At 41.4% G+C, this 115343-nt stretch carries 108 protein-coding genes, 3 tRNA genes and 1 riboswitch (2 of these 112 cut by a window edge); of the genes, 63 read left to right on the forward strand and 48 right to left on the reverse strand.

What is annotated here, in order from left to right:
* The 7 genes from QUE46_RS02495 to QUE46_RS02525 form a co-directional block, all read left to right on the forward strand.
* Positions 1-13, forward strand: the end of a protein-coding gene (locus QUE46_RS02495; RefSeq protein WP_286246076.1) for an META domain-containing protein. The gene continues 386 nt to the left of window position 1, outside the view; the window shows 13 of its 399 coding nt (coding positions 387-399); its start codon lies off the left edge, out of view; the stop codon is at positions 11-13.
* Between the two features lie 106 nt (positions 14-119).
* Positions 120-225, forward strand: a riboswitch (TPP riboswitch).
* A gap of 143 nt (positions 226-368) precedes the next feature.
* Entirely contained in the window at positions 369-2321 is a 1953-nt protein-coding gene (thiC, locus tag QUE46_RS02500; RefSeq protein WP_286246077.1) for a phosphomethylpyrimidine synthase ThiC, read from the forward strand.
* Between the two features lie 115 nt (positions 2322-2436).
* Positions 2437-3438: an FAD-dependent oxidoreductase gene (locus QUE46_RS02505; protein ID WP_286246078.1), complete on the forward strand. Its 1002-nt coding sequence runs from the start codon at positions 2437-2439 to the stop codon at positions 3436-3438.
* Between the two features lie 7 nt (positions 3439-3445).
* Positions 3446-3640: a sulfur carrier protein ThiS gene (gene thiS / locus QUE46_RS02510; protein WP_286246079.1), complete on the forward strand. Its 195-nt coding sequence runs from the start codon at positions 3446-3448 to the stop codon at positions 3638-3640.
* Between the two features lie 4 nt (positions 3641-3644).
* Positions 3645-4436, forward strand: coding sequence for a thiazole synthase (locus tag QUE46_RS02515; RefSeq protein WP_286247655.1), 792 nt, complete (start codon positions 3645-3647; stop codon positions 4434-4436).
* Positions 4437-4449: 13 nt separating this feature from the next.
* Positions 4450-5976, forward strand: a complete 1527-nt coding sequence (gene thiE / locus QUE46_RS02520) for a thiamine phosphate synthase (RefSeq protein WP_286246080.1) — start codon at positions 4450-4452, stop codon at positions 5974-5976.
* Positions 5969-6715, forward strand: coding sequence for a HesA/MoeB/ThiF family protein (locus QUE46_RS02525; RefSeq protein ID WP_286246081.1), 747 nt, complete (start codon positions 5969-5971; stop codon positions 6713-6715). The genes thiE and QUE46_RS02525 overlap by 8 nt, the downstream gene beginning before the upstream one ends.
* Before the next feature lie 459 nt (positions 6716-7174).
* Here QUE46_RS02525 and asd read toward each other — a convergent pair whose 3' ends face one another.
* A complete protein-coding gene (gene asd, locus QUE46_RS02530) occupies positions 7175-8053 on the reverse strand; it encodes an archaetidylserine decarboxylase (protein ID WP_286246082.1) in 879 nt (292 codons plus the stop codon).
* Between the two features lie 15 nt (positions 8054-8068).
* The gene (gene rsgA, locus QUE46_RS02535; protein ID WP_286246083.1) at positions 8069-9127 is read right to left on the reverse strand and encodes a small ribosomal subunit biogenesis GTPase RsgA; all 1059 of its coding nucleotides are present in this window, start codon (positions 9125-9127) and stop codon (positions 8069-8071) included.
* A 284-nt stretch (positions 9128-9411) separates the two neighbouring features.
* Here rsgA and orn point away from each other — a divergent pair, with 284 nt between their 5' ends.
* From orn to QUE46_RS02555, 4 genes are all read left to right on the forward strand, one after another.
* Positions 9412-9957 carry an oligoribonuclease gene (gene orn, locus QUE46_RS02540; RefSeq protein WP_055016877.1) on the forward strand — a complete coding sequence of 182 codons (546 nt, stop codon included), beginning with the start codon at positions 9412-9414 and terminating at the stop codon, positions 9955-9957.
* A gap of 324 nt (positions 9958-10281) precedes the next feature.
* Positions 10282-10357: transfer RNA gene (locus tag QUE46_RS02545), tRNA-Gly, on the forward strand.
* Positions 10358-10569: 212 nt separating this feature from the next.
* A tRNA-Gly gene (locus tag QUE46_RS02550) sits at positions 10570-10645 on the forward strand.
* A 196-nt stretch (positions 10646-10841) separates the two neighbouring features.
* Positions 10842-10917 (forward strand) — tRNA-Gly (locus QUE46_RS02555).
* Positions 10918-11101: 184 nt separating this feature from the next.
* Here the strand turns inward: QUE46_RS02555 and QUE46_RS02560 are convergent.
* From QUE46_RS02560 to QUE46_RS02570, 3 genes are all read right to left on the reverse strand, one after another.
* Positions 11102-11530: a secondary thiamine-phosphate synthase enzyme YjbQ gene (locus tag QUE46_RS02560; protein WP_286246084.1), complete on the reverse strand. Its 429-nt coding sequence runs from the start codon at positions 11528-11530 to the stop codon at positions 11102-11104.
* Positions 11527-11994 carry a chemotaxis protein CheX gene (locus tag QUE46_RS02565; protein ID WP_286246085.1) on the reverse strand — a complete coding sequence of 156 codons (468 nt, stop codon included), beginning with the start codon at positions 11992-11994 and terminating at the stop codon, positions 11527-11529. Before QUE46_RS02565 ends, QUE46_RS02560 begins: the two co-directional genes overlap by 4 nt.
* A gap of 72 nt (positions 11995-12066) precedes the next feature.
* Positions 12067-12501, reverse strand: coding sequence for a transcriptional repressor (locus tag QUE46_RS02570; protein ID WP_286247657.1), 435 nt, complete (start codon positions 12499-12501; stop codon positions 12067-12069).
* Positions 12502-12595: 94 nt separating this feature from the next.
* On the opposite strand from QUE46_RS02570, the gene QUE46_RS02575 reads away from it, so the two are divergent.
* From QUE46_RS02575 to QUE46_RS02610, 8 genes are all read left to right on the forward strand, one after another.
* Positions 12596-13216: a MarC family protein gene (locus QUE46_RS02575; RefSeq protein WP_286246086.1), complete on the forward strand. Its 621-nt coding sequence runs from the start codon at positions 12596-12598 to the stop codon at positions 13214-13216.
* 82 nt (positions 13217-13298) lie between these two features.
* The gene (gene dusA / locus QUE46_RS02580) at positions 13299-14288 is read left to right on the forward strand and encodes a tRNA dihydrouridine(20/20a) synthase DusA (RefSeq protein ID WP_286246087.1); all 990 of its coding nucleotides are present in this window, start codon (positions 13299-13301) and stop codon (positions 14286-14288) included.
* Between the two features lie 242 nt (positions 14289-14530).
* Complete coding sequence (locus QUE46_RS02585) at positions 14531-15223, forward strand: PspA/IM30 family protein (RefSeq protein ID WP_286246088.1); 693 nt, start codon at positions 14531-14533, stop codon at positions 15221-15223.
* Positions 15224-15233: 10 nt separating this feature from the next.
* Positions 15234-15440, forward strand: a complete 207-nt coding sequence (locus QUE46_RS02590) for a PspC domain-containing protein (RefSeq protein WP_286246089.1) — start codon at positions 15234-15236, stop codon at positions 15438-15440.
* A 9-nt stretch (positions 15441-15449) separates the two neighbouring features.
* Positions 15450-15776 (forward strand): hypothetical protein, encoded by a 327-nt coding sequence (locus QUE46_RS02595; protein ID WP_286246090.1) that lies wholly within the window; start codon positions 15450-15452, stop codon positions 15774-15776.
* A 79-nt stretch (positions 15777-15855) separates the two neighbouring features.
* Positions 15856-16368 (forward strand): copper chaperone PCu(A)C, encoded by a 513-nt coding sequence (locus tag QUE46_RS02600; RefSeq protein WP_286246091.1) that lies wholly within the window; start codon positions 15856-15858, stop codon positions 16366-16368.
* 8 nt (positions 16369-16376) lie between these two features.
* A complete protein-coding gene (locus QUE46_RS02605) occupies positions 16377-17363 on the forward strand; it encodes a DUF2333 family protein (RefSeq protein ID WP_286246092.1) in 987 nt (328 codons plus the stop codon).
* Between the two features lie 3 nt (positions 17364-17366).
* On the forward strand, positions 17367-18137 hold the full coding sequence (locus tag QUE46_RS02610) for a TIGR04219 family outer membrane beta-barrel protein (RefSeq protein ID WP_286246093.1): 771 nt from the start codon (positions 17367-17369) through the stop codon (positions 18135-18137).
* Positions 18138-18149: 12 nt separating this feature from the next.
* Here the strand turns inward: QUE46_RS02610 and QUE46_RS02615 are convergent, their stop codons facing one another.
* Both QUE46_RS02615 and QUE46_RS02620 read right to left on the reverse strand, forming a co-directional pair.
* Positions 18150-19049 carry a TIGR03899 family protein gene (locus tag QUE46_RS02615; protein ID WP_286246094.1) on the reverse strand — a complete coding sequence of 300 codons (900 nt, stop codon included), beginning with the start codon at positions 19047-19049 and terminating at the stop codon, positions 18150-18152.
* Positions 19018-19599, reverse strand: coding sequence for an SRPBCC family protein (locus tag QUE46_RS02620; protein ID WP_286246095.1), 582 nt, complete (start codon positions 19597-19599; stop codon positions 19018-19020). The genes QUE46_RS02615 and QUE46_RS02620 overlap by 32 nt, the downstream gene beginning before the upstream one ends.
* Positions 19600-19741: 142 nt before the next feature.
* Between QUE46_RS02620 and QUE46_RS02625 the strand changes: the two genes are divergently transcribed.
* The gene (locus QUE46_RS02625) at positions 19742-21943 is read left to right on the forward strand and encodes an EAL domain-containing protein (RefSeq protein ID WP_286246096.1); all 2202 of its coding nucleotides are present in this window, start codon (positions 19742-19744) and stop codon (positions 21941-21943) included.
* 109 nt (positions 21944-22052) lie between these two features.
* The gene (locus tag QUE46_RS02630) at positions 22053-24236 is read left to right on the forward strand and encodes a YgiQ family radical SAM protein (RefSeq protein WP_286246097.1); all 2184 of its coding nucleotides are present in this window, start codon (positions 22053-22055) and stop codon (positions 24234-24236) included.
* An 86-nt stretch (positions 24237-24322) separates the two neighbouring features.
* On the opposite strand, the gene QUE46_RS02635 is transcribed toward QUE46_RS02630, so the two are convergent.
* From QUE46_RS02635 to lptD, 7 genes are all read right to left on the reverse strand, one after another.
* Complete coding sequence (locus QUE46_RS02635; protein WP_286246098.1) at positions 24323-26338, reverse strand: methyl-accepting chemotaxis protein; 2016 nt, start codon at positions 26336-26338, stop codon at positions 24323-24325.
* A gap of 112 nt (positions 26339-26450) precedes the next feature.
* Positions 26451-27269, reverse strand: a complete 819-nt coding sequence (locus tag QUE46_RS02640; RefSeq protein ID WP_286246099.1) for a symmetrical bis(5'-nucleosyl)-tetraphosphatase — start codon at positions 27267-27269, stop codon at positions 26451-26453.
* Between the two features lie 11 nt (positions 27270-27280).
* Entirely contained in the window at positions 27281-27670 is a 390-nt protein-coding gene (apaG, locus tag QUE46_RS02645) for a Co2+/Mg2+ efflux protein ApaG (protein ID WP_286246100.1), read from the reverse strand.
* Positions 27654-28460 carry a 16S rRNA (adenine(1518)-N(6)/adenine(1519)-N(6))-dimethyltransferase RsmA gene (gene rsmA, locus QUE46_RS02650; protein ID WP_004585856.1) on the reverse strand — a complete coding sequence of 269 codons (807 nt, stop codon included), beginning with the start codon at positions 28458-28460 and terminating at the stop codon, positions 27654-27656. Before rsmA ends, apaG begins: the two co-directional genes overlap by 17 nt.
* A complete protein-coding gene (gene pdxA / locus QUE46_RS02655) occupies positions 28457-29449 on the reverse strand; it encodes a 4-hydroxythreonine-4-phosphate dehydrogenase PdxA (RefSeq protein ID WP_286246101.1) in 993 nt (330 codons plus the stop codon). Before pdxA ends, rsmA begins: the two co-directional genes overlap by 4 nt.
* A 2-nt stretch (positions 29450-29451) precedes the next feature.
* Positions 29452-30747 (reverse strand): peptidylprolyl isomerase SurA, encoded by a 1296-nt coding sequence (gene surA / locus QUE46_RS02660; RefSeq protein ID WP_286246102.1) that lies wholly within the window; start codon positions 30745-30747, stop codon positions 29452-29454.
* Positions 30748-30839: 92 nt separating this feature from the next.
* Complete coding sequence (gene lptD, locus QUE46_RS02665) at positions 30840-33092, reverse strand: LPS assembly protein LptD (RefSeq protein WP_286246103.1); 2253 nt, start codon at positions 33090-33092, stop codon at positions 30840-30842.
* Positions 33093-33193: 101 nt separating this feature from the next.
* Between lptD and QUE46_RS02670 the strand changes: the two genes are divergently transcribed.
* Genes QUE46_RS02670 through djlA form a run of 3 tightly spaced genes read left to right on the forward strand, consistent with a single transcriptional unit; the run spans position 33194 to position 35729 of the window.
* Complete coding sequence (locus tag QUE46_RS02670; RefSeq protein WP_286246104.1) at positions 33194-34195, forward strand: aminoglycoside phosphotransferase family protein; 1002 nt, start codon at positions 33194-33196, stop codon at positions 34193-34195.
* Complete coding sequence (gene murU, locus QUE46_RS02675; RefSeq protein WP_286246105.1) at positions 34192-34854, forward strand: N-acetylmuramate alpha-1-phosphate uridylyltransferase MurU; 663 nt, start codon at positions 34192-34194, stop codon at positions 34852-34854. The genes QUE46_RS02670 and murU overlap by 4 nt, the downstream gene beginning before the upstream one ends.
* A 17-nt stretch (positions 34855-34871) precedes the next feature.
* Positions 34872-35729 (forward strand): co-chaperone DjlA, encoded by an 858-nt coding sequence (gene djlA, locus QUE46_RS02680; protein WP_286246106.1) that lies wholly within the window; start codon positions 34872-34874, stop codon positions 35727-35729.
* On the opposite strand, the gene QUE46_RS02685 is transcribed toward djlA, so the two are convergent.
* Together QUE46_RS02685 and rluA are read right to left on the reverse strand one after the other, a co-directional pair.
* Positions 35712-36644 carry a DUF3530 family protein gene (locus tag QUE46_RS02685; protein ID WP_286247661.1) on the reverse strand — a complete coding sequence of 311 codons (933 nt, stop codon included), beginning with the start codon at positions 36642-36644 and terminating at the stop codon, positions 35712-35714. The genes djlA and QUE46_RS02685 overlap by 18 nt on opposite strands.
* 57 nt (positions 36645-36701) lie before the next feature.
* Positions 36702-37352 carry a bifunctional tRNA pseudouridine(32) synthase/23S rRNA pseudouridine(746) synthase RluA gene (gene rluA, locus QUE46_RS02690; RefSeq protein WP_286246107.1) on the reverse strand — a complete coding sequence of 217 codons (651 nt, stop codon included), beginning with the start codon at positions 37350-37352 and terminating at the stop codon, positions 36702-36704.
* A gap of 136 nt (positions 37353-37488) precedes the next feature.
* Here rluA and QUE46_RS02695 point away from each other — a divergent pair, with 136 nt between their 5' ends.
* Together QUE46_RS02695 and QUE46_RS02700 are read left to right on the forward strand one after the other, a co-directional pair.
* The gene (locus QUE46_RS02695) at positions 37489-37716 is read left to right on the forward strand and encodes a CopG family transcriptional regulator (protein ID WP_286246108.1); all 228 of its coding nucleotides are present in this window, start codon (positions 37489-37491) and stop codon (positions 37714-37716) included.
* Positions 37716-38003 (forward strand): type II toxin-antitoxin system RelE/ParE family toxin, encoded by a 288-nt coding sequence (locus QUE46_RS02700; RefSeq protein WP_055018590.1) that lies wholly within the window; start codon positions 37716-37718, stop codon positions 38001-38003. The genes QUE46_RS02695 and QUE46_RS02700 overlap by 1 nt, the downstream gene beginning before the upstream one ends.
* Before the next feature lie 105 nt (positions 38004-38108).
* Here QUE46_RS02700 and rapA read toward each other — a convergent pair whose 3' ends face one another.
* Positions 38109-41003, reverse strand: coding sequence for an RNA polymerase-associated protein RapA (gene rapA, locus QUE46_RS02705; protein WP_286246109.1), 2895 nt, complete (start codon positions 41001-41003; stop codon positions 38109-38111).
* Between the two features lie 306 nt (positions 41004-41309).
* Here rapA and QUE46_RS02710 point away from each other — a divergent pair, with 306 nt between their 5' ends.
* The 3 genes from QUE46_RS02710 (at position 41310) to QUE46_RS02720 (ending at position 47454) form a co-directional block, all read left to right on the forward strand.
* Positions 41310-42707 carry a PhoH family protein gene (locus QUE46_RS02710; RefSeq protein ID WP_286246111.1) on the forward strand — a complete coding sequence of 466 codons (1398 nt, stop codon included), beginning with the start codon at positions 41310-41312 and terminating at the stop codon, positions 42705-42707.
* 66 nt (positions 42708-42773) lie between these two features.
* Positions 42774-46565, forward strand: a complete 3792-nt coding sequence (locus tag QUE46_RS02715; RefSeq protein WP_286246112.1) for a PAS domain-containing hybrid sensor histidine kinase/response regulator — start codon at positions 42774-42776, stop codon at positions 46563-46565.
* A complete protein-coding gene (locus QUE46_RS02720; protein WP_286246113.1) occupies positions 46549-47454 on the forward strand; it encodes a diguanylate cyclase in 906 nt (301 codons plus the stop codon). Before QUE46_RS02715 ends, QUE46_RS02720 begins: the two co-directional genes overlap by 17 nt.
* Before the next feature lie 88 nt (positions 47455-47542).
* Here QUE46_RS02720 and QUE46_RS02725 read toward each other — a convergent pair whose 3' ends face one another.
* Positions 47543-47923: a DUF3192 domain-containing protein gene (locus QUE46_RS02725; RefSeq protein ID WP_286246114.1), complete on the reverse strand. Its 381-nt coding sequence runs from the start codon at positions 47921-47923 to the stop codon at positions 47543-47545.
* A gap of 418 nt (positions 47924-48341) precedes the next feature.
* Positions 48342-49286: a D-2-hydroxyacid dehydrogenase gene (locus QUE46_RS02730; protein ID WP_286246115.1), complete on the reverse strand. Its 945-nt coding sequence runs from the start codon at positions 49284-49286 to the stop codon at positions 48342-48344.
* Between the two features lie 429 nt (positions 49287-49715).
* On the opposite strand from QUE46_RS02730, the gene QUE46_RS02735 reads away from it, so the two are divergent.
* Positions 49716-50855, forward strand: coding sequence for a 1-acyl-sn-glycerol-3-phosphate acyltransferase (locus tag QUE46_RS02735; RefSeq protein WP_286246116.1), 1140 nt, complete (start codon positions 49716-49718; stop codon positions 50853-50855).
* Positions 50856-50955: 100 nt separating this feature from the next.
* A complete protein-coding gene (locus QUE46_RS02740) occupies positions 50956-51201 on the forward strand; it encodes a DUF1289 domain-containing protein (RefSeq protein WP_286246117.1) in 246 nt (81 codons plus the stop codon).
* 15 nt (positions 51202-51216) lie between these two features.
* On the opposite strand, the gene QUE46_RS02745 is transcribed toward QUE46_RS02740, so the two are convergent.
* A complete protein-coding gene (locus tag QUE46_RS02745) occupies positions 51217-51915 on the reverse strand; it encodes an ABC transporter substrate-binding protein (RefSeq protein WP_286246118.1) in 699 nt (232 codons plus the stop codon).
* Positions 51916-52071: 156 nt separating this feature from the next.
* On the opposite strand from QUE46_RS02745, the gene QUE46_RS02750 reads away from it, so the two are divergent.
* The 3 genes from QUE46_RS02750 to QUE46_RS02760 are packed head-to-tail and all read left to right on the forward strand — an operon-like array spanning position 52072 to position 57209.
* Positions 52072-52275 (forward strand): DUF3283 family protein, encoded by a 204-nt coding sequence (locus tag QUE46_RS02750; protein WP_286246119.1) that lies wholly within the window; start codon positions 52072-52074, stop codon positions 52273-52275.
* Positions 52276-52278: 3 nt separating this feature from the next.
* Positions 52279-52680 carry a GNAT family N-acetyltransferase gene (locus QUE46_RS02755; protein ID WP_286246120.1) on the forward strand — a complete coding sequence of 134 codons (402 nt, stop codon included), beginning with the start codon at positions 52279-52281 and terminating at the stop codon, positions 52678-52680.
* Between the two features lie 20 nt (positions 52681-52700).
* Complete coding sequence (locus QUE46_RS02760) at positions 52701-57209, forward strand: EAL domain-containing protein (protein ID WP_286246121.1); 4509 nt, start codon at positions 52701-52703, stop codon at positions 57207-57209.
* Positions 57210-57214: 5 nt separating this feature from the next.
* On the opposite strand, the gene QUE46_RS02765 is transcribed toward QUE46_RS02760, so the two are convergent.
* Together QUE46_RS02765 and QUE46_RS02770 are read right to left on the reverse strand one after the other, a co-directional pair.
* Positions 57215-58138, reverse strand: a complete 924-nt coding sequence (locus QUE46_RS02765; RefSeq protein ID WP_286246122.1) for an ion transporter — start codon at positions 58136-58138, stop codon at positions 57215-57217.
* A 23-nt stretch (positions 58139-58161) separates the two neighbouring features.
* The gene (locus QUE46_RS02770; RefSeq protein ID WP_286246123.1) at positions 58162-60831 is read right to left on the reverse strand and encodes a bifunctional acetate--CoA ligase family protein/GNAT family N-acetyltransferase; all 2670 of its coding nucleotides are present in this window, start codon (positions 60829-60831) and stop codon (positions 58162-58164) included.
* Positions 60832-60945: 114 nt separating this feature from the next.
* Here QUE46_RS02770 and QUE46_RS02775 point away from each other — a divergent pair, with 114 nt between their 5' ends.
* Positions 60946-61662, forward strand: a complete 717-nt coding sequence (locus QUE46_RS02775) for an SIMPL domain-containing protein (protein ID WP_286246124.1) — start codon at positions 60946-60948, stop codon at positions 61660-61662.
* Here the strand turns inward: QUE46_RS02775 and QUE46_RS02780 are convergent.
* The 8 genes from QUE46_RS02780 to QUE46_RS02815 all read right to left on the reverse strand — a co-directional run bounded on the left by QUE46_RS02780 (position 61659) and on the right by QUE46_RS02815 (position 68680).
* A complete protein-coding gene (locus tag QUE46_RS02780) occupies positions 61659-62327 on the reverse strand; it encodes a hypothetical protein (protein WP_286246125.1) in 669 nt (222 codons plus the stop codon). The genes QUE46_RS02775 and QUE46_RS02780 overlap by 4 nt on opposite strands.
* An 83-nt stretch (positions 62328-62410) precedes the next feature.
* Positions 62411-64243 carry a DUF885 family protein gene (locus QUE46_RS02785; protein WP_286246126.1) on the reverse strand — a complete coding sequence of 611 codons (1833 nt, stop codon included), beginning with the start codon at positions 64241-64243 and terminating at the stop codon, positions 62411-62413.
* 87 nt (positions 64244-64330) lie between these two features.
* On the reverse strand, positions 64331-65467 hold the full coding sequence (hemW, locus tag QUE46_RS02790; RefSeq protein ID WP_286246127.1) for a radical SAM family heme chaperone HemW: 1137 nt from the start codon (positions 65465-65467) through the stop codon (positions 64331-64333).
* Positions 65464-66063 carry an XTP/dITP diphosphatase gene (locus tag QUE46_RS02795; protein WP_286246128.1) on the reverse strand — a complete coding sequence of 200 codons (600 nt, stop codon included), beginning with the start codon at positions 66061-66063 and terminating at the stop codon, positions 65464-65466. Before QUE46_RS02795 ends, hemW begins: the two co-directional genes overlap by 4 nt.
* Before the next feature lie 4 nt (positions 66064-66067).
* Entirely contained in the window at positions 66068-66511 is a 444-nt protein-coding gene (locus QUE46_RS02800; RefSeq protein WP_286246129.1) for a DUF4426 domain-containing protein, read from the reverse strand.
* Positions 66512-66567: 56 nt separating this feature from the next.
* On the reverse strand, positions 66568-67101 hold the full coding sequence (locus tag QUE46_RS02805; RefSeq protein WP_004586837.1) for a YggT family protein: 534 nt from the start codon (positions 67099-67101) through the stop codon (positions 66568-66570).
* A 26-nt stretch (positions 67102-67127) separates the two neighbouring features.
* Positions 67128-67949: a pyrroline-5-carboxylate reductase gene (gene proC, locus QUE46_RS02810; RefSeq protein WP_004586838.1), complete on the reverse strand. Its 822-nt coding sequence runs from the start codon at positions 67947-67949 to the stop codon at positions 67128-67130.
* A gap of 17 nt (positions 67950-67966) precedes the next feature.
* Positions 67967-68680, reverse strand: a complete 714-nt coding sequence (locus tag QUE46_RS02815; RefSeq protein WP_286246130.1) for a YggS family pyridoxal phosphate-dependent enzyme — start codon at positions 68678-68680, stop codon at positions 67967-67969.
* A gap of 2 nt (positions 68681-68682) precedes the next feature.
* Here QUE46_RS02815 and QUE46_RS02820 point away from each other — a divergent pair, with 2 nt between their 5' ends.
* Complete coding sequence (locus QUE46_RS02820; protein WP_004586840.1) at positions 68683-69723, forward strand: type IV pilus twitching motility protein PilT; 1041 nt, start codon at positions 68683-68685, stop codon at positions 69721-69723.
* Between the two features lie 9 nt (positions 69724-69732).
* Positions 69733-70866, forward strand: coding sequence for a PilT/PilU family type 4a pilus ATPase (locus QUE46_RS02825; protein WP_286246131.1), 1134 nt, complete (start codon positions 69733-69735; stop codon positions 70864-70866).
* An 86-nt stretch (positions 70867-70952) separates the two neighbouring features.
* Here the strand turns inward: QUE46_RS02825 and ruvX are convergent, their stop codons facing one another.
* The 6 genes from ruvX to QUE46_RS02855 form a co-directional block, all read right to left on the reverse strand.
* On the reverse strand, positions 70953-71402 hold the full coding sequence (gene ruvX / locus QUE46_RS02830) for a Holliday junction resolvase RuvX (RefSeq protein ID WP_286246132.1): 450 nt from the start codon (positions 71400-71402) through the stop codon (positions 70953-70955).
* A 9-nt stretch (positions 71403-71411) separates the two neighbouring features.
* Positions 71412-71969, reverse strand: a complete 558-nt coding sequence (locus QUE46_RS02835) for a YqgE/AlgH family protein (protein WP_286246133.1) — start codon at positions 71967-71969, stop codon at positions 71412-71414.
* Between the two features lie 124 nt (positions 71970-72093).
* Complete coding sequence (gene gshB / locus QUE46_RS02840; RefSeq protein ID WP_286246134.1) at positions 72094-73044, reverse strand: glutathione synthase; 951 nt, start codon at positions 73042-73044, stop codon at positions 72094-72096.
* Between the two features lie 54 nt (positions 73045-73098).
* Positions 73099-73833, reverse strand: a complete 735-nt coding sequence (rsmE, locus tag QUE46_RS02845) for a 16S rRNA (uracil(1498)-N(3))-methyltransferase (protein ID WP_286246135.1) — start codon at positions 73831-73833, stop codon at positions 73099-73101.
* Between the two features lie 72 nt (positions 73834-73905).
* A complete protein-coding gene (locus tag QUE46_RS02850; RefSeq protein ID WP_286246136.1) occupies positions 73906-74382 on the reverse strand; it encodes a hypothetical protein in 477 nt (158 codons plus the stop codon).
* An 81-nt stretch (positions 74383-74463) separates the two neighbouring features.
* Entirely contained in the window at positions 74464-75357 is an 894-nt protein-coding gene (locus tag QUE46_RS02855) for a hypothetical protein (protein ID WP_286246137.1), read from the reverse strand.
* Between the two features lie 78 nt (positions 75358-75435).
* Here QUE46_RS02855 and glnE point away from each other — a divergent pair, with 78 nt between their 5' ends.
* A complete protein-coding gene (gene glnE / locus QUE46_RS02860; RefSeq protein WP_286246138.1) occupies positions 75436-78234 on the forward strand; it encodes a bifunctional [glutamate--ammonia ligase]-adenylyl-L-tyrosine phosphorylase/[glutamate--ammonia-ligase] adenylyltransferase in 2799 nt (932 codons plus the stop codon).
* Between the two features lie 82 nt (positions 78235-78316).
* Here glnE and QUE46_RS02865 read toward each other — a convergent pair whose 3' ends face one another.
* The 3 genes from QUE46_RS02865 to tolC form a co-directional block, all read right to left on the reverse strand.
* Positions 78317-78889, reverse strand: a complete 573-nt coding sequence (locus QUE46_RS02865) for a toxin co-regulated pilus biosynthesis Q family protein (RefSeq protein ID WP_286246139.1) — start codon at positions 78887-78889, stop codon at positions 78317-78319.
* Positions 78890-78927: 38 nt separating this feature from the next.
* Entirely contained in the window at positions 78928-79857 is a 930-nt protein-coding gene (lpxL, locus tag QUE46_RS02870; RefSeq protein ID WP_286246140.1) for an LpxL/LpxP family Kdo(2)-lipid IV(A) lauroyl/palmitoleoyl acyltransferase, read from the reverse strand.
* A 97-nt stretch (positions 79858-79954) separates the two neighbouring features.
* Positions 79955-81310, reverse strand: a complete 1356-nt coding sequence (gene tolC, locus QUE46_RS02875) for an outer membrane channel protein TolC (protein WP_286246141.1) — start codon at positions 81308-81310, stop codon at positions 79955-79957.
* A 150-nt stretch (positions 81311-81460) separates the two neighbouring features.
* Between tolC and QUE46_RS02880 the strand changes: the two genes are divergently transcribed.
* The 10 genes from QUE46_RS02880 to QUE46_RS02925 all read left to right on the forward strand — a co-directional run bounded on the left by QUE46_RS02880 (position 81461) and on the right by QUE46_RS02925 (position 92309).
* Positions 81461-82087 (forward strand): NUDIX domain-containing protein, encoded by a 627-nt coding sequence (locus QUE46_RS02880; protein ID WP_286246142.1) that lies wholly within the window; start codon positions 81461-81463, stop codon positions 82085-82087.
* A 26-nt stretch (positions 82088-82113) separates the two neighbouring features.
* Complete coding sequence (locus QUE46_RS02885; protein WP_286246143.1) at positions 82114-82572, forward strand: DUF1249 domain-containing protein; 459 nt, start codon at positions 82114-82116, stop codon at positions 82570-82572.
* Positions 82559-83344: a metallophosphoesterase gene (locus tag QUE46_RS02890; RefSeq protein ID WP_286246144.1), complete on the forward strand. Its 786-nt coding sequence runs from the start codon at positions 82559-82561 to the stop codon at positions 83342-83344. Before QUE46_RS02885 ends, QUE46_RS02890 begins: the two co-directional genes overlap by 14 nt.
* The gene (locus tag QUE46_RS02895; RefSeq protein ID WP_004587965.1) at positions 83329-83898 is read left to right on the forward strand and encodes a YqiA/YcfP family alpha/beta fold hydrolase; all 570 of its coding nucleotides are present in this window, start codon (positions 83329-83331) and stop codon (positions 83896-83898) included. The genes QUE46_RS02890 and QUE46_RS02895 overlap by 16 nt, the downstream gene beginning before the upstream one ends.
* Positions 83899-83924: 26 nt before the next feature.
* Positions 83925-85814, forward strand: coding sequence for a DNA topoisomerase IV subunit B (parE, locus tag QUE46_RS02900; RefSeq protein WP_286246145.1), 1890 nt, complete (start codon positions 83925-83927; stop codon positions 85812-85814).
* Between the two features lie 30 nt (positions 85815-85844).
* Positions 85845-86939, forward strand: a complete 1095-nt coding sequence (locus QUE46_RS02905) for a sorbosone dehydrogenase family protein (protein ID WP_286246146.1) — start codon at positions 85845-85847, stop codon at positions 86937-86939.
* 10 nt (positions 86940-86949) lie between these two features.
* Positions 86950-89244, forward strand: coding sequence for a DNA topoisomerase IV subunit A (parC, locus tag QUE46_RS02910; protein WP_286246147.1), 2295 nt, complete (start codon positions 86950-86952; stop codon positions 89242-89244).
* A gap of 169 nt (positions 89245-89413) precedes the next feature.
* Positions 89414-90127: a 1-acylglycerol-3-phosphate O-acyltransferase gene (locus QUE46_RS02915; protein ID WP_286246148.1), complete on the forward strand. Its 714-nt coding sequence runs from the start codon at positions 89414-89416 to the stop codon at positions 90125-90127.
* Positions 90127-90462 carry a ribonuclease E inhibitor RraB gene (gene rraB / locus QUE46_RS02920; RefSeq protein ID WP_004587970.1) on the forward strand — a complete coding sequence of 112 codons (336 nt, stop codon included), beginning with the start codon at positions 90127-90129 and terminating at the stop codon, positions 90460-90462. Before QUE46_RS02915 ends, rraB begins: the two co-directional genes overlap by 1 nt.
* Before the next feature lie 671 nt (positions 90463-91133).
* Positions 91134-92309 carry a polysaccharide lyase family 7 protein gene (locus QUE46_RS02925; protein WP_286246149.1) on the forward strand — a complete coding sequence of 392 codons (1176 nt, stop codon included), beginning with the start codon at positions 91134-91136 and terminating at the stop codon, positions 92307-92309.
* 57 nt (positions 92310-92366) lie between these two features.
* Here QUE46_RS02925 and QUE46_RS02930 read toward each other — a convergent pair whose 3' ends face one another.
* Positions 92367-93338 (reverse strand): zinc transporter ZntB, encoded by a 972-nt coding sequence (locus tag QUE46_RS02930; RefSeq protein WP_286246150.1) that lies wholly within the window; start codon positions 93336-93338, stop codon positions 92367-92369.
* A gap of 288 nt (positions 93339-93626) precedes the next feature.
* Between QUE46_RS02930 and QUE46_RS02935 the strand changes: the two genes are divergently transcribed.
* The 3 genes from QUE46_RS02935 to QUE46_RS02945 are packed head-to-tail and all read left to right on the forward strand — an operon-like array spanning position 93627 to position 96016.
* Positions 93627-94055 (forward strand): ATP-dependent zinc protease, encoded by a 429-nt coding sequence (locus QUE46_RS02935; RefSeq protein WP_286246151.1) that lies wholly within the window; start codon positions 93627-93629, stop codon positions 94053-94055.
* A gap of 10 nt (positions 94056-94065) precedes the next feature.
* Positions 94066-94971, forward strand: coding sequence for a 30S ribosomal protein S6--L-glutamate ligase (gene rimK, locus QUE46_RS02940; protein WP_004587974.1), 906 nt, complete (start codon positions 94066-94068; stop codon positions 94969-94971).
* Complete coding sequence (locus tag QUE46_RS02945) at positions 94958-96016, forward strand: succinylglutamate desuccinylase/aspartoacylase family protein (protein WP_286246152.1); 1059 nt, start codon at positions 94958-94960, stop codon at positions 96014-96016. Before rimK ends, QUE46_RS02945 begins: the two co-directional genes overlap by 14 nt.
* Positions 96017-96090: 74 nt before the next feature.
* On the opposite strand, the gene QUE46_RS02950 is transcribed toward QUE46_RS02945, so the two are convergent.
* The 4 genes from QUE46_RS02950 to recQ form a co-directional block, all read right to left on the reverse strand.
* Positions 96091-96663, reverse strand: coding sequence for a mechanosensitive ion channel domain-containing protein (locus QUE46_RS02950; RefSeq protein WP_286246153.1), 573 nt, complete (start codon positions 96661-96663; stop codon positions 96091-96093).
* Positions 96664-96734: 71 nt separating this feature from the next.
* The gene (locus tag QUE46_RS02955; protein ID WP_286246155.1) at positions 96735-98444 is read right to left on the reverse strand and encodes a ShlB/FhaC/HecB family hemolysin secretion/activation protein; all 1710 of its coding nucleotides are present in this window, start codon (positions 98442-98444) and stop codon (positions 96735-96737) included.
* A gap of 145 nt (positions 98445-98589) precedes the next feature.
* On the reverse strand, positions 98590-98874 hold the full coding sequence (locus tag QUE46_RS02960; RefSeq protein ID WP_286246156.1) for a DUF3630 family protein: 285 nt from the start codon (positions 98872-98874) through the stop codon (positions 98590-98592).
* 7 nt (positions 98875-98881) lie between these two features.
* Positions 98882-100705: a DNA helicase RecQ gene (gene recQ, locus QUE46_RS02965; protein WP_286246157.1), complete on the reverse strand. Its 1824-nt coding sequence runs from the start codon at positions 100703-100705 to the stop codon at positions 98882-98884.
* A 134-nt stretch (positions 100706-100839) separates the two neighbouring features.
* On the opposite strand from recQ, the gene QUE46_RS02970 reads away from it, so the two are divergent.
* Together QUE46_RS02970 and rarD are read left to right on the forward strand one after the other, a co-directional pair.
* Entirely contained in the window at positions 100840-101295 is a 456-nt protein-coding gene (locus QUE46_RS02970; RefSeq protein ID WP_286246158.1) for a thioesterase family protein, read from the forward strand.
* A gap of 111 nt (positions 101296-101406) precedes the next feature.
* A complete protein-coding gene (gene rarD, locus QUE46_RS02975) occupies positions 101407-102324 on the forward strand; it encodes an EamA family transporter RarD (RefSeq protein ID WP_286246159.1) in 918 nt (305 codons plus the stop codon).
* Positions 102325-102443: 119 nt separating this feature from the next.
* On the opposite strand, the gene QUE46_RS02980 is transcribed toward rarD, so the two are convergent.
* Both QUE46_RS02980 and QUE46_RS02985 read right to left on the reverse strand, forming a co-directional pair.
* Entirely contained in the window at positions 102444-103679 is a 1236-nt protein-coding gene (locus QUE46_RS02980; protein WP_286247663.1) for a response regulator, read from the reverse strand.
* An 87-nt stretch (positions 103680-103766) separates the two neighbouring features.
* Entirely contained in the window at positions 103767-104141 is a 375-nt protein-coding gene (locus tag QUE46_RS02985; RefSeq protein WP_286246160.1) for a DUF413 domain-containing protein, read from the reverse strand.
* 90 nt (positions 104142-104231) lie between these two features.
* On the opposite strand from QUE46_RS02985, the gene QUE46_RS02990 reads away from it, so the two are divergent.
* From QUE46_RS02990 to ung, 8 genes are all read left to right on the forward strand, one after another.
* Positions 104232-105101 carry a LysR family transcriptional regulator gene (locus QUE46_RS02990; RefSeq protein ID WP_286246161.1) on the forward strand — a complete coding sequence of 290 codons (870 nt, stop codon included), beginning with the start codon at positions 104232-104234 and terminating at the stop codon, positions 105099-105101.
* Between the two features lie 198 nt (positions 105102-105299).
* On the forward strand, positions 105300-106232 hold the full coding sequence (locus QUE46_RS02995) for a porin (protein WP_286246162.1): 933 nt from the start codon (positions 105300-105302) through the stop codon (positions 106230-106232).
* A 297-nt stretch (positions 106233-106529) separates the two neighbouring features.
* Positions 106530-107339, forward strand: a complete 810-nt coding sequence (locus QUE46_RS03000; RefSeq protein WP_286246163.1) for an ABC transporter ATP-binding protein — start codon at positions 106530-106532, stop codon at positions 107337-107339.
* A 4-nt stretch (positions 107340-107343) separates the two neighbouring features.
* Positions 107344-108348, forward strand: coding sequence for an iron ABC transporter permease (locus QUE46_RS03005; protein ID WP_286246164.1), 1005 nt, complete (start codon positions 107344-107346; stop codon positions 108346-108348).
* Between the two features lie 5 nt (positions 108349-108353).
* Positions 108354-109838, forward strand: a complete 1485-nt coding sequence (locus tag QUE46_RS03010) for a cobyric acid synthase (RefSeq protein ID WP_286246165.1) — start codon at positions 108354-108356, stop codon at positions 109836-109838.
* Entirely contained in the window at positions 109828-110427 is a 600-nt protein-coding gene (gene cobO / locus QUE46_RS03015) for a cob(I)yrinic acid a,c-diamide adenosyltransferase (RefSeq protein WP_286246166.1), read from the forward strand. Before QUE46_RS03010 ends, cobO begins: the two co-directional genes overlap by 11 nt.
* The gene (locus QUE46_RS03020; RefSeq protein ID WP_286246167.1) at positions 110427-111287 is read left to right on the forward strand and encodes a cobalamin-binding protein; all 861 of its coding nucleotides are present in this window, start codon (positions 110427-110429) and stop codon (positions 111285-111287) included. Before cobO ends, QUE46_RS03020 begins: the two co-directional genes overlap by 1 nt.
* Positions 111284-111946, forward strand: a complete 663-nt coding sequence (gene ung / locus QUE46_RS03025; protein WP_286246168.1) for a uracil-DNA glycosylase — start codon at positions 111284-111286, stop codon at positions 111944-111946. Before QUE46_RS03020 ends, ung begins: the two co-directional genes overlap by 4 nt.
* A 61-nt stretch (positions 111947-112007) precedes the next feature.
* Here the strand turns inward: ung and QUE46_RS03030 are convergent, their stop codons facing one another.
* A complete protein-coding gene (locus tag QUE46_RS03030) occupies positions 112008-112196 on the reverse strand; it encodes a DUF3545 family protein (RefSeq protein WP_004587992.1) in 189 nt (62 codons plus the stop codon).
* Between the two features lie 293 nt (positions 112197-112489).
* Entirely contained in the window at positions 112490-113440 is a 951-nt protein-coding gene (gene tal / locus QUE46_RS03035; RefSeq protein ID WP_054983753.1) for a transaldolase, read from the reverse strand.
* Positions 113441-113694: 254 nt separating this feature from the next.
* Here tal and yaaA point away from each other — a divergent pair, with 254 nt between their 5' ends.
* Both yaaA and QUE46_RS03045 read left to right on the forward strand, forming a co-directional pair.
* Positions 113695-114474: a peroxide stress protein YaaA gene (gene yaaA, locus QUE46_RS03040; RefSeq protein WP_055016339.1), complete on the forward strand. Its 780-nt coding sequence runs from the start codon at positions 113695-113697 to the stop codon at positions 114472-114474.
* A 123-nt stretch (positions 114475-114597) separates the two neighbouring features.
* Positions 114598-115343 carry the 5' portion of a mechanosensitive ion channel family protein gene (locus QUE46_RS03045; RefSeq protein WP_286246169.1) on the forward strand. 211 nt of this gene lie beyond the right edge of the window, so the window shows 746 of its 957 coding nt (coding positions 1-746); its start codon is at positions 114598-114600; its stop codon lies beyond the right edge, outside the window.

A 115343-nucleotide genomic window follows, 5' to 3' on the forward strand; every position in this document is an offset into this window, starting at 1 on the left:
TATTGCAAAGTAGTGATATGAGTATTTGAGGTTGCCTCTTGCAGGCAATTTTTAACTGGCGTACACTCAGCGTAGATTTGCTAAAAAACAATGGTAAATCAACGAACAAATTTTATATATTTTACTTGTCGGAGTGCCTTAACTCGTTAAGGCTGAGATCGCGAAAGCGGGATCCGTGAACCTGATCAGGTTAAAACCTGCGTAGGGAACAAGCTGCCTAAAATGGGACGCTTGTGCGTCTTTTTTTATGCGCACAACAAAATAACTAGCCATTTTAGGCCGCAAAGCAGCATAAACACTGCTTTACGATCTTTCTCTATTCCTTATGGAATATCTGACAAGACAACCCTTTAGCAATGAGGTAAGTCATGTCAAACACTACAAATAAGTCTACACGTCGAGAAACGCGCGCAGCCGCGTCTGACTATATTTATAATTTAACGGGTCAGCCATTTCCAAGTTCGCAAAAAGTATATGTTGAGGGCAGCCAAAGCGGTGTGCGTGTGGGTATGCGCGAAATTACATTAAGCGACACGTTTATTGGTGGCGATGAGCAAAACCCTGTGTATGAGCCAAACGAGCCACTACGTGTTTACGATACATCAGGCCCATATACCGACCCTAACTTTGAGTTAGACGTACGCAAAGGCTTACCTAAATTTCGCGAGCAGTGGATTAAAGATCGCAACGACACTGAAGTACTCGAGTCGGTTACTTCGCAATTTGCACAGCAGCGTATGGCCGATGATGGTTTGGATCATATTCGTTTTGAACATTTACCTAAAATTCGCCGTGGTAAGGCGGGTAAAAACGTAACCCAAATGCATTATGCTCGCCAAGGCATTATAACTCCAGAAATGGAATACGTAGCCATACGCGAAAACATGGGCCGAGCAAAAATTAGAGAAGAGCTACTAGCAGCCCAACACAAAGGTGAGTCGTTTGGGGCGAGTATTCCTGATTTTATTACCCCTGAGTTTGTACGTGACGAAATAGCCCGTGGTCGTGCTATTTTACCAAACAATATTAACCACCCAGAAACCGAGCCCATGATAGTGGGGCGTAACTTTTTAGTTAAAGTTAACGCTAACATAGGTAATTCGTCGGTAAGCTCATCAATCGAAGAAGAAGTAGAAAAAATGGTGTGGTCTACCCGTTGGGGTGCCGATACCGTAATGGACTTATCAACAGGGCGCTATATTCACGAAACGCGTGAATGGGTTGTACGTAATTCGCCTGTGCCCATTGGCACAGTACCCATTTATCAAGCGCTTGAAAAAGTAAACGGTGTGGCAGAGGATTTAACGTGGGAGATCTTTCGCGATACCCTAATTGAACAAGCCGAACAGGGTGTTGATTACTTTACTATTCATGCCGGGGTATTGCTGCGTTATGTGCCAATGACGGCAAAGCGAGTAACCGGTATTGTATCGCGCGGTGGCTCAATTATGGCCAAGTGGTGTTTAGCACACCACAAAGAAAACTTTTTATATACGCACTTTGAAGATATTTGTGAAATTTTAAAACAATACGACGTGTGTTTTTCACTCGGTGATGGCCTTCGTCCAGGTTCGATTGCCGATGCTAACGATGAGGCGCAATTTAGTGAGCTTCGTACGCTAGGGGAGCTTACAAAAATTGCGTGGAAACACGACGTACAAGTATTTATAGAAGGCCCAGGCCATGTGCCAATGCACATGATTAAAGCCAATATGGATGAGCAATTAGAACATTGTGGCGAAGCGCCTTTTTACACATTAGGCCCATTAACGACCGATATAGCACCAGGGTACGACCATATTACATCGGGTATAGGTGCTGCACAAATAGCGTGGTACGGCTGTGCAATGCTGTGTTATGTAACACCAAAAGAGCATTTAGGTTTGCCCAATAAAGAAGATGTAAAAGAGGGCCTAATTACCTACAAAATTGCAGCGCATGCGGCCGATTTAGCTAAAGGCCACCCCGGCGCGCAAGAGCGCGATAATGCCTTATCAAAAGCACGCTTTGAATTTAGATGGCACGACCAATTTAACATTGGTTTAGACCCAGAACGTGCCCGTGAATATCACGACGAAACCCTACCGCAAGAGTCTGGCAAAGTAGCGCACTTTTGCTCTATGTGCGGGCCTAAATTTTGCTCAATGAAAATTACCCAAGAGGTACGCGATTACGCCAAAGATCTCGAATCTCGTGGGATTGATCCTAACAATGTTGGCGATGCAATTGAGATCAAAATGGTTGATGTAGAAGCGCAAATGAAAGCGAAATCTGAAGAGTTTAAACAAACCGGCTCAGAAATTTATCATAAAGCGCTGTAGCGCAGCTTTGAGCATTAGCTGTCAGTTATCGGTAATAAAGTAAGTAACATAGAGGCAATAGTTGCTTTACTGACAGCTGAAAACTGATGGCTATGGGCTTCATTTAGGAGGTTTTATGTTTTGCAACATTGCGGTTGTGGGCTTTGGCTTAGCAGGGCGTTTAGCTGCCCTTGAGCTTAGTAAGTCGCATCATGTAACAGTGTTTGAAGCCAGTGATGAACACACACAAAATAGTGCCGGTAAAGTGGCTGCAGCAATGCTTGCTCCGCTTGCTGAGTCGGTAATGTGTGAAACAGATTTAGCCATTATGGGGCTAAATTCACTCAAGCGCTGGCCAGAGATAGTGAGCGAGCTTGAAGGTGAAGTTTTTTATCAGCAAAAAGGCACGCTGGTTGTAGCGCACCAGCAAGATAAAGGTGACTTACAAAGTTTTAGCCAGCGAATAAAGCCTATAGCAGGGCACAGCGCGCAGACGTTAAATGCTCAGCAAATAACGCAGTTAGAGCCCGAATTAGCTGATCGTTTTAATCAAGGTGTGTTTTTACCCTGCGAAGGGCAAATAGATAATCAGGCTTTTTATAAAGCAAGTTTTACCATGCTTAATAAACGCAAGGTTAAGTTTGTTTTTAACCAACGCGTTAGCATTCAAAACGGCGAGGTGAATAACCGCCCGTTTGATTACATTATTGATTGTCGTGGCTTAGGTGCTAAAGCCGATAAGCCACTGAGAGGAGTACGCGGAGAAGTAGCCAGGCTTTATGCGCCAGAGGTTAATTTAATGCGGCCGGTGCGTTTAATGCACCCGCGTTACCCAATTTACATAGCGCCAAAACCAAATAATGAATACGTGATCGGTGCAACCGAAATTGAGTCTGACGATAGTGGCCCTGCAACAGTGCGCTCCACACTCGAGCTGCTCTCGGCGGCCTACACTGTGCACAGCGGGTTTGCCGAAGCGCGGCTGTTAAATATTCAAAGCGGGCTGCGCCCTGCATTTAAAAACAACCGACCAGAAGTTTTAAAAGAAGGTAACGTAATTAGCATTAACGGGTTATATCGCCATGGTTATATGTTAGGCCCTGCGTTAGTGACTGATGCGTTATCAAAAATAGGGTGAGTAATAAATGACGATAACAATTAATGGTGAGCGGCTAACTATTAAAAGCGCAAAGCTTGTTGAAATATTACAAAATTTTGGTGCTAAGACGCCTTTTGCAGTGGCGATAAATGGCGAGTTTATTCCACAAAGCCTGCACGCCAGCACTACGATTAATGAAGGGGATAGCATCGAGTTGTTGTCGCCTATCCAAGGCGGGTAGCATGATGCAAGGTAACGATAACCTAATTATTTATGGTGAACAATTTAATAGCCGATTGTTAATAGGCTCGGCGCTTTATCCCTCTCCCGCTGTTATGGAAGAGTCAATAAAAGCCTCTGGCGCGCAAATAGTAACGGTGTCATTAAGGCGCCAGCAAAGCGTGGCAGCGGGGGATAATTTTTGGCAATTAATTAAAAATACTGGCCTTAAAATACTGCCAAACACAGCAGGGTGCCACAGTGTAAAAGAAGCTGTAACACTTGCTAAAATGTGCCGTGAAGTATTTGCAACCGATTGGATTAAGCTTGAACTAATAGGTGATGACTACAACTTACAACCCGACCCATTTGCACTTTTAGAAGCCACAAAAATATTAATTGATGATGGCTTTAAAGTATTACCCTACTGCACCGATGACTTAGTACTTTGTCAGCGCTTAAACGAGCTAGGGTGTGAGGTGCTTATGCCGTGGGGGGCGCCAATAGGCACCGGTAAAGGCTTGTTAAATAGTTATAATCTAAAAACCATTCGCGAGCGTTTACCAAATACAACATTAATTGTTGATGCGGGCCTTGGCTTACCTTCGCATGCCTGCCAAGCACTTGAGTTAGGGTATGATGCGGTATTATTAAATTCAGCCATTGCAGGGGCTGGCTGCCCAGTTACGATGAGCCGTGCATTTAAAGCCGCAGTAGAGGCAGGGCGCTTTGCATTTAATGCCAAAGCAATGCCCGAAAAAGATCTAGCAGCCCCCTCAACCCCTACAATGGGTATGCCGTTTTGGCATCAGCAGTAAGGAAATAAAGAGTATGAATAATTTAGTGTGGACAATTGCCGGATCTGACTCTGGCGGCGGTGCAGGCATTCAAGCTGATATAAAAGCAATGCAAAGTTTTGGTGTGCATGGCTGCACGGCAATTACGGCGCTTACTGCACAAAATAGTTTAGGCGTAGAGGCTATTAATGCAGTGTCTACCGATATTATTGAATCGCAATTACTTGCACTCGAAAGCGATATGAAAGCCAAAGTAATTAAAATTGGCATGCTGGCTAATGTGCAGCAAATTCAATTAATAAGCGAGCATATAGCGCATTACAAAGCTAAATGGCCTGTACCGCCAGTGATAGTTTATGACCCCGTTGCTATTGCATCAAGCGGTGATGTATTAACCGAAGAAGATACCGTAAGTGCTATTAAAGAATGCTTAATGCCGCTGGTGGATGTAATAACGCCTAACACGCACGAAACGCAATTATTAACAGGGGTGTATTTAATTGGCCCAAGCGCCGTGAAAGACGCTGCAAATAAGTTATTAAGTTGGGGCGCAAAAGCGGTTGTTATTAAAGGCGGGCACTGGGATTACCCATCAGGTTATTGTATTGATTACTGCACACAAAACGGCGAAGAGTATTGGCTTGGTAATAAAAAAATTCAAAGCCCTCATAGTCATGGTACCGGTTGCAGCATGGCCTCGGTAATTGCCGCATGTTTAGCAAAAGACTTCCCGCTAAAAGATGCCTTTATTTTAGCCAAAGCTTATATAAATCAGGGCTTAAAGCAGTCGGTTAGATACGGCGAAGGAATAGGCCCTGTTGCGCATACTGCTTTTCCTACAAATTTAGATGACTACCCGCAAGTTATAGAGCCAGGTAGCTGGCTTGGTGATGAACTAGATTTTGATGTGCCGCTTGAATTTAATATTGCTGCAGATTTTGCCCCTTGTGAGAGTAAAAATTTAGGCTTATATGCTGTGGTCGATAGCCTAGATTGGCTAGAAAAATGTTTACAGCAAGGTATTACGACCGCGCAACTTCGTGTTAAAAATAAAACTGGCCTTGAGCTTGATGAACTCATAAAACAGGCCGTAGAGCTGGGTAAAAAGCACCACGCTCACGTATTTATAAACGACTATTGGCAGTTGGCAATTAAGCACGGTGCCTACGGCGTACACTTAGGGCAAGAGGATTTAGAAACTGCTAATTTAGCAGCTATTAAAGAGGCTGGGTTAAGACTTGGGCTTTCTACACACGGCTTTTACGAAATGCTCCGTGCCCACAACTACCGACCAAGTTATATGGCGTTTGGTGCTATTTACCCAACCACCACCAAGGATATGAGCGGGCAAATACAAGGGCTCGATAAGCTTAAAAAGTGTGTGCCATTAATGCAAAGCTACCCAACGGTTGCCATTGGCGGCATAGATTTAGCCCGCGCAAGCGAAGTTGCAAATACAGGAGTAGGCAGTGTTGCTGTTGTACGAGCGATTACTGAATCGGATGATTATATTGCAGCAATTAGTGCGCTACAAAGAGCTATAAACCAGCCTAATGGATAAACTCAACGATAAAGAAACCCTGCGTTATAGTCGCCACTTATTATTAGAAGAGGTAGGGCTAGAAGGGCAGTTAGCACTAAAAGCTGCAACTGTTGCTGTAGTCGGTGCTGGCGGGTTAGGTAGCCCTGCGCTTTTGTATTTAGCTGCGGCGGGTATTGGTACGCTAGTTTTAATAGACGATGATGCGGTTGAGCTATCTAACTTACAGCGCCAAGTGCTTTATAAAGTAAATCACCTAGGGCAAAGCAAGGTAGCGGCCGCTGGTAAAGTATTAGCGAGTCTTAATAATCAAATAGATATAGTGACACATTGTAAAAAACTCGATGATAATAACGCTGCTGAGCTTTTAAATAATGCCGATGTAGTGCTTGATTGCTCAGATAATTTTGCCACACGTTATAGTGTTAATCGCTATTGTATTGCCAATAAAACCCCATTAATTGCAGGTGCAGCACTGGCAACGAAAGGGCAGTTAATGGGGTTTGATTTTAAGAAAAGTAATAGCCCGTGTTATGGCTGCATTTTTACAAAAAATGACGCCGCCCCCGCTGTAAATTGTAGTAATGCCGGTGTAATAAGCCCATTGTTAGGGGTTATAGGCTCTATGCAGGCCCAGCTTACGCTTAATATGCTATTAGGGCATGTTGAGGGAAGTGTGTTTATTACCTTCGATGCGCTGAGCTTAAAACAACAGCATTTTAAAGTAGTTAAAGATTTAAACTGCAAAGAGTGCGGTTGATAAAGTATGAGGTAATTCACGAGGGAAGCCATGAGAAGCTGCGCTTCTAACGTGAGCAAGCTCTACGTCTACAGCTGAAATTAGCATCGTGGTTTAATGAATCCGTAGGCGCCTTGCTTGCGCATTTGGAATTTATGCTGTGTACATTTATTAATGCAAAATATCCGACGCGAGGTAAACTCGCTGCTACTAGCTTTGCACTCTTTTTTTAAGAATTAATTCACAAAGAGGTTAAGAGGCGCTGCGTTTTAGAGGATAAAGTTGTAAACGCCTTGCTTGCAGGCGCGTTGATATAAAATCTATCTACGCTTTGTATTTTTAACGTGAGCAAGCTCTACGTCTACCAATAAAAAAGCACCGCGTTTGTAATAAACGCGGTGCTTTTTTATCTTTAACTGACAACTGACAACTGACAACTGACAACTGACAACTGACAACTGACAACTGACAACTGACAGCTTACTGCTCTTCACTTTCTTTAATTGTTGCAAATGCGGTGTTTAAACGCGTTACTGTTTCTGGCAGTTGGTCGTCTAAAATGTCTGCTTTATCTGCACCCCATGCTAGTACTACTGTTGAGCCTAGTTTAAAGCGGCCCATTTCTTCCCCTTTTTTAAGGGTGATGGCGTTTTCGCCTTTAGTTGGGTAGTTCCAGCTAAATACATCGCTACCAGCGGGTGGCGTTACTGTGCCTGCCCATACGGTCTCTATGCTGGCAACAATGGTTGCGCCTACAAGTACCATAGCAAGTGGGCCAATTTCGGTTTCAAAAATAGCCACTACACGCTCGTTACGAGCAAATAAATTTGGCACATTTTGCGCAGTGAGTGGATTTACCGAAAATAAGTCGCCCGGTACATAAATCATTTTACTTAGTGTACCGTCTATTGGCATATGAATACGGTGATAGTCTTTTGGCGCTAAATAAATAGTCGCAAATTTACCACCTAAAAAGGGGGTAGTGTCGTCTTCAGAGCCGCCTAATAGCGCTTGTAGGCTGTAGTCATGACCTTTTGCCTGTATTAGCTGCCCATCAACAATGTCACCCAGTTGGCTAATTGCACCATCTACAGGGTGAGTAATAATGTTGTCACCCTCGGCCATTGGTCGTACGCCGTCTTTTAATGGGCGAGTAAAAAACTCATTAAATGTTTTATAATGGGCGGGGTCTGAATATTTAGCCTCATTCATGTCTATTTTATATTGCTTAATAAACAATTTGATTAGCGTTGTAGTTAATGCACCCGCTTTAGCTGCTGCTAGTTTTCCTACTACGCGTGAAATAAAGTGCTTTGGCATTGCGTACTGCATTGCAATTTTAAATTTGTCTAAACTCACAGATTGTTTCCTAAATTAAACGCGAGGTGCGCGAGCACCAGCACGGCCATCGGCCATTGTTTCTAAAATACGGTGGTAGCTATCGAATCGCATTTGCGAAATATCGCCATCGGCTACCGCTTGTTGAATTATACAGCCCGGATCGTTTAAATGCTTACAATCTCTAAAACGACATCCGCCTATAAATTCTCTAAATTCTTTAAAGCACCAAGTAACACGCTCCACCTCTAAGTGCCATAAACCAAACTCACGTATTCCTGGTGAATCAATTAGGTTACCACCACTTGGTAGGTGATGTAAGCGCGATACAGTGGTGGTATGTTGCCCTAAACCACTGTTTTCTGATACTTCTTTTGTTAATATTTCGGCATCAGGAAGTACAGTATTAACTAAAGTTGATTTACCTACGCCACTTTGACCAACAAAAATATTATTTTTATCGACCAGTACGCTTTTTAAATCATCAATGCCTTCGCCTGTTACACTACTTACAAGCAATACTTGATAGCCAAGGCCACGGTATATATTGAGTACTTTTTGTATTTCACTTAGCCCTTCATCGTCGATTAAATCGATTTTGTTAAGTACTAAAATAGGTTCTATACCCATGTCTTCACAGGCTATTAAATAGCGGTCAATAATACTCGGTGTAAACTCAGGTAATACTGCGGAGACCATTAAAATTTGGTCTATGTTGGCAGCGATTACTTTTACGCCATCGTAAAAGTCGGGGCGCGTGAGTTGCGAGCGACGCTCTTGTGTTGCTTCAATAACCCCAGCTAAGTCGCCTTCGCTTACTTTTGCGCGGCGAAATAATACTTCGTCACCACACACTAAGTTTGTAACGGTGCGGCGAATATTACAGCGTAATACGTCACCCTCTTGTGTTTCTACATCGGCGTGTTGTCCAAATCGACTGATCACAATGGCGTTTTCGGTAGCGCCCAGATTATCTGTTTGCCACTCTTGTACGCCACCTTTTGCTGATTTTGTATCGGCGTTATTTAAGCGCTTTTGATGATTAGCCTTGATCCTGCGAGATTGGCCTTTACTTAATTTTTTCTGTTTTGCCACTTTTGGCCTATAACCTTGGTTTAAATGTCGGCTTTACGTTAATACCAGTTGGCAATACCTAACCATTTTGAGTGGCTAAACCTGACGCTAGCTAGGTTAAAATTTCTCATTTAGAACAACTAAATAACAAAATTTTTGCCTTGCTATCGACAAGGTTTTACTACCTCAAAATAGATTACTTAATTAACCAAAATGGTATAAAAAAAGCTTTAGCTCGACGGTTGATGCTAATATGATATATCGAAATGCGTTGGATCTAAAGAAAAGCACTGTTTAAGGTTACTATGACTATTAATGAATCTAATTTAATTTGGCTTGATCTGGAAATGACAGGACTTGAGCCGGCTACAGATAAAATACTCGAAATTGCAACAGTAGTAACTGATGCCGATTTAAATATACTCGCGGAAGGTCCTACTATAGCTATTCACCAAAGTGATGAGCTGCTAGATGGCATGGACGAATGGTGTACTACGCAGCATGGTAAGTCGGGTTTAACGGCGCGTTGTAAAGCCAGTACATATGATGAGGCTTATGCGGTTGAACAAACGCTTAATTTTTTAAAGCAGTGGGTGCCGGCAGGTAAATCACCTATGTGTGGTAACTCAATAGGCCAAGACCGACGCTTTATGAATAAATACATGCGCGAGCTTGAAGACTTTTTTCATTATCGCAATTTAGATGTAAGCACGATTAAAGAACTTGCCCGACGTTGGAAGCCTGAAGTTTTGGCACAGGTGAATAAAAAAGGGTCACACCTTGCGCTTGACGACATTAAAGATTCTATTATGGAATTAAAGGTGTATAGAGAAAAATTCTTTAATTTGTAAAAAACACTTGCAAACACATTAGATTATTGTAGAATCCTGCCCCGCTCAAGACGATAACCCCTGCGGGGTTGGTGTGTTTGAGTAAGTTATAAAGCGGCACTAGCTCAGTTGCCAGAACGTAGGACGCGACCCGTCGCGTACCAACGGACAAATTACTGACTAACTATAAAGCGGCACTAGCTCAGTTGCCAGAACGTAGGACGCGACCCGTCGCGCACCAACGGACAAATTACTGACTAACTATAAAGCGGCACTAGCTCAGTTGCCAGAACGTAGGACGCGACCCGTCGCGTACCAACGGACAAATTACTGACTAACTATAAAGCGGCACTAGCTCAGTTGGTAGAGCGCGACCTTGCCAAGGTCGAGGTCACGAGTTCGAGCCTCGTGTGCCGCTCCAATTTCTCACCAAAAGAAATTGGAATAGCGTATAGCTCATAAAATTTATAGTTCATAAAGCGGCACTAGCTCAGTTGCCAGAACGTAGGACGCGACCCGTCGCGCACCAACGGACAAATCACTGAGTAACTATAAAGCGGCACTAGCTCAGTTGCCAGAACGTAGGACGCGACCCGTCGCGCACCAACGGACAAATTACTGACTAACTATAAAGCGGCACTAGCTCAGTTGGTAGAGCGCGACCTTGCCAAGGTCGAGGTCACGAGTTCGAGCCTCGTGTGCCGCTCCAATTTCTTACCAAAAGAAATTGTACAAATATATAGTTTATAAAGCGGCACTAGCTCAGTTGCCAGAACGTAGGACGCGACCCGTCGCGCACCAACGGACAAATCACTGAGTAACTATAAAGCGGCACTAGCTCAGTTGCCAGAACGTAGGACGCGACCCGTCGCGCACCAACGGACAAATTACTGACTAACTATAAAGCGGCACTAGCTCAGTTGGTAGAGCGCGACCTTGCCAAGGTCGAGGTCACGAGTTCGAGCCTCGTGTGCCGCTCCAATCTCTCTAAATACCCCACTAAAATAAACACCTCTTTAAAACAATATTTTAATCTGATTTACACCTACGAAAATTATTTATAAATATTGAACGCACGAGTGGCCGCATGCCGCCGCGGGATATAAAGAATTTTAAATAATGCGAAGTGACGCGGGTAAAAGCAGGGAGGGACGTCAATATAAGGTTAAAAAATTTCGCCTTGCAAGGTCGCTATAATACGCCTTGTACCGCCAGCGTCGCGATGCTCGCCTAAGTAAATACCTTGCCATGTACCAAGCGCTAAGCGGCCATTGCTTATAGGAATACTTAATTCACACCCTAACGTACTGGTTTTTATATGGGCTGGCATGTCATCGTCGCCTTCATAATCGTGACGATAGTAAGGCTGGCGCTCAGGCACAAAATGGTTAAAGTGGCTTTCCATATCCATGCGCACTGTTGGATCGGCGTTTTCGTTTATGGTTAAACTTGCAGAGGTGTGTTGAATAAATAAATGCAGTAAGCCTACTTTATAGTTAGTAAGCTCATTTAATTGGGTGAGTATTTCATCGTCAATTAAGTGAAAGCCTCGGGGGCGAGGCTTTAATGTAATCTGTTTTTGTTGCCAGCTCATAACTTATCAAAGCTAACTTCTATATTTGCATCACCCGCATCACAGCTAAATGGCATAATTATTTTTTTGCCTTTGCTTTTATGAGTGATGGTGTGGCCTTTACCAGCAACAACAATGGGGGTTGCCATATCAAAGTCATAGCCTTTTTCGCCGAGCAAGTTTTTAGCGCCACCAGTTACCATATTGGTAATTTCGCCAACCATATCCGTTACTTCATCGTCAATACCGTCAGGGCGCTCACCAAGCATGCGTTCCATAATGGTTAGTGCTAAGTTTTCATCAAAGGTAATTGAAAATGAGCCACGCGTTTGCGCGCCTACCATACCAATTAAACCTGATACATCTCCACAGGCGATTTCGTCTGTTTTTATACGCGGCTTACCTGGTTTTAACTCGGTTTGTGCCATTGTAGATAACACATTGATCAAAGAAGATAAAAATGGATTAATGAACTCAACATTCATATTAGGTACTCTTAAAATTGGTGCTAAAATGGCTATCTAAGTATGAGTATAGCTTTAAAACAAACTTTGGGCTTAGCTTCTACAAGACTCACACTTACCGTGTGCTTCAATGGTTTGCCCTGATACAACAAAGCCGCTTTCAGCTGCTAAGTTGTTTAGTTCGTGAGAAATAACGGTAGAGTGTAGTTCTTTTACAAAACCACAAGTGTCACAAATTAATAGCTGCACAGGATGAATATGATCAAAGTGATGACAAAGCATAAATGCATTGGTGCTTTCTATTTTATGAATAAAACCCAGCTCAGATAAAAAGTCTAGCGCACGGTAAATTGTTGCAGGTTTTGCTCCTGACTCTGTCATTTTTAATTGCTCAAGTAAATCGTACGCCCCTACGCCACCTTGCGCGCTGGCCAATAGGCGAAATACTTTTTCACGGATTGGCGTAAAACGCGCACCGCGGTTATCACAAATTTGTTTTGCTTTACTTACGAGTGAATCTATATTCATCATTCTCTTATCCTTACGCTACCGTGATATACTAACATACTGTATTGTACTTGCAGCGTTTTTATTAAACACTTTTTATCTAGGAAGCCCATTAATGCATGAATTATTAGCTATCTTTATTTTCTTTTTTGCGGTGATAGACCCTATAGGCACAGTGCCTGTATTTATTGCTGTGACACGTGGGGAAGATGAAAAGTTTAAACGAAAAGTAATTTTTAAAGCGGTGGGTGTATCCGCTGTGGTTTTACTATTTTTTGTTATAGCCGGTGAGCAGCTACTAAATGCTATTGAAATACCGCTGTCGGCGTTCCAAATAGCTGGCGGGATTGTATTACTTATTTTTGCGCTTTCAATGATTTTTGGTGAAAGTAAACCAGAGTCTGAAATTAAAAGTGTACGCGACAGCACAGAAACGGCTATTTTTCCGCTAGCAATTCCCTCTATAGCAAGCCCTGGTGCCATGCTAGGGGCGGTGTTAATGACCCGCAACGAGGAGTATACCTGGGTAGAACAAGTTATGACCTCATCTATGATGTTAATAGTGCTTGCTGTTGTGTTGGTATTGCTATTGCTCGCTACACAAGTACACAAACTAATAGGTGATAGCGGAGCGAGTATCATAAGCCGGATAATGGGACTTATTTTAAGCTCTGTTGCCGTAACTAATATTCTAAACGGTATAGCTCATTATTTTGGTTTGCAAATACACGGCTAACATTGATGCTAATTAGGCTTTTGTGTAAAATACAGCGCCTTTTTATGGGCGCATTTTCCTTATAATCCCCGAGGCTTTTACTTTGCAAGAACGCACATTAGATAATCGAACGTTAAACAGACGCTTTTCAGTTGCCCCCATGCTTGATTGGACTGATCGCCATTGCCGCACTTTTCATCGTAAAATGAGTAAGCATGCTGTTTTATACACTGAGATGATCACCACGGGGGCGATTTTATTTGGTCGCGGCGATTACCTACACTTTAATCAGCACGAGGGGCCGGTTGCTTTACAGCTTGGAGGCTCTGATCCCGAGGCGCTTGCAAAATGCGCTAAGCTTGCCGGTGAGCGCGGTTACGATGAGATTAACTTAAATGTTGGCTGCCCATCAGATAGAGTGCAAAACGGGCGTTTTGGTGCATGCCTTATGGCAGAGCCTGAGCTAGTTGCGCAGTGCGTTGCGGCAATGAAGAGTGAAGTAAGTATTCCGGTTACCGTAAAAACGCGCATTGGTATTGATGAGCAAGACTCGTATGAGTTTTTATGTGCGCTAATTGAAGCTAGCCACAAAGTTGGCTGTGATGATTTTATTATTCATGCCCGTAAAGCGTGGCTAAATGGCCTAAGCCCTAAAGAAAACCGTGAAGTACCACCTCTTGATTACCCACGTGTTTATCAACTAAAAAAAGACTACCCACAGCTCGATTTAAGCATTAACGGCGGCGTTAAAACAATTGAAGAGAGCCTTGCGCATTTAGCGCATATAGACGGCGTTATGATTGGTCGCGAAGCGTATAGCAATCCATTTATGCTTAATGAAGTGGATGAAAAAATTTACGGTGAGGTGGCTAATACCCAGACTCGTCACGATGTGGTGCGCGCTATGTATGATTACATAGAAGAAGAGATGCGTTTAGGTGCTAATTTTTGGCATATAGCACGCCATATGTTGGGTATTTTTCAAGGCCAGCCTGGGGCGCGTGGGTTTAGACGACACCTTTCAGAAAATGGCCACGGGAAACAGGCTGATTTGTCGGTTATGGATAAAGCCTTGAGCTTTGTACCCGAATAAATTTAAGCCGTATAAATTTTTAAATTAAGCCACTTTTAGTGGCTTTTTTTGATCCTAAAATTTAGTCAAAAGAACAAAATATTAGTTAATTATACTTTTTTATGTTCAGCTTCTGGTCACTTAAAATGATGCCTACTTAAATTTAACCTACTGTTTTTAAAGCTTAATATTTTATTTTCTGTTACTTGGCATAACTCTTGGAATCTTCTTGTTGTTATTAATTAAAACAACAGGACAAAACAATGAGTGTATTTAATCGCGTAAATGACGTTATCAAATCTAATATTGCGGCCATGCTGGATAAAGCCGAAGACCCAGAAAAACTCCTCAGTCTTATGCTAAGCGAAATGCAAGAGGCACTTAACGAGTGCAGAAGTACGGCTGCTACATTGCTGTGCGAAGAAAAAACGCTTAAGCGCCAAATTGCACAAAAACAAAAAGACTTAACTTTGTGGCAAACAAAAGCAGAGCTTGCAGTAGCTAAAAACCGTGATGATTTAGCCAAGTCTGCGTTAGTAGAAAAACAGCGAGTAGATGAGCAAATTGCACAAAAAAATACGCAATTAGGTGCTCTTAAAGCGTCGATAGAGAAAATGACGGCAGATTGTGAGCGTTTACAGCAAAAAATGGCGCAAGCTAAAGCCAAGCAAGCTCAATTAATGAAACGTCACGATATTGTTGTTGCACGTGAAAAAGTGAATATGCAATTACACAGCGACAAAGTTGCTAATGCCCTGTCTCGCTTTGAAATGATAGAACAAAAAGTGGAAGGCATAGAAGCACAGGTTGATGCTTATGAGCTAACTAATACAGCGCAATCAACTGCTGAGCAAATTGAGTCTTTAGTCAAAAACGAAAAAATTGATGCAGAGCTCGCTCGTTTAAAAGCGAGTGCTAAGCACAATGATATTAATACAACAGCGCCAAGCGCTTAAGGAGTTGGAAATGAATAACTTTAAAACAAAGCGTGGTTGGTACAAAGATTCACTTAATAAAAAAATATCGGGTGTATGTAGCGGCCTTGCGCACCGCCTTGATTTTCCAGTGTGGTCAACGCGCTTAGTGACTATTTTATTATTTATCAGTTTTCCGTTTGCGGTGGCGCTTGCTTATTTAATTGCACATTGCTGCCTTGAAGAGCGTGGGTATTAGGAGAAGGGTATGAAAGCCTTAGCAATATGTGTTCTCATCTATGTGTTACTTTTTACTGATGCGGTGTCGCTAATACATTTTGATTCATGGCAGTTTCCGTTGTGGATTGCAGATATGAGCTGGGTAGGGTTAGAGCTGGCTGGCGTATTAGTTGCTATTATTGCCGTTGTAGCCGTAGTGGCTTTAGTGACAATGGGGTTAATAGGCGCAGGAATTGTTGCGCTGGTAGGGACCATTTTGGCACTGTTATTTGGCTCAGTTATGATTGCATGGCCATTGTTATTTGTGGCTGTACTGTGCTGGTTGGTGCTCGATAACAAAAAAGTAACCTCTTAAGCCTTAATTTAACTGACTATTATTAGTTAACTATGTTAAATTTAAAGTGAAATTTTATGCTTTCACAAGGAATAAAGCGATGATGAAGCAGTGCTTTTTTATGGCCTCGGCGTTAATGATTAATGTGTTTTCGTCATCGGTTGCTGCACATGCTGGGCACAGCCACGATACAGACGAAGCTAAGCTTGAAGTAAGCCATGCACAAGTAAGGGCGTTTTTGCCTGGTAGTAAGTCGAGTGTTGGCTATTTTACAATTTTTAACCACGGCGGTGGTGTTGCTAAATTAACTAAAGCGACTATCGAAGGTTTAGGTCGTGTAGAAATACATGAGCACAAACATGTCAATGGCATGATGAAGATGCAACAAGTTCAAGCCGTCACCATTAAAGGCCACGAAAGCTTAAGCTTTGAGCCTGGTGGTTATCATTTAATGGTATTTGATCCACAAGAGCCACTAAAAGTAGGGCAAGAACGTAAACTCACGCTATATTTTAGTGACGGTAACCGCTTGTTTACTAATGCCCAAGTGGTTTCGCTTGAAGCGCAAGCTGCGTATTCAAAGCCATCTAAAAAACAACACGCTCATCACTAGGAGGATAAATGTCGCAACACAAAGGAAAAATAGCTGGTGCTTTGGTGGTACTACTCATTATTTTTTACGCTATTGCCGTTTATTGGAGCATTGAACCAGCACGCTTTAACGTGGTAACTAATGCAAAGGAGACCGCGCAAGCACGAAACGAAAAAATGGTAACAGGCTACACAACAACCTCAACACTAATTACTGTTGCTAGTACATTACTTGATAAGCAAGGTGGGTATTTATCAAATGATGTGATGCCGCCAAGCGTAATAATGGATGATATGCCTGCGTGGGAATATGGTGCGCTTGAAATGGTTCGCGATTTAGCGCTATCTATGCGAAAAGATTTTAGTCGCTCACAGTCGCAATCTACCGAGCACGAAGCCCTAAAAAAAGCGCAGCCGCAATTTAATATTAGCTCTGAGGCATGGGCATGGCCAAGTGCCGAGGGAGAGTACCAAAAGGGAATTGACTATTTAGTAGTGTACCGCTCACAAATTGCTAATGAGCATGAGCGAGATAGCCAATTTTACTCTCGTGCAGATAACCTACGTAGCTGGTTAAAAGAAGCCGAAAAGCGTTTAGGCAGTTTAAGCCAGCGTTTAAGTGCAAGTGTTGGTCAAGACAAGGTAAATACTGATTTAGCGGGTAATTCTTCAAACACGCAAGCAACTTATTCACCACTTCAGCAGCAAGTAAGGACGTCGTGGTGGGAAATAGATGACGTGTTTTACGAGTCTCGCGGAGCAACGTGGGCGTTATTACACTTTTTACAAGCGGTTGAATATGATTTTGCTGATGTACTAGAAAAGAAAAACGCACGTGTAAGTTTACAACAAATTATACGTGAACTTGAGGCAACACAAGAAACAGTGTGGAGCCCAATGATTTTAAACGGGAATGGCTTTGGCTTTGTGGCTAATCATTCTTTGGTAATGGCAAATTATATTTCAAGAGCCAATGCGGCTTTAATCGAACTTAGCGAACTACTAGCTCAAGGATAAAAAATGAAAAAGTATTGTTTAGCAGCTGCCCTTTCAATGGCATGTTTAGCCCCTGCAGCACAGGCAGACACTCTATTAGGTTTATATGTAGGCGTGGATGGTTGGCAGTCAGATAACGACGGTCAGTTTTCTTACAAAGATAATGCACCACAAGATTTTAATTTTGAAGACGAAACCTTTATTAGCTACTATGCGGCACTTGAACATCCAGTGCCATTAGTTCCTAATCTAAAGCTTAAATACACAGAGCTTGAGCTTAATGGCTCAGCAACCCTTACTGATACGTTTAGCTTTAATGGCTCAGACTACGTAGTTGGTACAACTGCCAACACACTAAGTGATTTAACGCACATTGATTACATTCTTTATTATGAAATTTTTGATAACGATCTAATTTCAATTGATTTAGGTTTAAACGCAAAGCAGTTTGACGGTGATATTGTTGTCACTGGTACTACTCAGCAAGGTGGTACTAATTTCTCTGAAACTGTTGATTTTTCGGGCTTTGTACCGCTGGCATACGGCCGTGCTGAAGCTGGCTTACCATTTACGGGTTTAAGTGTATTTTTTGAAGGCAGCTTTTTAGCCATCGACGATAGCAAAGTACAAGATTACCAAGTAGGTGTTGCGTGGGAACTGATTGATAACCTAGCGGTTGATGTAGCTGTTAAAGCCGGTTACCGCTCAATGACGCTTGAGCTTGATGATGTTGATGATATTAATAGCGATATTGATGCATCAGGCCCATTTGCGGGTATTCAGGTTCACTTTTAATAAGTGAGGCTACTACGTGGTGTGTGATTTATTCACATGCCACGTTAAATCAAACTCTCCCTCCAAGGCATTATTAATTAATTGCTTATACACCTTATTTACAGGGTAGTTAATGAGCTTTGAAAGCTCATCGCCGGTTTGTGTAAACTTGTAATAGCTTAATACCAAGTCACTGCTTTTGGCTTTTAATGTTACTTTTTGTGATAAAAACGACAGGGTTAGCTCTTGGCCTGCCTTTAAAACCGCCGATTCTATCTCTTTTCTGTAGAGTAAATTAAGATCCATTAGCGTTAAAATATCAGGAAAACTGATCCCCGTTTTTCCTAGATTTAGCGATACCTTATTGCCTTTTCGTAGCAAATCGAAAAGCGAAGGCTTTTTATAAAATCCTAATAAAATAAAGTGGCTATCGTCTTTTGCGTTGTAACTGCTCAGCGATACACATTTTTGTAATGCGTCTGCTTCGCGTTGGGTCATGTGTTTGAGTGTTTGTAAGCTTTTAATAGAAAACGTACCGGGGTTGAGCGTCTCGCCCGTTAAAATTTTAGCCCACAGTGTTTGCATCGATTCATTTGAGGTGTCTTCACATAGGGCAATAAAACGCTCTATCCAGTCGGCATCTGGTTGCTTATTACTTGCCACGTCTGGGCAAAACCCCATTGCTTTAGCTAAAATAGTTTCTATGTTTTGCTGCTGTTTTATAAGCAGTAAATCTTGGCGCTTTTGGGCGCGCGCTAAAATAGTGTTGTCGCTATTTATATGATACAGCGGGTTTAGATCTCCTTTAGATCCGTAACTTTGATCTGTACTTGGTTGCCCTGTATTGGTGGTTATTTTTTTTACAGGGTAACCAAGTAAAGACTCAATTATATTGGCGAGGTTAATTCTCGCTTGGGCTGATTTTACTGTCATTATTATCCAGCTGTGTTTTTTGGTCGCGTAGTTGCGCTACCGTTTGTAAATTATTTAAGCCAAGCAACACTGTATTACTTAATACATATTCATTAAACACTGAGAGATAGCCCGAAATTAGCGGGGTATTTGTTTGGCCATTAATATTACAGGTTACATTTACCATACCTTCTACTTGGGTAAATGTAATTTCACCTTCAATAATATGCTCATTTTTTAAAAGTGCATTAAAGGTCATTTTATTTTGTGAAAGCGAAGTAATGGTCATTTCTCCATCCCCCCAGTCGCTTTGCCACGATTGATGCGCGCCTATACCGCTACTTGGTTCGCCTATAGTAAAAGTGATAGACGGGTCTACTTTGCCCCAAGGTGACCACGTATGCCAGAGGCCAAAATCTGACACGAGCGATTTAACGGTCGCTACATTGGCATTTATTTGTATGTTTTTATTTACGCTGTAATTTTGCGGCAGGGTTAAACCAATCAAAATAGCCACTAAAACTAACAATAAGAGCGTTTTTATAAGGATTTTAAAAAATTTAATAGGCACACCTTTTACGAGTTTTTTAGTTTGAAATATAACAACTTTTTATTAATCGACTATAGTATGAATTAGCCTATAAACCAAAAATATATTTTTTAGTAAATAGGTATGAGTTTATTTAAGTATTAAAACTGATAAAGGGAAGATAATGTCGTCAGAACAAAGCGATTTTTTATTTTTAGCGCCAGATACAGAAGAAGAAATACGCCCAGAGCTAGCTGATTTTTGGGATGTTTTAATTGTTGATGACGATCCTGAAATACATTCGGTGACTAAGCTTGCTTTATCCGGCGTTGAGTTTTGGGGGGCAGGGCTACGTTTTCATGATGCCTACTCTGGTGAGGAGGCAATCGAGATACTTAAAAATAACAAAACTATATCAGTTATATTTTTAGATGTGGTTATGGAGTCTGATGATGCGGGTTTGCAAGTTGTAAAACGCGTACGCGAGGAGCTTGATAACCAACATGTGAGAATTATTTTACGTACGGGGCAAGCTGGTAACACGCCTGAAGAAAAGGTAATTCGCGAATACGACATTAATGACTATAAAACAAAAACCGAGTTAACCCGTTCAAAGCTTGTTACATCGCTCATTACAGCAATACGCTCGTACGAACAAGTGTGTAAACTTGAGTATCAAAGCGATGCAATGAACACCATAGTGTCGGCTTCAAAGTCTATTTTAGGGCTTACTGACATAAAAGTGCTGTGCAAGGAAATTATAAAGCACTTAGGTATTATTTTAGAGTGCCAGCAAGTGGGATTAGTGTGCAGTAAACTTGATGGTGAAAACCATATACAAGTACTTGGTGGTAGCGGCCATTATGAAAGTTACTTTGGCGAAAAGCTTGTTAATGTAGACAGTGTTGCATTTGCTCAAGTTGAACAGTGTTTTGAAACAGCAAAGCATACTCAATCCGATTCGAGTGTCACTTTTATTGTAAAAAGTAAGCACCGCCAAGCTGCTATTTATTTAGAGTGTGAGCATAAACCGAGTGATGCACAACTGCAATTTGCAGAGATTTTTCTTACTAATGTGAGTGTAGCTCTTGATAACGTTAGGTTGTTTGTAAAACTAAGAGATGCAGCCTACAAAGATGTACTCACTGGTATTTCCAACCGTACTAATTTTATTGAGCGGGTGGTGCGTTATCAAAAACCACATGTGAATGACTACGTTTTTGTATTAATTGATGTGATTGGTTTTGCCGATATTAACAATGGCTTAGGGCAAGAAATTGGCAACCACTTATTAATTGGAATTGTGAAAAGGCTTAAAGATGCTTACCCAGATGCAAAATTGCTATCACGTATAGGGGCTGATGTATTTGGCTTTATTATTCGTCAAACTGAATTTAATGTTGAGCAATTTAATGAGGTACTCAGCAAACCTTTTAGTGCGGGTGAGCATCTTTTGCCAATCGATTTTAGAATTGGTTTGTGTCAGCAACAAGATTTTCAGAGCACAGGGTTAGATACACTCAAAGTGGCATATATTGCCTTAAACCAAGCTAAAAAGCTTAAAAGCAAAGAAGGTGTTTATTACGATATTGATATGCAAGACAAAATGGCTTGGCGCTTAGGTATTATTAGGCAGTTACGCCATGACTTTGCCAGAGAAAAGTTACAGGTTTGGTACCAACCCCAGCTTGCACTCGATGATTTATCGTTAATTGGCTGTGAGGCCTTATTACGTTGGCCTTCAGAGGATGGCTCGTTTATATCTCCAGCTGTATTTGTACCATTAGCAGAGGATGCTGGTTTAATTGTTGATATTGGCCAATGGGTGTTAGAACAAGCATGTCAGCAGCAAAAACGTTTAGAGGCGCTGGGTGAAGAAATTTGTATAGCTGTAAATGTATCTGTGCCGCAATTTAAGGTGAAAGGCTACGCGACAACAGTAAAAAACACCTTACAAAAGTACGATGTTAAACCGTGCAACATAGAGTTGGAAGTGACTGAAAGTGTAGTCATGGATGAATTAGAAACTGTAATTAATACTTTAAAAGAGTTAAAGGAATTAGGCGTAGAAGTGGCGATTGATGATTTTGGAACGGGCTTTTCTTCATTAAGTTATTTACAAAGCTTGCCACTCGATAGGCTAAAAATAGACCGTGCATTTGTAAAAGACCTACCCGATAACGACACAGGTGCCATTGCTGCTTTGGTCGTGTCGCTTGGTGCTAAACTAGGACTAAAAACAATTGCCGAAGGTGTAGAAACACAACAGCAGGCAGAGTTTTTGAAAAACTTAGGGTGTGATGAAGTACAAGGTTTTATGTACGCTAAGCCAATGCCTGAGCAAGAACTTTTAGAGTTTATTAAGGAACGAAATAAAAAAACTTAATATAAACAGACCACATTTTAGCAAGGTGCGATATAGGCAGGTAATGTTGTATAAATAAGCAATATATTAGGATATAATTCGCGCCTTTTGTTATTTAACGGCCAATACTATGAGCTCCCTTAAAGCTGAACGCGCGCTATTTTCGTACCCCAAATATTGGGCTGAATGTTATGGTACCGCCCCATTTTTACCTACCACTCGCGAAGAAATGGACGCTCTTGGCTGGGATAGCTGCGACATTATAATAATTAGCGGCGATGCCTATGTTGATCACCCTAGTTTTGGTATGGCAGTTATTGGCCGTGTACTTGAAGCACAAGGCTTTAGAGTCGGGATAATTGCTCAACCAGATTGGCAATCAAAAGATGCCTTTATGGGGCTTGGTAAACCAAACTTATTTTTTGGTGTAACAGCCGGCAACATGGATTCGATGATTAACCGCTACACGGCTGAAAAGCGCATGCGCCATGACGATGCCTATACACCAGGTAATGTAGGCGGAAAGCGTCCCGACCGAGCGGTGATGATTTATTCTCAGCGCTTACGCGAAGCCTACAAAGGCGTACCTATTGTTATTGGTGGTATTGAAGCAAGCTTGCGCCGTATTGCTCATTACGACTACTGGCAAGAAAAAGTACGCCGTAGTATTTTATTTGACTCTAAAGCCGACATTCTTATTTATGGTAATGCAGAGCGTCCGCTGGTGGAAGTGGCTCACCGTATTGCTGCCGGTGAGACTATGGATACCATTCAGGATATTCGGGGTACCGCGGTTATTCGTAAAGAGCCAATACCGGGCTGGCGCGGAAGTGATTCAACAGCGATTGATAAAATAGGAAAAATTGATCCTATTCCAAACCCTTACGGCGCTGATGATGTTGGGTGTAGTAAATCAGAGTTTAAACAAGCCGGTATCGATTTAAAAGCAGAAGCTGCAAAGCCTATTACTATTCAGCCTGCGCGTCCTAAACCGTGGGAAAAAACCTACGTTAAACTCCCTGCATTTGAGCAAGTAAGTGTTAATAAGCCTTTGTACGCCCACGCATCACGAATTTTACATCAAGAGACCAACCCAGGTTGTGCTCGTGCGTTATTTCAGCGTCATGGCGATCGCTCTATCTGGGTTAACCCGCCGGCCTTTCCGCTGGAAACTCATGAAATGGATGATGTATTTGGTTTACCTTATCAGCGTATACCGCATCCAAGTTATGGTGATGCGAAAATACCCGCCTACGACATGATCAAAACGTCAGTTAATATTATGCGTGGTTGTTTTGGTGGTTGTTCGTTTTGCTCTATAACTGAACATGAAGGGCGTATTATTCAAAGTCGCTCACAAGAGTCGATTATCGACGAAATAGAACAAATTAGAGATAAAGTACCTGGGTTTACCGGTGTTATTTCTGATTTAGGTGGTCCAACGGCCAACATGTATAAATTGCGCTGTACGAGTAAAAAGGCAGAAAGTACCTGTAGGCGACTCTCATGTGTTTACCCTGATATATGTAAGCACATGGACACAGATCATACACCTACTATCGATTTGTACAAAAAGGCCCGTGAAGTCAAAGGCATTAAAAAGATTTTAATTGCCTCAGGCGTTCGTTACGATTTAGCTGTTCAAGACCCTCGTTATGTAAAAGAGTTGGTGACACATCATGTGGGTGGCTATTTAAAAATTGCCCCTGAGCACACAGAAGATGGTCCTTTGTCTAAAATGATGAAGCCAGGTATGGGTGCTTACGATCAATTTAAAGAACTATTTGATAAGTACTCAAAAGAAGCCGGTAAAAAGCAGTATTTAATACCATACTTTATTTCAGCGCACCCAGGTACCAAAGACGAAGACATGGTTAACATGGCATTGTGGCTTAAATCTAACGATTTTAAATTGGATCAAGTGCAAAACTTTTACCCGTCGCCTATGGCCAATGCAACCACTATTTACCATACAGAAATGAACTCGTTGCGGAATATTAAAAACAACAAAGAGCAAGTGCCAGTACCAAAAGGAGCACGCCAACGTCGCCTACACAAAGCAATATTGCGTTATCACGATCCATCAGGATGGCCAATGATCCGCGAAGCACTGCGTAGTATGGGGAAAGCTAATTTAATTGGTAAAGGCCCTAGTTGCTTGGTACCCGAAGAAGGGCGAGATGAAAAAAGCAAAGGCGGTAATAAAGGTAAAGGTGGGCGTCTTGCACTAACGCGCCATACTGGCTTTAGCCAATTTAAAAAGGCTAACACTAAGCCTAAAGTAGGTGGGAATCGCCAACGTGCTTCTCGGTAAGCGTTAAAATAAACAAATAAAAAACCCGATACTGTTACTCAGTATCGGGTTTTTTATTGGGTTAATTTACTGCTATTAGGTGTGCATTACACCTTAAAGTTTTCTACCGATATTCTTAGCTCTTCAGCAAGTTTGGCTACTTCTGAGCTTGAAATGTTTGTTTGATTTGCACCCTCAGCCGTTTGCTCGGCTATAGCCACAATTGACTCTAAACGTTCACTAATTTCTTGTGATACTTGTTGCTGCTCTTGCGCTGCGGTAGATATTTCTTCGCTTACGTCGTGTGCTTGCGATACTGCGAGCGTAATTGAGTCTAATGCGCTGCTTGCTAGGTCGCTTTGCTCAACACACGATACCGCTTGCTGCTTACCTTTATCCATTGCTGTTACAGCCGCTTCTGCGCCACTTTGAAGCGATTCAATCATAGATTGTATCTCTTGGGTCGACTCTTGCGTTTTGCTTGCCAGTGAGCGTACTTCATCCGCTACTACCGCAAAACCTCGGCCATATTCACCTGCACGTGCCGCTTCAATTGCAGCGTTGAGTGCTAATAGGTTGGTTTGCTCTGCAATGCCGCGTATTACATCTAAAATACTGCCTATAGATGCACTGTCTTGATGAAGTTTATTAATAACACCGGCTGCATCGTCAACCTCGCGAGCAAGTTGCTCAATAGTCGCTTTATTTTGATGAGAAATACCTTTTACACGTTCAGCTTCTTTATCGGCATTTTTAATTTCGTTTAGTGCTTGTTGTGCGCTATTACTTACTGTTTGCGACGTGCTGCTCATTTCGGTTGTCGCTGTGGCTGCTTGCTCTACTTGTGCTTGTTGGTTACGGATAGCTTGGCTTGATTCACCGGTAATGGCCGATGTTTGCTCAGACGCTGCTGCTAATTGAGTTGAGCGTGAAATAATACCCTTAATTAAGCTACGTAAGCTGTCTATTAAAGTGTTACAGCTTTTTGACAGCTCGCCAAATTCATCTTTTGCAGAGTCATCTAAGCGTTGGGTCATATCACCGCTGGCGACAATATCTAAAATACGATTAACTTCAGCCAGTGGCTTAGTGATTCTATTTACAGTAAGGATCGCGATAGCAATTGCTATTATCGTTGCGATGATCATACCTGCCCATGTCCATAAATTTGCTGAGTCTACATCTTTGCGTACACCTTCTTGCAGTTTATATGCAACAGTACTTGCCTGCGTCACTAAATCATCAATTTGCGACAGTGCCATCGCGGTAGCTTGCTCTGATTGGGCAAGTTCCTTTTCGGTAAGAGCAATGGCATCAATTAGGCGTTGTTTATTGGCTACTAAGCTATTATTGCCGTTGATATTTTCTATCAGCGTATCAACGTATTCTTGTAAATCACTATATAAATCGTTGTTATCTTGCTCTATGGCTGGTTTGATTAAAGCTAAGGTACGAATTACCTCTTCCAGATAGTAAGCTTGTTCATTTTTAACAATATCTAATGTGTTTGTTGTTTTCACCGTTAGCATATCGGTACTGTTACTTACCACCGACATAAAATTGTTTTCTAAGTTATTGGCTGCTTGATAGGCGCGCGGGTGATTTTGCTCAAAGTTATCAATATCAGTAATATCAAGTACCACAGAATTGGCATCTTCCGCTGCAATTTCTATTGTTTCTAGTTGCGCTGTGAGAGTTTTATTAAGCGCCAGTTGTTTATCTTTATCAGCTAATAAGTTTTCTACTGTGCTTAAAAAGCTTAAGTAGGTTTTTTCTACAGCTTGGCTTTTTTGACTAAGTGATGCATCGTCTTTAACGACGCGTTGTAAGTCGGCGTGCAGTGAATTGAATTTGTCTTTTTGCTCAAGTACTTTTTGTTTTATAGGAGTGAGCTGTGCGCTTGAGGTGGTATAAAAACTAGCTTGCGCTGCTTTACTCATTAAAATAAATTCAGCTTGTAGTTCTGAGCTTTTATTTAGCGCGGGCAGTGATAACTGATTTACCTGCTGGGTAGAACGGTCAATGCTCGCAATTTTTATTAAAGAGTTACCACCAATGATTATGAGTAATAAGGTGATAAATATAAAACCGCACCAAATACGTTGGCTTACTGTCAGATTCATATGGATTTCCATTTAAAGTACTTCAATCACATCTTATCGGCTTGCTAACCAATAAGTTAAGCAATTAATATCTATTAATTTAAATTTAACATATGTAGTGGGGTTTTACAGTTTATTTAGATAAAAGCGTGGATTTTTCTACTATTTTTTGCTTAGTTTGCAAGTCTATCATTGTTAAAGCGCCGCCCCATACGCACCCTGTATCAAGCGCATGTATGTGATTGAGCTGAGTAACTCCCTCAAGAGCAGCCCAGTGGCCAAAAATGAGGTTTTTTTCTAATGCTTTTATATTAGGGTGGGTAAACCAAGCTGTTAACGATTTATTATCGTTAATTGCGCCTTTTGCACTGAGCTCTAATGTGTTGCTACTGGTTAAAAAGCGCATGCGAGTAAAGTAGTTAACAATGTACCTGAACTTATCAAAATCGTTTAAATTCTCATGCCAAACAGTGGGGTGTGGCTGATACATTTTTTCAAAAAAGTGCTTCGCATTAGCTGATTGATAACAACGCTGAGCAAACTGTGCATGTTTAAGTGCGCTTTTTATAGACCAATCTGGGTTAAGCCCTGCATGCGATATAAAGCTGTTGTGCTGAGCTAAATAAAGTGCAAGCGGTTGGGTTTGTAAATAGGCAATATAATTAGGCAGTTTTTTACTATCAAAAATATCACCGAGTTTATCCTTGGGGTTTATCGGCTTATTAAGGTAGTGGCAGGCAACCATGTGTAAATCATGATTACCTAAAGTAACAGTCATGCTGTCTTGATGGCGATAAATATAATCTAGGCAGGCCAGAGAGTCGGGGCCACGTGCGACGATATCGCCAACTAAGTAAAGGTGATCTTTGCTTGGGTTAAAATCAACCCGTTTGAGCAAGCGACTAAACTCTTTAAAGCAGCCTTGTAAATCACCAATTGCGTAATCAGCCATGGTGCTTTTTACTAATGTAAAATGTTAGGGCACGCTAAACGAAATACGCTTATAGGTGCTTCAAACTCAGAGCCAAATTCATTGCGCAGTGTATAATGTCCCTGCATAGTGCCAACAGGAGTATCTAATATTGCGCCACTGGTGTATTTGTAAGTTTCGCCTGGGCCTATAACGGGGGTTTCGCCCACAACGCCTTCGCCCTCTACTTCAACTTCTTTCCCGTTGGCATCGGTGATCAACCAATAACGGCTTAAAAGTTTAGCGCTGCAAAGGCTGTGGTTTTTAATTGTCACTGAGTAGGCAAAAACGTATTTTTCTAGCTCAGGCTGAGATTGCCCTTCAACATAAAAAGTCTCTACAGAGACTTTTACAGGAGAGCCAATATTACTGCTTGTTGTCATAAATCCAATTAGCTATATCAATAAATTGTTGTAACGTTAGGCTTTCAGCACGCAAGGTAATATCTATACCAATGCTGGTAAGCTCATCGGCGGTGAGTAAATTGCCTAAGCTGTTACGCAGTGTTTTACGGCGCTGATTAAACGCTTCTAAACACACGGTGTTTAAAATTTTCACGCTTTTAGCGGTACGTTGCTCGGCTTTTTTAGGGATCAGACGAATAACCGCAGAGTCTACTTTAGGGGCTGGTTTAAAGCACTCTGGCGGTACTTCAACCACTGGCATTGCGTGGCAGTAGTATTGTGTCATCACACTTAAGCGGCCAAATGTTTTGCTGCCAGGGCCTGCAACCATACGTTTTACTACTTCTTTTTGCAGCATAAAGTGCATGTGCTCAATATGATCAGCAAACTCAAAAAGATGAAACAGTAATGGCGTAGAAATATTGTAAGGCAGGTTGCCAAATACTTTTAATTTTTTGTCATCGCGTACAAGGCTTGCAAAGTCAAACTTCATTGCATCGCCTTGGTTTACGTTTAATTTAGGACCTAAAAAAGGGTGCTCAATTAAACGCTGGGCTAAGTCTTTATCTAGCTCAACAACAGTAAGTTGGCCGCTTAAATCGGCAACAGGTTCGGTAATTGCGCCTAAGCCTGGGCCAATTTCTACTAGATTGTCTTGTGGTTTAGGATCGATTGCAGTCACTATTTTATCAATGATAGATTCATCAAATAAAAAGTTTTGCCCAAAACGTTTTCGGGCGCGGTGTCCTAAATGTACTTTATCGGTCATTGATTCTGTGCTTTTTCATGGGCGAGCTTAATTGCTTCGCGGATCGCTAATTCAAAACTGCCAACCTCAGCGTCACCAGTACCTGCTAAATCAAGCGCAGTACCGTGATCAACCGAAGTGCGGATAAATGGTAAACCTAAGGTTATATTTACCGAGTTACCAAATCCTTTGTATTTTAGCACAGGTAAACCCTGATCGTGATACATAGCAAGCACGGCATCGGCTTGAGATAGGTATTTATCTTGAAATAAGGTATCGGCAGGAAGCGGACCGATTAAATTCATACCTTGGCTGTTTAAAAGCTCAAGCGTAGGTGAAATCGTTTCTATTTCTTCTGTGCCTAAATGACCGTCTTCACCAGCATGAGGGTTCAATCCACACACTAAGATTTTTGGTTGCTCAATACCAAACTTAGTTTGTAAGTCGTGGTTTAAAATACTAACAACTTTGGTTAAACGTTCTTGTGTAATTGCACGCGATACATAAGCAAGCGGTATATGTGTGGTAACAAGGGCAACACGTAAACCTTCGGTCGCTAGCATCATTACTACATCGGAGGTACCTGATTGCTGGGCAAAGTACTCAGTGTGGCCACTAAACGAAATACCGGCTTTATTAATAATTCCTTTATGAACAGGGCCGGTGACGACGGCATCAAAGGTACCGTCCATGTTTTTTTCGCTAGCAATGCGCAAGGTATCAAGCACGTATTGACCGTTTAAATCATCTAGTTCACCGAGCTTCACAGAGGTGCCTAAATCGACTTGGTGAATATAAACACTACCTGCTGGCGCAATGGCTGCAGGGGCATCTTCATCAAAATCAATTAGCTCAATGTTAAGGCCTAAGTGTTGGGCGCGTTCTTTTAATAATTGCTTGTCGGCTATCACAACAAGTTGAGCTTGCCATTGTTGCTGCGCTAATTGCAGCAACAAGTCTGGACCAATCCCCGCAGGCTCACCCGGGGTAATTGCAATTCGTAATGTCATAATTACTCGTCTACAGGGAAAATTTCAACATGGGCTTGTTCGCGCATTTCTTGCTGCCAGTTAAAACTTTCTTCTTTAAATTTACGATTAAACAACATGCCGTGCGCACGGTTACGTTTAGCTAGCTCGGTTTTATCTGCTACACGTTTATCTAAAAGTTGTACTATGTGCCAACCAAATTGTGTTCTAAATGGTTCACTAATTTGATTTTTATCAAGTGATAACAAAGTATCTTTAAACGCGGGTACATACGTTGTAGGGTCAGTCCAATCGTATTCACCGCCTTTAAGGGCTGAGCCTGGATCTTCTGAGTATTCTTTAGCAAGTTCTGCAAAGTCAGCGTTTCCTGCACGTAAATCTTTGGCAAACCCAGCGAGCATGCTACGTGCTTTTTCTTCACTTAAAATAATTGAAGGCTTAATAAGAATATGGCGTGAGCGTACTTCTGTGGTTTCTACTAATTGGCGACCACGTACATCTTGCACCTTAATTATATGAAAGCCAGCACCAGAGCGAAGAGGGCCAACAATAGCGCCTTTCTTTTGACCTTTTACTGCTTCGGCAAATAACGAAGGCATTTCGTTAATACCCATATAGCCGAGTTGTCCGCCTTCAAGTGCCTTTGAGCCACCTGATGAAGAGATTGCGATACGCTTAAACTCTTGGCCATCGTTTAATAACTCAATAACTTTATCAGCACGGGTTTTAGCACTGGTTATTTCATCGGGTGTTGCATCGTTAGGAATATCAATAAGAATGTGGCCAATATCATACTCTTCTGAATTTTGCCCTTGGCTTTCCATTATTTTTAACAGGTTATCTACTTCTTGTTGGCTAATATAGATACGGCGATCTACATTGGCACGAGTAACTTGTTGGGTGGTTATTTCTTTACGAATTTCTTCGCGGTAAGCTTGAAAGCTCTCACCAGCGGCTTCAATGGTACGACGAAGATCGGCAATGCTGCCGCCCTGATCTTTTGCCATATTAGCGAGAGTTTGGTCTAACTGACTGTCTGAAATTTCAAGGCCCATACGCTCAGCCATCTGCATCATAAGCGTTTGGTTAACTAAACGCTCAACGGCTTGTACGCGCAATGTTTCGTCTTTAGGAAGTTGCTGGCCTTGCTCTGCGGCTTGCTTTTTAACACGATTAATTATGGTGTCTACTTCACTTTTTAAAATAACGCCTTGGTTTACAACACCAATTACTCTGTCGATTTCCTGTGGGGCAGCAAATGCACCGTGGCATAAGCTTAAGCTTAAAATAGCTGTTGATAATAGTTTTTTTAAATTCATATTCTTTTTACTACTCTTCTAATAGTACTGCTTTAAAACAGGGCGTACTGCATTTTAGGGCTTTAAAGTATCACCTTAATTGCTCGTTTGCCTTAATTATTAAGAAAATACGGTCTACGGTAGCCAAAAATACCTTGTTGTAATAATTTTTGTGCATCGTAACGGCTCTTACTGCCAAGTCCTTTTAATACAAAGTTTAAACTAATACCTGAATCAAAAGTGGCTTGTTGCTGCCCGATAGACTGATTTAAATCGGTTTCAATCTGGCGGTGGCCAGTAATTTGGATTGCCCAACAGCATGACTCATACTGTAATCCGCTTAAAAATTCGATGCTTCGATTATTTTCAAGGTCCCGGTGGTAGCTTGCAATAAATTGCCACTGCTCACTAATTGGGATGCTTGTAAATACACCCGTTTGCTCGATTGTATTTCCTGAGACATCATTTGCATAGCGATGGTTCAATTGAACTAGCTCATTATTGTCACCTTTGTAATCGAGGGTGACATTTGACTGGATCATTTGCTTACCATCCGTGTCGTATTGCATACCCGCTGACAAGTACCAACGGCGGTGCCAATGTAGCATCGTTTGCGCTGCAAAAAGCGCGTTGTAGTTTGTCTGAGAGTCTAAATCTTGTTCAGTCGGTTTAGCCGAATCGTTTAGGTAAAAAATTTGGCCCGCGCTAAAGTTAAATACTTCTTCGTGTTTGTTATCAAATAAGCGTGTTGTTGCACCTAACGTAAATTGGTTAGCTGCGGCTATGCGGTCTACACCTGAAAAGCGCGTATCTCTAAATAGGCCAAAAAAGTCATCCTGTAAGCGGGTGGTGTCAAATAGGCCTATCTCAGATTGATCTTTATTCGGTGTATATAAATATTGTATTTGCGGCTCAAGGGTTTGAATGCCATCTTCAAAAAAATAGGAGGTGTCGCGTTCAAAATTAAGCTGCGAATACAAACGCACTTTAGGCAAGGTACGTGAAACGCTATCACTATATTGGGTACCCGTTAAATTTCCGCTTTGCTTGTAGTTCGTTTGTAATAAGCTCACTTCAGAGAGAAACGACCATGCATGCGTAGCATAGTCAAAGCGTGCTTTTGGCTCAATGTGCACACGGGTCGCGCTATCGATGGCAACTTCAGATGAATCATTAGTGAAGTGGCTCACTTCGCCAGATAAACTAAAGTCAAAGTTATCAAAACGCCACGGGGCGGTTTGTGTAAAGCTGATTTGCGGGACCGCTGCATACGACTCTAAGTGGTCGCCCAGTACTTCAAAGTTTTGAAATTTAATATCGGTACGCCATGTATCACCAAGGTGAGTCACAGAGCCAGTACGATAAAGCTGGGTATCAGTTTTATTTGCATAATTGGAGTTTAAGTCAGTAATGTAGTTATCATCACTAACATTAGTTACATCTATATTGGCGCGCCAGTCTTCACTTAAATAGCTTTGTTGCTGCCAATGAAACATGTAACGCTCATCAAGGCTTGGCTCCGAATCATCACTATCTAAGTATTCAATACCGACTAAGCCTTCATGTTGCTCACTGAGGTATCTAAACTCGGTTTGCAATTGTAAGCCTTTGCGCGACATATAACGAGGTGTAATGGTAGCGTCAAAATTAGGCGCAATATTCCAATAATAAGGTGTAACAGTTTCAAGGCCGTAACGGTCGGAGCTTGAAATACTCGGTGTTAATAAGCCCGACTTACGTCGCTCATCAAGCGGAAACGTAAAATAAGGTAAATATAAAACAGGGGTATCAAGAATACGTAAAACGGCGTTATAGGTTTCGCCCCAGCCTTCTTCACGAGAGAGGTTAATTTCGTCGGCTTCTATTTCCCACACGGGTGTATCGCTTGGACAGGTAGTAAAGCTTGCATTCATTAACAATAAGCCAGACTCATTGACGGTGAGTTTTTCGGCGCCACCTTTACCTTGTTGTGCGGTTAAGCTGTAATCGGCACCCAATAGGCTTATTTGTGAATTATTTAAATCGGCATTTAAACCTGAGCTGTTTACTAGGCTTACACGGTCTTGATAAGTAATTGGCCCTGTTGCATTAAGTAAACCACGCTGTTTATCTATAAGCGCAGTTTGTGCGGACAAACTCATATCAAGGGTGTTAATATCAACATTGCCGGTAAATTCAGCGCTTTGTGTGCCTAGGAGCTCTACATCGTCAGCTTGTATATCAACCGAACCTACCGCTAAATTGGGTAGAGGTTGCCAAGCTCTGGTTTGCATTGAAATGCCACATAAATTGTGTGCCAGTTCAGTTTCGGCAAGCGATGGTGCGCTAATTACGCCTAGCATCAATATGCCCCAGGTTTTGCTCATTTATCGACCTTAATGCTCTTTGGTTTATTATAAGCTAGACATAATAAAGGAAAACAATGGCAAATACAGTAATTGACCTATAAAAATAGACATCTTATATAATGACACGCTTTGATAATTTACAACTATTTATAAATACGCACTTTGATGCTAAACCACACTCCTTAGTAGCCATTACTGGGGATGCCAGTTTTCGCCGTTATTACCGTTTAAGCTGTGCTGGAAAAGCGTTTATTGTGATGGACTCCGATCCAAAAAAAGTAAATAACGCGCCGTATATCTCTTTAAATAAAGTATTCACCGATAACGGCTTTTTATTGCCTGAAATCATTGCAAGCGATGAAGAGCAAGGTTTTTTTGTGTTAAGTGACTTAGGAAATACACACTTAGCCGATAAGCTCGATGAGCCAAATAGAGATGAATATTACAAACAATTAATACGTGTAGCGGCGAATTGGGCCAAAACGCCTGCATCAACAGCTATGCAAAATTATAATAAAGAGTTTATTCACCTTGAGCTGAATATTTTTAGCCAATGGCTGGTGACTGATTTTATTGATTTAACATTAAGCACTGAGCAGCAAGCGCTTTGGCAGCAAAGCTGTGAGCTATTAACGCACGCTATGCTAGCACAGCCTACGGTCACAGTTCATCGTGATTATCACAGCCGAAATATTATGTATAGCAATGAGCAGTGGGCAATTATAGATTATCAAGATGCCGTGCGCGGCCCGCTGTGTTATGACTTAGTGTCGCTGCTACGCGATTGCTATTTTAAGTTGCCACAGGCACAGCTTAATCAACTGCTTAAGTACGGCTATGAAGAATTTAAGTCGCAAACATTAATAACAAATACCTCTTTTGAGCAGTTTAAACAGTGGTTTGATTTAACTGGTATTCAACGCCATTTAAAGGCAGCGGGAATATTTTGCCGGCTTTATTTACGTGATGGTAAAAACGGCTACCTTGATAATATTTTACCGACGTTAGATTACATTGTTGATGTTGCCAAGTCCTACCCAGAGCTTACAGCATTAAGTGAGTGGGTAAGCAGTACTGTTATACCGCAGGTAACACTAAAACTTGCAAAGGAGCGCACATGAAAGCCATGATTTTAGCGGCTGGGCGTGGTCAGCGAATGATGCCGCTTACGCAAGCTATGCCTAAACCTATGCTAAAAGTGGCGGATAAACCGCTGATTGAGCACCATATTAATAACCTTAAAGCCGCTGGCATTACTAACATTGTTATAAACCTAGCTTGGCAAGGGGATAAAATAAAAAGCTATTTTAAAAATGGCGCTGAGTTTGGTGTGAGCATTGAATATAGCCAAGAGGCTGAGGGCGGCCTAGAAACCGCAGGCGGAATTATTCAGGCGCTACCATTACTAGGTGAGCAATTTATTGTGATTAATGGCGATGTATATACTGATTACGATGTGAGTGCGCTTACACAGCTGCACCTGCAAGACGGCGAGGCCCACATAGTGTTGGTAGAAAACCCACCTCATAACGAAAAAGGGGATTTTGCGTTAAGTCACTTATCGGCTGAGAGCCAAAAGTATACGTTTTCGGGAATTAGCCGTTACCACGCTAATTTTTTTAAAGGGTTAGAGCCTGGCATACGCCCGCTTGGGCCAATATTGAGAGAAAAGCTCGCCCAACAGGTTATCTCAACTGAGCTTTATATTGGTCAGTGGGACGATATAGGCACACCACAGCGGCTCACCCAGCTCAACGAGCGCATACAAAACACACTTTAATAGAGGCAGTTAATTAGATGTGGGGAAAAATACTCGGTTTTTGTTTTGGCTTTATGTTTGGCAAAATTTTTGGCGCCATTTTAGGTTTATACCTCGGCCATTTATTTGATAAAAGCCTAAAAAACGACTTTGATAAAGCCGGGGGCTTTTCAGGTTTGTTTAAAGGTGATGATGTAAACGAGCGCCAAGCGTTGTTTTTTTCGAGCTGCTTTGCGGTTATGGGGCATATTGCAAAGTCGAACGGTCGCGTAAGTGAGGTGCATATAAAAGCGGCAAGTATGTTTATGGATGAAATGGGGCTAAAGGGCGATGAGCGCCGCGAAGCTCAGCATGCATTTCAATCAGGTAAAGATAGCGACTTTTCGATTAAAGAAACAGTGCATGACTTTAAAGAACGCTTTGCAAAACGTTACGACTTACTGCAACTGTTTTTAGAAATTCAAATTCAAATGGCGTTTTCTGATGGTGTGCTCGCCGAGCAAGAAAAACAGCTGTTACAAGAGGTAAGTAAGCAATTAGGTATTTCTAAAACCCATTTTGCTTTTATTCTTAAGCGCTACCAAGCTGAATTTAGTTTTAGACAGCAGCAACAACAGCATAGGCAGCAGCAAGGTCAAAGTAGCAGTTACCGTGAAGGGTCTGGCCATCATGTGCCCCCTAATAACAGCATGAACCGTTCACAAGCCTTGGCTTTATTAGGGTTAAATAGTGATGCAACGCAACGAGACATTAAAGTAGCGTATCGTAAATTAATGGCGCAGCATCACCCTGATAAATTAGTATCTCAAGGGCTGCCTAAACACATGATGGAAGTGGCGGTTAAAAAAAGCCAAGACATACAAGCAGCTTACGAGTATTTAAAAAAGGCGGCGTAAAAAGCCGTCTATTTCTTTGCTTAAACGTGCATGTTGCTCTGGCGCATCACGCAGGCCAAACAGTTGGCGCTGGCGGTAATCAAATTTAGCATTACGATTTACCCAGCGCTGACGGTTTTTTAGGCTCATAAGTATATCGGTATTATCATTTGCATAGTAAATATCAAGTAACGCTGGGGTAACCAGTGATGTGGTTTGGCTTAAACTTTCATTACGCTGTGTATTGGGTAAATAACTGCTTAAGCTAATAAATGCATTAATTTGCGAGTCTGGAAAATCTGCATAGTACTCCATTAACACACCCGCACTGGCTCCTTGGGCTATCACTACAATATTATTAGGCTCGCTCATAGCACGTTGATAAAGTGCCTCATAACGCAATATTAAGTTAGTTTTATAGTTGTTAAGCACCGCATTACTTACCGAGTCAATTGCATTTACATAGTGCGGCTCAGTATTGGGCTTTGGTGCTTCTGACTCGCTATTTTTTTGCTCAGTTTGCTCTTGCGCCGCGTTTTGTTGCGCTTCGCTAGGGGCTTGCATATCGCTGGCTTGCCAATCTATGTCAGGCACTGTCATCGCGTAAGTGGTATAACCTAAATTATTCAGCTCCTTTCGAAGATAGCTCATGCCAGTGTTATTACTTGGAGTTGAGTTCCAATCGGGTATAAGTAACGCAACCCCTCTAAAGTCGCGGCTCATATACTCGCTGTAAAGGCTTAAAAACTCGGTATCACCAGCAAGTATTGGCTTTATTTCATCATTTGGTAAGAAACGTTTTATATCAGTGTTTTCTATTGTCGACAGGGCGGGCGGCGAAATATGATCAATTGCATTACTAGGGCTGCCAATTAACAACCCACAAGCCAGCAGTAGGTTAACTAATACGGGTTTTAAAAATCGCGCTAATATCATCACAAGCTCTAATAAATACCATTACTTAGCTATCGGCGCGAAGGATAAAAAGTTTAGTTAAAAATCAGGCTCGGCTTCAAAAGTAAGCACTTGCTCGCTCACAGGGTGCTTTAGTTGAAGCATTTGAGCATGCAGTTGTAAACGCGGTGCAGCTGCAAGCGCCTCTTTGTGGGCATAGAGCCTGTCACCTAAAATAGGATGACCAAGGCTTAACATATGTACACGTAATTGGTGGGATCGCCCTGTAATGGGTGTTAGCTCCACGCGGGTAGCAAATGCTTCGCGCGTGAGTATTTTGTAATGCGTAAGCGATGGTTTGCCATTTTCATGATCAACCATTTGTTTAGGGCGGTTAGGCCAATCGCAAATAAGCGGTAAATCTACAGAGCCATTTTCTTCAAGCTGCCCATAAACACGCGCAATATAACGCTTTGCTGTTTCGCGTTCTTGAAATTGCATACTTAAATGCCTATGCGCTGCTTTATTCATGGCCAAACACAGTATGCCTGAGGTTGCCATATCTAAGCGGTGCACTATTTTAGCTGTAGGAAAAACACGGTTAACGCGGCTAATTAAGCTATCGGCATGTTTTGGATCTTTACCTGGGACGGTTAAAAGTTCGCTGGGCTTATTAACGATGAGCAAGTCGTCATCTTGATACAGTATTGTTAAATACGGACTCATTGGGGGATTGTAGTTAACTAACACGGCCGACCTCAGTAATTTTGCAGGGCGCTATTTTAGTGGAGCGAGCGCAAAGCCTCAAGGGAAAAGGTAAAAGTTTAATTGCATGCTTTTTAATCTGGTGTAAAATTACACCAACCTAAAGTTATGGGAACATATTATGGCAAGGCAAAGTATTTCACTTACTGAACAAAATGATTTATGGCTACGTAATCACGTTGAAAACATAGGTGATTATGCTAATAAAAGTGAATTGGTGAACGATTTAATTCGCCGTGCAAGAAGGGCTGAAGCTATAAACAGTAAGCTTGCTCACTCAGAAAAAAGCGATTTTAACGCTCAATCTGCCGATCAAATGTTAGTAGAATTTAAAGCAAGCATTAAGTAGTGCGCACATTTAAGCTTTCAAACGATGCCAAAGAGGATTTACGTCGCATTTATCAATATGACTGTCACGCATTTTCACAACAGCAAGCGGATAATTATTTTTATAGTTTCTTCTCTATGTTTGAAAAACTAGCAGCAAATCCTTATTCATACCAATCAGTTGATCATATACGCACAGGCTATCGACGTGCCGTTTGTGGCTCGGACAGCATTTATTACAGAATTACAGAAACTGATGTTGAAATAATGGCTATATTAGGTGGCCAAGATACAGATGAGTGGTTCTAGAGGTGAATGTAAAAAGCACGGCCTGTAAACCGTGCTTTTAAAATTGTAGTTTAGCTACACCTGATCTAACGACTGACAGCTATAAACTGAAAGCTCAAAAAAACCTTAGTGCGAAACCACAATTAAACGTATTGCATCAAGCTTTAACTGGGCTTTTTGAATATGCGTTGTCAGCTCGCTGCGCTGCTTATCGAAGAAGGTAATTTCTTCTTGGCGAATATTAGGATTAATTTGCTTAAGCGCTTCAAGGCGGGCTTGTTCTTCGCCTAGGGTGCTTTGCATTTTTTCAAGAGATGCACTGCGTATAACCTCAAGCTGCTGCTGCGCCATGTCTTTTGCGGTGTTGATCATTGGATGAACCGCACCTTGTAAAGCACCTGCTAATTTACTTGCTGTTTGGCGACCAACGGCTGAAAGCTGCTGGTTAAAGCTATCAAACGCTACATTTTCACCTAGGTTATTACTGGCTTTATCAAGCAATATGCGAATAGGCGTTGGTGGTAAAAAGCGTCCTACTTGCAGGGCTTTTGGTGCCATAGCTTCGGCTACAAAAATCAGCTCAACAAAAAAGGTGCCTGGCGGCAATTTTTTGTTTTTAAGCAAAGCAACCGATGCACTACCAAAGTCATCATCACAAATCATGTCCATCGTGCCTTGCACCATAGGATGATCCCAGCTAATAAAATGCACGTCTTCTTGCGAAAGAGCAGTATCGCGGTCAAAGGTAACCGTCATGCCATCTTCTTTTAAGCTTGGGAACGAAGCACTTAGCATATGCTCTGTTGGCTTTAAAATAATGGTGTTTTCGCCTTTGTCTTCTTGGCTTACACCAAACGTGTCGAATACGTTGATCATATAACTTGGTAACTCAAATTGGTTATCAAGTGCTTCGATATCTTCAACCAGCGAGTCGGCAGCGCCTTGGCCAGATGAATGTAGCTCTAATAGACGGTCACGGCCACTTTCCATTTGCTTGCGCAACACGGCATTTTGCTTGGCTACTTGCTCAAGTAGTGGGTCGAGCTCTTCTTCATCACAATTATGTGCAGCAATGTACTCAAGTAAGTCTTCGCTAAACTCTTTATACAATAGTTGGCCGGTAGTTGATGTGCTCTCAAACGCATCAAGGCCTTCGTTGTACCAACGAAGTAATACTTCTTGCGCGGTGTTTTCAAAATACGGCACATGAATATTTACATCTTGCGTTTGACCAATGCGGTCTAATCGACCGATACGTTGCTCAAGTAAGTCAGGGTTTAGTGGTAGATCAAATAACACTAAATGATGCGAAAACTGGAAGTTACGACCTTCTGAACCAATCTCTGAACACAGCAGTATTTGTGCGTTGTCGTATTCATCAGCAAAAAATGCTGCTGCGCGGTCACGCTCAATAATCGACATGCCCTCGTGGAACACAGAGGCTTTTATTGCTTCACGCTCACGCAAAATTTGTTCAAGGCTAATCGCAGTTTCGGCTTTGGCACAAATAAGCAGTACTTTTTCGTGCTTTAGGGTTTTAAGTGTGTTGATTAACCAATCTACACGTGGGTCAAATGCGCCCCAGCTTGCACTTTCACCTTCAAACTCTTGAAAGATTTTTTCAGGGAATAGCGCGCGTTGTGCACTTAGCTCTGCACTTTGTATACCGCTCATGCTGCCAAGCACCGACATAGCTGTTTTGTACTGCTTTGGCAGTGCCATAGGGTAAGCATGTAATTTACGGCTAGGGTAGCCATCAATTCCGCTGCGGCTGTTTCTAAACAAAATACGGCCTGTGCCGTGGCGATCAAGCAGCATGTTAAGTATTTCTTTACGGGCCGGTAAATCACCTTGCTGCGCTTTTTCAAGCACATCGGTAATATCGGTCTCTTTTAATAGCTCAATGAGTGTGGCTTTGGCTGTATCATCAAGGGCTTGCGCTTGCAGCAGCTGATTTGCCGCTTCGGCAACGTCTTTGTAGTTAGCTTCTTCTTCTTTGAATACGTCGTAGTCGTAAAACCTATCTGGGTCGAGCAATTGTAAGCGGGCAAAGTGACTACGATGACCAAGTTGATCTGGCGTTGCAGTTAATAAAATAAGCCCCGGAATATCTTGGCTAAGTTCGGCCATACGCTGATATTCGGTGCTCGGCTTACCATTGTTAATACTTAGGTGGTGCGCTTCATCAACAACTAATAAGTCCCAATCAGCCAATGTTGCTTGTTCAAACCAACGTTTTTTCTTGGTTAAAAACTCAAGGCTGGTAAGTACCAGTTGCTCGGTATCAAACACGTTTGGTGAGTCGGCAAAGGCTTCGTCGCAACGCTCTTCATCAAAAATAGAAAAACGTAAATTAAAGCGGCGTAGCATTTCTACTAACCATTGGTGTTGTAGGTTTTCTGGCACCACAATAAGTACACGGCTAGCACGACCGCTAATTATTTGTTGGTGTAAAATCATACCTGCTTCAATGGTTTTACCAAGGCCTACTTCATCTGAAAGCAGTACACGTGGAGCAAAACGTTTACCTACTTCTTGTGCAATGTAAAGCTGGTGCGGGATAAGGTTAGCGCGCTGACCAATCAAACCCTTAATAGGCGATTGCTGGCGCTGGAATTGGTGTTGCCATGTTTGGTAACGCAAAGTGTAGCGATCGAAACGATCTACTTGGCCCGCAAATAAACGATCTTGCGGTTTATTAAACTTAATAAAATGATCTAGAAAGGTTTCTTTTAGCTTTGCTTGCTCGCCGGTATCGATACGTGTACCTACGTAGCAAAGTAGTTCACCTTGCACTTCGATAGACTCTACTTCTAATTCCCATTCTTCAACGCTTTTGATCACATCACCTGGATTAAATGCCACACGGGTAACCGGTGCTTCTGCTGTAGAATAAACACGGTTTTCACCACTGGCAGGAAATAAAATGCTGACCTGACGGCCTTCAATGGCAACTACGGTGCCTAATCCTAAATCTGACTCTGTATCACTGATCCAACGCTGACCTAAGGAAAAATTCATGTATGTCTCGTCTATGAAGAAAAAGGCGGCTATGTTACCTGTTACATAACACCACTGCAAGGCGCTATTTGACTCACTTTTAATTAATTTTATAAGTGCGAATTAATCCCATTAACAGTGCTAACAAATGGCTCTTTTTTAGGTAAATAAAAACTATATTGTGTTTGTAATAAAACGGACTTTTATGACAAATAGACTAAACTTAGATTATGCCTTAGCAATTAAGTATTGCAGGTTTAAATTTAGGCCCGTTTTACTTAGTTATTTTGGTATAGCATAAAAATCATAAAACGTAAGGAAAGTGCTATGGAAAAAGCTTCGAACCTTGAAAGTAAAATGTATGTGCTAGACACCAATGTGTTACTCCACGAACCCCTCGCTTATTTGTCTTTCCAAGAGCATCATGTTGTCATCCCAATGACCGTTTTAGAAGAACTTGACCACATTAAAGATAGAAAACACGATGTAAGCCGCGATGCACGAGTGGCTATTCGCGGCCTAGATGAAGTACTAAAAGATGCGACTCCTGAGCAAATGTTGCAGGGGGTTGCACTGCCGAGCAATAAAAAAGCAAATGCTAATTCAACCGGTACGCTCATTATTGTTAATGACCACCTTTTTGCAGATTCTATTTCTGGATTACCGGGGGATGAAAACGACCACCGCATTATTAACTGCGCCGTGTATTTACAAAAACAGCACAGCGATTCAAAAATAGTATTGGTGACAAAAGATATAAACATGCGCCTTAAAGCGAAAGGCGCAGGCCTAAAATATGTTGAAGATTACCGTACCGACCAACTCATTGACGATATAGCGCTTTTAACCAGTGGTTATAAAAAAATAGAGGGCGATTTTTGGCAGCACGTAGGGCAATGCGAAACACAGCAGCATGGCCGTGATACGTTTCATTATGTAGCAAAAAACTTAATTCCAGATGTATTTTGCAATGAGTACATACTTGATGGCAGCGAGCACTTTGCTGCGCGGGTAAAATCGTACGATAACGAGCGTATTAAATTAAAAGATATTAGTGTTGAGCGTTTAATGCACCAGCAAGCATGGGGTGTTAAACCTAAAAATGTTTATCAAGGTATGGCACTTGATGCTTTATTAGACCCAAGTATTGAGTTGGTTATTTTAACCGGCCCAGCTGGGTGTGGTAAAACGTTGCTAGCGCTTGCTAGTGCACTTGAAATGGTGATTGAACGCGGTATTTACGACAAGGTTATAGTAACGCGTAATACGCCTGAAATAGCCGAGTCTATTGGTTTTTTGCCCGGTACCGAAGAAGAAAAAATGGCACCGTGGTTAGCGGCAATTACCGACACCTTAGAGGTGCTACACAAAGGAGATGAAAACCCAATTTCGAGCCGTAATTACATAATGGAAAAAGCCAATATACAGTTTAAGTCGGTAAACTTTATGCGTGGGCGTAGTATTCAAAATGCAGTGGTTATTTTGGATGAGAGCCAAAACTTAACGGCGTCTCAGCTTAAAACCATTATTACCCGCTGTGGTGAGGGAACAAAACTAATTTGTAGCGGTAATTTAGCACAAATAGATAGCAACTATTTAACCCCCGTTACTTCAGGTCTTACTTATATTGTTGAGCGTTTTAAAGACTTTGAAGGCAGTGCAACAGTTAATTTAAACGGGGTAGTGCGCAGCCGTTTAGCCTCCTTTGCAGAAGAAAATTTATAACTTGCGCAGAACAATTTGGCTCGATAGTCTAGTGGCTGACTATCGGGCCAAAACTTAGGCAAAACGTTGAAATTTTTACCTCTAAAAGACTATTACCGCTCTTTATTTGTAGCATTATTTGTTCCCTTATTTGTGGCATTTTTACTGTGTTTGCATTTGTATAATATAAAAGTTGATCGTGCCATAGAAAAACGCCAAGCCGATTTTGAGCAAGTATCGGCTCAAGTTAGCCATATAATGAGCTCGGTAAATGACTTTTTCGACAATGCCTTTACATCATATCAACAGCCTAGTGCTGAACAATTTAACCGTAACTTACTTGAAGGTATAAATCAGTACGATAATTACTACTACCGCCACTTTAGTCAGCGCCGAGGCGAAATAGTCGGTAAAGGGCAGTTTGCTTTTTCTAACCGTGCGTTGATTCAGTGGCAGCAAGCTACAAGCTTAAGCCCAACTTTTAATACCGCGTTATCACTTATGCAATCGTTATCGGCCGTTGCCTATGTTGATGACGCGGGGTTTGCGTATGTTGTAAGACGCAACAAAAGTCAAAGCACCATGCTTAGTAAAATTTTAAATGGCCGTTTTAAGCCTACATTTGCACCTGGCCAGCTTACTTCCAGCCCCATAGTAAAAATACACGACAGTGCCTACTTTGCCATTGGTCGCAAAAAACAGCCAAATTCGTCCGACTATATAATTTTAATATACGATTTAGAAGCCATGTCTAGCTGGCTTAAAAAGGTAGCTCCAAGCGAGGGTGAGTATGTGTTTATGAACCAATCGCATCAGGTGATAGCCAGCTCTGTTAAGCAGTTAAACGAAGCAACAGCCTTAAAAGATTATTGGCCTGAATTAACTCATGACGATAAAAAAATAAACTTAGCGAATAACACAGATGCACAGTTTTTTATGCAAGCCATGGGGAACTTGCCTATTCATGCGGCGTTTTATGAACCGCAAATAAATATGATCACGCCAATTAGGTATGAGGTATTTTTGGAATTTGTGTTTTTAACGTTATTTTTAAGCTTAATGTTTGCCGTATTTTTTTGGTTAAGCCAACGTATTTTTGTGAGACCAATGACCCATTTAATGCAGTATTTTGAGCAAAATGATGGCCCTAATGAAACACTTTCAAGTTACCCGATCCCATTAAATTGGCAGCCTTGGTTTTCTCGCGTTAAATATGTTTTTGATAAAAATGCGCAGTTAGTTGAGTCATTACAAGAGGCTAATAAAGAACTCGATGAGCAGCTACAGCTACAATCACAAAAGCTAAAACGCAGCTACGAAGCAAAAGAGCGACACTTAGCGCTATTAAATACGATGCTAAATAGTGTGCCTGATCTGATTTATTTTAAAAATATTGATGGCTCTTTTTTAGGGTGTAACAAAGCATTTGAAGCCTATGTAGGCAAAGAACAAGCAACCCTAGTCGGCAAGCGTATTGAAGACTTAGACAGTGACGATTTACAGTTAAGCCTGCTTGAAAAACAAGTGCTGCAAACCAAAAGTAGTATTGAACAACGCATAGATAGCACCGATAAATCGTATCAATTAACCATTGCCCCATTTTATAACGAGCACCAGCATTTATTAGGTACTATGGGGATTGGAAGAGACATTACTGAGCAGCAGCAAACCCTATCGGCGTTAAAATCGTCAGAATCTAAATTTAGAAGCGCGATAGAGTTTGCAGCAAACAGTGTGTTGCTACTCTCGCTTGAGCATACCATATTGCAAGTTAACAAAGCGGCTCGTAAGTTATTTTCACAGCAAGATATTTTAACTGGTGAACCGCTTAAAAAGCTGTTTGATGAGGCGCAGTGGCAAGAAATAAAAAAAACGCTTTGTCACTTACTAGATGATAAAAAACGGGTTTATCATTTAACGCTCTCACAAGGAAAATTAACAAGTTGGCTACAGCTGAGTGTGTCGCTGGTGTGGGATGAAAACCGAGACCCTTCTTACTATGTTATTCATATTCAAGATGTGAGCGCGCTCACTAAAGCAAAGCATGACGCAGAGCGTGCAACAATAGCTAAAAGCCGCTTTATTGCTAATTTAAGTCATGAGATCCGCACGCCGCTTAACGCAGTACTCGGTTTGTTAGACATGATAGTAGAGCAAGGCTTAACAAATAAGCAGCTGCAACAAACAAAGCAGGCTAAAAACGCAGCGCAAAGCTTATTGCTAATGCTAAACAGAATGCTTGACTTTGCTCGCGTAGAAAGTGCGCAAGCACAAATAAAACCGGTGCCTTTTTGTTTAGTTGAACTGATTGATATTTGCGAGAGCTTAACGGCGCCGTTATGCCAAAACAAAGGATTAAGCTTTAATATTGAAATAGACCCTTTAATTAACCCTGTGATTATTGGTGATTCAATACGATTGCAACAAATACTAGGTAACTTACTTACCAATGCCGTTAAGTTTACTAATAAAGGCAGTATTACCTTAAAAATGGTGCTTGATGAAAATGACGTTTTAGATCAGCAACGTATTTGTTTTCACGTGATCGACACAGGGGTAGGTATTGCCAAAGCTGACCAACGACGACTATTTGATGCGTTTACTCAAGGGGACGAATCCTCTACGCGTATTCATCAAGGGGTCGGGCTTGGACTTGCTATAGTTAAACATGGTGTCGCCTTAATGGGGGGCGAAATTGCCATTAATAGCGACAAAGGCCGTGGATGTGAGTTTTACTTTACTCTAGCGCTTGCGGTAGATACGGCTAAGAGTAGTGTATTTATTCCTAGTACGTTAGCCATTGTGAGCGAAGACACTGTACAGCTAAACGAAGTCGTTAATGCTTACTCACAAGTGGCAGCTATTGACTTAGAAGAGGCGCTACGCTACCCAATAAAGCTTGCTGATGCAAAGCAACTGATTATTGATGAAACCACATTGAACGATTTATTAAGTGTTGAATCTATACACGAAACACTCAGTGCCAGCTCATTCCCTGTAGTGGTAATTAATCATGAGCACACTTTAGCATTGCCTTGTACTACGCAAATTAACGTACAGCATATTAAAGCAACGGCCTTGGCGCAGCGATTAATTAGTTTAAATGCTAATGTCGATGATAAGCACTCTAAAGCTGCTGAAAATAATGGAGAAGTAAAAAAAGATATATCGGGTCTACTTATTATGGCGGTTGATGATAACCCGCTCAATTTAGACATTATTAGCAGTGTACTAAAGCAAGCCCATGTTAATGTAATAACAGTCACTAATGCCCCAGATGCAATAGAGCTGCTACAAATATTAAAGCCAGATCTAATATTGATGGACGTGCAAATGCCGCATATTGATGGGTGCCAAGCAACGCAATTGATTCGCCAACAGTTTGACGCGCGCCAACTGCCTATTTTTGCTTTAACAGCACATTGTGAACCTGCAGATGTTGAGCGCTCACTTAATAGCGGCATGAACAAGCATTTAACCAAACCTGTGGTTGCAGCTGTACTATTAGATGCAATTAGAGACGTAGACTTTATAAAACCTAAGTTTTATGACCAAAACTTTGCGCTCACCCAGTTTAATTTTGATGAAAATTTACTAGCAACTATGGTTGGAAAGTTTGCTAAGTTGTGTGAAACCCAGTTAGAACAAATTGAAGAAAATACCCAGCGAGATGAAGTGGTACGCTTAGTGCATAGTATTAAAGGCGTGGCGGGTAATTTAGGTTTTATCAGGCTTTCACTGTGTGCAAAACAATGTGAAACGCACCTTAAAACTACTAACGAGCCGCTTCAACAAACTTTAAAAGAACTAATCATACAACTAAAACAAGTGATTATTTTTATAGAAACCTTAGGGGGACGGGATGCCGAAAAGAGCTAAAATACTGATTGTAGATGATGATCCCCTTAACCGGCTGGTGCTTGAAAAAACGCTGGGTACGGAGCATGACGTATATTTAGTTGAAAGCGGCGAAAAAGCACTCACCTTTATTAAATCTAACCAAGTAGATTTAATTATTTTAGATGTGGTGATGCCAGGCATTGATGGCTACGAAGTGCTTGTGCAACTTAAAGAAAACCCTATTACGCAGTCTATTCCTATTGTGTTTATATCGGCTAATAATAGCCATACTGATGAAGCAAAAGGCCTTGAGTTAGGCGCAATGGATTACATAACTAAACCCTTTAATGCTTCCATAGTAAAAGTGAGAGTGCGCAACCAATTACTGATCAAGCAAAAAAATGATTTGCTTGAAATGCTTGCCTCAATAGATGGTTTAACAGAGATACCCAACAGGCGTTATTTAGATGAAAATCTCTCTCGTGAATGGCGTAGAAGTAAACGCAATGGCTCGTGTTTGTCGGTTTTATTAATGGATATAGACCACTTTAAGCGTTACAACGATTGCTATGGCCACCGAGCAGGGGATGAATGTTTAAAGCAGGTTGCACAGGCGTTAGCAGCGCAATGTGAGCGTAGTACTGACTTTATTGCCCGCTACGGAGGAGAAGAGTTTGCAGCGGTATTACCCGATGTTAATAAACAACAGGCATTAGCATTTGCACAAAAGCTAAGGCAAGCGGTAAACAACTTAAATATAGAGCACAAAGCTTCTTTAAATGCAGAACACATAACAATTAGTATTGGTATTGCTAGTATGGAAAATGGCAATGCAAGTGCTGAGCAGGCCTTACTTGAGCAAGCCGATTTAGGGCTGTATGCCGCAAAAGATGCTGGGCGCGATCAAGTGGTTGCGCTTAACTTATAGTGCGCTTTATTTACACTTAAGCGTTATTTTAATCGGCCCCACACGGTTAACGCTATGACAGAGCGGGGCAATTTACGCTACTGAGCTACTATTTAGTGATCATGCCCAGTGCGCTTTCACCAATACCCACCAATTTATCGTTTTTAAATATTAATGGCGTACATTCATCTTTTGTTGTTTTGCCATCAGAGTGAATACTGTGAGTCATGTAAAACAGTACCTGGTAAACATCATCGTCTTTTTTTAATAGTTCGGTAAAGCTCGGCGTTTTTAGTTGTGCTAAAACAGATTGATAGCTGCTATCCATTGTTAAATCTGCAATCGCTTCGCGGTTTTTTTTATGCTGATGTTGCCAGCTTGATGAGTCGTTACCTGCCCAATGCGTTTCTGCTTCGCCATCTGATACGGCAATAACACAACCGGTTAAAAATGGAGTGATAAGTGCAGCAGCTAAAAGTGATTTTTTCATTGTTAAATCCTTGATGAGTTTTAATACCAATCCGCAATAATACTTAATCATTTTTAGGAGCTAAACGTGTTGCTATCTGCGTTAAAAAATTCTCATTTACGACTGCATGGATGCAGAAGGTAGAGCAATGCAGGAGCAATTGCCGAGAACAACTAAATAGCGAATTTTTTGCCTAGCTATCAACACGTTTACCTGTCCTCAAAATAGATCACTTCATTAAGTGGATTGGTATAATTTAATTATTTACTCATTAAAGGCAAGTAATAGGCCAATATAACAAAACTATAAAATTCAAACAGTTAAGTTTGTATGGCTATTTTTAAATGATGAATTATAAAAATCATTAGTAAAAACAGCCACTTTTTAGTTTTTTTAACGATTAGGCTAATCTTGGTTAATTTAGAATAGCCAAAATACGTTACACCAAGCGGTTACGAGATTCACTATTAGTAAAGGCTGCTATATTTAAGCTCACCTCATTAATTAAGCGTACGATTGACTCTGTGCTGGCCCATGCAATGTGTGGTGTAAGAAGCAAGTTTTCGCCTGTGTAATTTGCCAGTGGGTTAGTCTGCTCTGCCGGCTCTTTTGTTAGTACATCAACGCCTGCTCCAGCAATTAAATTTTGTTCAAGAGCTGTTACTAGGTCAGCCTCGTTTATAATGCCACCGCGGGCGGTATTAATAATAATACTGCTAGGTTTCATCATTTTTAGCTCATCTAACGAAATTAAATCACGAGTTTCATCAGTAAGCGGGCAGTGCACGCTAATTATATCAGCGGTTTTTAATACCTCTTCAAAAGGTGTACGGCCTTCTCTACAAGGGGCGCCTTTTCGCTCTGCAACCACTACATTTGCGCCAAATGCTTGCGCGACTGCAGCCACACCATTACCTAGCGTACCACCACCTATAATGGCAAATGTTTTACCTTGTAAATCATTAAAGCTGTAATCTAATCTGCAAAACATGTCGCTTTTTTGCCAAGCGCCTTGCTGGCAGTCGCGCTGATAGCGATGTGTATTACCTAATAAATTAGTCACTAATGAAAATGTGTGTTGTACAACCGAAGGGGTTGAGTAGCCTGCTACGTTGGTAACGGCAATGCCAAACTCTTGTGCAGCGTTTAAGTCAACATTATTGGTGCCTGTTGCGCTTACGCAAATAAGCTTGAGAGTTTTAAGCTGGCTAATGGTGTCACGATTTAATACCACCTTATTGGTAATAAGCACATCAGCGCCTTGGCTGTGTTTTACAACTTGTTCTGGTGATGTGAGCTCATAGGTGGTTAGCTCACCTAATTCTTCAATACAGGTTAAAGATGTTTTAGCTAAAGTGGCGTTATCGAGAATAGTGATTTTCATCGTGTGTCCTATCAATATACGTACAATAAAATTGCGAGAGGAGCTAAGGTACTACGAAAAAATCCCTTTGTTAATGCTATTACTACCAAATGATTAGTGCAAAAAGTCAGATTGCTGATAAAAGTTTAAATTGGCTGGTCTGCCCACTCAAATATAAATAACATGATATTTTAGCGGGCTATATCTTTGGGGCCTGTTTATTTTTTGAGATTGAACTCACTTTCCTCTGAAAGGTCAACAAGCTTTATTAACGTTGATAAAACTAAAAAACAATGCACCAACCCCTTTTTGCGTGGTCATAGACTAAAGTGGTTCGCAAATAAGCATAACCAAATGGCTATTTCTTATTTAAGAGTGGCTGAGTTATAATCAAAATTATATATAAACGGTACGTTTTGCGTGCCGTTTTTTAACATTGTAGATGCAGTAATGAGTGAATTAGAAGATAAATACGCAGACATAAGACCTTACAACGACGATGAAGTTGCGGCTTCGCTAGCACGCTTAATTAACGATAATGCGTTTATAGATGTAATAGCAAAGTACAACTTACCGCGCTTTATATCGGCTATGCCTTTTATAGCTCGCGCAGTGGTGAGAAGCCAGCTACGAAAAAAATGGGGTAAATTTACAAGCGTTGAAGATGTACAAAATGAAGTGGCTGAGTATTTAGATAAACTTATAAAACGCACTACCTCAAAAGTTAGCTTTTCGGGATTAGATAAACTTGATCCACAGCAGGCGTATTTATTTATATCTAACCACCGCGACATAGTACTAGACCCCGCACTTGTTAATTGGGGGTTGTATCAACATAAAATGAAGACGGTGCGTATAGCAATTGGTGATAATTTATTGCAAATACCCTATATAACCGAGCTGATGCGTTTAAATAAAAGCTTTATCGTTAAGCGTTCAGCCAAAGCACCTAAAGAGATGCTTAAAGCACTTACGCAGTTGTCATCGTATATTTATGACTCGCTAACAGCAGGAAATTCTATTTGGATTGCGCAAAAAGAGGGGCGTGCAAAAGACGGTTTTGATCAAACAGATCCGGCGCTTTTAAAAATGCTGCAACTAAACGGACGAAAACAAAAGAAAGAGTTTGGCGAGTACATAAAAGAGTTAAAAATTGTCCCTGTGTCTATTTCTTACCAGTATGAGCCTTGTGCTATTTCTAAAGCCAAAGAGCTTTACCATAAGCAACAGCACGGTGAGTACGTTAAATCAGCAGGCGAAGACATAGCAAGTATTGTTGAGGGATTTAGCTCTGCTAAAGGGCACGTACACTTAGCTTTTGGAGAGCCGGTTGAAAGCGGCTGTGATGATGCTGATGAGTTGGCGCAAACAATTGATAAGCACATTGTTGAGTCTTTTTACTTACACCCAGGTAATTACATTGCCGGTGGTTGTAAGCAAGCAGTAATAGATGAGCCCGATACCGCCACCTTTGAGCAGCGTTTAGCCTTGGTGCCAGATGAGCTAAAGCCACTTGTTTTAGCCATGTATGCAAAGCCATTTCAACGCAAAGCTGAAATCACAAACAAAGCATGCGAGGAAAGCCATTAGGCAGCTCCCTTGGTGTAAAAAGCAGCGTAAACGCTGCTTTTTTTTTGTGCATAAATAACGCTATACTCATACTAAGCAATTAATCTATTTAGGGGGCGCAATGCAACAAATTGAAATATTTGATATTCCAAGCCCCTGTAAAAGTATTTGCCAAGTAAATAACCGAGGCTATTGCAAAGGCTGTTACCGAAGCCGAGATGAGCGCTTTAATTGGAATGCGTTAAGTAATGCGCAAAAAAAGAAAGTACTTAGCTTGTGCCAACAACGTTACAAGCGGTATTTACAAAAGCGCCAAGCAGCGCAATCACAAGGGACTTTAGATAAACAGCAAGGCTTTGAATTTTAAACCTTGTTGTACTTGTTAGGGTTTTAAATTGTATTTTGCGCGCAATGCGCGGCTAGTGCCGTTATCGTGTAGTTTATTCAAAGTATCCAATAGTTTACTTACCAAAGCTGCGTGCTTTTTATGTACATAGTGATAGAGTGAAAACGTACTTAGCAGCTGGGTTTGCATACACGTCTCTGGTAGAGAAAAGTTATCGGCTTTAAGCACAAAGTCAAGCATAATTGCACCATCAACTTTATGCTGGGCTAGTAGGTTAAGTTGGGTTGTAATATTTTTTACCTCAATAATATTGCCGCTAAACTTATGCTCGTTTAAGTAATGGTGTTGAACCGGGTAACCTGACAAAACAGCAACATTGTTGAGTTTATCAAGCGTAGTAGGTTGGCAGTTTTTAAACAGTAAAAGCTTATAGTCAAACAGAGGGTAGTTAATTCTGATCAGGTTTTTATTGTTCGCTTCTATGCTTATATCGCGCCCAAGTTGCCCATCTAACACTCCGTTATTAGCCGCTAATAGCGCATTTTGGCGATTAAAATCAATTATGTGTACTTCATAATTAAGTTCTTTATAGGCCAACGTGAGTAAAGCGAGCGCATAGCTTGCTTGAGCTGAGTCGGCAGGGCGGTTAAATATAACGCTATTGTGATTGGCGAGTGCAATTTTACTAAAAAATAAAACGACTAATAAAAACAAAGCATTGAGCTGTATCTGCAAGGTTACTTCCGTTTAAAATGGGGATAGTGAAAATGAACGCAGCGAATAATAACAAAATAGTCTGGTTTTTGCCCATATTTGTTGCTTTTTAAACAGTAAATGGGTTCGAATATACGTATAATAAATGCGGATAACTAACCGTACTTAGGAGTGGTTGTGAGTTTTAATTTATGTGCTTTACCCCGAGAGCAAAAATATCAAATTCAATTAGATTACGAAGCCTCATTTTGGGCTTATCAAATTAAACGTAATAAAAAAACACGTGAGCAGGTTTATAACACGATTCATAGCCGTCCAGTGGCAGAGCAAACGTATTTAAAGCAACAGTTTGAGCAGTATTTGGCGTTAATGCTAAGCTAATATATGTACACAGTACAAAAGTTAGACACACTTAAGATTCCTTTAGTTAATAAGTTTTATGCACTGTATAGCGTTAGGGGACGTGCTAATAAGCAAGATCAGGTTTGGGTTGTTTACAACGAAATGCAGATAGTTGCAGCGTGCCGGATACAAAGTAAGCACGATTTTTTATTTTTATCGACCGTGTTTGTTAACCCGCAGCACCGTAAAAAAGGGCTGGCAAAGCAACTTTTAGGCGCCGCTATAAAACAGCAAACTAAACCGCTTTACACCTTTGCTTATAAAAATATTACAGCTTTATATACGAGTCTTGGTTTTAACCAGATATTAACATATACTCCTGGTTTAAAAGCACTTTTTGATATATACACGCATCGAAATATAGTTGCACTCGAATACCTATAACAAAAACAACGGATCAAGCCATGAGTAAAGGCGTTCATTGGATCATTAGTTGCTTTATAGCTTTAATCGCTATATTTAGTTGCCAAGTTGGCGCACAAGTTAAGCGTTTATCTCCTAGTGAAGGCCTCTCGCAAAGCTATGTGAACACGATGCTGCTTGATAATAACGGTTACCTATGGCTCTCAACTGAAGGGGGATTAAACCGCTATGATGGCTACCAAGTAGTTGCAATTAATGGCCCTAATGGCGAGCTTGAAGAAGCCATAATTGATTGTATTTACCAAGACCCCGCAGGCAATATTTGGATAGCATCGTTACTAGCCGGCTTATTCAAATACGATCCAAGTACCGACACCTACCAGCAATTTATTTCTCAGCCTACCAGCGAAAAACAAATTTTAAGCCAGTCGGTATTTAGTATGGCAGCGGTTGATGACAAAACCTTATGGATTGGACGTGGTCGCGACTTTGCTAAATTAGATATTGAAACCGGTAAAATAACCAGCTTATTTGAGCTGCCAAAAGAATACGAAAATACCTTAGTCAGAGAGCTTTTTCATTACAATGGGTATATTTTTATCGGCACTAGCCATGGTGCGTTTGTGTTTGATATTGCCTCTGAGCAAATTAGAGAGCTGCAACATTTAAAAAGCAAAGCTGAGCATATTTATCAAAACAACGTTAAATCGTTTTCGGTAATTGAAAATAATCAGTTGTTAGTCGGCACTGTAAAGGGCTTGTATCAGGTTGATATTAGCGACTTGCCTGGCATGTTTGAGCGCCCCGACTTGGCGTTTAAAAACCAAGCTGTTATTGCCGATTTAAATGTGTGGCGCATCATCAACGAAGGTGAAAAGCTAGATCTGGCGACTAATAAGGGGCTTTTTGAGTTTGACTTAAATACTAAAGAGTTAGTAAAAAACACCCGTATTACGCAAAGTAAATACAGTTTATCTGATACCAGTATGATAGACATGGTGAAAGATAAATCGGGCGGGTATTGGCTCGCTACTAAAACCGATGGTGCATTTTATCTGTCTAATAATACCTATCACTTTAGCAACATAGATGGCAGTAAACTGGGCGGCGATGGCCTTTCTCATCCTTCTGTTTGGGGTATTACAGAGTACGGTAACAGCCTATGGCTAGCAACACACAATGGCTTAACTGAAATTGATTTAGCCACTAACACCAGCCAGGTTTACTTAAAAGACTATAAAGTAGACTTACTCACTACCGAATTTAGCGTGTACGAAATTATTCCTTACAAACAAAAGCTTTGGTTACATACAAACCGAGGCTTGTTTGAGTTTAACCCCATAACACACCAAATTAATGAACCAACAATAACAAACCCCAATAATAGAGCCTTCATAGAAGGCTGGGTTCATGGCGTAACCTTAATGCCTAATGGTGACTTGTATTATGTGCACTCAGATCACGGTATGTTTGTATATAATATTGATGCTCAGCAGCTCACCCGATTAGAAGGTGCTTTTAGCACAATAGAGCCATTTTTGGCGCATGGCTTTTCGCCAGCATTGGCAACTAAGCCTAATATGCCCCTGTTTTTTAACGCGGGTATTTTATACCAAGTAAACCCAACCACATTGGCATTAAACAGCATTTACAAAGTGCCAAAGCAGCACGATAACGTGGCTATTAATGTGCTTTCTTACGTGGTAGATAACAACAATATTTTATGGATATCGCTCTCTAATTTTGGGTTGATAGGCCTTGATGCAGCCAGTTACAAGTTAGTACACACCATTGATTTAGAAAAAAATAAGCTAGGTACTTTACTTTACAACATGGTGCTGGATGATGATGGCATGATTTGGATGAGTAGCCATAAAGGTATATGGCGGTTAAACCCAGAAACACTTCATTTTCAGCAGTTTACTACATCTGAGGGGCTACTTTCGGCTGAATTTAACAGCAGTGCCATGGCCCACTTACGTGATGGCCGAATTGCCTATGGCAGCTTAAAGGGCGTTACATATTTTCACCCAATGGAAAATCAAAATTATTATTCATTAATTGACCATGTAAATATAACTCGGGTTGATTTAATGTCGCGCGACTTATCCATCGATTTAAAACAGCCGTTAAATGAAATCGTGCTCAATCATGATGATATAGGTTTAGAGGTCGCATTTTCGGCGATGGCGTTTAGCTATCAAGAGCGCATAATTTATGAGTACCAGCTTGATAACGGCCAAAAAACCTATACCCGTAATAATAATCGGGTGTTATTCCCTAAATTAAACCCAGGTAATTATCAGCTCAAAGTATGGGCTAAAGATCCGTTAACCGGCAAGTACACACCACCTGCAGTGCTAAAAATTCGGGTTAAGTATCCACTGTGGCGAGCGCCTTATTTTATGGTGCTTTACGGCGTTTTGTTTATCGCATTTATTGCTTTTTGGGTAATGCGCCGCAACAAAATTCAGCGCATATTACTGGCCGCAAATAAAGAAAGTAAAGACAGTGAAGCGCGATTAAAACTAGCCTTAGAGGGTAGTGAGTCGGGTATGTGGGATTGGCAGTCTACATCGAGTAGTATTTACCAACCACGCTTATGTAATGAGCTTGGGTATGATCAAGAAAGTGTGAGTTTAGATGATTACCTAGCTAAAATTCACCCGCAAGATAAAGCGCTTTTCAGATTAGAATGGTTAGAGTTTTTATCAACCGATAAAGGCTACTTTAATTGTACGTATCGTTTACGCCATGCCAAAGGCTATTGGCGTTGGTATAAAGACTTTGGCAAAGTGGTGGAATGGAGCGGACAACTTCCTAAAAAAGTAGCGGGTACTTACACCAATATGACCCGCGAAATGGTGTTTGAAGAACATGCTCGTTTATTTACCGCTGCATTTGAGCAAACCCGCGATTGGGTATTTATTCTTGATAAAAACTTTACGGTTCGCGCCTCTAACAAATCGTTGCAAACGGCCTTTAACTTTCCTAGTGAACCACGCTCCAGCCGCGCCCTTAATTTAGGCATATCGCGAAGTAATCGCTTTGATTATTTACGGATAATGCAAAAGCTGAATGTGGGTGAGCATTTTTCCTGTGAAGACTTAGTCACCTTAGCCAGTGGTGAGCAGCGCCATGTGTTAGTAAAAATAAGCGCAGTGGCCGACACTGAGCAGCGCTTAAGCAGTTACGTTATTATTTTAACCGACATTCATGCGCAAAAATTGGCTGAAAATGAGCTTCATATTTTAGCCAACTATGACTCATTAACTGGCTTGCCTAACCGTATGCTGTTTAACGATAGAGTTGAGCATGCTATTGAACAAGCACAAAATCATCAATGTAAAGTGGCCCTGCTGCATTTAAATATTAAGCGTTTTAAATACTTTAACGACTCATTTGGCCGAGAAGTGTCTGATGAACTAATAAAGCAAGTGGCTAAACGTATTAAACGCTCTTTGCGGCCCTCGGCAAGTGTTGCGCGCTTTGGTGGCGATGAATTTGTGGTGCTGGTTGAAGATGTACAACAAATTGAAGAAGTTTTACTTATTTGCTCTAAATTAATAGATTCTGTAAGCCAAAACATGGAATTTAATGGCCAGGTGATAAACGTTAATGTAAGCATTGGCGTTGCAATAGCACCTGATGACGCCGCAGATCATGCTGCGTTGTTAAAAGCTGCCAGTATAGCCTTGTACCATGCAAAAGAGTCCCTCGAAAGCAGTTATAAGTTTTATAAGCAGGAGATGAACCAGCATGTACAAAAAGCTTTGCATTTAGAGTCTTTGTTAACTAAGGCGTATCAAGAGCAAGAATTTTGCAATTACTACCAACCTATAGTGAATGCGCACACTCAACAAACTGAAGGTTTTGAAGTGTTGTTGCGCTGGCCAGAAAACACTTTAGTGCCTACACAAGAGTTTTCTTTAGCGGCTGAGAGCATAGGGTTAATTACAAAAATTATGCTACAAACCCTTGCCCGAGCGTTGCAAGAGCTTAAACAATGGCGCGAGATTTCGCCTCAGCTGTACTTGTCGATAAACCTCTCTGCACTTGATTTTGAATACGAAGAGCTTGTAACCGACATACATAAAGCGCTGAGCCACGCTAATGTGCCCTCAGAAGCCATCGTGTTTGAAATCACCGAGTCTATTTTAATGCGCGACTCTAAACATGCGCTGCACAGTATGGAAATGCTGAAAAAGCTTGGCTGTAAACTGTACATGGATGACTTTGGAACAGGCTATGCTTCGTTAACGTATTTAAAGCGCTTCCCTATCGATGTACTAAAAATAGATAGAAGCTTTGTGCAAGATATTGGCGTGGACACGGATGATGAAGCCATTATTCAATCAACACTTACCTTAGCTCATAGCTTAGGTAAAGAGTGTGTGGCTGAGGGCATTGAAAACAAACAACAGTTGCAGTTTTTAAAGCAGCTAGGGTGTAAGCATTTTCAGGGGTATTTATTTAGTAAGCCAGTACCTATAGAAGCTGTGCCCACACTGATCAAACAAGATTGGGCCGCCTTATTTAACACTCAATAATATGACTATGGGCGCTTTCCACAGTGGCGGCAAAATAAATGGCTGTTGCGTTGATTAAGCTGCGTTTTAATTGCTTTATTGGCCTCAAGCACACTTAAACCTAGTTTGTAGCGCAGCTCCTCTAAGTGCAAACGCTGTGAGTCATCTAAATAGCCGTCATGGATTTGCTCGTGTACGGCATCTTCAAAAAATTGCCGGCGTTTACGTATTTGCTCCGAAAAACTGGAAGCAAGCAAGCCTGTTGGAATAGCCACCATTCCCATGCTCACTAAAGTGACTACGCCACCAAATAGTTTACCAAGGGGTGTCAGCGGTACAACATCACCATAACCGACCGTTGTTAGGGTCGCCATAGACCACCACATAGCTGCAGGAATAGAGCCAAACTTATCTGGCTGAACATCGTGCTCTATTAAATAAATACCGCAGGAGGCAAGTATTAGCAGTACCGACATAATAAAAAATGCGGCTAATAACGAACTCGCTTCGTCTTTAAATGCTTGTAATAACAACTGCATTGCACGTGAGTAACGAGTGAGTTTAAATACTCTTAGTAGCCTTAATACACGTAAAAAACGCAAATCCAGCGGAAACACAAACATTAGCAAGCTGGGCAAAATGGCTATTAAATCAATGAGAGCCAAAGGTGATAAAAAATAATGTAGGCGGCGCTTTGCATTTGAGCCTTTTATAGCTGCGTATTTACTTTTATCGACACAGGCCCAGAGCCTAGCAAGATATTCAAGGCTAAAAATAGCCACCGAGATCACTTCTAATAGTAAAAACTGCGTGTAGTAGCGTTCATTAATGCTTGGTACCGACTCTAATACAATGGCAATCACATTGATCATGATTAAACTAATAAGCGCTATATCGAGCCTATGCCCCGCTTTGCGATAATCGCCGGTACCTTCAAAAAGGCGTGCCATTTTTTGCCTAAGGGTTATATTCATTATTTTAAATTTAACACCATATTTATGCTGCCTTCTTCAAAATCACGGCTAATGGTAAAGCCTAACTTACGGGCAAGCTCTATCATGCCGGTGTTCTCGGGCAGGGTTATGCCTTCAACTACTTCTACGCCTTGGCGTTTACAATGATTTATGGCTGCGCTCATTAGTATGGTGCCAAGTCCTAAACCTTGATAGTCAGAGCGAACAACGGTGGCAAATTCAGCATGTAAATTATCGGGGTCCATAATTACACGTGCTACGCCTAACGTGCGGCTTTTACCTTCAAAGCGCTGACATACAATAAAGGCCATTTCTCGGTCGTAATCTATTTGCGTCATTTTTGCGAGTTGATCGTGGTTAAACTGAGGCAGCTCACCAAAAAAGCGTTTGTAGCGATCTTCTTTATTGAGTGATTGATCAAACTCTTGGTGGGCTTTTTCATCTTCTGGACGAATAGGCCTTAATGTAGCACGCGTATTATTTTTAAGGGTTACTTCTTCTACAAGGTCTATAGGGTAAGGGCGTATACATAAACGTTTACGATCGCTGCGAGCCTGATAACGATTAACACTAATGGTGGCATCAAGTACTAAAAACTGCCCATTGCTGGCTAAAATAGGATTAAGCTCCATGGCACTTATATCGGGTTGATCGACAACAAGTTGAGATATACGTGTAAGCAGGGCGCACAAGCGATATTTATCGACTTTTTCTGGCAAAATACGATCTTTTAATACGCCTTTATCGTTTGCTGCAGCAATAAGGTATTTAGCTAAGTTCATATTAAGTGGCGGCAAAGCAACGGCTGCTTGGGCATACTCTAACCCATTCCCTGCTTCTCCAAGTAATATCACAGGGCCAAAATTAGGCTCGGTTTTAATGGCTATTCTAAGCTCATTAGCGCCGGCGCGCGGCGCCATTTTTTGTAATGAAAATCCTTCAATCACCGCATCTGGATAGGTGTTTTTAATACGGATCAGCATTGCAAATGCGGTTTGCTCAACCTCGTTTGCATCGTTTAAGTTAAGTACCACCCCCCCCACTTCTGATTTTGAGGCAATACTTGGGCTAATCAGCTTTAACGCTACCGGAAAGCCAAGTTCAATTGCCTGCTCACGCGCCTCTGTAGGCGTGTAGGCTACTTCTGTTTGAATACACTCAACACCATAATGGCTGAGTATTTGGCTTGCTTGATGAGTGGGTAGGTAGCTTTGCTCATCTTCTAAAAATTCGTTAATTAGTGTGGTGGCAGCTGATTTATTTATTTTTGCATCATCAGTGTTTGATTCGGGGGTTTGTGTTAAATGCTTTTGATTACGACGATAGCTGACCAAATGCATAAATGCACCAACGGCTCCTTCGGGAGTACGATAGGTTGGAATAGTATGGTTAGTGCAAACACGTCTAGCTGCATAAGCCGCATCCTCCCCCATAAAGTTGGTCATTACATAGGGGCGCGCCATTTTTGGTATTTTTTGCAAGGTTTGCACTATCATATCGGCGTAATCTTCACTTGGTGCAAGTGCCGAAGGGGTATGAATAATAAGTAAGTTTTTAACTTCCTCGGCGCGTAGTAAAATCTCCAACGCTTGTTTGTAACGCGCAGGGGCAGAGTCGCCAAAAATATCAACAGGGTTAGATGTAGTATCTGACTGTGGGATAACTTTATTTAGTGCTGATCGCGTCTGCTCGCTGAGCTCGGCAAGCTTGCCCGAATTTAAAATAAGCTCATCGACCGCCATAACTCCTGGGCCACCGCCATTGGTTAAAATGGTTAACTGCTCAACTTTTAATAATTTAGGGTGGATAGCGAGCGTTTGCGTGGCCGCAAAAAGTTCGCGCAAATCACTCACACGCAGCATACCAGCGCGCTGAAAAAGCGCATCGTACACGGCATCTGAGCTTTGTTTGCCACCGGTATGAATTTCTGCGGCCAGTGCGCCTGCACCGGTTTTGCCCGTTTTAATGGCAATAACGGGCTTACTAAATGCCGCTGCCCGTGCTGCGGATATAAACCCGCGAATATCCTCAATATTATCGATGTAGAGCAAAATGGCTTTGGTTTTAGCATCACGGCCTAAAAAATCGAGCAGCTCGTCAAAATCAATATCTAGACAATCGCCGACCGAAACAAAATACGAAAAGCCGATTTCTTTATTTTTAGCCCAATCTAAAATAGTGGAACACACCGCTGCGGACTGCGATATGAATGCCAATTTTCCTGGGGCAGCCACTGTGTGAGAAAAGCTGGCATTTAAGCCAATATGCGGAATAAGCAATCCTAAACAATTAGGCCCAAGCAAAGTAACGTGATGTGTATTTGCAGCGCGTTTTAACGCCGCTTTTTGGCTCAATGAGAGCCCATCAGCAATTACAATAGCACTTTTACAGCCAAGCTGGCCTAGCTGCTCGATAATGCTCAATAAGGTATTTTTATTAGTACAAATAACGGCTAAGTCGGGCACTTTGGGCAGCGCGGCAATATCTGGATAGGCAAGTACACCGTGCACTGCACTATGGGTGGGGGTGACGGGCATAATAGGCCCTTTAAACCCACCTTGTAATAAATTGCGCATAACCACAAACCCCGCGCGTGTGGGGGTATTCGAGGCGCCAATAACGGCTACCGAGGCCGGATTAAAAAATTGGCTGATGCGCTTTAAGCTCATGGCATATCCTTGGCTGATTATATTTTGCGTTATTTATAGTCTCAATGTACCCTGTTTGCTGTGTTATTTCGAGCGCATAGATGCTTATTATTGATATCAATCAAGGAGTTTTTTGTGAATAAAACACCCGGTTTTTACACCGTTATAGCCGCAATTTGCCTAAGTGTAAGCTTAATTGTATTAGGCTTTATTATTAAAAGTGCTGCAGTAGAAGTAAAAAGCATGGAACGTAGTGTGCAGGTGAAAGGCTTAGCAGAGCGTGAAGTAAATGCTGATACGGTTATTTGGCCGTTGCAATACAGTGATGCAGACAACAACTTAGAAAAACTGGTTAGTCGAGTTGAGAAAAAAAATGATGCTGTTATTGCCTTTTTAAAGCTACATGGCTTTGATGATGAAGAAATAAGCACCGGCAGCCAATCGATTATTGATAAGCAAGCCCGTGAATATGGTAATGATAATCAAAAATTTAGGTATTTAGTACGCGCTAATATCATTGTGTATTCGAACGCGCCTGACAAAGTACAAAACGCATTAAGCAAAGTAAGCCAACTCGCTAAGCAAGGGATTGCAATAGTACAGGATAGTTACGAAACCAAAGTTGAATATTTATTTACGGGCCTGAACGATATAAAACCAGCAATGGTGCAAGAGGCAACAGAAAAAGCCCGAGAAGTGGCCAATAAATTTGCTAAGGACTCTAACTCAACGCTTGGTAAAATAAAATCGGCTCGCCAAGGGCAATTTAGTATTAGCAATCGCGATTCTAATACCCCGCATATTAAAAAGGTGAGGGTAGTCACCAGTGTTGAATATTATTTAAGTGACTAAATCGATCTCACTAAATGGGCAATGTGTGCTGTTGAACGTTGTAGGTAAGCGGCACTAAGTAAAATATCGGTTTCGTTAATATTTGCGCCTTTTAACGTATTTACCAACTGTTGTTTGGCGGTTGGGTTTTGTTTTTGCTCTATTTCCATAAGCGCTAGCAGCGCTGAAAATTCGTGCTTAACAGGTGTTGTGGGCTTTTTGGCATAGGCAATGTAACAAGCAACAGGGGTAAGGCCGAGAGCATTGGTTTGTACAAGGGCTTTTGCTAGCTCATCGTTAGACTCGAATAACATTAATGAGCGCACGTAGTTAAAAGGCAGCTTTTGAGCATGGGCGTGTTTAAATACACTGTGCAGCACATTATTGCCTTGCATATCTTGTGCTAAAAACCCTTTATTCGCTTTTAATGCGGGCGTAAAAAATGTTAATGAGTCCGTTGTTGTTAATTGGTTTATAAATGGCGCAGGTGGAGGGTTAGTTGTTAATATCCGTGTTGCCACATTTTGCATAAAGTCGTATTTAATACTCATGCGCTCTGCACTTTGAAATAAATGATTAAGCTGCAATGTTTGCTGAGCAGGGCTTAACTGTTTAAAGTCGTTATCAAGCTCGTCTAGCTGATGCTTTGCAATGCGCGCATTAAGTAACTGTATGCTTAAATCCATTCTTAACTCTACCTTTGAGCGTTTTTATTACTATAAAACAAAAAAGGCCGCATCAGCGACCTTTTTCTATTTATAACCAAGCATTAAGCTTTTTTACTTGCTACCCACTCGTTTACAAAGTTCTCTAGTACGTTAAGTGGTACAGGGCCGTTTTTAAGTATAACGTCGTGGAACTGACGAATATCAAATTTGTCGCCAAGTTGCTTTTTAGCATCTTCGCGCAGCTCTAGTATCTTAAGCATACCCACTTTATAAGCTGTCGCTTGCGATGGCATTACAATGTGACGCTCAACCATTTTAACACCGTCAGATGTTGCGTTAGGCGTATTATTTACGTAGTAATCAATACCCTCTTGGCGAGTCCATTTCATTGCATGAATACCCGTATCAACAACTAAGCGACACGCACGCCATAATTCCATAGAAAGGCGACCAAAGTCTGAGTAAGGGTCTGAATACAGGCCCATTTCTTTAGGAATGTACTCTGAGTATAAGCCCCAACCTTCAATGTATGCTGTGTAGCCACCAAACTTACGGAACTTAGGTACACCTTCAAGCTCTTGAGAGATAGCAATTTGCATATGATGACCCGGAATACCCTCATGGTACGCTAATGCTTCCATTTGGTACGTTGGCATTGCTTCCATGTCGTAAAGGTTTGCGTAGTAAATACCAGGGCGTGAGCCATCTGGCGCAGGTTGTTGGTAAAATGCTTTACCTGCTGCTTTTTCGCGGAATGCTTCAACGGCTTTAACTTTAAGATCAGCCTTTGGCTTAACAATAAATAGCTCATCTAGGCGAGTTTTCATGGTATTGATCAGGCCAGTGGCTTCATCTAAATAACGCTGCTTACCTTGCTCGTCATTGGCATAATAAAATTGTTTATCCGTTTTCATAAACTGCATAAACGCTTTTAAATCACCTTTAAAGCCTACTTTGTCTTTAATTTCACGCATTTCATCATGAATGCGTTTTACTTCAGCAAGGCCAATGGCATGAATTTCTTTAGCGGTTAAGTCAGTTGTTGTGGTGCGCTTAAGTGCGTTATTGTAAAACGTTTCGCCGTCAGGCAGTTTCCATGCACCATCGCGGTTGTCAGCACGTTTTTCAAGCTGTGCTAAGTAATTAATTAACTTAGAGTAAGAAGGCTTAACTGCTGATTTTAATGCATCAGTTGCATCGCCAATTAAGGCGTCTTTTTCATCTTGGCTAATTTCAAGGGCGCTTACTTTACGTTTAAAGTCGGCTAATAGCGTTGAGTCTTCACCTTTTTCAAATGGCGCGCCATGAATGATGTTTTTGCTCGAATCAATTACATGTGGGAACACAAATTTAGGCGCAATAATACCCTTATCTGCACGGGTTTCTAAATCAGTAATTAGCTGGTCAAATACTGTAGGTACACCGTTTAAACGTGCAATATAGTCTTTTGCTTCTTTAACGTTACTAATTGAGTGCTGGTTAATTAAAAATGCAGGTACCATAGAGTGTGTACCAAACATTTGGTTAACTGGGTAATTATGGTAACGCCATTTAAAATCAGCAATTGAGCTTTCTAAATCTTGTTTTTTTAAGTCGTAGCTTACTTTTGTTGCATCATCGAGTAGGTCGCGATTGATAGCATTTAGAGTGACTAAATCTTCTTTAGCTTGTGCTAAGTCTTTTAGTTTTTGTTCTTCGCTGCCATCATCCCATTTATCGTAATCTTTTTTAATACCCATGTAAGTTTGGTAAACCGGGCTGTTCATTACATCGCGGTTAAAGGTATCTTCAAAAAACGCATTAGCTTTGTCGATTTCGCTTTGCACAGGTTGCGCTTGAACTGCAGGCGCTGGGGTTGTTTGTTTTGGTGCCTGCTGGCAGCCGGCTAAAATAGCAACGCTCACGGCCGCTGCAATAAAGGTAAGTTTACGCATTGTTTTCCCTTTTGTTGTTAGAAACCCATTAGGGTGTATTATATTTATTTGCTTGTATTTTATGTTTATCGCGCGTGGTTAAAACCACTACACGAACAATTCTAGCAGGTCATTTAAAAAACGATGCCCTTTAAGGCTTACTTGCCAGTGGCCGTTTTCTTGTATTAATAATCCTGCGTCTATCGCTTTTGTTAAAGCCGCTTGCTGGCTTTGTAGCGGCTGACTAGTCAGCGCACTGAAATCTTTGATTGGGCAAGGCTCTACTAAGCGAAAACGATTCATAAAAAATTCAAAGGCTAAATCTTCTTGCTCTACTTGCCAGCTTTTATACAAGTACGGCTTAAGCATATCCATGTAACCACGCGGATGCTTAATTTTTTCAGTACGGGTAATAATGCCTGTTTTTGCATCAGTAACCTTACCATGAGCGCCACAGCCAATACCGAGATAATCGCCAAAACGCCAATAATTCAAGTTATGTTGGCATTGAAAGCCTGGCTTTGCATAGCCAGATATTTCGTATTGTAAGTAACCGGCTTGGGCAAGCAGCGCTTGGCCTTGTTCTTGAATATCCCATAGGGTTTCATCTTGTGGCAAAGTTGGTGGTTTTGAAGCAAACTGTGTATTTGGCTCAATAGTGAGCTGATACCAAGATATATGTGGCGGGTTTAAAGCTATTATTTTTTTTAAATCGCTCAGGGCATCGTCGAGGCTTTGCCCAGGTAAGCCATGCATTAAATCAAGGTTAAAACTGTTTAGCCCGGCTTGCTTAGCTTGCTCTGCAGCGTAGTGCGCTTCATCGGCGCCATGAATACGGCCAAGCGCTTTTAACTTGTCGTTTTGCATGCTTTGCACGCCAATAGAAATACGGTTAATACCCGCTTTTACATACTCTTTAAAACGTCCGGTTTCTACGGTTCCAGGGTTTGCCTCAAGGGTTATTTCGCAGTTATCACTAAGGCCAATTAGGTTATTAACTTCATTTAATAAGCGGGTATAAGCATCACCCGTTAATAAGCTTGGTGTGCCGCCACCAATAAAAATGCTGTGAATTTTGCGCCCTTGCACCAAGTGCAAATCGGCTTTTAAGTCGTCAATTAAATGTTGAACATATTCAGCTTCAGGAATGTCGCCTTTTTGCCCATGGCTATTAAAATCGCAATAGGGACATTTTTGCACGCACCAAGGTACGTGCACATATAAGCTCAGTGGTGGAAGGTTCACAGGCCGCCTTTGCTTTGTAGCTCTAGTAGTAATTTTTTAAGTGCTTGGCCGCGATGGCTCACTGCATTTTTTTGCTCTTTGGTGAGCTCGGCGCTGGTACAGTTTTGCTCAGCAACAAAAAATACCGGATCGTAACCAAAGCCACCTTCTCCATTTTGGGTTTGTGTAATTTCTCCCTCCCAACTTGCGCTGCAAATAAGCGGGGTAGGGTCATCGGCGTGGCGCATTAATACTAATACACACCAAAAACGCGCTTTACGGTTAGGGTTGTTACCTAAATCATTAAGCAGCTTATCTATATTGTCTTGATCGCTTGCGTTTTCACCGGCAAACCGCGCAGAGTACACCCCTGGTGCACCATTTAAGCCATCTACCTCTAAGCCTGAGTCATCTGCAATGGCTGGCATGCCGGTAATTTTAGCAGCATGGCGGGCTTTAATTATCGCGTTCTCTACAAAGGTGGTGCCGGTTTCGGCTACTTCGCCTACGTTAAAATCGCTTTGCGGAAGCACATTTATATTAAGCGGGCTAAGCATATTGGCCAGCTCGTTAACTTTGCCAGGGTTGCCTGTGGCAAGCACTAATGTTTTGGTCATGTTTTTAATCTACGTAAAATTTTTGCTGAAACGTGAGTTTTTGAGACTGACTACCTTGCTGGATGTTTATCTCAAAACGTAAAATCTCTTCGTTGGTATAGTTTACTTGTGCAAGGTAGTAAATTGAGTCACCTTCTTTTACTTCTTTAAAAGTAAGGGTTTGTTTATTACCAAGTAGATTTTTTGCTATGCCGCTTAGTTTTACAGTTTGCGCGGTTTTATCGCTGTTATTTTTTAGTACTGAAATATTAACAATGCCTTTATAACCACTACGCTCCAGGCCATAGGTTTTTGCTATTTGTGGCTGAATAAAAGTAGATGGAAAAGCAATATAATGCACTTGCCAAGGGCCCAGCTCTTTGTACTGTGCGCCTTGCATGTCTTCACTGTGGGCGTTAAAGGCAAAGGCTAAAAAACTAATAAAGCAAAATTTAATTAAACGGTTCATTGTGGTGTCCTATATAAAAAAGAGGCCAAAGGGCCTCTTTTGCTTATAACAAAAATTTAGGCTAAAAAGTCCATTAGCAGCATTTGTAAAAATTGAATACCGATAATTAGTACAAGCACCGATAAATCTAAGCCACCCATTGGTGGAATAATTTTACGAAGTGGCTTGAGCATTGGCTCAGTAAGCTGATGGAAAACCGCTTCTATTGGGTTATAACCTTGACTTACCCAGCTTAAAATAGCGCGAATAATCAATACCCAAAATACAAGGTTTAAGCCTTCTTTAAGTACGGTAATAAGTGCTTGTATAAACACAGGTTGCGCAGCCCATGCGCCGTATATTACCAGCATTAAAGTACTAATTTTGGCAACGGCTACAATAAATGCCAGCAATAGCGAGGCTAAATCAAGCCCTCCTAGGCCAGGTATAATTTTACGCAATGGGTTAACTGCAAACGACGTTGCTTTAACCACAAATTGGCTCATTGGGTTGTAAAAGTCGGCTTTTGCCCACTGCAGCCAAAAACGCAGTAGTACCACCATTAAAAACAAATCAAACAGGGTACTGATCAAAAATTGCATGGCATTCATAGTGTAACCTTCAATAAAAAGTAGTTTTAAAGTTCTTTTTCCATTTGCATCGCACGCGCAATACACGCATCCATTGCATCGCTAACTGTTTGCACTAGGCCTTCGCCTTTTAAATGTTCAACTGCGGCATGTGTAGTACCGCCTTTAGAGGTTACATTAGCGCGTAATTGCGAAATGCTTATCTCTGGTTGGCTAAGGGCCATTTCGGCTGCACCCAGCGCAGTTTGCTGTACTAAGCGACGCGCATCTTCATCGTTAAAGCCAAGTGCTTTCGCTTTTTCTTCAATTGCTTCCATAAATAAGAAAAAGTAAGCTGGCGATGAGCCGGTTACTGCAATGACATCGTTAATTTGCGACTCTTGCTCAACCCAAACAACAATACCAGTGCACTCAAACACTTGTTGTACAAAGTCGTGCTCCTCGGCTGTTTCATCTGCGCCAAATAAACCCGATACACCACGGCCAAGTAGTGATGGCGTGTTTGGCATACAACGTACCATTTTAACGTTTTGGCCAAGCATTTCGCGTAAACGTTTAACGGTTAAGCCAGCCGCTACCGAGATAAACAGTTTATCACTAAAGTCGATACCCGATTCCTGAAACGATTTACATAAATCGCCCATCATTTGTGGTTTAACAGACAATACAATGACATCAGCATCGCGTAAGGCTTCGTTATTGTCGCTGGTGGTTTTCACCTTGAAATCGTCTGCTACCTTGGCAAGCTTTTCTTGGTTGCGGTTTGTCGCAATAATGTTGTTTGCATTAAAACCGTTTTTTACCATGCCACCAATAATGGCGTAGCTCATGTTACCTGTGCCTATAAATGCGATTGTTTTATCTGACATATGTCTGTTATCACCTTTTAAGTTCGAGTTCCAAAAATATCTGTGCCGATCCTCACCATGGTTGAACCTGCGCTAATAGCAGCTTCAACATCATTGCTCATCCCCATCGACAACGTATCTATATGAGGATATTGGGCCTTTAGTTTATCAAAGCAAGTTTGTAATTGCTCAAAAGATTGACTTTGCTCACTCAGGTCGTCGCTTTTAGCAGGAATAGCCATTAAACCACGCAAAGTGAGTTGCTCACATTGGTCAATAAACTCAGCTAGCTCGGGTATTTGCTCAATGCTACAGCCCGACTTAGCCTCCTCGGCGCTTATATTTACCTGAATAAGCACGTTTAAAGGGGGTTTATCAGCGGGGCGCTGAGTGTTTAAACGCTTAGCTATTTTTACTCTATCTACGCTTTGTACCCAGTCAAAATTAGCGGCAACAAGGGCGCTTTTATTTGATTGAATTGGGCCAATGAAATGCCAAATGATATCGCTAAATGTGTTTAGTTGAGCTATTTTATCTACAGCCTCTTGAACATATGACTCACCAAATTGGCGTTGGCCATGCTCGTAAGCGGCAATAATGTCGTCGCTAGGCTTTGTTTTAGATACCGCCAGTAGTGTAATTTCGTTACTACTACGCTTGGCATTATTTGCCGCGCTGGCAATTCTAGCGTAGGCGGATGTGAGTCGTTCTGCTATTGTAACCATATATTTATCAGTTAGTTGTGGAGTCATAAATGGATATTACCGAATTATTAGCGTTTAGTGTGCAACACAAAGCATCTGATTTACACTTATCGTCAGGTGTTTCACCTATGATACGCGTAGATGGTGATGTTCGCCGCATTAATATACCTGCACTTGCAGACAAAGACGTAAACAGCCTTGTTTACGACATTATGAACGATAATCAGCGCAAGGACTACGAACAAAACCTAGAAGTGGATTTTTCGTTTGAAGTGCCTAACCTTGCGCGTTTTCGTGTTAACGCATTTAACTCAAACCGCGGCCCTGCAGCGGTGTTTCGTACCATCCCAAGCGATGTACTGACGCTTGAGGATTTAGGTGCGCCAGATATTTTTAAAACAATATCCGATAACCCGCGTGGTTTAGTATTGGTTACCGGCCCAACGGGTTCAGGTAAATCAACAACACTTGCGGCTATGGTCGATTATATAAATCAAACAAAACATCACCATATCCTCACCATTGAAGATCCTATCGAATTTGTTCACGATAATAAACTCAGCCTTATTAACCAACGTGAAGTGCACCGAGATACGCACAGCTTTTCTAATGCATTGCGCAGCGCGCTGCGTGAAGACCCCGATGTAATACTTGTCGGTGAGCTACGTGACTTAGAAACCATTCGCCTTGCGATGACCGCCGCTGAAACCGGTCACTTAGTGTTTGGTACGCTACACACCACCTCGGCACCAAAAACCATTGACCGTATTATTGATGTATTCCCAGGTGAAGAAAAAGATATGGTGCGCTCAATGCTTTCTGAGTCGTTACGTGCCGTTATTTCGCAAACACTGCTTAAAAAAATTGGCGGTGGACGAGTGGCCGCGCACGAAATTATGATTGGTGTGCCGGCGATTCGTAACTTAATACGTGAAGATAAAATTGCACAAATGTATTCGTCTATTCAAACGGGTGCATCACACGGTATGCAAACCATGGATCAATGTTTAAACAATTTAGTTAATCACGGCATTGTGACAACCGCAGCCGCAAAAGAAAAAGCCCAAGATAAAACCCAGTTTGGTGGCTAAGGACATATTATGAATTTATCTTTAAATCACTTTTTGCAAATAATGATTGAGAAAAAAGGCTCGGATTTATTTGTTTCTAGCCAATTGCCAGTCAGCGCAAAAATTAATGGTGAGCTTATCGCTCTTAGCGACGATAAGCTAACTGATGAGCAATCGCTTGCGCTTGTCGAGTCAGCGATGAGCGATAAACAAAAAAACGAATTTCATACCACTAAAGAGTGTAACTTTGCGATAGCCACAGACGAAGGGCGTTTTCGTATATCGGCTTTTTGGCAGCGTGATAGAGCGGGTATGGTTATTCGCCGTATTGTAACGCAAATACCTGATGTAAGTGATTTAGGCCTGCCCTCAACACTTACCGATGTAATTATGGCTAAGCGCGGGTTAGTGCTGTTTGTGGGGGGAACTGGCACAGGTAAATCAACCTCATTGGCTGCTTTAATTGGCTACAGAAACCGCAACCAACGCGGCCATATACTCACTATTGAAGACCCAATTGAGTTTGTACACGAGCACCGTAAAAGTATTATTACTCAGCGCGAAGTAGGGCTTGATACCGACAGCTTTGAATCGGCACTAAAAAGCTCTTTACGCCAAGCTCCCGATGTTATTTTAATTGGTGAAATACGCTCACAAGAGACCATGGAATACGCACTGAGCTTTGCCGAGACGGGCCACTTATGTGTGGCTACACTGCATGCTAATAATGCCAACCAAGCCATTGACCGTATTATGCACTTAGTCCCTAAAGAAAAGCACGACAAGCTCAAGTACGACTTAGCGCTAAATTTACGCGCCATTGTTGCTCAGCAGCTTATTCCAACGTCTGATGGGGAAGGGCGAGTTGCCGCGATTGAAATATTATTAAACTCACCCATGGTGGCAGAGCTAATTAAAAATGGGGATATTGGTGGCATTAAAGAGGCTATGTCTAAGTCTAAAGAAATGGGTATGCAAACCTTTGACCAAGCCTTATTTGAGCTATATAAACAGCAACGTATTAATTACGCCGATGCGCTGCATCATGCTGATTCGCCAAACGATTTACGCTTAATGATTAAGCTGCGCAATAACGAGCAACAAGGCGCAGGCTTTTTACAAGGTGTAACCATTGATGGACTCGATGATAAAAACGGTAATTAACCTACAGTATGTGTAGGTAAGTTACTCATTTTTAATTATTTAATGCATAAAAAAAGCGCCTATTGGCGCTTTTTGTTTTAAGGAAGTTATTCACCATAACTGGCTTCAAAAAAGCTTTCTAAAATAATCACTGCCGACATATTATCGACATTTCCTTTACCTAAATTTTTATAGCCGCCGTGCTCAAATAAACGGGCTTTTGCATCGGCGGTTGTGAGTCGCTCATCTTGTGTATGCACCGGTATGCCGTAATGGTTGTGCAAGCGGTTAGCAAACTTTTTAGCCTTAAAGGTTACCTCTTGCGAGGTGCCATCCATATTAAGTGGCAAGCCCACCACCATTAAGTCGGGTTGCCACTCTTTAACTTGAACCGCAATATGATCCCAATTAGGAATACCATCTTGGGCTTTTACTGCTTTAAGGCTAGACGCACTACCTGTGAGCTCTTGTCCTATGGCTATACCAATGCTCTTGGTGCCAAAGTCAAAGCCCATTACGGTGCGCTGGCCTTGCGGCTTAAGGTTTTTTTTCGTCATTATCGTTCTTTAAGCGTGTCCAGCTTCGCTGCAAAGCTGGCTAACATCAAAGCCCAGCATCGAAACTGCTTTTTCCCAGCGTTTTTCTACCGGCGTATCAAAAATGATCTTCGGATCGGCTTTAATGATCAACCAACTATTATCTAAAAGCTCTTGTTCAAGTTGTCCTTGTTCCCAGCCCGAATAACCAAGCGTAATAATAAATTGCTCAGGCGCATGGGCGGTGGTCAGGTTAGCAAGTACATCTTTTGATGTGGTGATCATTATTTCACTGCTAAGCTTTTGGCTTGCAGAGTAACCAGGCTGAGGTGAATGAAGTACAAAACCTCGGTCGGTTTTAACCGGACCACCTGCAAACACAGAGACTTGCGCAGCTTGTTGGGTTTTGTCGTTGTCTATTTCTATTTTATCTAAAAGCTCACCAACGGTTACATCAATAGGCTGGTTGATCACCAATCCCATAGCCCCATCTTCATTGTGCTCACAAATATAGGTAACGGCACGTTTAAAAAAAGGGTCTTGCATCGACGGCATTGCGATTAAAAAATGATTTTCTAATGATTGCATAGATTTCACCCTTTTAGTTTATGAATACTAATTGAACTTTGAGTATGGCATAGATATATACGTAGCGTATAAAAAGTCCATTAATTGTATGAAATACTTAAATTAATGAACTTTCCTATGGTGTTTATTTAGCAAGCTTGCGCTCGATGGCATCAAACAAAATACCGGTTATAGATATATCGTAAGCGGCTTCAATTTCACGTACACACGTTGGTGCAGTTACATTAATTTCGGTGAGCTTGTCGCCAATAATATCTAGCCCTACAAACACCAAGCCTTTTTCTTTAAGGGTAGGGGCAACTGCTTGGGCTATTTTAAGGTCTGACTCGCTAAGAGGGCGCGCTTCACCGCGACCGCCTGCTGCTAAATTACCCCGGGTTTCACCGTTTTGTGGGATACGCGCTAAACAGTACGGGATTACTTCACCATCAACAACCAATACGCGTTTATCGCCTTGTTTGATCTCTGGTATATAATTTTGCACCATAGCAAAACGGCTACCGTGCTCGGTGAGCGTTTCACAAATAACACCAATGTTTGCATCATCTTCTTTAATGCGGAAAATAGACGCGCCACCCATGCCATCAAGTGGTTTTAAAATAATGTCTTTGTGCTCGGCTAAAAACGCACGTATTTGCGCTTGGCTGCGAGTTACTAATGTATCGGGGGTGTGCTCGCTAAACCACGCTGTAAATAGCTTTTCGTTAGCATCGCGCAGGCTTTGTGGTTTATTAATAATTAACGTACCTTCTTGCTCTGCACGCTCTAATATATATGTTGCGTAAATGTATTCCGTGTCGAACGGTGGATCTTTTCGCATTAAAATAACGTCTAGGTCGGCAAGGGCTATTGTGGTTTTTTCTTCAAGCTCATACCACTTTTCGGTGTTATTAAATACTTGCGCTTTCGCTGCGGTTGCATACGACTTACCTTGGCGAAGTGATAAATCATCCATCTCCATGTAGTAAATTTCGTAACCACGCTCCTGCGCTTGCATCATCATTGCAAAACCGGTGTCTTTTTTGATGTTAAATCCACTAATAGGATCAGAGATAATTCCTAACTTAATTGCCATGCGCTATGCCTTACTATAAATATTAGTGTTTATATGAGGGTGCTTTTAGTTATTTCAATTAGCTAAGTCGCCAAATTGTAACTGTAATGCACTTAAGACCGTTAAAGCAGCTGTTTCTGTTCGCAAAACACGTGGCCCTAAGCGAATATCTACAAAGTGCTGATCTTTAGTTTGCAGCATTTCTTCATCGGTAAAGCCCCCTTCAGGACCAACTAAAAAGCGCACACCGGCGCTTGGAACGGTTATTGTTTTAATACTGTGCTCAGCACGAGGGTGCAAAGTGAGCTTAATGGCGTTTGTTTGTTGCTCAAGCCATTGCTTTAAATCAATCGGTGTGTGTACAACAGGCACAAAGTTGCGCCCCGATTGCTCGGCAGCTGAAATTGCAATTTTTTGCCATTGTTGGTGTTTTTTCTCTAAGCGGTCGCCACTGAGTTTAACGCCGCAGCGCTGGCTAAAAATAGGGGTGATTTCAGTAATACCCAGCTCAACAGATTTTTGGATAGTAAAGTCCATTTTATCGCCACGTGATACACATTGCCCTAAATGAATTTTAAGCTCAGATTCGACATCATGTTCATCAAAACGCAGTGGCATAACAACAACTGATTTTTTTGTTACTTCAATAATTTCACTGAAGTATTCACCGCCTTCGCCATTAAAAATAGACACATGTTCGCCTACTTTCATGCGCAATACACGGCCAATATGGCCGGCTGCATCATCGTTTAAAGAAACCGGGGTGTTTAAGGCAATACTTGATGCCTGATAAATATGAGGTACTCGCATGAAAGTCACTTATTTTATAGCGTAAAGGTGTATGTCGCTATGGTAAGTAAGCAGCGCGTTGTACGCAATTATTTATTTTTGTTTAAGTGTATTGGCAAGGGCGATTAAATCTTTGGGTGTTTCAGCAATTTCTGTATCGCACGATAGGTGATTTTTAAAGCCTTCGTCAGTAATACGATTAAATGTATAGCCGCTGTCATCAATACTGACTAGGTAGCGTTTTTCATGCAGAGAGTTATATATAAAGCGTTGGTTATCGCTGGCAAGTAAGTAATCAGTTTTGTTGAATAAAACACCTTGAATATCGTGGTGCTCATGCATATAGCTGGCAAGTTCAGATACGCTAATTTCATTTTCTAGGTCGCAATAGCAATAATCTTTAATAAGTTCGTCAAACATCATCTTTACAAGCTTACGGGTATTACTACCTGCAACGATTAAGGTGCTGGCGGTATTGGGTGTTGCGCGCTTAAAGTAATGCTCGGCAAATGTTCGACTAAATTCGTTATCTATATCAATTAACAAATAGTTAGTAACTTCAAATGACATAGGGCCCCGTTGCGTTATGCAAATTTGTAATGCCAGTTAACTAAATACGGGGCGCTTGGCAACTTATTTAATAGCGTGGCGTTAAAGTGAAAACATGCTAATAAGTAAATAGCCTATAGCACAAAAAACAGCAAACTCAATGCATGCTATACCTATATTGTCTTGATGGTCTACCTCTAAAGCGGTATCAATATTGGGTAGTGAAATTGCTTTTATTACAAAACTTAAACAATATAGTAACAACCACATTACACCGCAATGCATTACAAGTGTAAATATATTTTCGACCATTTTTCCATTTTGAAATGCAGCACTAGACAGTCCTGCATAAACAGCTAAGGCTAAACCTATTGATTTACCTGCATATCTAATCCCTATAGAGGTATTTTCTAGGTTAAAGTTACTTTGCAGTGAGGCGCCTTGATTTGCTCTAGCAAAGCGGTATTCACGCAGTTTACTATCTAATGCAAACATCCCTTGCAGCGTAAAAAAGCTAACAAAAGCAATCAGTAAGTTACTAAAGCCTTGCGCATGAGTCCACGTGTATAAACCAAGTGCAATAATACAGTTAGCTATTAACATGCCAGAATCAACCAGTGCGGCGCATACATTTTGCTTTAATATGGCAGCTTCTTCATTAAATCTGTGCAATATCCACTTTCGATGGATTAAGTGACCTACTTTTATAAATGTGAATAACAAAACAATTAAAATAACGACTTTTAATGGATTGTGTTGCGCTGTACTTATACTTATTTCGTCAAATAAAAATGCCATAGTAGCAATAACTACGGTAATTTCTGAGGCGAAACTAATACCCATAGCAAAATTATCATGCTGCGCTAACTCATCTTTAAGTGCTTGTTTCGCTTTTATTTGAGCAACAATTCTAAGACTAAAAATAGTAATGCATATCACCGCAAAACTAATGGCAATCGCAATTAAACTGGTGTTAGATAATGATAAATATGACATGCTGATCCTAAGTAGAGATAACCTTTCTTGGTTTTAGTTATTCTAGTATGGTTAGTAAATATATAAAAGAGAGGATTGATGAGTAACAAAATGCAACTTCCTATTCAATTACAAAAACTTGGCTCAACTCGCTTTGCGCAGCTTTACCCGCAGCAAAACCCACAAGAAGAAGTTGTAAAATTATGTGCTCTGAGCGACTTTGCCTTTCGCTGCTTAGAATCGCAACCTCAATTAAAAGAGTGGTTGATAAACCCAGATGAGCAGTATAGCCGAGACGTCCCTGCGCCATTCGATGACCTTGATCTACAGCAGGTAGATGAAAACCAGTGCAATAAAATTTTGCGCCAGTACCGAGAAAAATACTGGCTAAAAGTAGCCTACCTTGATTTATGCTGCGATAACCCAATCGGTGACAGTATTAAATACATAAGCCTATTGGCTGATATGCTGATTAATAGCGCCAATAGATGGGCGCATGCGCAAATTGCAAAAACAGCAGGCGAGCCCCTCGATGAGCAAGGTAACTCTTTACCTTTAATGGTTTTAGGCATGGGTAAATTGGGCGGCCACGAGCTTAATTATTCATCGGATATAGATTTAATTTTTGCCTATCCGCGCAATGTTCCCACTCAAGGTGGGCGTAAAGCTGTTGAAGCCCAAGTGTTTTACACCAAAGTTGCGCAAAAATTGATTAATGCGCTTAATCAAGTAACTGGCGATGGCCAAGTATTTAGGGTCGATATGCGCTTGCGCCCATTTGGTGAAAGCGGACCTTTAGTAATGAGCTTTCACGCTATAGAAGATTACTACCAAGAGCAAGGTCGCGATTGGGAGCGTTACGCCATGTTAAAAGGGCGGCTAATAGGCACACCTAATCAGTATTGGGATGAGTTTATACAACTTTTAAAACCCTTTGTTTATCGACGTTATATTGATTTTTCGGTAATCGAGTCGCTAAGAAAAATGAAGCTAATGATAGCCCAAGAAGTTCGCCGAAAACGCTTAACGAACAATATAAAACTAGGTGCTGGTGGCATTCGCGAGGTTGAATTTATCGTACAAGCTTTGCAAATGGTGCGTGGTGGGCGAGAAGCTAACTTACAAACCCAATCGTTACTGTATGCCTTAGAGCAGTTAACGTTAAACCAAGCGATGGATGAGCAAGAAGCGAATGAGCTAAAGCGCAACTACTTACACTTACGTAAAGTAGAGCAATACTTGCAAATGTTTGACGATCAACAAACGCAAACTCTGCCCGATGATGAGCTTAATCAAGAACGCTTAAATTACTTACTCGAGTTTGAAAGCTTTAACCATACCATGAGCGAGATTGAGCAGGTCATGGCGAAAATTCACGATGAATTTTTATTGGTGATAGGGGAGGAAATCGTTCCTCTTGATACCTGCGAAGGTGCGTTTATTAGTGCGTGGGATCATGGTGATGTTAGCTTTTTAAACGATATAAAAGAGCAGTGGCAAGTGCCACTTCATGATTTTAAACAGCGTTTAAGTAAGGTGAATATAGGTAATCGAGGGCGCGATATTCTCGATAAACTTATGCCTGTACTGCTTAAGCAACTGAGTGATTTTAATGCCAGCGGTGAAACATTTACCATGGTGTGCCAAATTTTAAATAAAATTGTATCGCGTACTGCTTACCTTGAATTACTGTACGAAAACCAAGGTGCGCTAAAGCAGTTGGTATTATTATGTTGCCACAGTAAGTGGATAGGGGAGCATATTTCCCGTTATCCTATTTTGCTTGATGAGCTAATAGACCCAGCGGCGCTTTACAAACCTACGCCATTGAGCGCCTACAAAGATGAAATACGACAATATTTTTTACGTATAGAGCATGATGACCTAGAGCTGCAAATGGAAGCACTTAGGCAGTTTAAACAAACACATCAATTACGTATTGCGGCTGCCGATGCAACGGGTGTGATTGATGTTATGAAAGTAAGCGATCACTTAACTGCTCTTGCCGAGGCTGTAGTAGACCAGGCAGTAAATATAGCATGGTATAATACGGTTAAGCGCTTTGGCATGCCGCCAAATACAGATGACGAGCACAAAGGTTTTGCGGTTATTGCGTACGGTAAAACGGGCGGTTTTGAAGTTGGGTACGATTCTGACTTAGACCTTGTGTTTGTGCATAATCACGACGGTAATAGCAGCACTAATGGCGATAAATCGATTACCTCCCGACAGTTTTATTTAAAACTTGCACAGCGCTTAATGCATTTATTTAACACCCGTACCGCCTCAGGTATATTGTATGAGCTTGATACGCGCCTGCGCCCTGAAGGCGCCTCTGGTTTATTGGCTATTAACTTGGAGAGCTTTAATCATTATCAGCAAACCCAAGCATGGACTTGGGAGCACCAAGCGCTTGTGCGCGCCCGCGTTATATTAGGCCAAGATGAGCTAAGAGCGCGTTTTGCGCAAATTCGTAAAGAGATATTATGTGCCCCACGCGATGTAGATACGCTTAAGCAAGATGTACTTAAAATGCGCGAAAAAATGCGGAACCACTTAGCTAAAGGAAACGCCGAGCAATTTGATTTAAAACAAGATGTAGGTGCCATGACCGACATTGAATTTATAACTCAATACCTAGTGCTAAAAAACGCAAATCAGTTTAGCCAGTTAACAGTGTTTTCTGACAATGTAAGAATACTCACAGACGCTGCCGCAATTGGTTGTATTACTAAAGCGCAAAAGCAGCAGTTAATTCAAGCATATATTGATTATCGCTCACGTTACCACGTATTAAGCTTAAATCAGCAAGGTCGCTTAGTGTTGCGTAAAGAGTACCAAACAGATATTGAGAGTGTATCGGCGTGTTGGCACAGTATATTTGAACTTGAGGCGTAAATACTAAAAAACCCAAGCTTAGCTTGGGTTTTTAATAAATAGGCGCTGTTGAGCTTTTAGCGAATTAGTTGGCTTTATTGTTTTATGTTTTTAGCTTTAAACAATTACTGCGTACAAATTCAGAAGGTAGCTCTGTGATCACCGCAGCGCGCTGCCTAGAGCAAAAGAAAGTATAAACTTCATTTTCAAAGTCATCATTAATGGCGCGGCCAACTTGATAAAGCGCTGAGGTAAAGTTGCTATCAACCCTAAAATGATCTTTTACCACGTAGTCTTTACTCAAATACCAATATAACTGAATGCCTTCGTTTTTGGCGTATTGGTCTAGTACGTCTTTTAATGTAGAGCCATTTTCAAAGCGTCTAGGTTCATTTGTTCCTGTCCAGCTAGCAGGCATAGGTTCAACGGCCCTGCCGCGCTCTGCTAAAACACGATCAAGCGTTTGCTCGGGCTTTTTAAGTTGTAGTACAAACTTATCGCGCTCCCTATCGGATTTAACTTGGTTACGGATAGAGGAGTAAAAGCGAGAAAGCCCCTCGGCAGCTGCGTTTTTGCTCTCTTTTATATCAAACAATGGACCCGTACCAACTAACACATAGGTAGCTAGTAAGATTAATGCAACTGCTAGTATTAAATGCTTAACCCAAAACCACATAACTCATGCTCATTTATTATCATTATTTATTTATACCACTACTTTTTATAAAAAGAAGGGGTATTTTTATCGGGGCGTGTTTTAAAACGGCGGTGCAGCCACATGTACTGCTCAGGGGCTGCGTTAATTGATTGCTCAACGCGCTGATTTACACGTGTTACATCGGCTTTATCATCACCGCTTGGAAAATTGTCAAGCTCAGGTACTATTTCTAGGTGGTATTTACCGTGCTCATCTCGGCGACTAATTAGACTCATGGTTTCGCAGTGTTTACTTGCTGCAAAAAGTAGTGTGCCTGTGGTGGTGGCTGTATCTGGCACAGCGTAAAAAGGCACAAATTCACAGCGGTTACGGCCGTAGTCTTGGTCGGGTAGGTAATAACACACCTTTTTGTTTTTAAGCGACTTTAACAAGCCTTTTACGTCTTTTCGTCCAATTAGGTATTCGTTAGAGCGAAGGCGGCCATTGGTTGTAAAGTATTCCATGAGTGCATTGTTGTGTGGGCGGTAAAACCCAAGCCCTTGGCATTTGGTGCCCATAACACGACTCGCCATTTCTAAATGCAAAATATGCGGCACCAATAGCAGTACGCCTTTACCTTGAGCCTGCACGCGCTCAAAGTGCTCTAACCCTTTAATAGAGCCATACGCTTTTTTAACGCGCCACTGCGGCCACCACCAAGCCATGCCCGTTTCAACCATGGCAATACCGGTGTTTTCCATATTTTTTAGCACAAGCTGTTGTTGTTCGGCTTCGCTCATATCAGGAAAACACAGCTTTATATTAACCTCGGCAATGTGGCGACGACGTTTCATAAATTTATGTACTAAGCGTCCTAATAATTTACCTAAGCTAAGCTGAAGTTTTTGTGGCAACCACGAAATCAAATACAAAAAGAAAACGCCAATCCAGGTTAGCCAATAACGGGGGCCTAAAAACGAGGCTTTAAAAGGAGATGAGGTGACCACAAAATACTCTCTAAAATAAAAACGCTAGTTTAACGCTTAGTGTTATAAAATACAAAAAGCCAGCAATGGCTGGCTTTAAACGTTACTTTTTAACTTATTAGGCTTTTTTTAAGCCTTGGTTAATACCCAGTAAATCGGCACTTGTTAGTGTACCTGCAGCTTGCTTTAAGCGAAGCGTAGATAATACGTAACGATAGCGTACATCAGCTAGGTTACGCTTAGCATCATACAAGTTTTGCGTGCTTACAAGTACATCAACAATTGTACGGGTGCCTACTTCAAAACCCGCTTCTGTTGCTTTAAGTGCACTTTGTGCTGATACCACGGCTTGTTCAAGTGCTTTGTAGGTCGCAATATCTGATACAACTTGATTGTATGAGGTAATAACGGTGCGTGTTACGGCGCGGTAATTTGTTTCGTAATCTTGACTGGCTGAAACATAAAACGCACGGGCTTGCTTAGTTGCAGCAACGGTTGCGCCCCCTGTGTACAGTGGTACGCTTAAATTAACGGCAACCGAGGTTGAATCGGCGCGTGGTTGGTCGTTAAAGCTTAAACCATTTATATTTTGGTCAGTTAAAGAGTCACCGTAGCTGGCATCAAGTGTCAGTTTTGGGTAGTGACCCGCTTTAGCCAGTGTAATTTGGTCTTTTGCAATATCAACCGTTACCTTTGATACTTGTAAGCTGATGTTATTGTTTTCAGCCACTTTTACAAAGTCAGTCGATTTTTTAACAGGTTTTACTGTTGAAAATGTTTCGGTGTTTAAAAAATCAAGCTTAGCGTGGTATTTACCGGTTATTTCACGCAGTTGCTCGCGAGCGGTTTCTACGGCATTGGTGGCAATAATTTCTTGTGCTACAGAGTTATCGTATTGTGCTTGCGCCTCATGCACGTCTGTAATTGCTGTAAGGCCAACGGCATAGCGCTGTTTTGTTTGCTCTAGCTGACGTTCAATGGCACGTTTTTCGGCTTGTACAAATTCAAGGTTATCAATTGCACTTAATACGTTAAAATAGCCTTCAGCAACACGCACAATTAAGTTTTGTTTTGCGTTGTCGTATTGCGCATTGGCTTGCAGTGCTTGTTTTTCGGCAATATCAAGCGTATTCCATGCGCCTAAGTCGAATAAGGTTTGGCTTAAACTCACACCACGCGTGAATTGGTCGGTATCGCTATTTATTTTAACTTGGTCAGCTAAATTACCAACGCTCTGAAAAGAGGTAGAATCGCTTTTTTCATAGCCCATGCTTACGCCAATTTGCGGCAGTAATGCACTCATGGCTAAATCGCTTTCGTAAGATTGCGCATCTGCTTGCGCTTTTGCTTTTAAAACAGTGGGATCGTTGGCAGTAGCAATTTCAAAAACTTGCATTAAATCTTCAGCACTTGCTGTGGTTGTGCCTAATGCGCACGATAAACTAACGAGCGCTGCAAGGATGTTCTTTTTCATGTTAGGTTCAGTCCTTAGACAAATTTTGTACTAAAAGCATGGTAACGTGTTTTGCTCAATAACTAAAAAAGAAATTAGTAAAACAGTATGTTCAAATGTAACAGAATATATTAACAATTTTTAATCGTTTAAATAAGCGGGATGTATAATATGGCAGATAAAAGCTTGGTGCAATTTACACATAAAGATGTGAGCTTAAAAGCAGTTAAAAGTCTGTATAATGGTTTTTTTAAAGTGGATATGTATGAGTTTGAGCATAGCCTGTTTAATGGTGGTACATCGCAGCTTATAAAGCGCGAAATACTAGAGCGGGGCGATGCGATTGCTGTTCTACCTTATGATGTAGCTACGCAAAGTGTACTTTTAATAGAGCAAATACGTATTGGCGCTATTAACAGCAGACACTCGCCCTGGCTGCTAGAATGTATTGCTGGTATGACCGATGGCAGTACTGATTACGAAGGGGTGGTAAAAAAAGAAGCCTATGAAGAGGCAGGGCTTGAGCTTACAGAGCTTGAATTTATGCTCTCTTACCTTTCAAGTCCTGGTGGTACAACTGAGCGCTTACATTTATACCTAGCGCGGGCAGATTTAAGCCAAGTACAAAGTGGTGTTTACGGCCTTGAAAGCGAAGGTGAAGATATTAAAACCCATATTTTAACCCTTGATGATGCGCTTGCGCGCCTCAATAACGGTGAAATAGATAACGCGGCAACGGTAATATGTTTGCAGTGGTTGGCGTTAAATCGAGAAAAAATAAGCAGTAAGTGGACATAATTTTAACTTTTTAATACGGCGGTACTTTGACAGCACTTTTAGCAACCCAACGATATATTCAGAGCCTCCCAAAGTATATGACACTTTGCGAGCATAATTACGTACGTCTTTCAAAACTATTACCTAAAGAGCGCAGCGCAAATAGCGTACGTGAAATTAAATTAGGTCATAGTGAATTTGCCATTATCATTGACGATAGTGCTAAGTACACACTGGATGTTTCTATTAAGCAGCTAACAGGGATGGTTAAAGGCGTTTCTCCTTTGTATTTAACAGTCAGGCTTTATCAAGATGCAAAAGTGGCTGAGATTATTCACCATGACTACCATCAACGTATAAAACCATCGTATGGTTATCCAAACCCTAAAATGCACCAAAAAGATGAAAAATATCAACTTAACGCATTTTTATATGACTGGTTAGTAGCCTGCGTAGAGCATGGCCGAGCAGTACTAAATTGGGATGTAAATAATGGCTTGGTTTGATGAGAAATATCACTTTAATGCCTCATCGCTACGAGTAGCGCACATAACCGATAGCCATTTATTTGCAAACCCTAACGCAGAGTACTTTAACGTAAATACCGCCGCGCATTTTGCCCAAGCATTAGCGCACATGGCCACGCAGTCATTAGACGCGGTTATATTTGGTGGTGACTTAACACAAGATCATAGCTTTGAGTCGTATTTATTATTTGCCGAATTGGTCAACAATGCTGATTTAACCTGTCCGGTATTTTGGGTACCAGGCAATCATGATGAAATTGCCATGCTAAATCGCATCAGTGGTGGGCAAATAGTGTCAGCTAAGCACATTATTGCACAAGGATTTGAGCTGTTACTCATAAACTCAAAAGGGCCTACACCTGCAGGGTGGGTGTCTTGCGAGCACTTAAATGAAATTACCCACTGTTTAGCAATTTCGCAATCGCAGCAAGTGGTATTTTGTCATCACAATCCGCTTGCTATAAATGGCTACCTTGATAAACATATGCTTGAAAACGGCCCGCAATTATTAAACGTACTTGTTAATAGTGGCAATGTTGCAGGGGTATTTCATGGCCATGTGCATAATCAATATACGCAATCATTTAGAGAGCTGAGTATTTATGCAACGCCCGCCAGTTCAGTGCAATTTACAAAACATAGCTCGCAATGGCACCAAGAAAACCATGGCCCCGCTTATCGCATGTTGTATTTAACTACCCAGGACAATGCTTTAACAGTTAAAACGGATGTTGTATGGTTAAACGCGTAATTTATATTCATGGTTTTAATAGTTCTGAAAAATCATATAAAGCTGTGCGCTTTGGCGAGCTTATGGCAAACTATGACGTTGACTATTGCGTACCGCGTTTAAATCACGAGCCCTTACAAGCTATTTTGCAGCTTGAGCATTTATTAACGCCAGATACCGCGTTACTCGGGAGCTCACTAGGTGGATTTTATGCTACCTATTTGTCGCAGCGTTACAACCTGCGAGCAGCATTAATAAACCCAGCAGTAGCACCATTTAACTTATTAGCGCCGCTTATTGGTCACAATTATAATCCGTACCAAGATTATCATTATGAGTTAAATACCAGCCACATGGATGCATTAAAAGCATTGTATGTGCCTAAATTAACATCGCCCGAACTGCTTTATTTGTTACAGCAAACGGGAGATGAAGTGTTAAATTATCAACACGCAGTAAATTATTTTTCACAATGCAAACAGTTAGTTGAGTTTGGTGGCGATCACAGCTTTGTGGGCTTTGAGCGTACCCTAGATAGTATTGTAGAGTTTCTTAAATTACCTAAAACAAATTAGCCTAAGCGCATATAAAGATAAAAATTATGAGTCAGCAAAATTATAACGCCGAAGCCATTGAGGTTCTCAATGGATTAGAGCCGGTAAAACGCCGCCCAGGTATGTATACCGACACGGTACGTCCAAACCATTTAGGCCAAGAGGTTATCGATAACAGTGTCGATGAAGCCATGGCGGGCCATGCCACTAAAATTGATGTGATCTTACACGAAGATAACTCACTTGAAGTTATAGACGATGGCCGTGGTATGCCGATAGATATTCACCCTGAGGAAGGCATTCCGGGGGTGGAGCTGATTTTTACCAAACTACATGCAGGTGGTAAATTCTCAAACAAAAACTACCAGTTTTCGGGTGGTTTACACGGGGTAGGTATTTCGGTTGTAAATGCGTTATCGACACGTGTAGAAGTAACGGTTAGACGTGATGCGCAACAATTTAGAATGGCCTTTGAAAATGGCGATAAAGTTGAAGACTTAAATGTAATTGGCACTGTCGGTAAGCGCAACACGGGTACAACTGTACGATTTTGGCCTGATGCGAGTTACTTTGACTCAGCTAACTTTTCAATTACTAAATTAAACCATCTATTAAAAGCTAAAGCGGTTTTATGCCCAGGCTTGCGCATTAAGTTTGTTAATAAACAAACTAAAGAAACCCAAGAATGGTTTTACGAAACGGGCTTAAAGGATTACTTAATTGAAGCGGTTAAAGGCTTTGAGGTACTGCCTAAAGACCCATTTGTAGGTGAATTTTCAAGTTCGATAGAAGGGGCTGATTGGGCTGTTGTATGGCAACCTGAAGGCGGCGAGTCAATTGCCGAGAGCTATGTAAACCTTATTCCGACTGCACAAGGTGGTACACACGTAAATGGTTTGCGCCAAGGCTTACTTGAAGCCATGCGCGAATTTTGTGAATTTAGAAACTTATTACCGCGTGGCGTAAAGCTTACCCCAGATGATATTTGGGAGCGCTGTAGCTATGTGTTATCGGTAAAAATGCAAGACCCACAATTTGCCGGCCAAACCAAAGAAAAGCTTTCTTCTCGCTCATGTGCAGCGTTTGTATCGGGTGTGGTTAAAGACTCATTTAGCTTATGGTTAAACGAGCACACGGACACGGCAGAACTGCTTGCTGAACTGTGTATTTCAAATGCACAGCGACGGTTGCGAGCGGCTAAAAAAGTAGTGCGTAAACGCGTTACCTCAGGCCCTGCACTGCCCGGTAAGCTGACCGACTGTAGTGCAGCCGATAACGACCGTACAGAACTATTTTTGGTAGAGGGTGACTCAGCAGGTGGCTCGGCTAAACAAGCACGCGATCGTGAGTTTCAGGCAATAATGCCGCTACGTGGTAAAATTCTAAATACATGGGAAGTTGAATCAGGGCAAATATTAGCCTCGCAAGAAGTGCATGATATTTCGGTGGCGTTGGGAATTGACCCAGACTCAAGTGATTTAACCGGCCTGCGTTATAATAAAATTTGTATATTGGCCGATGCCGATTCGGATGGACTACACATTGCCACTTTATTATGTGCCTTGTTTGTGCGTCATTTTCCACAACTGGTTAAAACAGGACATGTATACGTGGCTATGCCACCACTATTTAGAATCGACATTGGTAAAGAGGTGTATTACGCCCTCGATGAAGACGAAAAAACAGGTATTTTGGCCCGCATAGAAGCTGAGAAAAAACGCGGTAAAGTAAACGTACAACGATTTAAAGGGCTGGGCGAAATGAACCCGCTACAGCTGCGCGAAACCACAATGGACCCAAATACTCGCCGCTTAGTGCAACTTACACTTGATGAAGAAGAGCAAACATTAGAAATGATGGATATGCTACTTGCTAAAAAGCGCTCGTCAGACAGACGCCAGTGGCTAGAAGATCACGGTAATAAAGCACAAGTTTAATAGGCTTGTGTTTAACACTTGGAGAGGCAAATGAATAAAATACTAGGAAGTTTATTATTGCTTGGCTTAACAACTGCCCCAGCAATGGCAAAAGACATACTAGACAAACTTACCGTAGCACCTGGGTTTGAGGTAAGCTTATTTGCTGATGATGTTGAAAATGCACGCCAAATTGCAGTATCAAAAAAAGGCATTGTTTACGCAGGCTCGCGTAAAGCAGGTAATGTGTATGCGTTAATCGACCATAATAGTGATGGCGTAGCCGATAAAAAAATGGTGATTGCCGAGGGGCTAAATATGCCCTCTGGATTAGCTATTAAAGATGGCGATTTATACGTAGGTGAAGTACATCGTATTATTCGATTTAAAAATATCGATACCCAATTAAAAGACCCTAAATTTGACGTGGTTTACAACGCGCTGCCATCGGATCGTCACCACGGCTGGAAATTTTTACGTTTTGCACCCACCGGTGAGCTTATTATTCCGGTTGGTGTTCCGTGTAACATATGCGCTGAAGATGAGCGTTACGGGCGAATTTTTGCTCTTGATGTAGAAACCAAACAAATAAAAACGATTGCACAAGGCGTTCGTAACTCAGTAGGGTTTGACTTTCACCCAAGTACGCAAGCGCTGTGGTTTAGTGATAATGGCCGCGACATGATGGGCGATGACATTCCACCGGATGAAATTAACCGTGTAAGTAAAGAAAACGAGCACTTTGGTTTTCCTTACGTTCACGCTGGTGCCATTGTAGACCCAGAGTTTGGTAAAGGTAAAAACATGAGTGATTACAGTGCGCCAGCGCTTGCGCTAGGTGCTCACGTTGCACCCCTTGGCATTCACTTTTATACCGGCAAGCAGTTTCCAGCAAATTATAAAGAGCAGCTATTTGTTGCTGAACATGGTTCGTGGAATCGCACTAAAAAGTCAGGTTATAAAGTGGCTGTAGCCAATGTAGAGCAAGGGCGTATTACTAAATACACGCCATTTATTACCGGCTTTATGCATAACGAAACAACATTTGGACGCCCAGTAGCATTTGCACAATTAAATGACGGCAGTCTGCTAATAAGCGACGATTACGCAAACGTGATCTACCGCGTAAGCTATAAGAAAAACTAGGTAAGCTTTAATGAGTGATACAGATACCTTGCTAATGCAAGGAATTGAACAACAAACAATGGGGCGTTTTACCGAAGACGCCTACTTAAATTACTCTATGTACGTAATTATGGACCGTGCATTACCGCATGTTGGTGATGGTTTAAAACCGGTTCAACGTCGTATTATTTATGCTATGAGCGAGCTGGGTTTATCGGCCGCAGCTAAATATAAAAAATCGGCTCGTACGGTAGGTGATGTATTAGGTAAATACCATCCGCATGGCGACAGCGCCTGTTACGAAGCTATGGTATTAATGGCGCAGCCATTCTCTTATCGCTATCCGCTGGTGGATGGGCAAGGTAACTGGGGTGCAGCAGATGACCCTAAATCTTTCGCGGCCATGCGTTATACCGAAGCACGCTTATCAAAGTTCTCTGAGGTTTTACTTAAAGAGCTAGGCCAAGGCACCGTTGATTGGACGCCAAATTTTGACGGCACCATGGACGAGCCATTAGTGTTACCCGCGCGTTTACCGCATATTTTGTTAAATGGTGTAACCGGTATTGCAGTAGGTATGGCAACCGATATTCCACCACATAATGTGCGCGAAGTAGCCAGTGCGTGTTGTTTATTACTTGATAAGCCTAAAACCGAGCTTGATGAATTACTAGAGCTTGTACACGCGCCTGATTACCCAACCGACGCTGAAATAATTACCCCTAAAGCCGATATTCATAAAATATACAAAACCGGCCGAGGCTCAATTAAAATGCGCGCGGTGTATACTGAAGAACACGGCGATATTGTTATTACGGCGCTACCGCATCAGTGTTCAGGGGCTAAGGTACTTGAGCAAATAGCAGCGCAAATGAATGCTAAAAAGCTGCCAATGGTCGCTGATTTACGTGATGAGTCTGATCATGAAAATCCAACCCGCATCGTGATAGTACCGCGTTCAAATCGCATTAAAGCTGAGCCGTTAATGGCGCACTTATTTGCCACCACCGACCTTGAAAAAAACTACCGTGTAAACTTAAACATGCTGGGCCTTGATGGCCGCCCACAAGTTAAAGACTTACGCAGTATTTTAACCGAGTGGTTAACATTTAGACGTGAAACAGTACGTAGACGTTTGCAGTATCGTTTAGATAAGGTGCTTGCGCGGCTACATATTTTAGAAGGTTTACTCGCTGCCTTTTTAAATATTGATGAAGTGATTGAAATTATTCGCACAGAAGATAAACCAAAACCTGTGTTAATGGAGCGCTTTGATTTAACCGAAATTCAAGCCGAAGCCATTTTAGAGTTAAAACTTCGTCATTTAGCAAAATTAGAAGAGTTTAAAATACGTGGCGAGCAAGATGAGCTGGCCAAAGAGCGCGACAAGTTAGAGCTAACCTTAGGCTCAGACCGTCGTATGTCCACGCTTCTTAAAAAAGAGATTCAAGAAGCGTCCGACATGTATGGCGACGATCGCCGCTCACCGGTTATTGAGCGCGTAGAAGCAAAAGCACTTAGTGAAAAAGATTTAATACCTTCAGAGTCGGTAACGGTCGTACTTTCTGATAAAGGCTGGGCACGTGTTGGTAAAGGCCATGACATAGACGTAGAAGGGCTAAATTACCGTGCTGGCGATGAGTACAAAGCATCCGCTAAAGGGAAGAGCAATCAGCCTGCGGTATTTTTAGATTCAGCAGGGCGTGCATTTGCAACCGATGCACACAGCTTGCCATCGGCACGTAGCCAAGGCGAGCCAATGACTGGGCGTTTTAACCTCACCGCAGGGGCTAATTTTGAGCACGTGGTTATGGGAGAGGATAGCCAAGTACTACTTATGGCCTCTGACGCGGGTTATGGTTTTATTACTGACTTTAAAGACCTAGTGAGTAAGAACAAAAACGGTAAAGCGTTGGTAAGTGTACCTAAGGGCGGAGTGTTACTCTCACCCATTAGAGTAAACGATGTGGCAACCGATTACTGCATGGCTATTTCGAACGAAGGTCGCATGCTGTTATTTCCACTGCGTGACTTACCAAAACTGGGTAAAGGTAAAGGCAACAAAATTATCTCTATACCAGGCGCTAAAGTGCAAGCTCGGGAAGAGTTTGTAAAAGTGCTTGCAGTAGTACCACAAGGCAGTAGCGTTACGCTCCATGCTGGTAAACGAAAGCTCACACTTAAACCGAGCGACTTGGAGCATTATCATGGAGAGCGTGGACGTAGAGGTAATAAGTTACCTCGAGGCTTACAGCGTGTTGATGAAGCGGTTGTTGAATTTACACCGGCTGATGAGCAAAGTGATGATACGTTAGCTGAGGAATAAGCCCGTAATATATACCTCTAACGGCCTGCTTTTGCAGGCCGTTTTTGTTTATCCTGTATATTTCAGCTTACAGCTGTTCGCTATTGTCTCGTGATCGTCATAAAATCACGTTATAATAGTGAAATATGCGTGGCTTTTAGCGCATTGCACACACATTTTGGAGAGTAGTTTGTTAGCTGTTATACGTATTTTTATTATGGTGCTGTTTATATTTTTCAGCTGCGTGTTTGGGTTGTTATTGTCGGTAGTGAGGCCATTTCATCCTAATAATGTGCATGTGATAGCCGGCTGGTTTGGCTCGATGGCTAAAATGTTAGGGGTTAAACTTGTCCTTAAGCGCCACCCTGATGCGCTCAATATTGGCCCTGCTGTTTACCTATCAAACCATCAAAATAATTACGATTTATTTACTGTTTCGGCCATGGTGCCAGAAAACTGCGTTAGCTTAGGTAAAAAAAGTTTAAAGTGGATCCCATTTTTTGGACAACTTTACTGGTTGTCTGGCAACATATTGATTGATAGAGCTAATCGCTCAAAAGCGGCAGGTACAATTTCAAAAGCCGCTGAAAAAATTAAACAAAAAGGGCTATCTATCTGGGTATTTCCAGAAGGCACAAGAAGCTACGGCCGTGGTTTACTGCCTTTTAAAACTGGCGCATTTCACACCGCTTTAAGCGCAGATGTACCCATAGTACCGGTATGTATGAGCACAACTGATAAAACTATTAAGCTAAATCGCTGGGATAATGGTACAATTTACATTGAAATGTTAGCGCCAATATCACTTGATAAAAAAGTGGGTGCCCGTGAACAGGCTACCCAAGTACATAGTATTATGGCCGCTAAAATAACTGAATTAGATGCTCAAGCGAGAGATAAATAATGGAAAACTGGCGTGAAATAAGTGAAGACATCGTAAGTTCACTACTTGAAGATGGCTCTGATCCTGAAATACTTTATGAAGTTGAGCATCATTTTGTATGCGAAGATTTTAGCAAATTAGAGCAAGCGGCACTGGCTGCCTTTAAATTAGGTTACGATGTTGAAGAACCAGCAGAGCTTGAGCTGGAAGATGGCAGCAAAATTTGGAGCTTTGATATAGTCGTTGAAGCTGAGCTGGATGTAGAAGTTATAATGGAAGACGTTGATAAACTTGCAGCGCTAGCTGTTGAGTGTGACGTTGAATACGACGGTTGGGGCACTTACTTTCAAGAGTAAGGCGTTAGCTAGTTGATAAAGGCGAGCATTTATATATGCTCGCTTTTTTTGTACTTAGGCTAAACATGATTCTTTAAACCGCAGCCTATTTTCAGATATTAATTCACGTTTTTGTGTAATTTCGCTTTAATATTCCCCTTTATTTAACGGCAAAAATTCAACTTATTCCATATTACCAATTTTGTTTTTGTTATAACCAATTATTATCTTTCATATAAAAAATGTAATTCCCCTTAGTTTATTCATTAAAAGTTAAGCTTGTTTATATTTTTTTGGTAATAGAGCTTATTTCGCCATACTACTTATTTATTAAATTAAAAAATATTTATATTTATCGCTATCATGTTCCTAATGTGTAACTAATTGAATAATTGTGATTATTTATATGTTATAAATACAATATTTAATAAAACTAATACTTATTTGCTATTGCAAGTTGTGTTGACATATTGGTAACAAAAAATATAGCCTTTATGTCGCCATATGGCATTAATATTGGTAAGGCCAATTTGGGGGTTTTTTAACGCTTTTTGTAACCTTGAGTTTCTTGCCAAATCTATTCACACACAAAAATAGAAACCTGCTTACACAGGGTGATCTAAGTTTTAGTGACTGACACAAAACTAGGTAGTTAGGTTATTTTTATATTCAGGTTTAAAGGAATAAAGATAATGATTAACCATAAAAAAATGTTTTTTTACAGCGCAATTGCGACAAGTTCAGCACTATCTCATGCTGCAACAATTAATAATGCAGGCTTTGAAAGTGGCTTTAGTAACTGGAACGAAACTGATCCAGCCGCTATTTCTTCAGATGCTTACAGTGGCTCAAAATCGTTAAAAATTCAGGGTAGCCCAGCACGGGTTTATCAAGTGGTAGATATACAGCCCAATACTGAATACACCCTAAGTGCTTATGTGCTGGGTAAAGGGCAAATTGGTGTAAACGATTTAAATGGTTTATTTAAAAACCAAACTTTTAATGTTTCTTCGTGGACTAAAGTTACAAAAACTTTTACCTCAGCCAATACCAATTCACTGCAGGTTTTCGCTAAACACTACAACAACACCAGCGATGTAAGATTTGATAATTTTGCCTTGGTTGAAGGCAGTGACAGCAACGATGGTGGTTCAGGTGGCGGCAGCGATAACTCAGATAGCTCAACAATTCCTAGTAGCATAACCAGTGGTAGTATTTTTGATTTAGAAGGGGATAACCCAAACCCTCTCGTTGACGATAGCACCTTGGTGTTTGTGCCTTTAGAAGCGCAACATATTACGCCTAATGGTAATGGCTGGCGTCATGAATATAAGGTTAAAGAAAGCTTACGCGTTGCAATGACTCAAACCTATGAGGTGTTTGAAGCTACTGTAAAAGTTGAGATGTCAGATGGTGGCAAAACAATTATATCGCAGCACCATGCTAGCGATACCGGTACTATATCTAAAGTGTATGTGTCAGATACTGATGAGTCTGGTTTTAATGACAGTGTAGCGAATAACGGTATTTTTGATGTGTATGTCCGTTTACGAAATACCAGCGGTAATGAAGAAAAATTTGCTTTGGGTACAATGACCAGCGGCGAGTCATTTAACTTGCGTGTTGTTAACAACTACGGCGATGTGGAGGTTACGGCATTTGGAAACTCGTTCGGTATACCGGTAGAGGATGATTCGCAGTCATACTTTAAGTTTGGTAACTATCTGCAATCGCAAGACCCATACACACTTGATAAATGTGGTGAGGCAGGAAACTCTAACTCGTTTAAAAACTGTTTTGAGGATTTAGGCATTACAGAGTCTAAAGTGACGATGACGAATGTTAGTTATACCCGTCAAACAAACTAAGTAGTCACTTAATTATGGCCACTCAATTGAGTGGCCATATTAAATATGCGTTTTAATTTACAGCCATTTCTTATTTTTAAAATACACGCCGATACCACCTGTAAGCACTATTAAAAAAATCACAAATGCACTAAATGCATAAGGGTTTTCAGTGCCAGGTATACCGCCGACATTTACCCCTAAAAGGCCCGTTAAAAAGCCCAGCGGTAAAAAAAGTGCAGCCACCACCGACATAACATACATACGCTGGTTTAATTGCTCAGATACTTGGTTGGTAATCGTTTGCTGAATAATTTGCGCACGCTCTATTGCACTATCAAGCTCTTCTAAGTAACGAATAAGTAAGTTAGTGGTTTCGTTTAGCTTTGCTTTATCTTCATTTAAAAGCCATGGGTAGTGGTTATTTACCATTAAACTAAGTGCTTCTTTTTGCGGTTTTAAGTAACGCTTTAAGGCAATTGTTTGGCGGCGCAGTTGAGATAAACCTTGGTTATCAAACTTTTTACTTGGTTCATCTATTTCTTCTTCAAACTCGTCGAGTGTTTCATCGAGCGAATCAATAACACTTTGCATTCGTGATGTCAGCTTTTGGGTAATAGCGCACACCAGTTCAGATATAGTGCATGGGCCATGACCAGCATTGAGCTCTGCTAATATATCTTGAATCGAAAGTAGGCGACGTTTGCGTGTTGTGATAACCACTGATTCGCTGATAAATAAACGAATTGAGACCATGTCCTCAGGGCTTTGTGCTGGATTTAAATTAACACCACGCAAAAACAGCATATGGCCGTTAGTACTCGGTGTTAAGCGTGGACGAGTTTCATCTGCAATCAACGAGTCAAGCTCAAAGTCGGTAAGGTGCTCTTGGTTTTTTAGCCATGTAACCGCTTCGCTTTGGCTATAGTCCATGTGTATCCAAAGTTTACCTTGGTTTGGCTGCCAATTATTTAAATCGCGGGTGTTTTCTATGGCGCGAGCGCCGCCTTTTTCATCAAGCACCAGTGCATGCAGTAAACCATTAATCATATTTAAAACTCATATAATAGTGTATTTTTAATACAGTTAACTATAGTGTATCTGCACAGTGCTTTACAAACTTACCTTAACTTTTAATAAGTTAAGTTTATTTTATAAAACATACGCAGAGTATTTATGCGTAATAAAGCGGCTATAAGCTGTAATTAGCAAGGCGCGCATTGTGTGATTAGTTCCTATTAAAGATCAATTTAATTTACTAATCGACTAGATAAATTTATTTCGTTGGTGTTTTTTGACCCGTAGCGTATAAGTCACTTTTTTATTAAGGGCACATTTATGACAGCAAAGATCACCGTTGGTTGGCGTGAGTGGGTAAGTTTACCTGAGCTAGGCATTGAGAAGATAAAAGCAAAAATTGATACTGGCGCCCGCACTTCATGTATTCATGCAATTAACATTGAAGAGTACGAAGTTAGCGGAGAAAAATGGGTTAAATTTACCGCCCAGCCATTGCAAGATGATGAACAAACGCAAATCACTTGCAATGCAAAAGTTAAAAAAATGAAGTACGTAACCAGCTCAAGTGGGCAAAAAGAGTTACGTTATTTTGTAGAAACAACATTGTATGCAGGGCAGCATAGCTGGCCAATAGAAGTTACTTTAACAAGTAGAGCAACAATGAAGTTTAGAATGTTATTAGGGCGTACTGCCATGGAAAATCGTATAGTCGTTGACCCGGCTTTATCTCATTTATTAGATAGTTAAGGTTTTAACTATGAAAATTGGTATTTTATCTCGCAACAGAAATTTGTATTCAACGCGCCGCTTAATTGAAGCGGCTGAGGCACGCGGTCACGAGGTAAAAGTGATTGATGCACTTCGTTGCTATATGAATATAAACTCAGAGCAGCCAGAAATTCACTACCGTGGTGAAAACTTAAAAGATTTTGACGCCATTGTTCCGCGTATTGGTGCATCGGTGACGTTTTATGGTTGCTCTGTTTTACGTCAGTTTGAAATGATGGGGGTTTACCCTGTTAACGAATCGGTGGCTATTTCACGTTCGCGCGATAAATTACGTTCACTTCAGCTGTTGTCACGTAAAGGCGTAGGCATGCCAGTAACAGGTTTTGCCAGCAAACCCGATGATGTAAAAGACTTACTTGAAATGGTAGGTGGTGCACCGGTTGTTATTAAATTACTTGAAGGCACACAAGGCATTGGCGTGGTGCTTGCTGAAACACGCAAAGCGGCTGAAAGTGTTATTGAAGCGTTTATGGGCTTAAAAGCCAATATTATGGTTCAAGAATACATTAAAGAAGCCGGCGGTGCCGACATTCGTTGTTTTGTATTAGGTGATAAAGTAATAGCAGCGATGAAGCGCCAAGCTCAAGAGGGTGAGTTCCGTTCAAACCTTCACCGCGGTGGTAGCGCTACACTGGTACGCATTACCCCAGAGGAGCGTAAAACGGCTGTAGCTGCAGCAAAAGCAATGGGCTTAAATGTAGCGGGTGTTGACTTACTTCGCTCATCTCGTGGACCACTGGTAATGGAAGTTAACTCTTCACCAGGCCTTGAGGGTATTGAAGTAGCAACAGGTAAAGATATTGCGGGCATGGTAATCGACTTTATCGAAAAAAATGCTGCTATTAAAGGAACTGCAACTCGTGGCAAAGGTTAAAATTAACCGCCCTTTTACCTTATTAGGTGAAAGCGTTGGCGTGGGCGAGCGTAAAACCCTTGCTTTAGAGGCTGCTAAACTTTACACCCATTCACCACTTAATATACCTATTGAGGTGGTTAATGGTGTGATGGAAGGGCCTGTTTTAATGGTATGTGCAGCTATTCATGGTGATGAGCTAAATGGTGTAGAAGTTGTACGCCAGCTGCTTTCTAAAATAGATGCAAGCCAGTTACGCGGAACCATAATCGCGGTGCCGATTGTTAATGTATTTGGCTTTATTCATAAATCGCGTTATTTACCAGATAGACGCGATATGAACCGAAGCTTCCCAGGATCTGAGCGCGGATCGCTAGCGGGGCGTATGGCACATATGTTTTTTAATCAGGTGGCGGTACATTGTACGCATATTATTGACTTACATACCGGTGCTATTCATCGGACTAACTTACCGCAAATACGCGCTAATTTAGAAGATGAAGCAACTGCAGAGATGGCTAAAGCTTTTGGTACGCCAGCGGTTATAAATGCATCTTTGCGTAATGGCTCTTTGCGCAGCGAAGCTGCTAATTTAGGTATTCCGGTTATTACTTACGAAGCGGGTGAAGCACTACGATTTGACCCGATTGCAATTGCCGCCGGTGTGCAAGGGGTAGATTATGTGATGCGTCATTTAAAAATGATCCGTGGCAAACGTCCTAAAAAGCTGCCTGATCCTATTATTGCAGGTTCTACAAGTTGGATACGTGCTGAGGTAGATGGCATTGTACGCGCGCAGGTATCACTTGGTGAGCATGTAGAAAAAGGCCAAGTGTTGGCATACATAAGTAGTCCGCTTGGAGACGCTGAACTTGAACTTTTAGCGCCTAAAGGCGGTATTGTTATAGGCCAGCAAACAATGCCACTTGTAAACGAGGGGGATGCAGTTTTTCATTTGGCTTATTTTGCAAGTGCAAATAGCATAGTAGAGCAGCAGCTAGAGCATTTTATTGATGAGATAAATGATTTAGATGAAGAGCTTAAAACAGCTGAGCTAAATAATTAGCATTGTGTTAGCTAGTAAAAAGCCGCAGTGAGGTTTGCCTTACTGCGGCTTTTTTGTGAATATGACTTTTTAAACTATGTCTTTTTAGGGCCGATTATGCGTTTTATTACCGGCGCTTTAGTAGGCTTTGGTTCTTTATTTAACACTATAACAGGGCGGGTAACAAACAGGTTATTAGGATAAACAACCCTATGTCCATCTACATGTTCAAGTAGTACGTTCATTAAGCCTAATTCGACTATGCGGCCTTCTATGTGGTTTGCGCCATCAACAATACGTACCCAATTACCTACATGAAAACCGTTTTGAATAAACATGAGTAAAAAAGCGGTAAGGTTACTTAATAAAGACCAAGCTGCGAATAAAGCCACCCCAAGCATAGCAAATAATGATGAGCCAAGTACTAATAAGCCGCGCAGCTCAATGCCCCAAAATATCAGCACTAAACACAGTACAACAAACGCTAAAATGATTTTTAATAAAAGCTCCGCCCTAAATTTACGATGTATATCTACTTTGCCCTTAATGGCTTTTTCGAGCAGTTTTTTTGTGGCTTTTAATAAAAGTGGAAAAAGTAAAATAGCAATAAGGGTAACAATTAATTTATATTGCGTACCCATTAGCTCTAGAAGCTCGAACAATTCCAAAGTGTGCTCCCCGTACTATTTATAAGTAAGTTTAAAGCGCTAGTTTAGCGCTTTCGCTTATTACTCGCTATTTAAAAGGTGTTTTTGACGCTAACTAACCACTGCACTGAATCAACATCATCGTAGCTATCAAGAGGAGCGGCAATATCAAGGTGGATCATGGTGCCAGAATTTGCTCTGCTTGGCGCTAAGCGCAGTCCAATACCAACATTTTTTAAAACATGATCGTTCTCGCCGTTATCTTCATCGTTAAACCAAGCACGGCCCACATCTAAAAAGCCTGCCGCACCTACTTTAAAAAGTTGCAGTAAATCGTATTCCCAGTAATAACGTTTCTCTAGGCTAACTAAAAAGCTGCGATCGCCGTGCTGGTAATCCATTGGATAGCCGCGCAAACCTGTTTCGCCGCCAAGTGTTAGCTGCTTATCAGCGGTTAGGTTTTTAGCATACTGGGCGCGAGCTTTAACATACCAAGATTGGTTTTCGCTGGTATTTAAGTAGTACTGCACTTCGCTGGTGGCTAAAAAGTTTTCTAGTTGCTTTTGCTCTTTATTCCAATAACCATCCACTTGAGCACTAAAGCGCCACAATGTTCTGTCGGTAGTAAAGTGCGCTTTTTTAGCTTTTAATGAATATACGGCTCTGCTGTCGTCATTGCTAAGTGACTTATCTGAGTAGCCTAATAAGGCCTTGATGTTCCAACCTAAGTTTAAATCTTCGGTGCGCGAAATACTGTCAAAATTACGCACCTTTATAAAACTGTCTTCAAACCAGTGCCCGCTTACATACGGGTAACTCAGTTTTCTGTTTTGAGCAAGAGGAGCAAAGGTTGTTTCTATTTCTGCGAAGCGGTCTTCTTGGTTTACATAGCCAAGCGTTAAGCGCTGTGTCCAGCTATCAGACAATGCTTTAGAGTGTCCTAAAAAAGCACTAAAAAAATCGGTGGTTTGATCAAATTCGCTGTATTCATCACCACGGCGATACAGTGACTCTTCTCGCTGTTCTGAAAAGCTTTTAATACCGTAGCTATAAGGCGTATCTATGGCATAAAATGGGTAGGTAAGCTCTATTAAGTGGCGTTTTCCATCGCTGTTATCGGCATATTCTAAGCGCCCGCGATAGCGGCTTGATAATATATTAGGATCGTCATAAACAAATAAGTAACCATTTCTGTCGCTGTCGGTGGTGCGAGAGAATGATAAACGCTTACCCCAGCCCAGTAAGTTTGACTCGCGAAAACCAATACTCGATTTATTTTCGCCACCACTGCGGCTAAAGCTAATTTCGGGCAGTAATGTCCATAAATCGCGAGTTACCACCGTTACCTCTACGTTGCCGTCGCAATTTTCAGCCGCGCTTATTTGCGCATCATATAAATAGTTTTGTTGGCGTAATAACCGCTCAGACTCAGCGAGCTTTTTGGCATTGTAATTATCGCCTTGTTTAAATAACAAGATATTACTAATAACGTCTGGCTCGGTTTGAATATGCGCGCGGTTGGCAAAACGAAAAAGCGCGTTATTTTCCTCTTCCAGCTCGGTATTAAACACATTAAGCTGTTTTAGGGTAATTGAAGCTATTTGGGCATCACTGCGACTATTAACTAGTGTGGTTTTATCTTCAACCTCACGGCGTAAATTATTGCTTTTGTCTGAGTGAGTTTGCACCGTGGGGCAGGTGTTAGTTTTATTGGGTGGCTGTTGTGCAAAGGCCTTAGGCGCACTAAAGCTTATAAGGGCTAAGCTTATACAACAGTGTGCTATCCATTTTTTATTCACCATTGAACCTCTTCAATACTACTGCCAATACGAGTCGTAATATCAGCTTACATCATTGTTATTACAATGTAAGTAAAAGGTATGGATTTTGAAACTAATTAATTGTTACCGTTATGCACTTTTGTTAATTAGAGCATATACAGGCGTTTTAGCTTAAGTAAAAAGCAAGGGCTGCCAATAAATGCTCGGCTTCTTGGCCTTCGCCATTAATCCAAATACTTTCGCTGTAGTGTTCAAAGTTTAAATTAAAGGTTTGTTGTTGATAGCTAAAGCGCAATTGATGACGGTCAGCACCGGCTGCGTAGTCAATAATTGTTATTTCATCTGCGTGTAAAAACAATGTGCTCCACAGCTCAAAGTCTTCATCGTGGGGTGGTTCTACGGGGCTAACTACAATGCATTTATGGGCGTGATTATATTCAATCTGGGTCATAGGGTTCTTAATTGGTTGCTAGGTAGTTGCGAATTGCAGTTAAAAATTCGCCGCCATATTTGTTGAGTTTAGTAAAGCCAACGCCCGACACCTTTAAAAACTCGCTGTCGTTGGTAGGCATTAACTGCGCCATTTCGGCGAGGGTTTTATCGTTAAATACAACGTACGGCGGTACGTCGTCGGCATCAGCGAGCTCTTTACGCAGAGCCCGTAAGCGGGCAAATAGTTTTTTGTCGTAATTAAACTGCGCTAGTTTATCTTGGTATACGTGCTTAGCTTGCAAGCGAGGCTCGGCAAGTTGTAAGGCGTATTCACTTTTAAGTACTGCGCGCGCTGCTTCGGTTAAGCGCAGCGAGGCACCTTGGGTAATATCTTGGCTTAATAAGCCTTGGTGTATAAGTTGGCGTAATATACTGAGCCAAAATTCACTGCTTTTATCTTTACCTATACCATAAGTGCTGAGTTCGTGGTGGTTATTGTCGCGTATGCGGCTGGTATTGGCACCACGTAATAACTCTACAATATAGCCTAAGCCAAAGCGCTGCCCTGCTCGGTATACACACGAAAGTGCTTGCTGTGCTACTAATGTGCCATCAAAGCTTTTTGGCGGATTAATGCAAATATCGCAGTTGCCACATTGCTCGCGTTTATACTCGCTAAAGTAATTTAATAATATTTGCCGACGACAGGTTTGCGCCTCGGCAAAACTGGCCATGGCATTAAAACGCTGCTCTTCTACGCGGCGACGTTGCTCATCGTCTATGTCTTCAAAAAAGCGCCTAACGCGGCCTATATCGGCGGGATCAAAATACATAATGGCTTCTGCGGCTAAGCCATCACGCCCAGCGCGACCGGTTTCTTGGTAGTAGGCTTCAATACTTTTTGGAATATCGTAATGTAGTACAAAACGCACATTTGGTTTATTTATGCCCATACCAAAGGCAACGGTCGCAACCACTATTTGAATGTCATCGCGGGCAAATCCGGTTTGCACAAATTGGCGTTGTTCATTGCTCATGCCTGCATGATACGCGGCGGCATTTAAACCTGCATCTGCTAGTTTTTCGGCAATGTCATCAACGCGTTTACGGCTGGTGCAGTAAATAATGCCACTTTGATTTTTTTGCTCCTTTAAATAGCGCAGTAGTTGCGCCATGGGCTTGAACTTTTCTTCGATGGTGTAACGAATATTAGGCCTGTCGAAGCTGCCGGTATGTATATAGGGCTGTTGTAATTTTAATTGCTCAACTATATCAAAGCGTGTGGCTTTATCAGCCGTGGCGGTCAGTGCCATCATAGGCACATGATGGAAGCGTTGTTTAAGCTCATTTAATCTAAAGTAATGCGGTCTAAAGTCGTGCCCCCAATGCGATACGCAATGTGCTTCGTCAATTGCAAATAAGCTAATATTTAAGTGGCTTAGTCGTTCAGTAAATTCATGCTGAAGTACTTTTTCAGGGGCAACATACAGTAATTTTATTAGCCCTTGGTGCAGTTGCTGGTACACTAATTGTTGCTCTTCGCGAGCCAAGCTATTGTTAATATAAGCGGCTTTTACACCTAGTGCTTGCAGTTGCGTTACTTGGTCTTGCATGAGCGAGATAAGCGGAGAAATAACCACGGTAACACCATCAAGCACTAAAGCAGGTACTTGATAACACACAGACTTACCACCGCCTGTAGGTAATAGTACTAATGAGTCTTGGCCGTTTATAGCTGCGTCGATAACGGCTTTTTGGCCATCGCGAAACTCGCTGTAGCCAAACACTTGTTTAAGAACCGTGTCGGGCTTGCGGACCAATGTGCTAGGTGTTGGGATTAGAGTATTCATCGGCGGCTATTTTAGTGTTTTTTTTATGGGATGTCTTTAGCTTAGCGGTAAATGATTTAATTAGTGCCTCGTGGTTTTGCTTCAGGTATGCTTAATTCGTCATACCAGTGTTAATTTAAACATAGAGAATAATAATGAATAAAGAAATGTTAATTGAACAAGTTGGCGCACTGTTTGTAAACGGCATGCCATTTAATCAGTTTTTAAATATCTCGGTAGAGTCGCTTAGCCCTGAGCAAGCTAAAATTACCTTCCCATGGCAGGATGTATTTATAGGCAACCCTGCGCAAAAAATTCTTCACGGCGGTATTATATCAGCGGTGCTCGATAATGTGGGCGGCATGCTTGCAGCAGCCAGTGTTATCGATAAGTTAACCGACTTAGACATTCCTAGCGTACAGCAAAAGCTAGCTACCTTAGGCACTATTGATTTACGCACAGATTATTTACGCCCTGGTAAAGGGGAGATATTTACAGCCAGTGCTACTTTGATACGCTCTGGTAATAAAGTGTGTGTATGTAGAATGGAGCTGCACAACGAAAAGGCAATACAAATTGCTTATGGCACCGGTACGTATTTAGTTGGCTAAAGTTGTTAAAATAAATTGTCTTGCGTTTAGGTTTACTCGCCTCAAAATAAATCACTTAATAGCGCAAATTGATATAAACTGTCGGCCTTTTAGTATTAGTAAGTATTATATATGTCGATTGCAAACGAGCAGCGTAAAGGCGGCATTTTTGCCTGTTTAGCTTTTTTAATGTGGGGCCTCGCGCCTATTTATTTCAAACAAATACAGCATGTTTCTGCCTTTGAAATTTTAACTCACCGTGTTGTCTGGTCTGTGGTTTTTTTAGTGCTTGTGGTTAGTGTGCTTAAATATTGGGATAAAGTTAAGCGTATAGTTGCTCAGCCAAAAATTATTTTAATGTTAGTGCTTACCTCCTCTATACTGGGCTTTAATTGGGGGTTGTTTATTTGGGCTGTTAACAATAACCATATGCTTGATGCCAGTTTAGGGTATTACATTAACCCACTACTTAATGTGCTGTTGGGCATGCTATTTTTAGGTGAGCGGCTGCGAAAATTACAAGGGTTTGCGGTGTTTTTAGCCTTTGCTGGCGTGCTACTGCAATTGGTCAGTTTTGGCTCGTTTCCGGTGGTGGCGTTTTCGCTTGCAACGTCTTTTGCTATTTATGGCTTACTGCGTAAAAAGTTACCTGTTGAAGCGCTGCCAGGCATTTTACTCGAAGCGCTAATTTTATTGCCGGTTGCATTAATTTACTGGTGGGTAATGGCACCAACGCCTACTTCCGATTTAGCCCTAAACGATTGGCATACCAATGCGCTGTTAATTAGTGCCGGTATTATTACTACCTTGCCGCTGCTTTGCTTTACCGGAGCGGCCAAGCGTTTGCAGTACACAACATTGGGCTTTTTTCAGTACATAGGGCCAAGCTTAATGTTTATGCTTGCTGTGGTGTTTTACGATGAAGTGTTTGATGCAGAGCGAGTGATTACATTTGCCTGTATTTGGAGTGCACTGGCTATATTTACGTGGGACTCTTATCATCAATCACGTAAGCGTAAAAAGGCGGCTATAACTGCCGCCGAAGTTTAATACCTATGCGTAATAATAGTTAATTATTTTGAGGAGCTAAACATGGCGTTAGCTATCGTTATGTTTAATCCTCAAAATAGAATACTAGTTTAGGCAAGTTGATAAAATAGTGTGAAGGTTTAGCTTATTACTTTATTGCGGCCGGTTTCTTTTGCATCATATAGTTTTAAATCGGCCTGTTTAAGTAGCTCATCTATTTGGTAAATAGGGCCGCTTGCAAAACCAATAGAAATTGTAAATTTAATTTTTTCTTGGCTAAATTCTTGGCTATTAAGCTCTATAAATTGCCTAAATCCTTCAAGGCGTTTTAGCGCTTGCGCTGTGGTTGCATCAGTAAAGTAAACGGCAAATTCTTCACCACCTAAGCGAGCGACTAACTGCTTTTCAAAGTACTTTTTAAAACACACCGCCAATCCTTTGAGGACTTCATCGCCAGCATCGTGGCCGTATGTATCGTTAATCGATTTAAAATGGTCTATATCAAGCATGGCAAGCGCGCCATCTTGATTCGATTTTTTTAAATACTTGAGTGACTTGCTCGACTCTTCAAAAAAGTAGCGGCGATTAGGTAGTTTTGTTAAGTAGTCGGTATTTGCTTGGCGTTTAATTGTTGCTATTTGTTCAAGCATGTCGACGTTTTGGCTTAGTCGACAGTAAAACTCTTCGCTGTTAAAGGGTTTATGGAGGTAGTCATTAGCACCATTTTTTAAAAATAGGCTCGATAACGCTGATGAGTCGGCACCCGAAATACCGATAATGGCTTTTTCGTCATTACTGTAAAGTCTGCGAATTTCAGCGCATAACTCATCACCATTCATGTTTGGCATTTCGTTATCGGTAATAATAACAGCCACGTCTTTTTGGCTTTCAAGTACCTCTAGCGCGTCTTTGCCGTCCTTTGCCTCGAGTATTTGATACTTATGGCGTTTTAGTAAATTGCAAATATATTTACGTGTAGAGGTGGAGTCGTCGACGACCAACACTTTTACGTTTTCGTTACGTGGTAAACGGCTTAGTTGTTTTTCTAGGTATTGGTAAGCTTGTTTGTTTTCTTTGATTATGTAATCAATTATTGGGTACTTTTCTACTGTGTCGCGAGTTTGTTTATCTATGTTACCTGTCATTACGATGGTAGGAATGTCGGCATTAATAGTATGCGGAATCGCCTCTCCCGCGGGAGCATCAGGGAGGATAAAATCAACAACGGCACAAAAGTAGCTATTGTGTTTTATTAACTCTTTGGTTGCCGCTAAAGATTTGGCTATGTCTACTTCGTAGCCCGCTTTAAGCGCGATATGCTTTTGCACACGCGCTATAGTAGGCGTATCTTCAACTATGAGTATTTTTCGCGTCACGTAATAACCTTGTTTGATATTTTGCAAAATTGTTTGCTTATACAAGTTGTAACTGTTAAAACGCAAAAAAGCAAATAAGTTAGAGGCTTATACGCTATCAGACTCGCTATAATCTTCTTGGCTTATTGGCATTGGCCCTGACATTTTTGAGCGACCAAAAAGTGTATGAAACTTAGTTTTACAGGTTGTTAGTTTTAAATATTTAACCCACGCTTTTTCGATTGGGTTTGTAGGCTCTTTACTATCACAAACTACGTCAACAAATTGCTCTTGTAGGGCATTTTGTGGCGCTAAAGTTTTATTATAAAGCCCTTTTAGTACAACACCGTGTTGCTCTAATATGCTGGCTTCTAATAAGGTAAAGTTTCCGCTGCGGCTAAACCCGCGAGGAAAGTTTTGATCATCATAAAATTGACGTTGGCTAACAAACGCTTGGCGAAGTAGTGAAATATCGTTGCTCATAACTGTATCCTCATACCCTGTTTATTGCTGGAGTATGATGCAAGTTTGACAATTTATTAAACAAGTTATTTTTATCGTGAGGATAAAAAATTGGATATAGATTTATTAAAAACATTTGTAGAGGTTGTGCGCACGCGTCACTTTGGTAAAGCGGCTGAAAACCTGTATATCACGCAATCGGCAGTAAGCTTTCGAATTCGCCAGTTAGAGCAGGGGCTGGGTGTAAACTTGTTTATTCGCCAGCGTAACAACATTCAATTAACGGCGCCAGGAGAGCGATTACTTCCGCATGCTAAAATGATCATCACCGGCATGCAGCGCGCCAAAGTGGATGTGGCACTTGCCGATAACATGCACAAGCAAATAAGTTTAGCGGGTACGCCTAATATATGGGATGCGTTTTTACAATTTGGTATTACTAATATTGTTTCGGCTATGCCTGGGGTGTCGTTGGTCGCTGAGGTTAAAGCCCAACAAGAAAGCACGCGGTTATTGTTAGAGCGTACGCTTGATTTAGCCATATTATTTGACCCCCCTAAAGTAGACGAGCTGGTGGTTGAGCGAATTTGCGAGCTGCCAATTATTCCGGTAAGTGGCTATGACACGGCCACAAACGAGAACTTTTTTGATAATCAATATGTATACGTTGATTGGGGCACAACTTTTTCATTATGGCATGCGCGTCAGTTTACCGGTAAAACGCCACCCTATTTTAGAACCAGTACGGGGCGTATTGCGCTGGATTTAATCCTTCAGTGTGGTGGCAGTGCGTTTATCCCCGAGGTACTTGTTGAGTCTCATTTAGAAAAAGGAGAGCTGTTTCATGTAAAAGATGTAGAGCATACTTCGCGTGATATTTTTGTGGCCTACCACAGAGACAACGACCAAAAAGAGTTAATAGAAACCTTGATCAACTTACTGCCTAAAATAAATGCTTATCAGCCTATTGATGAACATTAAATAACGACTATGATTTTTAAAGAGGTTGAATAGGTACAATTTTGTTTATTAAATATTCATGTCGGTTTGTTTTCAGAATTTAGACACTTTTATTAAAATAAAAAGACAAAAATGTTTCCTTTGTAATATATCTGTCATTTAACGGTGACAAACTGCAGCTGTTTTAAAAATTAGTCTTGTGATTATCGAGGAAATAACATGAATTTTGTAAAATCGAGCTTATGCGTTGCTTTAGTAAGTGGTTTATCTTTTAGTGCGCTTGCAGACGTTGATGTATACGGTAAAGCTAATGTTACTGTGCAATCGTCTGATGATGGTGAAGGGTCTTTCACTGAAATTAAAAGTAATGCATCTCGCTTTGGCCTAAAAGGATCTGAAAAGATTACTGATGGATTAGAAGCAGTTTATAAGTTTGAGTTTCAAGTTGATGTATCTGATGCTGACTCGAAAGGTGATAATGACGACAATATTTCTGCACGTAACCAGTACGTAGGTTTAAAAGGTGCCTATGGTCAAGTTGTTGTGGGTCGTAACGATACAGCGCTTAAACAATCACAAGGTAAGTTAGATTTATTTAATGACCTTGAAGGCGATATTAAAAATGTTTTTAAAGGTGAAAACCGCTTAGGTGATTCGATCACTTATACATCTAAAAGCTACGAAGGCTTTAAAGTACTTGCTACATTTATTGCCGAAGACGATGTAGATGCAGATAACGGTTATTCAATGGCAGTGACCTACGGTGACTCAGCGCTTAAAAAGAGTGCGGTATACGCCTCGGTTGCAGCTGATAGCGAAGTAAATGGTTACGATGTAGTACGTGCGTCAATTCAAGGTAAAGTAGAGAGCTTTAAATTAGGCGCTATGTACCAAACTCAAGAAAAAGTAGACGGTAGCGCAGAAGCAGACGGCTATTTATTAAACGCAGCCTACAGCATGGGTAAAAACACATTTAAAGTGCAATATCAAGCAATGGACTTTGATGACAGTGATGACAAAACGGCAGTTTCTGTAGGTGTTGATCATAAATTAAATAAAAACATTAAAGTATTTGGTTTTTACTCAAGCTTCGATATGGACAACAATGTTGACCAAGACTACGTTGGCCTAGGTATAGAATACAAGTTTTAAGCGTTGCTTAAACACTCCCTTTATTAACCGCGCTCTGATGAGCGCGGTTTTTTTTCTTTAAATTATTTACTTACCCGCCCATAATAGACCCTCATTTGGAATGGGGTGAAATTCCTCAACTATTCCCGTAACTGTAATTAGCACCAGGCTTTAAGTCAGATACAAATGAAACATATCAATCAGCTTGAGAAGTGCTAGATTGGTATACTTTTTTAACGGGCGGGTAAACTCATTTTTATTGATGCACTAGCTTTTTAGCTTTGTGTTAGTGAGTGCACGCTTTCTAAGGACTCACTTTTGCAAACTACGTTAGCGCCAAATACACCCTTGTTAAATGTTAAAAATGTGTCGTGGGAAGTCGATAACCGCGTCATTTTAAATAATATTAATTTACGCATAGCTAAGGGTAAGTTTGTTGGCTTAATTGGCCCAAATGGGGCGGGTAAGTCGAGTCTACTGCGCTGTTTGTATCGCTTTAATAAACCCACCGTTGGTAACGTTACCTTTAATCAGCAGGATATTTGGCAGCTTAAAAATGAAGACTACGCAAAATATGTTGCTGTGGTGCTACAAGAAACACCTGCGCAATTTAACCTCACATTATTTGATGTGGTTGCCCTTGGGCTTACGCCCCATAAATCTTTATTTAGCGCCACCACCCACAACGATAAACAAAAAATAACACAGGCTATAAAAACCGTAGGACTTGAGCACCAGTGTAAGCAAAATTTTGAGTCGCTTTCGGGGGGCGAAAAGCAGCGTGCGTTGATTGCCCGCGCCATAGTGCAGCAACCGCAATTACTCATCATGGATGAGCCAACCAGTCATTTAGACGTTAAATACCAAATACAAGTGATGGAACTGGCAAAATCGCTAGGGGTCACTGTGTTTGCCTCATTTCATGATTTAAATTTAGCGGCCGCTATGTGCGATGAGCTGGTGGTTATTAATAAAGGCAAAATAACACATACAGGCTCGCCTGCGCAGGTACTTAGTGAGGACATGCTAGCAGATATTTTTGGGGTATGTGCGCGCGTAACTTGCCATCCACAGCGCACAGAAAAAGGCCAAACTATCCCTCATATAACTTACTTTTATGGCTATTAATTAAATGGATATAACAAAAATAAACCAGTGGACAATATTTATAGCAGCCCTATTAATTGCACTGCTCAGCTTTTTTAGTGCACTGAGTTTTGGCGCCGCAGATACGCCGCTAAGTGATGTGCTCAAAGGGATTTTATCAGCAGGAGAGGGCTCGTTTAACGCGCGTATTATTTATGAGCTTAGATTACCCCGTACCTTACTTGCTTTTATGGCGGGCGCAGGTTTGGCTATAGCAGGGCTTATTTTACAAACGGTTACCCGTAACCCGCTTGCTGATCCGTATTTATTTGGCATATCGTCAGGCGCGTCGTTTGGGGTAGTGCTGCTTATGGCTGTTGCGGGTATTAGTGCTGGGTTTATGTTATCGGCTGCGGCCTTATTAGGGAGCTTTTTAGCAATGGGTTTATTGATACTTATTGCTGGGCGGCAAAAAAGCTCGCAAGTAGAGTCTATGTTGCTAGCGGGGGTGGCACTGTCATTTTTATTTAGCGCATTTACAAGTTTATTGTTGTATTGGAGCGACCCGCAAGCAGTGGCTGGTATTTTGTTTTGGACGTTAGGTAGCTTTGCCCGCGCACAATGGACCACGTTATGGTTGCCATGCGTGGTTATAGTGGTGTGCATTAGCTTTATGCTGAGCTTTAAACGACAGTTAAATGCGCTATTACTTGGCGATGAAAGCGCGATAACGCTTGGCGTGCGTGTGCACCGTTTTAGAATTTTAATGTTGGTATTGAGCTCATTAATAACGGCTGTGCTGGTGGCCTTATGTGGCGGTATTGGTTTTGTAGGTTTAATGGTGCCGCACATAGTGCGCTTTTTTATATCTCAGGGCAGTACCGCTGGCTTACTAATTACCAGCTTAGTGGGTGGCACGTTTATGGTGTGGGTCGATGTGCTTTCGCGCTCATTACTTAAAAACCAAGAGCTCCCTGTAGGGGTGATTACAGCAGCTATGGGTAGCGTATTTTTTTTAAGCTTACTCTTTTTTAAAAAAACAAAGGCATAGTGCTGATGAAAACCTTAATGATTCAAGGCACGACGTCAGATGCCGGAAAAAGCACTTTAGTCGCTGCGCTTTGCAGAGTGTTTGCAAAGCGAGGCGCAAAGGTTGCGCCTTTTAAACCGCAAAATATGGCGCTTAATAGCGCGGTTACAAAAGAGGGCGGAGAAATAGGCCGTGCGCAAGCTTTGCAAGCCATAGCCGCTAAAGTAGATCCTCAAAACGACTTTAACCCCATATTGCTCAAACCAAATAGTGATACGGGAGCGCAAGTCATTGTACATGGAAAAGCCATTAGTAATATGGAGGCAGGGGCATATCATAATTATAAACAGGTTGCGATGGATGCAGTGCTTGCCTCGCATAAACGCTTAGCTAAACAGTTTGATTTATTATTGGTTGAGGGCGCAGGCAGCCCTGCAGAAATAAACCTGCGCGAAAACGACATTGCCAATATGGGTTACGCAGAAGCGGTAGATTGCCCTGTCATTATTATTGCCGATATAGACAAAGGCGGTGTGTTCGCGCATTTAGTGGGTACATTAGCGCTGCTAAGCGAATCCGAGCAAGCGCGCGTAAAAGGCTTTGTTATAAACCGTTTTAGAGGCGATATAAGTTTACTGCAAAGCGGGCTTGATTGGCTTGAGTGCTATACAAAAAAACCAGTGCTTGGAGTACTGCCCTATTTACATGATTTAGCCCTTGATGCTGAAGATGCCGTTGCTATAGATAACAAGGTGACGACTGCCACTATTAATATAGCCGTGCTTTTATTGCCGCATATTAGTAACCACACCGATTTTGATGCATTACGGCTGCACCCAAATATTAATATCAATTATGTACGCCACACACACGTGATCCCACCAGTTGATCTGATTATTATTCCTGGCAGTAAAAACGTGCTGGGCGATTTAAGCTTTGTAAAAAGTGAAGGCTGGGATACGCAAATCCAGCGCCACATACGTTATGGCGGTAAAGTGTTGGGTGTATGTGGCGGCATGCAAATGTTAGGCAAAAGCATTGCTGATCCGATGGGAGTGGAATCGTCATTAAAGCGTGTTAAAGGCCTTGGATTAAGTGACTTTGATACCACTCTTAGCACACAAAAAGTACTTACTAAAGTAACCGCAACTATGCAGTTAAATGATAATAAAACCCCCTGTAGTGGTTACGAAATACATGCGGGCATTAGTGAAGGCGCAGCACTTAATAAGCCATTTTTAATGTTTAACGCGCACCCTAATGGATTTGTAAGCGATGGTTTTATTAGTGATGACAATGCCATTGCTGGTACTTATTTACACGGCTTGTTTGATGAAGCCAACGCCACATCGCAAATTTTAAACTGGGTAAAACCAGAGGTCGTAATAAAGCCCATTAGTATTGCTAAGCACCGCGAACAGCAGTTAGAACGCTTAGCCACTATGTGTGAGACACACTTAAACATACAACATATTATATCGATTTATGAAGGACACAATAATGACAGATAAAAGCAACGATAAGCACCAGCAGCGCCAGCAAAAAGTAAAAGAACAGGTAGATGCGCGTGTGGCCGCAGCGCAAGAAGTAAAAGGTATATTTCAAGTAATTACAGGAAATGGTAAAGGTAAATCAACCTCGGGCTTTGGTGTGGTTGCACGTTGTGTTGGTCATGGTAAAAAAGCTGCTGTGTGTCAGTTTATTAAAGGCACATGGGAGTGTGGAGAGCGTAACTTATTACAAGGCGCAGGGGTTGAATTTGCCGTGATGAATACAGGGTTTACGTGGGATACGCAAAACAAAGAAGCCGACACCGCAGCCGCGCAAGCAACATGGCAAGAGGCAAAGCGTATGCTGGCCGATAGCAGTATTGATTTGGTATTACTTGATGAGCTTACCTACATGGTGACCTACGGTTATATTGATTTAGACGAGGTAGTAAGCGCGCTAAATAATCGCCCTCCCATGCAGTCGGTTATTATTACAGGTCGTGCAGCGCATCGCACGTTAACTGACCTTGCCGATACGGTAAGCGAAGTGCGTAATGTTAAACATGCCTTCGATTCAGGTATTAAGGCGCTTGAAGGATTTGATTACTAATGTACAACGCGTTTTTTGCTGCACTACTGTTTTTGTGTTTAGGGGGCAATGCTGCAGCGAGTGATACAACTACACAAGATAAACTACGTGTTGTTGCACTGGCTCCCCACATAGTAGAAAACCTATTTGCTATAGGTGCGGGGGGTAATATTGTTGGCACTGTTGATTACGCCGATTACCCAATTGAAGCTAAAAGTATAGAGCGGATTGGAGGTTACTATGGTATTTCCCTTGAGAAATTATTAGCGCTAAAACCTGATTTAGTGATTGCGTGGAAAAGCGGTAATCAAAGTGAAGATTTAGAGCAAATAAAGCGCCTAGGTATAAATGTTCACTTAAGTAACCCAACCACAATAGAGAGCTTGGCTAATGAGCTAATTACACTTGGCCAGCTTACTGGGTATGTTGAGCAAAGTCAGCAGGTAGCAGCAAACTTTACAAAAAGGTTAGCTGCAATTAAACAGCGCTACCATAGTAAAGAGCCGCTAAGTGGTTTTTATCAGCTTTGGGCTGAGCCCATGATGACAGTAAATAATAAAACTTGGATAAACCAGCTTATTGAGATTTGCCAAGTAAGCAATGTATTTGCACACAGCCCAACCGACTACCCGCAAATAAGTATTGAAAACGTGGTGATTAAAAAACCACAGATTATTATTATTCCTGATGAACACGCCGATAAGCCACAACCTAAAATTAATTGGCAAAAATGGCCAGAAGTTCCCGCTGTAAAACACAATCAATTTGTACGTGTAAATGCTGACTTACTGCATAGATTTTCGCCGCGCATGCTAGATGGCTTGGCTAATATGTGTGATAAAATAGATGCATCACGCAAACAAATTAAGAGTATACAATGAGCGATTGGTCAGCCTTTTTAGAATATGAATTACAGCAGCCTTATATGCAGCAAACGTTAGATTATGTCGCAAAGCGCCGCGAAGAAGGGGTTGCTATTTACCCGCCAGAGTCACAAGTATTTAGCGCCTTTGAAGCTACAGCCCTTAACAATATTCGCGTGGTTATTTTAGGCCAAGACCCATACCACGGAGAAGGCCAAGCCCATGGTTTATGTTTTTCTGTGTTGCCAGAGGTTAAAAAGTTACCGCCGTCGCTAAAAAATATGTACAAGGAATTGGCAACGGATATTCCCGGTTTTGACATACCAGAGCATGGTTACTTACAAAACTGGGCTGAGCAGGGCGTGTTTTTACTCAATACCGTACTCACGGTTGAGCAAGGCCAAGCCCACTCACATAAGCATTTAGGGTGGGAGCAATTTACCGATAGCGTGATAGCTCATATAAATGCACACTGCAAAGGGGTCGTGTTTATTTTATGGGGCGCTCATGCACAAAAAAAAGGTAAAAATATTAACAGCGCTCGCCATCATATTTTAAAAGGGCCGCACCCATCACCGCTTTCTGCGCATCGTGGTTTTTTTGGTTGTAAGCACTTTTCACAAACAAATGAATTATTACAAGCCCAAGGCGATAAGCCCATTAATTGGCAGGTTTAATTGATATAGTAAAAAGGCTTTCATACGTGAAAGCCTTTTGATTAGTTGATGTGTATTAAAATTAAAAATCTAGCTCATCAATTTCAATACTGTCTGTAAAAAAGTCTAACTCCTGTAGTTCTTTACGTAACCGTTGTTTGTCTTTTATGGCCTCAATCTCGCGCCACTTTCTTTTTTTATTCTTTTGAGAGGTTTTTCTTGTTGTATCAGGACCTTCTAATATCTCTAATATATCGTTTAGGCTATCCATGACTATCTCCTATTGATTTTAGTGAACCTCGAGAATACCTATACCACAGGCCTAGCTAAAATAGAATAAAAAAGTGACGAATTTGTTACAGGTATGTGATGCATTGATGAAGTTTAATACTAACTTTCTTTAATGGCCGCGCTATTTTGAGATACGAAGAATAAATAAAAAACACTAAAAGCTAGTGCTTGCAATGACACTTGCTGTGGCAGGTTAGTTTAAAGCAGAAGCGATTATATTAAAGGCACAAAAAAACGCCGCAGGTGCGGCGTTTAATAAATAATTAGCGCGTATTACATAGCTTTAAAACGTGCTTCTAGCTGCTCTTGTGCATCTGCGAATGAGCGAATACCCTCAGCTAGTTTTTCAGTTGCCATTGCATCTTGGTTATGTAACCAACGGAACTGCGATTCAGTAAGTGGAGCAGGCTTTGGCTCTTTAGGAATATCACTTTGCAGTAAGTATTCTTCTGCGCCTTCTAAATTGCCTAAATCTTCAAGTAGGTTAGGGCTAATTGTTAGCTTGTCACAACCTGTAAGTGCAATAATTTCGCCGGTATTACGGAAGCTTGCGCCCATAACAACGGTTTTGTAATCATGGCGTTTATAAAACTCAAAAATGCTACGTACAGATTGAACACCTGGATCTTGTAGCGGGTCGGTTGGTTTTTCCATACCATTTGCTACGTGCCAATCTAAAATACGGCCAACAAATGGCGAGATTAAAAATACATTTGCATCAGCACATGCACGTGCTTGAGCATCGCTAAATAATAAAGTCAGGTTACATTTAGTCCCTTCTTTTTCTAGCTGTTCGGCCGCTTTAATACCTTCCCATGTAGACGCAACTTTGATTAAAATTTTGTCTTTGCTTACACCTTCTTTTTCATAAAGGCTAAGCAGGGTATGTGCTTTATCAATAGTTGCTTGGGTGTCGAATGATAAACGAGCATCTACTTCAGTAGAAATATAACCAGGTACAATTTCGCTAATTTCTTTACCAATTAATACGGCAAAGTAGTCACATGCAAGTTCAAGCTGTTTAGCTGCATCTTGCTCTGTTTCTTTTGCATAGCTCCAAGCTTTATCTAAATAAGGCTTGTAAGCTTCAATCTCGCTCGCTTTTAATAAAAGCGACGGGTTTGTGGTTGCATCTTCTGGTTGATGCTTTTTGATCGCTTCAATATCGCCAGTGTCGGCTACGATAGATGAATGTTGTTTTAGCCTTTGTAGAGCGCTAGTCATTTGCCTTCCTCATTCCAAGCAAGTTAAAAGAAAATCTAAACTACCTTAATATAAGTATTCAATACTGCAACAGTGTGACAATGCTTGATAGGTCTTATGTCCTTATCAATAGAAAAACGACGATGCATGATTTATTAAGGTAGGATTTAGGCCATTGCGATTAATTTTCAATGGTATTTTATAAACAAAACGTGCTTTTCGTCTCATTTAATGTTGAAATTGACATTAAATAAATTACAAGTCAATAGCTAACTATGATCACTGTTATTTCACCAGCAAAAAATCTTGATTACGAAACGCCACCCGCAACAGATAAGTTCACTCAACCTGAATTACTAGAGCACAGCGAAGAGCTCATGAAAGTATGCCGTGAACTAACTCCAGCGCAAATTGGCAGCCTAATGAAAATTAGCGATAAGCTAGCAGGGCTTAACGCTGCGCGCTTTAGCGAATGGTCGCAACCATTTACGCAAAGTAATGCTAAACAAGCGGTGCTAGCCTTTAACGGCGATGTGTACGGTGGTTTAGATGCCGCAACACTTACTGCAGCCAACCTCGATTATGCGCAAAGCCATTTACGTATACTTTCAGGTTTATACGGTTTATTAAAACCACTTGATTTAATGCAAGCCTACCGCCTCGAAATGGGCACCAAGCTTGATAACCCTCGCGGTAAAAACTTGTATGAATTTTGGGGCAGTATTATTGCTAATAAATTAAACGAGGAACTAAAAGCGCAAGACGCACAATACCTCGTTAATCTTGCTTCAAATGAGTACTTTAAAGCAGTAGATAAAAAAGCGCTTAATGCACAAATTATTACGCCGCATTTTAAAGATTGTAAAAATGGTCAATATAAAGTAATTAGCTTTTACGCTAAAAAAGCACGCGGCATGATGGCCCGTTACATCATAGAAAACCAAGTAACGCAGCTTAGCCAATTAAAAGAGTTTAGTGTGGCGGGTTATTACTTTAGTCCTGAAGCAACCACTAAAGATCTTGAGCCTGTATTTATGCGCGACGAACAAAATTAAGCGTTTATACTCAGCAAACAATGAGTTAAAAAGCCATGCAATGCATGGCTTTTTTTATGCTGGCGCTAAACTTGCTAACTTCACCTACTATTAATGAGATAAAAAATAGATAGGTGTAAAAATATGATCAGTATTCCTTCAGTTGGCGAAGCCGAAAAGCTCATCGAAGAAAAACTCGGTGGGTGGTTTGATGTCGTTATTAGCCACATCCCAAACTTTATTGTGGCCGTGGTGATAGCCATTGTATTTTCAATAATAGCGCGCTTTGCCGGTCAGCTGATGAAAAACCTATTAAGGCGTTCACTCGACTCAAAACAAATAGCCGACCTAATGGCCTCTATTTTTAAGGTCATTGTGTTATGTGTGGGCCTATTTATCGCTTTAGATTTTATGGGGTTAAAAGGCACAGTTACATCGTTACTAGCGGGTGCGGGTATTGTGGGTTTAGCTATTGGCTTTGCTTTTCAAGACATGACCGAGAACTTAATTGCCGGTATTGCTATGGGAATACGCAAGCCATTTAAAGCGGGTGATGTAATTGAAACCGACGATGTATTTGGCTCGGTACATTCTATAAACCTGCGTAACACGCTAATAGAGAGCTTTTACGGGCAGTTAATACTGGTACCTAACAAGGTATTATTTAGAAATGTGTTAAAAAACTACACCACGTTAGGCGTTAGACGAATAGAAGTACCGGTGGGTATTTCATACGGCGACGACATTGAAAAAGCCAAAGAAGTTATCGTTGATAAAATTAACGAGTTTGACTTTGTAATACGTAAAGATGAAACCGCTGTGTACGCAGAAGGTTTTGGCGACAGTAGCATTAATTTACTGGTGTGGTTTTGGATAAAATACCCAGGCGA

Origin of the sequence: Pseudoalteromonas sp. MM1 (assembly GCF_030296835.1) — a bacterium.
Classification (GTDB): domain Bacteria; phylum Pseudomonadota; class Gammaproteobacteria; order Enterobacterales; family Alteromonadaceae; genus Pseudoalteromonas.

What these genes read in the sequence shown, in the direction of transcription:
- thiC (WP_286246077.1), top strand. Translation starts at nt 369, where the DNA reads ATGTCAAACACTACAAATAAGTCTACACGTCGAGAAACGCGCGCAGCC.
- QUE46_RS02505 (WP_286246078.1), top strand. Translation starts at nt 2,437, where the DNA reads ATGTTTTGCAACATTGCGGTTGTGGGCTTTGGCTTAGCAGGGCGTTTA.
- thiS (WP_286246079.1), top strand. Translation starts at nt 3,446, where the DNA reads ATGACGATAACAATTAATGGTGAGCGGCTAACTATTAAAAGCGCAAAG.
- QUE46_RS02515 (WP_286247655.1), top strand. Translation starts at nt 3,645, where the DNA reads ATGCAAGGTAACGATAACCTAATTATTTATGGTGAACAATTTAATAGC.
- thiE (WP_286246080.1), top strand. Translation starts at nt 4,450, where the DNA reads ATGAATAATTTAGTGTGGACAATTGCCGGATCTGACTCTGGCGGCGGT.
- QUE46_RS02525 (WP_286246081.1), top strand. Translation starts at nt 5,969, where the DNA reads ATGGATAAACTCAACGATAAAGAAACCCTGCGTTATAGTCGCCACTTA.
- orn (WP_055016877.1), top strand. Translation starts at nt 9,412, where the DNA reads ATGACTATTAATGAATCTAATTTAATTTGGCTTGATCTGGAAATGACA.
- QUE46_RS02560 (WP_286246084.1), bottom strand. Translation starts at nt 11,530, where the DNA reads ATGAGCTGGCAACAAAAACAGATTACATTAAAGCCTCGCCCCCGAGGC.
- QUE46_RS02565 (WP_286246085.1), bottom strand. Translation starts at nt 11,994, where the DNA reads ATGAATGTTGAGTTCATTAATCCATTTTTATCTTCTTTGATCAATGTG.
- QUE46_RS02570 (WP_286247657.1), bottom strand. Translation starts at nt 12,501, where the DNA reads ATGAATATAGATTCACTCGTAAGTAAAGCAAAACAAATTTGTGATAAC.
- QUE46_RS02575 (WP_286246086.1), top strand. Translation starts at nt 12,596, where the DNA reads ATGCATGAATTATTAGCTATCTTTATTTTCTTTTTTGCGGTGATAGAC.
- QUE46_RS02585 (WP_286246088.1), top strand. Translation starts at nt 14,531, where the DNA reads ATGAGTGTATTTAATCGCGTAAATGACGTTATCAAATCTAATATTGCG.
- QUE46_RS02590 (WP_286246089.1), top strand. Translation starts at nt 15,234, where the DNA reads ATGAATAACTTTAAAACAAAGCGTGGTTGGTACAAAGATTCACTTAAT.
- QUE46_RS02595 (WP_286246090.1), top strand. Translation starts at nt 15,450, where the DNA reads ATGAAAGCCTTAGCAATATGTGTTCTCATCTATGTGTTACTTTTTACT.
- QUE46_RS02600 (WP_286246091.1), top strand. Translation starts at nt 15,856, where the DNA reads ATGATGAAGCAGTGCTTTTTTATGGCCTCGGCGTTAATGATTAATGTG.
- QUE46_RS02605 (WP_286246092.1), top strand. Translation starts at nt 16,377, where the DNA reads ATGTCGCAACACAAAGGAAAAATAGCTGGTGCTTTGGTGGTACTACTC.
- QUE46_RS02610 (WP_286246093.1), top strand. Translation starts at nt 17,367, where the DNA reads ATGAAAAAGTATTGTTTAGCAGCTGCCCTTTCAATGGCATGTTTAGCC.
- QUE46_RS02615 (WP_286246094.1), bottom strand. Translation starts at nt 19,049, where the DNA reads ATGACAGTAAAATCAGCCCAAGCGAGAATTAACCTCGCCAATATAATT.
- QUE46_RS02625 (WP_286246096.1), top strand. Translation starts at nt 19,742, where the DNA reads ATGTCGTCAGAACAAAGCGATTTTTTATTTTTAGCGCCAGATACAGAA.
- QUE46_RS02630 (WP_286246097.1), top strand. Translation starts at nt 22,053, where the DNA reads ATGAGCTCCCTTAAAGCTGAACGCGCGCTATTTTCGTACCCCAAATAT.
- QUE46_RS02635 (WP_286246098.1), bottom strand. Translation starts at nt 26,338, where the DNA reads ATGAATCTGACAGTAAGCCAACGTATTTGGTGCGGTTTTATATTTATC.
- QUE46_RS02640 (WP_286246099.1), bottom strand. Translation starts at nt 27,269, where the DNA reads ATGGCTGATTACGCAATTGGTGATTTACAAGGCTGCTTTAAAGAGTTT.
- apaG (WP_286246100.1), bottom strand. Translation starts at nt 27,670, where the DNA reads ATGACAACAAGCAGTAATATTGGCTCTCCTGTAAAAGTCTCTGTAGAG.
- rsmA (WP_004585856.1), bottom strand. Translation starts at nt 28,460, where the DNA reads ATGACCGATAAAGTACATTTAGGACACCGCGCCCGAAAACGTTTTGGG.
- pdxA (WP_286246101.1), bottom strand. Translation starts at nt 29,449, where the DNA reads ATGACATTACGAATTGCAATTACCCCGGGTGAGCCTGCGGGGATTGGT.
- surA (WP_286246102.1), bottom strand. Translation starts at nt 30,747, where the DNA reads ATGAATTTAAAAAAACTATTATCAACAGCTATTTTAAGCTTAAGCTTA.
- lptD (WP_286246103.1), bottom strand. Translation starts at nt 33,092, where the DNA reads ATGAGCAAAACCTGGGGCATATTGATGCTAGGCGTAATTAGCGCACCA.
- QUE46_RS02670 (WP_286246104.1), top strand. Translation starts at nt 33,194, where the DNA reads ATGACACGCTTTGATAATTTACAACTATTTATAAATACGCACTTTGAT.
- murU (WP_286246105.1), top strand. Translation starts at nt 34,192, where the DNA reads ATGAAAGCCATGATTTTAGCGGCTGGGCGTGGTCAGCGAATGATGCCG.
- djlA (WP_286246106.1), top strand. Translation starts at nt 34,872, where the DNA reads ATGTGGGGAAAAATACTCGGTTTTTGTTTTGGCTTTATGTTTGGCAAA.
- QUE46_RS02685 (WP_286247661.1), bottom strand. Translation starts at nt 36,644, where the DNA reads ATGATATTAGCGCGATTTTTAAAACCCGTATTAGTTAACCTACTGCTG.
- QUE46_RS02695 (WP_286246108.1), top strand. Translation starts at nt 37,489, where the DNA reads ATGGCAAGGCAAAGTATTTCACTTACTGAACAAAATGATTTATGGCTA.
- rapA (WP_286246109.1), bottom strand. Translation starts at nt 41,003, where the DNA reads ATGAATTTTTCCTTAGGTCAGCGTTGGATCAGTGATACAGAGTCAGAT.
- QUE46_RS02710 (WP_286246111.1), top strand. Translation starts at nt 41,310, where the DNA reads ATGGAAAAAGCTTCGAACCTTGAAAGTAAAATGTATGTGCTAGACACC.
- QUE46_RS02720 (WP_286246113.1), top strand. Translation starts at nt 46,549, where the DNA reads ATGCCGAAAAGAGCTAAAATACTGATTGTAGATGATGATCCCCTTAAC.
- QUE46_RS02725 (WP_286246114.1), bottom strand. Translation starts at nt 47,923, where the DNA reads ATGAAAAAATCACTTTTAGCTGCTGCACTTATCACTCCATTTTTAACC.
- QUE46_RS02730 (WP_286246115.1), bottom strand. Translation starts at nt 49,286, where the DNA reads ATGAAAATCACTATTCTCGATAACGCCACTTTAGCTAAAACATCTTTA.
- QUE46_RS02735 (WP_286246116.1), top strand. Translation starts at nt 49,716, where the DNA reads ATGAGTGAATTAGAAGATAAATACGCAGACATAAGACCTTACAACGAC.
- QUE46_RS02740 (WP_286246117.1), top strand. Translation starts at nt 50,956, where the DNA reads ATGCAACAAATTGAAATATTTGATATTCCAAGCCCCTGTAAAAGTATT.
- QUE46_RS02755 (WP_286246120.1), top strand. Translation starts at nt 52,279, where the DNA reads ATGTACACAGTACAAAAGTTAGACACACTTAAGATTCCTTTAGTTAAT.
- QUE46_RS02760 (WP_286246121.1), top strand. Translation starts at nt 52,701, where the DNA reads ATGAGTAAAGGCGTTCATTGGATCATTAGTTGCTTTATAGCTTTAATC.
- QUE46_RS02765 (WP_286246122.1), bottom strand. Translation starts at nt 58,138, where the DNA reads ATGGCACGCCTTTTTGAAGGTACCGGCGATTATCGCAAAGCGGGGCAT.
- QUE46_RS02770 (WP_286246123.1), bottom strand. Translation starts at nt 60,831, where the DNA reads ATGAGCTTAAAGCGCATCAGCCAATTTTTTAATCCGGCCTCGGTAGCC.
- QUE46_RS02780 (WP_286246125.1), bottom strand. Translation starts at nt 62,327, where the DNA reads ATGGATTTAAGCATACAGTTACTTAATGCGCGCATTGCAAAGCATCAG.
- QUE46_RS02785 (WP_286246126.1), bottom strand. Translation starts at nt 64,243, where the DNA reads ATGCGTAAACTTACCTTTATTGCAGCGGCCGTGAGCGTTGCTATTTTA.
- QUE46_RS02795 (WP_286246128.1), bottom strand. Translation starts at nt 66,063, where the DNA reads ATGACCAAAACATTAGTGCTTGCCACAGGCAACCCTGGCAAAGTTAAC.
- QUE46_RS02800 (WP_286246129.1), bottom strand. Translation starts at nt 66,511, where the DNA reads ATGAACCGTTTAATTAAATTTTGCTTTATTAGTTTTTTAGCCTTTGCC.
- QUE46_RS02805 (WP_004586837.1), bottom strand. Translation starts at nt 67,101, where the DNA reads ATGAATGCCATGCAATTTTTGATCAGTACCCTGTTTGATTTGTTTTTA.
- proC (WP_004586838.1), bottom strand. Translation starts at nt 67,949, where the DNA reads ATGTCAGATAAAACAATCGCATTTATAGGCACAGGTAACATGAGCTAC.
- QUE46_RS02815 (WP_286246130.1), bottom strand. Translation starts at nt 68,680, where the DNA reads ATGACTCCACAACTAACTGATAAATATATGGTTACAATAGCAGAACGA.
- QUE46_RS02820 (WP_004586840.1), top strand. Translation starts at nt 68,683, where the DNA reads ATGGATATTACCGAATTATTAGCGTTTAGTGTGCAACACAAAGCATCT.
- QUE46_RS02825 (WP_286246131.1), top strand. Translation starts at nt 69,733, where the DNA reads ATGAATTTATCTTTAAATCACTTTTTGCAAATAATGATTGAGAAAAAA.
- ruvX (WP_286246132.1), bottom strand. Translation starts at nt 71,402, where the DNA reads ATGACGAAAAAAAACCTTAAGCCGCAAGGCCAGCGCACCGTAATGGGC.
- QUE46_RS02835 (WP_286246133.1), bottom strand. Translation starts at nt 71,969, where the DNA reads ATGCAATCATTAGAAAATCATTTTTTAATCGCAATGCCGTCGATGCAA.
- gshB (WP_286246134.1), bottom strand. Translation starts at nt 73,044, where the DNA reads ATGGCAATTAAGTTAGGAATTATCTCTGATCCTATTAGTGGATTTAAC.
- rsmE (WP_286246135.1), bottom strand. Translation starts at nt 73,833, where the DNA reads ATGCGAGTACCTCATATTTATCAGGCATCAAGTATTGCCTTAAACACC.
- QUE46_RS02850 (WP_286246136.1), bottom strand. Translation starts at nt 74,382, where the DNA reads ATGTCATTTGAAGTTACTAACTATTTGTTAATTGATATAGATAACGAA.
- QUE46_RS02855 (WP_286246137.1), bottom strand. Translation starts at nt 75,357, where the DNA reads ATGTCATATTTATCATTATCTAACACCAGTTTAATTGCGATTGCCATT.
- glnE (WP_286246138.1), top strand. Translation starts at nt 75,436, where the DNA reads ATGAGTAACAAAATGCAACTTCCTATTCAATTACAAAAACTTGGCTCA.
- QUE46_RS02865 (WP_286246139.1), bottom strand. Translation starts at nt 78,889, where the DNA reads ATGTGGTTTTGGGTTAAGCATTTAATACTAGCAGTTGCATTAATCTTA.
- tolC (WP_286246141.1), bottom strand. Translation starts at nt 81,310, where the DNA reads ATGAAAAAGAACATCCTTGCAGCGCTCGTTAGTTTATCGTGCGCATTA.
- QUE46_RS02880 (WP_286246142.1), top strand. Translation starts at nt 81,461, where the DNA reads ATGGCAGATAAAAGCTTGGTGCAATTTACACATAAAGATGTGAGCTTA.
- QUE46_RS02890 (WP_286246144.1), top strand. Translation starts at nt 82,559, where the DNA reads ATGGCTTGGTTTGATGAGAAATATCACTTTAATGCCTCATCGCTACGA.
- QUE46_RS02895 (WP_004587965.1), top strand. Translation starts at nt 83,329, where the DNA reads ATGGTTAAACGCGTAATTTATATTCATGGTTTTAATAGTTCTGAAAAA.
- parE (WP_286246145.1), top strand. Translation starts at nt 83,925, where the DNA reads ATGAGTCAGCAAAATTATAACGCCGAAGCCATTGAGGTTCTCAATGGA.
- QUE46_RS02905 (WP_286246146.1), top strand. Translation starts at nt 85,845, where the DNA reads ATGAATAAAATACTAGGAAGTTTATTATTGCTTGGCTTAACAACTGCC.
- parC (WP_286246147.1), top strand. Translation starts at nt 86,950, where the DNA reads ATGAGTGATACAGATACCTTGCTAATGCAAGGAATTGAACAACAAACA.
- rraB (WP_004587970.1), top strand. Translation starts at nt 90,127, where the DNA reads ATGGAAAACTGGCGTGAAATAAGTGAAGACATCGTAAGTTCACTACTT.
- QUE46_RS02925 (WP_286246149.1), top strand. Translation starts at nt 91,134, where the DNA reads ATGATTAACCATAAAAAAATGTTTTTTTACAGCGCAATTGCGACAAGT.
- QUE46_RS02930 (WP_286246150.1), bottom strand. Translation starts at nt 93,338, where the DNA reads ATGATTAATGGTTTACTGCATGCACTGGTGCTTGATGAAAAAGGCGGC.
- QUE46_RS02935 (WP_286246151.1), top strand. Translation starts at nt 93,627, where the DNA reads ATGACAGCAAAGATCACCGTTGGTTGGCGTGAGTGGGTAAGTTTACCT.
- rimK (WP_004587974.1), top strand. Translation starts at nt 94,066, where the DNA reads ATGAAAATTGGTATTTTATCTCGCAACAGAAATTTGTATTCAACGCGC.
- QUE46_RS02955 (WP_286246155.1), bottom strand. Translation starts at nt 98,444, where the DNA reads ATGGTGAATAAAAAATGGATAGCACACTGTTGTATAAGCTTAGCCCTT.
- QUE46_RS02960 (WP_286246156.1), bottom strand. Translation starts at nt 98,874, where the DNA reads ATGACCCAGATTGAATATAATCACGCCCATAAATGCATTGTAGTTAGC.
- recQ (WP_286246157.1), bottom strand. Translation starts at nt 100,705, where the DNA reads ATGAATACTCTAATCCCAACACCTAGCACATTGGTCCGCAAGCCCGAC.
- QUE46_RS02970 (WP_286246158.1), top strand. Translation starts at nt 100,840, where the DNA reads ATGAATAAAGAAATGTTAATTGAACAAGTTGGCGCACTGTTTGTAAAC.
- rarD (WP_286246159.1), top strand. Translation starts at nt 101,407, where the DNA reads ATGTCGATTGCAAACGAGCAGCGTAAAGGCGGCATTTTTGCCTGTTTA.
- QUE46_RS02985 (WP_286246160.1), bottom strand. Translation starts at nt 104,141, where the DNA reads ATGAGCAACGATATTTCACTACTTCGCCAAGCGTTTGTTAGCCAACGT.
- QUE46_RS02995 (WP_286246162.1), top strand. Translation starts at nt 105,300, where the DNA reads ATGAATTTTGTAAAATCGAGCTTATGCGTTGCTTTAGTAAGTGGTTTA.
- QUE46_RS03005 (WP_286246164.1), top strand. Translation starts at nt 107,344, where the DNA reads ATGGATATAACAAAAATAAACCAGTGGACAATATTTATAGCAGCCCTA.
- QUE46_RS03010 (WP_286246165.1), top strand. Translation starts at nt 108,354, where the DNA reads ATGAAAACCTTAATGATTCAAGGCACGACGTCAGATGCCGGAAAAAGC.
- cobO (WP_286246166.1), top strand. Translation starts at nt 109,828, where the DNA reads ATGACAGATAAAAGCAACGATAAGCACCAGCAGCGCCAGCAAAAAGTA.
- QUE46_RS03020 (WP_286246167.1), top strand. Translation starts at nt 110,427, where the DNA reads ATGTACAACGCGTTTTTTGCTGCACTACTGTTTTTGTGTTTAGGGGGC.
- ung (WP_286246168.1), top strand. Translation starts at nt 111,284, where the DNA reads ATGAGCGATTGGTCAGCCTTTTTAGAATATGAATTACAGCAGCCTTAT.
- QUE46_RS03030 (WP_004587992.1), bottom strand. Translation starts at nt 112,196, where the DNA reads ATGGATAGCCTAAACGATATATTAGAGATATTAGAAGGTCCTGATACA.
- tal (WP_054983753.1), bottom strand. Translation starts at nt 113,440, where the DNA reads ATGACTAGCGCTCTACAAAGGCTAAAACAACATTCATCTATCGTAGCC.
- yaaA (WP_055016339.1), top strand. Translation starts at nt 113,695, where the DNA reads ATGATCACTGTTATTTCACCAGCAAAAAATCTTGATTACGAAACGCCA.